Raw genomic sequence first — 115,343 nt, 5'->3', positions numbered from 1 at the left:
GTGCTCGACGAGTACCTGGCGATGAAGCGGACCGCGCCCGGCTTCTCGCTGATCGACTTCGGCAACCAGATCCCGGTCGGCGGCCGGCACACCCTGCCCAACCACCGGGTCGCCGACCGGCTCACCGAGCTGATCTGCGGCTACCTCGGCCGCCGGTCCGACGACGATCTGCGCCGCACCTTCCTCGTCGCCGTGGAGACCGCCGACGCCCTCGTGCAGCTCGCCTTCCGGGTCTCGCCGGACGGGGACGACCGGATCATCGAGGAGGCCCGGGAACTGCTGCGGGCGTATCTGGGGCGCGTACTGGACTGACGGGCCGCCGCCCGCACGGCCGTCCACAGGGGCCTCCCCAACATGCCTACCGGTCGGTATGCTCGCCGTGAGACTCCACGCCCGTGCGCCACCGCCGCCTTCCGGGAGGACACCCGTGTCCCGCACCGCCCTGCGTATCTGCCCCCTGTGCGAGGCCACCTGCGGCCTGACGCTCACCGTCGAGGGCACCACGGTCACCGCCGCCCGCGGCGACGGCGACGACGTCTTCAGCCGCGGCTTCGTCTGCCCCAAGGGTGCCTCCTTCGGCGCCGTCGACGCCGACCCCGACCGGCTGCGCACGCCCCTGGTGCGCAGGGGCGGCGAGCTGCGCGAGGCGACCTGGCAGGAGGCGTTCGACGCGGTCGCCGCGGGCGTCCGGCCGGTCGTGGAGCAGCACGGGCCGCACGCGGTCGGCGTCGTCCTGGGCAACCCCAACGTGCACACCATGGCCGGTGCGCTCTACCCGCCCGTCCTGCTCGGCGCCCTCGGCACCCGCAGCCTCTTCACCGCCTCCACGCTGGACCAGATGCCCAAGCACGTCTCCAGCGGGCTGCTCTTCGGCGACGCGCACGCCATCCCGGTGCCCGACCTCGACCGCACCGACCATCTGCTCCTCCTCGGCGCCAACCCGCTGGAGTCCAACGGCAGTCTGTGCACCGCGCCCGACTTCCCCGGCCGGCTCAAGGCCCTCAAGGCCCGCGGCGGCACCCTCACCGTCATCGACCCGCGCCGCACCCGCACCGCCAGGCTCGCCGACCGGCACGTGGCGATCCGCCCCGGCACCGACGCGCTGCTGCTCGCCGCGATGACCCACGTACTGTTCGAAGAGGACCTGGTGGACCTCGGCGCCCTCGCTCCGCACGTCGAGGGCGTCACGGAACTCGCCGACGTCCTACGGGCCTTCACCCCCGAGTCCGTCGCCGCCGCCTGCGACGTGGACGCCGGCGTGACGCGCGCCCTCGCCCGCGAACTCGCCGCCGCCCCCACCGCCGCCGTCTACGGCCGCATCGGCAGCTGCACCGTCCCGCACGGCACCCTCGCCAGCTGGCTCGTGGACGTCCTCAACATCCTCACCGGCAACCTCGACCGTCCCGGCGGCGCCCTCTTCCCGCAGGCGGCCACCGACCGGACGCCCCGCCCCGCCGGGCCCGGCCGCGGCTTCGAGCTCGGCCGCTGGCGCTCCCGGGTGAGCGGACACCCCGAGGCGAAGGGGGAGCTGCCCCTGTCCGCCCTCGCCGAGGAGATCGACACCGCCACCGACGAGGGCGAGCCGCTCCGCGCGCTGATCACCGTCGCCGCCAACCCCGTCCTGTCCGCGCCCGACGGCGACCGGCTCGACAAGGCACTGGCCTCGCTCGACTTCATGGTGAGCGTCGACCCGTACCTGAACGAGACCTCGCGCCACGCCCACGTCGTCCTGCCCCCGCCCCCGCCCGCGCAGAGCCCGCACCACGACTTCGCCCTCAACACCCTCGCCGTGCGCAACCAGGTCCGCTACACCCGTCCCGCGGTCCCGCTGGAGCCCGGCCGCATGGCCGAGACCGAGATCCTGGCCCGCCTGATCCTGGCCGCCACCGGCATGCACGGCGCGGACCCGGCCGCCGTCGACGCCATGGTGACCGAACAGACCCTCGGCAAGGCCGTGCGGGACCCGCACTCACCCGTGCACGGCCGCGACCCCGGCGAACTGACCGCGCGACTCACCGGCGACAACGGCCCCGAACGGCGCCTCGACATGATGCTGCGCCTCGGCCCCTACGGCGACGGCTTCGGCGTACGACCGGACGGGCTGACCCTCCAGCGGCTGCTCGCCCACCCGCACGGCATCGACCTCGGCCCGCTGCGCCCGCGCCTGCCGCAGCCGCTGAAGACCCGCAGCGGAAGGGTGGAGCTGCTGCCGGGGCCGATCGCCGACGACCTGCCGCGCCTGCGGCGGGCCCTGGCCGAGCGGCCCGACGGGTTCGTCCTCGTCGGCCGTCGCCACCTGAGGTCCAACAACAGCTGGATGCACAACATCCCGCCCCTCACGGGCGGCTCCAACCGCTGCACCCTGCACCTCCATCCCGACGACGCCGAACGGCTCGGCGTGCGCAACGGTGAGCCCGTGCGCGTGCGGGGAGCCGGGGGAGAGGTGACCGCCCCCGCCGAGGTCACCGACACCGTCCGCCCCGGCGTGGTGAGCCTCCCGCACGGCTGGGGTCACGACCGGCCCGGCACCCGCCTGACCCACGCCGCCGTCGACCCCGGCGTCAACGTCAACCAGCTCCTCGACGGCAGCCTGCTGGACCCGCTCTCGGGCAACGCGGTCCTCAACGGCGTACCGGTCCGGCTCACCCCCGTGACCCGACCGCTGACGTGAGCAAAGCCGTGACCTGGAGTTTTGCGCTTATTGCTCGCATGTCAACGTCTTGTTAACGCAAGCTCGCGGCACCTAACGTCATCGCACCGCCTGCCCCGGTGGGATGTTCAAGGGCGAACGTTAGGTACTCATTCATGCTGACCATCCTCGGCTTCGCCATGATCGCGACCTTCCTGGTCCTGATCATGATGAAGAAGATGTCGCCGATCGCGGCGCTCGTGCTGATTCCCGCGCTGTTCTGCGTGTTCGTCGGCAAGGGCGCCCACCTCGGCGACTACGTCATCGACGGCGTGTCCAGCCTCGCCCCCACCGCGGCGATGCTCATGTTCGCGATCGTCTACTTCGGGGTGATGATCGACGTCGGGCTCTTCGACCCGATCGTCCGGGCCATCCTGAAGTTCTGCAAGGCCGACCCGATGCGCATCGTCGTCGGTACGGCGCTGCTCGCCGCGATCGTCTCGCTGGACGGCGACGGCTCCACCACCTTCATGATCACGGTCTCGGCGATGTACCCGCTGTACAAGCGCCTGAAGATGAGCCTGGTCGTGATGACCGGTGTCGCCGCCATGGCCAACGGCGTGATGAACACCCTGCCCTGGGGCGGCCCCACCGCCCGCGCCGCGACCGCGCTGAAGGTCGACGCCACCGACATCTTCGTCCCGATGATCCCGGCACTGGCCGTGGGCCTGCTCGCCGTCGTGGTCCTGGCGTACGTCCTCGGGCTGCGCGAGCGCAGGCGGCTGGGCACGCTGACGCTGGACGAGGCACTGGTGCGGGAGACGGAGACGGAGACGGTGCTGGTCGGCGCCGGTACCGGTACCGGTGCGGGTACGGGTGCGGCTTCCGGGGCCGGTGCCGGTACGGGCAAGGCGTCCGGGTCCGCCGCGGGTTCCGGCGGCTTCGGAGACCCCGCCGCCCGGGGCGACGCGTCCGACGACGACTTCCAGGGCCTCGACCCGAACCGGGCCACCCTGCGCCCCAAGCTGTACTGGTTCAACGCACTGCTCACGGTCGCCCTGCTCACCGCCATGATCATGGAGTTGCTGCCGATCCCGGTGCTCTTCCTGCTCGGCGCCGCACTCGCGCTCACCGTCAACTTCCCGCACATCCCCGACCAGAAGGCCCGGATCGCGGCCCACGCCGACAACGTCCTCAACGTCTCGGGCATGGTCTTCGCCGCCGCCGTCTTCACCGGCGTCCTCACCGGCACCGGCATGGTCGACCACATGGCCAACTGGCTCGTGGACACCATCCCCGCCGGCATGGGCCCGCACATGGGCCTGGTCACCGGCCTGCTGAGCCTGCCGCTCACCTACTTCATGTCGAACGACGGCTTCTACTTCGGCGTCCTGCCGGTGCTCGCCGAGGCCGGTCAGGCGCACGGCGTGTCGACGCTGGAGATCGCCCGTGCCTCCATCGTCGGCCAGCCGCTGCACATGTCCAGCCCGCTGGTGCCGGCCGTGTACGTCCTGGTCGGCATGGCCAAGGTGGAGTTCGGCGACCACACGCGGTTCGTCGTGAAGTGGGCGGTCCTGACGAGCCTGGTGATTCTCGCGGCGGGCATCCTGTTCGGCATCATCTGATCATCGGGCCGACTCCGTTCGGGAGTCGTTCGGGGACTCGGTGGTCCGCCGAGTCCGGGAAGGACACGATCATGGCGCCCGGTGGGAACCGCGGCTGGCTGCTCCGCCTCGTCATCGCCTTCGGCTTCGCGCAGGGGGCGGTGTCGATGGCCCGGCCCGCCGTCTCCTACCGGGCCCTCGCGCTGGGCGCGGACGAGCGGGCGGTCGGCGTCATCGCCGGTGTGTACGCGTTGCTGCCGCTCTTCGCCGCCGTCCCCCTCGGGCGCCGTACCGACCACGGCCGCTGTGCGCCGCTGCTGCCCGCCGGCGTGGTGCTCATCGCCGGCGGCTGCGCGCTGAGCGGCATCGCCGGGTCCCTGTGGGCGATGGCCCTGTGGAGCGGCGTCATGGGCCTCGGCCACCTCTGCTTCGTCATCGGCGCCCAGTCACTGGTGGCCCGCCAGTCCGCGCCGCACGAACAGGACCGCAACTTCGGCCACTTCACCATCGGCGCCTCGCTCGGCCAACTGGTCGGCCCCGTCGCGGCGGGGGCTCTGATCGGCGGCCGGGACATGGCCGGCAGCAGTGCGCTCGCCCTGGTGGTGGCGGGCGCGGGTGCGGCGGTCGCGTTCACGTCGCTGTGGCGCATAGAGCATCCGACGGCCGCCGGGCCCCGTACGGAACAGGGCGCGCGTGTTCCGGTGGGGAGCATCCTGCGCGCCCGGGGCGTGCCCGCGGGCATCCTGATCAGTCTGTCCGTGCTGTCCGCGACCGACATCCTCACCGCCTACCTGCCGGTGGTCGGCGAGCACCGGGGCATCTCCCCGGCCCTGATCGGCGTCCTGCTCAGCCTGCGCGCGGCGGCCACGATCGCCTGCCGGCTGGTGCTCACGCCCCTCCTGCGGCTGCTCGGCCGCACCCTGCTGCTGACGGTCACCTGTCTGCTCGCCGCCCTGTTGTGCGCCGGCGTCGCGCTGCCGGTGCCGGTGTGGGCGCTCGGGCTGGTGCTGGTCGTCCTCGGCTTCTGCCTCGGCGTGGGCCAGCCGCTGTCCATGACGACCGTCGTCCAGGCGGCCCCCGACGGGGCCCGCTCCACGGCCCTCGCCCTGCGCCTGACCGGCAACCGCCTCGGCCAGGTCGCCGCACCCGCCGCGGCGGGCCTGATCGCGGGCGTGGCGGGCGTGGCCGCGCCGTTCGTGATGCTCGGCGCGCTGCTGCTGGTCTCCTCGGGCGTCGCCCTGCGCGCCCCGTCCACCGGACCGGCCGCGGACCGGAAGCCCACCGCGGGGCATGCCGGGGACGATCCCGAGGGCGATTCCGGAGACGACCCCGAGGGTCATGCCGGAGACGACCCCGAGGGTGACCGCGAGGACGACCCCGAGGGCACGCCTCGCCGCCGGGCCTTGCGGCGCCCGGCCCGTTAGCAGGGTCTGTCCGCCGTACCCCCGTCTCGTCGGCACCGGTCCGACCCATGGTCCGGGACACCGCCCCCTGTCCCCCTGTCCGCCACCTGAGACGCACCGCCTCTGAATCCGGCCGTCCGCTTTCTCACCAGTTGGACGGCACCGGCGAGTTGTGGTCCAGCGTCTTCCCCCGGCCGGGCACATTCCGTTAGCTTCCGTGACTCACACGCCCCGTACGACCCGCACGAGGGCGTCCGACAGCGGAGCACCAACGCTCAGTGAGCCCCCGGGGGCCCTCCCATGACACGCGCCATCTCCCTGTACGACGTGAGCAAGACCTACGCGCGAGGCGTCCGCGTGGTGGACCGGCTGTCGCTGGACATCGCGCCCGGCGAGTTCCTCGTCCTGCTCGGCCCCTCCGGATGCGGCAAGTCCACCGTGCTGCGCATGATCGCCGGCCTGGAGGAGATCACCGACGGTCGGCTGCTGCTGGACGGCGAGTACGCCAACGACCTGAACCCCGCCGAACGCCGCATGGCGATGGTCTTCCAGAACTTCGCCCTGTACCCCAACATGACGACCCGTGGGAACATCGGCTTCCCCCTGCGCGTCGAGGACCCGCAGGGCGACCACGGCCCCCGCGTGAACGCCACCGCCCGCATGCTGGGCATCGAGGACCTCCTCGACCGCTTCCCCGCCCAGCTCTCCGGCGGTGAACGCCAGCGCGTCGCCATGGGCCGGGCCATCGCCCGCCACCCCACCGTCTTCCTGATGGACGAACCGCTGTCCAACCTCGACGCCAAGCTCCGCGGCCACCTGCGCGCCGAGATCACCAAGCTGACCCGGGAGCTGGGCGTCACCACGGTCTACGTCACCCACGACCAGTCCGAGGCCATGTCCCTCGGCGACCGTGTCGCCGTCCTGCGCGGTGGCGTGCTCCAGCAGGTGGACACCCCACGCGCGGTGTACGCCCTGCCGCGCAACGTCTTCGTCGCCGCCTTCGTCGGCACCCCGCGCATCAACCTGCTGCGCGGGATGGTCCGCGCGCCGCTCGACGGTGCGATGACCATCAGCCTGGGCAAGCAGTACCTGCGGCTGCCCGAACCGCTCTCCCTGGACCACCAGTTGCTCCGCGTCCAGCAGGGCCGCGAGGTGATCGTGGGGCTGCGCTCCGAGGCCGTCCGGATCGCGGAACCCGCCACCGCCCGCCCGGGCGAGGTGCTGCTCACCGGTCTGGTGGAGCACGTCGAGTTCCAGGGCCACGAGGTCCTCGTCCACTTCAACACCGGTTCGCGGCCGGCCGTGGTGCCCGACCTGGAGGCGCCGCGGCCCGGTGCCCGCCCGGCGCGGCGCCGCCGCGACGGTACGGTCCTGGAACGGCTGAAGGAACGGGCGGGCGCCCTGCGCGCCGGACCGGTGGTGGTGCTGGACGACCCGGAGGAGGCGGGAACCGCGGTCACCGCCCCCGACGGCCGCCTGCCCGGCGACCTGATCGTCCGGACCACCCCCGACATCAGCCTCCGGCACGGCATGCAGGTCCCGCTGCTCGTCGACCTCGCCCACCTCTTCGTCTTCGACCAGCACGGCGACCGCATCTGCCCCGCCCCGGCCCGGCTGCCGGACCTGGAGGAGTGAGCCGGCCGGGAATCCGCCCTCCGGGAGGGTGAGCCGCGCCACCATGGTGGCGGCCCCTGGTGCCGTAAAACTATCGGCGCTAGTTTGGGGCCGGACGACGAGGCCCGCCCGGAAGGAACGCGATGAAGGCACACGACGGCATGTACATCGACGGAGCCTGGCGACCCGCCGACGGCCGGGACACGATCGACGTCGTGAACCCGGCCGACGAGCAGGTGATCGGCAAGGTTCCCGCCGGCACCGCCCTGGACGTCGACACCGCCGTACGGGCCGCCCGCGCCGCCCTGCCCGGCTGGGCCGCCACCCCGCCCGCCGAACGCGCCGCGCGCCTGGCCGCCCTGCGGGACGTGCTGGTGGCCCGCAAGGACGAGATCGCCGAGACCGTCACCGCCGAGCTGGGCTCGCCGCTGAAGTTCTCACAGGCCGTGCACGCCGGCGCCCCCATCGCGGTCGCGGGCTCCTACGCCGACCTGACGGCGACGTACGCCTTCGAGGAGAAGGTGGGCAACTCCCTCGTCCACCACGAGCCGGTCGGCGTGGTCGGCGCCATCACCCCCTGGAACTACCCGCTCCACCAGATCGTCGCCAAGGTCGCCCCGGCGCTCGCGGCCGGCTGCACGATCGTGCTGAAGCCCGCCGAGGACACCCCGCTCACCGCCCAGCTCTTCGCCGAGGCGGTGCACGAGGCCGGCGTCCCCGCGGGCGTCTTCAACCTGGTCACCGGCCTCGGCCCGGTCGCCGGCCAGGCCCTCGCCGAGCACCCCGGCGTCGACCTCGTCTCCTTCACCGGCTCCACGGCCGTCGGCCGGCGGATCGGCGCCGCCGCGGGCGCGGCCGTCAAGAAGGTCGCCCTCGAACTCGGCGGCAAGTCCGCCAACGTGATCCTCCCGAGCGCCGACCTGGCCAAGGCGGTGAACGTCGGCGTCGCCAACGTCATGTCCAACTCCGGCCAGACCTGCAGCGCCTGGACCCGGATGCTGGTCCACCGCGACCAGTACGACGAGGCCGTCGAGCTGGCCGCCGAGGCCGCCGCGAAGTACGGCGACCGCATCGGTCCGGTCGTCAACGCCAAGCAGCAGGAGCGGGTGCTCGGTTACATCGACAAGGGCGTCGCCGAGGGGGCGCGGCTCGTCGCGGGCGGTTCCGAAGCACCGCGCGAGCGGGGTTACTTCGTCAGCCCGACGGTCTTCGCCGACGTCACCGAGGAGATGACCATCGCCCAGGAGGAGATCTTCGGCCCGGTCCTGTCCGTCCTGCGCTACGAGGACGAGGAGGACGCCCTGCGGATCGCCAACGGCACGGTGTACGGCCTCGCCGGCGCCGTCTGGGCCGGTGACGAGGCGGAGGCGGTCGCCTTCGCCCGTCGTATGGACACCGGCCAGGTCGACATCAACGGCGGCCGCTTCAACCCGCTGGCGCCCTTCGGCGGCTACAAGCAGTCGGGCGTGGGCCGGGAACTCGGCCGGCACGGGCTCGCCGAGTACCTCCAGACCAAGTCCCTCCAGTTCTAGCCAGGGGAGTTGCCCACGTCATGGCCGTCCGTACCGCTGTCCGTGCCGCCGTCGTACCCGCCGTAGGCGCCCCGCTGGAGGTCACCCGGATCGAACTGCCCGAGCCCGGCCCGGGGCAGGTCCGGGTGAAGCTCGCCGCCGCCGGGGTCTGCCACTCCGACCTGTCCCTGTCCAACGGCACCATGCGCGTGCCGGTCCCCGCCGTCCTCGGGCACGAGGGCGCCGGCACCGTCCTGGCCGTCGGTGAGGACGTCACCCACCTCGCACCCGGCGACGGCGTCGTCCTCAACTGGGCGCCGTCCTGCGGTGCCTGCCACGCCTGCTCGCTCGGCGAGGTCTGGCTGTGCGCGAACGCCCTGGCCGGCGCCGCCGACGTGCACGCCCGCCGCGCCGACGACGGCACCGACCTGCACCCCGGCCTGAACGTCGCCGCGTTCGCCGAGGAGACCGTCGTGAGCGCCGCCTGCGTCCTGCCCGTGCCCGACGGCATCCCGCTCACCGACGCGGCGCTCCTCGGCTGCGCCGTCCTCACCGGCTACGGCGCCGTCCACCACTCCGCGAAGGTCCGCCGCGGCGAGACGGTCGCGGTGTTCGGCGTCGGGGGAGTGGGCCTCGCCACCCTCCAGGCGGCCCGGATCGCGGGCTCCTCGAAGATCGTCGCCGTGGACGTCTCGCCCGAGAAAGAGGGGCTGGCCCGCGCCGCCGGGGCCACCGACTACCTGGTCGCCTCCGACACCACCGCCCGCGAGATCCGCGCCCTCACCGGCAAGCAGGGCGTCGACGTCGCCGTCGAGTGCGTCGGCCGCGCGGTCACCATCCGCACCGCGTGGGAATCCACCCGGCGCGGCGGCCGCACCACGGTCGTCGGCATCGGCGGCAAGGACCAGCAGGTCACCTTCAACGCCCTGGAGATCTTCCACTGGGGCCGCACCCTCTCCGGCTGCGTCTACGGCAACGCCGACCCGGCCCGGGACCTCCCGGTGCTGGCCGAGCACGTCCGGGCCGGCCGCCTGGACCTCGGCGCCCTGGTGACCGAGCGCATAGCGCTGGACGGCATTCCGGCGGCCTTCGAGAACATGCTGGCGGGCAAGGGCGGCCGGGCGCTGGTGGTGTTCTAGACCGCATGGCCTGATCTCCAACCTGTGCGTCGGGGCCGCGGGGTCCGGCACGCCCGTCTGCCGGGTTGCCGTCGGGCGCCGGGGCTCCGCCCCGGCGCCCTCCTCCGCCTCGAGGCTGCGCGCACCAGACCCCGCTCGGCCCGCCTGCGAGGCGCCGTCACCCGGAGCCGGCCTGATCCGAACGACACCCCTGGCGTCGGTCCACGTCCGCACGGCGCGGTTCCGGGGCGACGACCCGCTCCGGACCCGCCACCGCGCGCCTCCTCGACCGCGACACCGCCACGCCCGCCAGGCACAGCGCGCCGCCCGCCAGGGTCAGCAGTCCCGGCACCTCACCCAGCACCAGCCAGGACATCAGGACGACGAGGGCGGGCACGGCGTACGTGGTCGCGCCCATGCGGCCGGCGGTCGTACGGGCCAGGGCGTACGCCCAGGTCGTGAACGCCAGCGCGGTCGGGAACACGCCCAGGTACACCATGTTGAGCGTCGCGGAGACCGGCGCGTCGGCCGCCTCGTGCACCAGCTGCCCCGTGAACGGCAGACAGACCACCGCCCCGACCAGGCAACCGAACGTCGTCACCTGCAGCGCGCTCGCCCGGCCCAGGGCCGGCTTCTGGGCGACGACCCCGCCCGCGTACGCCACGGCGGCCAGCAGACACAGCACCACCCCGAACAGGGAGGACCCTCCCTCGCCGGACATCGACAGCCCGACGGTCACCGCACCGGCGAACGACACCGCCATCCCCGCCAGCAGCCGCGGCGGCAGCGCGTCCCCGAGCAGCCGGGCACCGAGCAGGGCGATGAGGATCGGTCCGACGTTCACCACGAGGGCGGCCGTGCCGGCGTCCACCTGCTGCTCGCCCCAGTTCAGGACGACCATGTAGAAGCCGAACCACAGCAGCCCCGATATGGCGATCCCGCGCCAGGCCGACCGCGGTGGCAGCCCCTCCCGGCGCAGCAGACAGATCGCCCCGAGCGTCAGCACACCCGACAGCAGCCGGCCGAGCGCCAGCGCGCCCGGCGAGTACGCCTCGCCCGCACTGCGGATCGAGACGAAGGCGGAGGCCCACAGGACCACGGTCACCGTGGCGGCGCCGGCCGCGAGCAGTCGCGGACGCCGGGAGGAGGCGGGAGGACGGGCGGTGCTCATCATGCTCCAGAGGCCAGGCAGCGGGAGGAGGCTCCCGCTGACGGATGTCGGACGGGGAAGCGGTGCCGGGGCGCTCAGCGCAGCGCCACCGGGTCGATGCCCAGCAGCTCGGCGAGCGCGTCCTCGCCCGCCGGTGTCACCTTCACCGCACGCTCCGAGCCGATGCGCACGCACCAGCCCGCGTCCAGGGCGTGCCGGCACAGGGCCGCGCCCGCGACGCCCGCGAGATGGGGACGGCGTTCGGTCCAGTCGAGGCAGGCCCTGGCCAGCGGCCGGCGGCCGGTGGGCCTCAGCGGAATGCCGGTGGTGTCGAACCAGCCGAGCCCCGCGTCCGTGAGCGCGAACCCGGTGTCCTGGCGCAGCAGTCCGCGTCCGGTCAGCGCGTCGGTCACCGTGATGCCGAGCCGCCCGGCGAGGTGGTCGTAGCAGGTGCGCCCCCGGGCCATCGCCGCTCCGGCGCTCGACGCCCGCAGGGTGCGCGGACGCCGTGCCGCCGCCGTCGGCGCGACCTGCGCGGCCAGGTCCTCCACCAACTGCGCGACCCGCTCGTCCGCCAGGCGTACGTACCGGTGCCGCCCCTGGCGCTCCTCGGCGAGCAGGCCGCCCGCGACGAGCTTGCTCAGGTGCTCGCTCAGCGTCGACGCGGCGACCCCCGCGTGCCGGGCCAGCTCACCGGCGGTCCACGCCCGCCCGTCGAGCAGCGCCAGCAGACACGCGGCCCGGGTCTCGTCGGCGATCAGCCCGGCCAGCCGGGCGAGCCCGGGCGCTTCGGCGTCCTTGTCGGTCATGCGACCCAGGATGCGCTACGCACGGTTCGGCGGGCGCCGAAGTGTCCTCAGGCGCTCTCCGCGGCCCGCTGGTACTGCTGCGCCAGCCCGTCCAGCAGCGCCGCCAGCCCGGTCTCGAAGGCCCGCTCGTCGATCTTCTCCTGCTGCTCGGCGAGGAGATGGGCCTGCTGGAGGTGCGGGTAGTCGGCGGGGTCGTAGGCGCCGGCGTCGTCCACGAAGCCGGCGGCGAAGGAACCGAGCGCCGAGCCCATGATGAAGTACCGCATGAGCGCGCCGATGGACGTGGCCTGGGCCGGGGGCCAGCCCGCCGCGACCATCGCGCCGTAGACGGCGTCCGCGAGGTGCAGTGCGGCCGGGCGGCGGCCGGGACCGTGGGCCAGTACCGGGACGATGTTGGGGTGGTCGCGCAGGGCCGCGCGGTAGGAGACGGCCCAGTCGTGCAGCGCGGTCCGCCAGTCCCGGCCGTCCTCGAACATCGACAGGTCGACCTGCGCGCTCACCGAGTCGGCGACCGCCTCCAGGATCTCGTCCTTGGTACGGAAGTGGTTGTAGAGCGAGGGCCCGCTCACTCCCAGTTCCGCGGCGAGCCGGCGCGTGGAGACGGCCGCGAGGCCCTCCGCGTCCACCAGCGCGCGGGCCTTCTCGACGATCCGGTCGGTGCTGAGCAGGGGCTTGCGCGGTCGGGCCATGGCGCACATAGTAGGGCTGCGGCCCTAAACTAGCAGTGCTAATTTAAAGGTCCGGCTTTCAAGGCCCGGCTTTCGGGGCCCTTCCTTCCCGATCGTCTTCTGTGGGGTGACTCGGCATGAACCTGGAGCTCAGCGAGGAGCAGAGCGCCGTACGGCAGCTCGCCCGGGACTTCGTGGAGCGCGAGATCGCCCCCCACGTCGTGGACTGGGACCGCGCCGAGGAGGTGGACCGGTCCCTCGTGAAGAAGCTCGGCGAGGTCGGCTTCCTCGGCCTGACCGTCGACGAGGAGTACGGCGGCAGCGGCGGCGACCACCTCGCGTACTGCCTGGTGACGGAGGAGCTGGGCCGCGGCGACAGCTCCGTGCGTGGCATCGTGTCCGTCTCCCTCGGCCTGGTCGCCAAGACCATCGCCGCCTGGGGCGACGAGGAGCAGAAGCGCCGCTGGCTGCCGGGGCTGACCTCCGGCGCGTACGTCGGCTGCTTCGGCCTGACCGAGCCCGGCACCGGATCGGACGCCGGGAACCTCTCCACGCGCGCGGTCCGCGACGGCGACGACTACGTCGTCAACGGCACCAAGACGTTCATCACCAACGGCACCTGGGCCGACGTCGTCCTGCTCTTCGCCCGCTCCACGGACGCCCCCGGCCACAAGGGCGTCTCCGCCTTCCTCGTGCCCACCGACACCCCCGGCCTGACCCGCCGCGCCATCCACGGCAAGCTCGGGCTGCGCGGCCAGGCCACCGCCGAACTGGTCCTGGAGGACGTCCGCGTCCCCGCCTCCGCGATGCTGGCACCCGAGGGCAAGGGCTTCTCGGTCGCCATGTCGGCCCTGGCCAAGGGGCGGATGTCGGTCGCGGCCGGCTGTGTCGGCATCGCCCAGGCCGCCCTGGACGCGGCCGTGCGGTACGCGGGCGAGCGCGAGCAGTTCGGGAAGACCATCGCCCACCACCAGCTGGTGCAGGAGCTGATCAGCGACATCGCCCTCGACGTGGACGCGGCCCGGCTGCTGACCTGGCGGGTCGCCGACCTCATCGACCGCGGGCAGCCCTTCACCGTCGAGTCCTCCAAGGCCAAGCTGTTCGCCTCGGAGGCCGCCGTCCGCGCCGCCAACAACGCCCTGCAGGTCTTCGGCGGCTACGGCTACATCGACGAGTACCCGGCCGGCAAGCTGCTGCGCGACGCCCGTGTGATGACCCTCTACGAGGGCACCAGCCAGATCCAGAAGCTGGTCATCGGACGCGCGCTGACCGGGGTTTCGGCCTTCTGAGGGGCCTCAGAGGGGCTTCTGGGAGCCTTCTGGGACGTACTGAGTACGAGAACTGAGTACACCGGCGGATGTGGGGGGCGCCACATCCGCCGACCCTTGTTCCCATGAGTGACACACCGGTCAAGCAGCAGAGCACCGCCGCCTTCTACGGGCAGGCCGTGGCGTCCTTCGCGGTGGCCATGGTCGCCACCGCCATCGGCATCTACAACCTCGAGGCCGACGCCTGGGTGCGTGCCTTCCTCGCCATCGCCGTCCTGTACCTCGTCACCTCGGCCTTCACCCTGGCCAAGATCATCAGGGACCGTCAGGAGGCCGGCCAGATCGTGAGCCGCGTCGACCAGGCCCGGCTGGAGAAGCTCCTCGCCGAGCACGACCCCTTCGAGAAGCTGGGCTGACGCGTCCGTCGGAGACCGGCCCTAAGCGACCGCTCAGCTTCGGCGGGTATGGTGGTGCTCCTGTCACCGAGAGGGGCGAACAAGCGATGAGTACGGCGGCCGAGACGGCGGGCGGCGACATCGAGCCGTGGGAAGAGGTCACCCCTGACGCGGCCCGGCGGCTCCTGGTCGCCGCCGTGGAGGCCTTTGCCGAGCGCGGGTACCACGCGACCACGACCCGCGACATCGCCGGGCGTGCCGGCATGAGCCCGGCCGCGCTCTACATCCACTACAAGACCAAGGAAGAGCTGCTCCACCGCATCAGCCGCATCGGCCACGACCGGGCGCTCGGCATCCTGCGGACGGCGTCCCAGGGCGGGGGCGGCGCCACGGAGCGGCTCGCCGACGCCGTGAGTTCCTTCGTGCGCTGGCACGCGGGGCGGCGCACCACCGCGCGCGTGGTGCAGTACGAGCTGGACGCGCTCGGACCCGAGGCCCGCGACGAGATCCTCGCGCTGCGCCGGCGGGTCGACGCCGAGGTGCGCGGGATCATCGAGGACGGCGTGGCCTCGGGCGAGTTCGACGTGCCGGACGTGCACGGCACGACGCTCGCCGTGCTGTCGCTCTGCATCGACGTGGCCCGCTGGTTCAACGTGAACGGCCCCCGGACGCCCGACGAGGTCGGCGCGCTCTACGCCGACCTCGTGCTGCGGATGGTGGGAGCGGAACCGCCCTTGGCTCAGAGGTGATTCAGAGGTAGTAGCGCGAGACGGACTCGGCGACGCACACCGGCTTGTCGCCGCCCTCGCGCTCCACGGTGAAGGCGACCGCCACCTGGATCCCTCCCTTGACGTCCTCGACGCCGGTGATCGTCGCCGTGGCGCGCAGCCGCGAGCCGACCGGGACGGGGGAGGGGAAGCGGACCTTGTTGGTGCCGTAGTTGACGCCCATCTTCACGCCCTCGACCTGGATCAGCTGCGGCCCGAAGAGCGGAAGCAGCGACAGGGTCAGGTAGCCGTGCGCGATGGTGGTCCCGAACGGGCCCGCCGCGGCCTTCTCCGGGTCCACGTGGATCCACTGGTGGTCGCCGGTGGCCTCCGCGAACAGGTCGATCCGCTTCTGGTCGACCTCCAGCCAGTCGGTGTACCCCAGTTGCTCACCCACCGCCGCCTTCACGTCGTCGGCGGATGTGAAGATCCTCGGCTCTGCCATGTCCCGGCCTCCCGCGTCGAAGTTCTAAGCGACTGCTTAGCATGGTCGTCGCCGGGGCCCATGTCAACGGACCGGTCGGGTGACGGAGTAGGTAGGCTCCGAGGGGTGCCTCAGATTCCCGAGAAGATCCACGAGCTCACGGTCGGCCAGCTCGCCGCGCGCAGCGGCGCCGCCGTCTCCGCCCTGCATTTCTACGAGTCCAAGGGCCTGATCAGCAGTCGCCGCACCTCGGGCAACCAGCGCCGCTTCAGCCGCGACGCGCTGCGCCGGGTCGCCTTCGTCCGCGCCGCCCAACGGGTCGGCATCCCGCTGGCCACGATTCGTGAGGCGCTCGCCGAGCTGCCCGAGGAGCGCACGCCCACGCGGGACGACTGGGCCCGGCTCTCCGAGTCCTGGCGCTCCGAGCTCGAGGAACGCATCAAGCAGCTCAACCGGCTGCGCGATCACCTCACCGACTGCATCGGATGCGGATGCCTCTCCCTGGAGAGCTGTGTCCTGTCCAATCCCGACGACGCCTTCGGCGAGCGCCGTGCCGGCTCGCGCCTGCTGGTGGAGCGCCGCGAGGCCAACGCCCGTAGCAAGCGCGCGAGTCGTGCCCGCGAACGAGAGACGGAGTGCTGCGACTGACCGACGCGGTGCCCGACCGCGGCCCGGCGGGCCCTGCGCGGCCGCCTCGAACTCCACACGGGGAGGACAGGGGCCCGGCCGGGAAGGTGGTGCGCGACCACGATGTGATCGCCGTGGAGACCTGCGCCATCCCCCCATGGTGCCGGTCGCCACGCGCCACCTGCGTCGGCCGCGGCCCGCACGGACCGTCGGGGGTGCGGCATCCCCCTGGCACACCCCCGCGGATCGGCTACGCCGACATCAGCAGTCGTCGCCCCCGCCGGGCCTCCGCCAGCGCGTCGGGGGTGAGGACGGGGCGCGGGACGAGGATCCCGCAGTCCGTGCAGACGGGGCCCGTCGACGGTTCGTGGTCGAGGTCGTACTTCCAGACGAGGTGCTCCCCGTCGCACACCGGGCACACCGATCCCGGTTCGCGCTCCAGGGCGGAGATCAGCCGGCGCAGCACCTCCGCCAGGGGCCCGTCGGGATGGACCCGGGGGTCGTCGCACCAGGCGACACCGAAACCGCCCCAGGTCAGCCGGTGCCAGTCGTCCACGCTGCCCGGCCTGCGCAGCCCGTCGTGCTTCTCCTTCCTGCGTCGCTCGGCGAACCCGGCCTCGTAGGCCAGCCACACCGAACGCGCCTCCTCCAGCTCCTCCAGTGCGGCCACGAGCCGCGCCGGGTCCGGGGAGCGGTCCTCGAGGCCGAATCCGGCCCGGGAGCAGAGATGGTCCCAGGTCGCCCTGTGTCCGTAAGGGGCGAACCGCTCAAGGCACTTGCGCAGCGAATAGCGCCGTAGCGCCAGGTCGCACCGTGGATCGCGGACCTGTCTCGCCAGACTCCGGAAACCGGCCATCGCCCTGCACCTCCGTCACACCTGCACCTGTACTTCGGTCACTTCGGCGTCGTCGTAGGGACGTCGCCGAATAGACGTATCGACACGCGATTCGGCTCCATCCGATCTCCCACGCCCTCGTCAGCCGGTCCGCCCGCTCCAAAAAGTGACGCATGTTCATCTTCCAACTCGGGGATACCGGCGGTAACGTCCCGCCCACCCCCGTCGGGAGGAGCTGCCATGCCACGGCGCACCCCACGCAACGCCCTCGACAGACTGAGAACTCCCCGCGGCTTCCACGGGTTCCTGAAGGGCGCATCCGTATGCGCCCTCCTTGCCGGTCTTTTGTCTCCGCTTTCCCCGGCGATCGCCGCCGATGCCGGCGAGGACACCGGTGCCGCCACCGGTACGACCGCCCGAGCGGCGGCGAACGACCACTGCGGCGGCCAGTGTTCCGACATCCTGCCGCCCGGCCAGAACGGCAACGCCACCCTCGCCCAGATCCTCCTCAACCAGGCCTTCGGCACCCAGCCCGCCCACGCCGAGGACCAGCTCGGCCCCTACGCCGGCCTCGCCACCGGCTACTCGGGCCTCACCAACGACAAGGTCAACACCTTCTTCAACGACGCCTCCTTCGGCGTCCCCGCCGACCAGGTCGCCTCCACCGTCCGCCCCGCCGGACGCGGCGACGTCACCATCGTCCGCGACAAGAAGACCGGTGTGCCGCACATCACCGGCACCACCCGCTACGGCACCGAGTTCGGCGCCGGGTACGCGGCCGCGGAGGACCGGCTGTGGCTGATGGACCTCTTCCGGCACGTCGGACGCGGCCAGTTGACCCCCTTCGCCGGCGGCGCCCCCGCCAACCAGGGCCTGGAGCAGCAGTTCTGGCGCAGCGCCCCGTACACCGAGGCCGACCTGGAGGCGCAGATCGAGAGCGCCACGGCCAAGGCCGGCGAGCGCGGCCGGCAGGCACTCGCCGACGTGGACGCCTACGTCGCCGGCATCAACGCCTACATCGACGCCTCCGACAAGGGCCGCTACTTTCCCGGCGAGTACGTCCTGACCGGTCACAAGGACGCCATCACCAACGCCGGCACCATCGAACGCTTCAAGCGCACCGACCTGATCGCACTGGCCTCCGTCATCGGTTCCCTCTTCGGCGCCGGAGGCGGCGGTGAGGTCAACAACGCGCTGTCACTGCTCGCCGCCCAGGAGAAGTACGGCGTGGCCGAGGGCACCGAGGTCTGGGAGTCCTTCCGGCAGCGCAACGATCCCGAGGCCGTCCTCACCCAGCACGATGGCACCTTCCCCTACCTGCCCACGCCGGACGACCCGCAGGGCCGCGCCCTGCCCGACGCCGGCTCGGTCGAGGCGCAGCCGCTGGTGTACGACCGTACGGGCGGCGCTGCCGCGGCGGGCGCGACCGGTGCCTCCGCCACGGCGGCGAACGCGGCCGTGTCGTCGGCCAGGCGCGGCATGTCCAACGCGCTGGTCGTCAGCGGCGAGCACACCGCGAGCGGCCACCCGGTCGCCGTCTTCGGCCCGCAGACCGGCTACTTCGCGCCCCAGCTGCTCATGCTCCAGGAGATCCAGGGACCGGGCCTGAGCGCCCGCGGCGCCTCCTTCGCGGGTCTGAGCATGTACGTCGAACTGGGCCGCGGCCAGGACTACGCGTGGAGCGCGACCACCTCCGGCCAGGACATCATCGACACCTACGCGGTCGAGCTCTGCCAGGACGACCACCACTACCTCCACCGCGGCACCTGCACGCCGATGGAGAAGGTCGAGCGCCACAACGCCTGGAAGCCGACCGTCGCCGACTCGACCGCGGCCGGCTCCTACACGATGCGGGTCTGGCGCACCAAGTACGGCCCGGTCGAGTACCGCGCCACGGTCGGTGGGAAGAAGGTCGCCTACACCACCCTGCGCTCCTCCTACCTGCACGAGGCCGACTCCATCATCGGCTTCCAGATGCTGAACGACCCGGAGTACCTGAACGGCCCCGAGCGCTTCCAGAGCGCCGTCCAGCACATCAACTACACCTTCAACTGGTTCTACGCCGACTCCGAGCACACCGCGTACTACAACAGCGGCGACAACCCGGTACGGGCGGACGACGTCGACGCCGAGTTCCCGGTCTGGGCGCGGCCCGCGTACGAGTGGCAGGACTGGGATCCGGCGGCCAACACGGCCCGGTACACGCCGGCGTCGGCCCACCCCCGGTCCGTCGACCAGGAGTACTACATCTCCTGGAACAACAAACAGGCCAAGGACTACCCGGCCGCGCCCTGGGGCAACGGCTCGGTCCACCGCGGCAACCTCCTCGACGACCGCGTCAAGGAACTGGTGGCGGAGGGCGGCGTCACCCGGGCCGCGCTGGTGAGGGCGATGGCCGAGGCGGGCCTCGCCGACCTGCGCGCCGCGGACGTCCTGCCCGACCTGCTGAAGGTGATCGGCTCCGCGCCGGTGACCGACCCCGCGGCCAAGGCGGCCGTGGACCGGCTCACGGCATGGCTCGCGGCGGGCGGCCTGCGCACCGAGACCTCGGCCGGCTCGAAGAAGTACGCGCACGCCGACGCGATCCGCACCCTGGACGCCTGGTGGCCGCTGCTGGTGAAGGCCGAGTTCGAACCCGGCCTCGGCAGCGACCTGTACACCGCCTTCACCCGCAACCTGCCCGTCGACGAGTCCCCGTCCGCCGCCCACGGCCCGACCGGCGCCCACGCCGGCAGCGCCTTCCAGTACGGCTGGTGGAGTTATGTCGACAAGGATCTCCGGGCCGTGCTCGGCGAGCCCGTGAAGGGCCCGCTGGCGCGCGAGTACTGCGGTGGCGGCGACCTCGCCGCCTGCCGGGACACCCTGGTCGCCACCCTGAAGGAGGCGGCGGGCCGCACGGCCGCCCAGGTCTATCCCGGCGACGACAGCTGCAAGGCGGGAGACCAGTGGTGCGCCGACTCGGTGATCCACCGCACCCTCGGCGGCATCAAGCACGGCGGCATCAGCTGGCAGAACCGGCCGACCTACCAGCAGGTCGTGGAGTTCACCTCCCACCGGTGACCGGCCGACCCCGGGCTCACTTGTAGAGGAGGTACTGGCGGCGGACCCTGTGGAACGCCGCCAGTTCCCGCTGCCAGGCGCCCACCACCTCGTCGGTGTCCGCGCCCGCGTCGATCATCGTGCGCACCTGCGTGGAGCCGGTGAGCTTGTCGATCCAGTTGTCCGGCCGCCAGGCGAAGCCGTCCCAGCTCCGCCTGGCGGTCACCAGAAGGGCGATCCCGGTGCGCACCGGGTCGAAGGCGGCCCGGTCGTGCACGTGGAGCTGCACGCCGCCGACCGTCTTCCCCTGGAACTTGGAGAAGGTGGGCGCGAAGTAGGCCTCCCTGAAGCGCACGCCGGGCAGGTCGAGTCCGTTCGCGGCGGCGGCCCAACGCCCGTCGACGCCTTCCGCGCCGAGCAGTTCGAACGGGCGGGTGGTGCCGCGCCCCTCCGACAGGTTCGTGCCCTCGAACAGACACGTGCCCGAGTAGACCAGAGCCGTCTTTGGCGTCGGCATGTTCGGGCTCGGCGGTACCCAGGGCAGTCCTGAGGTGTCGTAGAACTCCGAGCGCTTCCAGCCCGTCATCGTCACCGTCTCCAGCGGGACGGGCGACGCCAGGAACTCGCCGTTGAAGAGCCGCGCCAGCTCGGCGACCGTCATGCCGTGCGCCTGCGCGATCGGCTGCCGTCCGACGAAGGTCGCGAACTCCTCGTGCAGGACGGGGCCCAGCGCCGCCCGCCCGGTCACCGGGTTCGGCCGGTCCAGGACCACGAACCGCCGGCCCGCGAGCCGCGCCGCCTCCATGCAGTCGAACAGCGTCCAGATGTACGTGTAGAAGCGCGCGCCGACGTCCTGGATGTCGAAGACGACGGTGTCCACGCCGGACGCGGTGAAGACGTCCGCGAGCGGCTGCCCGCTCTTCAGGTACGTGTCGTACACCGGCAGCCCGGTCGCCGGATCGTCGTAGCGGCCCTCGGAGCCGCCCGCCTGCGCGGTCCCGCGGAAGCCGTGCTCCGGGCCGAACACGGCGACCAGGTCCACGCGGTCGTCGGCGTGCATCACGTCGACGATGTGGCTCGCGTCCCTGGTGATGCCGGTCGGATTGGTGACGACGCCGACCCGCTGCCCGTCGAGCGGGGCGTAGCCGTCGTCGGCCAGGCGCTCGAAGCCGGTGCGCAGCCGACGGCCGCCGTGGCCCTCGGGCGCCGCCTGCGCGGTGCCGGCGGTGGCCGTGGTGCCGGCCGCCACCGCGGCCGTGGTGGCGAGCAGGGTCCGTCTGGACAGCGTCATGCGGTGACCTCCGTGATCGCGGCGGGTGTCATGCGCACGCACGCTAACCCGCGCCCTGGGCCGCACGGAACGAGTCGAACCGCGTTTCACCCCTTCCGTCGCACATACCGACCGGTTAGTCTGGCGCTGCGGCAGAGCCGCCGCATGGGTGTCGCAGCCGTGTCGAAGGAGACCGATGGTGGAAGCCGTGCAGGATGCCGGAGTCGTCGTCACCGGGGCGGGGGGCGGCATCGGCGCCGCTCTGGCCCGCCGCTTCGCCGCCCAGGGCGCACGGGTCGTCGTCAACGACCTGGACGCCGCCCGGGCGCGGGCCGTCGCCGACGAGATCGGTGGCACAGCGGTCCCGGGCGACGCCTCCGCGATCGTCACCGAGGCCCGCGAGGCACTGGGCGGCACGGTCGACGTGTACTGCGCCAACGCGGGCGTCGGTTCCGGAGGCTCGGAGGCGGCGGAGGAGTCCGTCTGGGCACTCGCCTGGGACGTCAACGTCATGGCCCACGTCCGCGCGGCCCACGAACTGCTCCCGGACTGGCTGGAGCGCGGCAGCGGCCGTTTCGTCTCCACCGTCTCGGCCGCCGGACTGCTCACCATGATCGGCGCGGCGCCCTACAGCGTCACCAAGCACGGCGCGTACGCCTTCGCCGAGTGGCTGTCCCTGACCTACCGCCACCGCGGGATCAAAGTGCACGCCATCTGCCCGCAGGGCGTGCGCACCGACATGCTGACCGCGAGCGGCAGCGCGGGCGACCTGGTGCTCGCGCCGACCGCCATCGAGCCCGAGGACGTGGCGGACGCCCTCTTCAAGGGCATCGAGGAGGACCGCTTCCTGATCCTGCCGCACCCCGAGGTCGCGGAGTACTACCGGACACGGGCCGCCGAACCCGACCGGTGGCTGCACGGCATGAACCGCCTCCAGCGGCAGTGGGAGGAGGCGACGGCCCGATGACCGGCTCCCGTTACGCGGCCAGGCCCTGGCTCGACCTGCTGACCGACGCGCAGAAAGCCCCGCTCGACCCCGACGCATCCCTGGTGCACGCCCTGCGCAGGGCCGCCGCCGAGGCCCCCGACCGGGCCTTCCTCGCCTACTTCGACGGCCGCCTCACCTACCGCGAGGTGGACGAGCTGAGCGACTCCGTCGCCGGGCACCTCGCCGCGCGCGGCCTGGAGCGCGGTGAGAGGGTCGCGGTCCTGCTGCAGAACTCCCCGCACTTCGTGCTCGCCGTCCTCGGCGCCTGGAAGGCGGGCGCGGTCGTCGTGCCCGTCAACCCGATGTACAAGTCGGGGGAGGTCGGCCACGTCCTGCGGGACGGCGAGGTGGCCGCGCTGATCTGCTCCGACCGGGCCTGGGAGTCGTATCTGCGGGAGACGGCCGCGGACTCGCCCGTGCGGATCGTGCTCACGGGGTGCGAGTTGGACTTCCAGACCCGCCGGGACGCGCGCGTGCTGACCTTCGACCGGCTCCCTGGCGCCACCGACGCCGACGACCTCGCCCGGGCGGCCCGCGCCGGCCACGAGGCGCCCGAGGGCCGCGATCCGGGCCCGGACGACACCGCGCTCATCAGCTACACCTCGGGCACCAGCGGCACACCCAAGGGCGCCACCAACACGCACCGCAACATCATGTACAACGCCGAGCGGCAGCGCACCGGGCTCGGCCTGCCCGAGGCGCCGGTCTACTTCGCTCTGGCGCCGCTGTTCCACATCACCGGCATGGTCTGCGAGTTCGGGGCCTGCCTGAACAGTGTGGGCACGCTCGTCCTGGCGTACCGCTTCGAGGCGGGCGTCGTACTGGACGCGTTCGCCGAGCACCGGCCGCACTACACCGTCGGCCCGTCCACGGCCTTCATGGCGCTGGCCGCCCACCCGTCGGTCACCCGCGAGCACTTCGCCTCCTTCGTGAACATCTCCTCCGGCGGCGCCCCCCTGCCGCCCGCCCTGGTGGAGAAGTTCCGCGCGGGCTTCGGCCCGTACATCCGCAACGGCTACGGGCTCACCGAGTGCACCGCGCCGTGCGCCTCGGTACCGCCGCACCTGGAGGCGCCCGTCGACCAGGCCTCCGGGACCCTCGCCGTCGGCGTGCCCGGCCCCGACACGGTCGTCCGGATCGTCGACGAGCAGGGTACCGAGGTGCCCCTCGGGGAGCAGGGCGAGATCGTCGTGAGCGGCCCGCAGGTCGTCCCCGGCTACTGGCGGCGCCCCGACGCCACCGCCGAGACCTTCCCCGACGGAGAGCTGCGCACCGGCGACATCGGCTTCATGGACGCCCAGGGGTGGCTCTACGTCGTCGACCGCAAGAAGGACATGATCAACGCCTCCGGCTTCAAGGTCTGGCCGCGCGAGGTCGAGGACGTGCTCTACACCCACCCGGCGGTGCGCGAGGCCGCCGTCGTCGGCGTGCCCGACGGGTACCGAGGGGAGACCGTCAAGGCCTACATCAGCCTCCGCCCGGGCGCCGAGACGGACCCGGACGCGCTCGCCGCGTACTGCGAGGAGAGACTGGCCGCCTACAAGTACCCGCGGCAGGTGGAGATCCTGCCCGACTTGCCGAAGACGGCGAGTGGGAAGATCCTCCGTCGGGAACTGCGTTCCCGCACGCACCAGAACGGACAGTGAAACGGAAAGGCAGGTGACGGCAGTGCCCAGGACCACGGACGGGGACGGCACTCCGGTGCCGCAGCGGCTCCTGGCCGCCGCCACCCGGCTCTTCGCGGAGCAGGGTTACGACCGCACCTCGGTACAGGAGATCGTCGAGGCGGCAGGCGTCACCAAGGGGGCGCTCTACCACTACTTCGGCTCCAAGGACGACCTCCTGCACGAGGTGTACGCGCGCGTGCTGCGCCTCCAGCAGGAACGCCTGGACGCCTTCGCGGACTCCGACGAGCCCGTCGAGAAGCGGGTCCGGGACGCGGCGGCCGACGTCGTCGTCACGACGATCGAGAACCTCGACGACGCGTCGATCTTCTTCCGCTCCATGCACCAGCTGAGCCCGGAGAAGAACAAGCAGGTGCGCGCCGAGCGCCGGCGCTACCACGAGCGCTTCCGTGCGCTGATCGAGGAGGGCCAGCAGGCCGGCGTCTTCACCAAGGAGGCACCGGCCGACCTCGTGGTGGACTACCACTTCGGCTCCGTCCACCACCTGTCCACCTGGTACCGCCCCGACGGTCCGCTGAGCCCGCAGGAAGTGGCCGACCACCTGGCCGACCTGCTGCTGCGGTCCCTGCGCCCGTGAGGTGATCGGCGGGGCCGCCGCCACCGCGGCGGCCGGGTGCCCGGTGGTTGAAGAGGCGACAAATCACGGGTGAAGTTCGTGAGGGCCCTGTGAGAGGCTTCTGATCAACGCGGCACAGCAGCCGTGCCGTTGAGCCCATCGCAGGGGGGAACCTCCATGATCAGTATCCGACGCCGGTCCGCGCTGCGGGGCACCGTCACCGCCGTGGCGGTCGCCATGGCCGCGACCGCCGGTACGGCCTTCGCCGCCGGCGACCCGACCGGACCCGAACAGGCGCGCGGCGCGGCCGTCGCCGAGCACCAGGCCCGCCAGAAGGCCGCGAGCGCCGCGCCGAGCGCCCGCGCCGCCGCCGTCCCGGTGACGACGCCCACCTTCTCGATGAATGCCGTGGACAAGCAGACCGACGAGCTGTACCTGTACTTCGCGGACGAGGCGGGCGGCTTCGAGCCGCGCTACCCCGTGGGCGTCACCTTCGAGGCCTTCGCCGACGTGATCGACGTCGACAACGACAGGGACGGGTGGAGCGACGGCACCTGGTACCTCCACAAGGACGGAACGCTCGACTACAACTGGATCGACGACAACCTCGATCACCACAGCAATGAGGTCGGCTGGAACTACGACGTCTACACCACGCTTCTCTCCCCCGGCGACCTCGGCGGTGCCCAGGAGGCCGACCTCATCGGCATCGACAAGGCCGGTGTCCTGTGGGTGTACCTCGCCCACCCGGACGGTACCGTCGACTCCCGCGTCAGCATCGGCAAGGGCTGGGACCAGTACACCCAGATAGCCGGCCAGGGCGACCTGACCGGCGACGGCAGGGCCGACATCGTCGCCCGGGACAAGTCCGGCGTGCTGTGGCTCTACAAGGGCACGGGCGACTACAAGGCCCCCTTCGCGCCCCGTACGGAGATCGGCCGCGGCTGGAACATCTACGACCGTCTGCTGTCGGTCGGCGACCTCGACGCGGACGGCACGTCGGACCTGGTCGCGCGCGAGCCCGACGGCGACCTGTACCGGTACTCGGGCACAGCCTCCGCGGCCGTGTACGAGAAGCCGGTGAAGATCGGCTGGGGTTACGACATCTACAACCTGCTGTAGCGGCAACCGGCAGGCCAAAGCGGGGTCACTGCCACCCCGCTCGGGCCTGTCCGGAGCGCAGGCGCGCGGGGGACGTCCACCGGTCGGGCAGGTCGTCGCGCACCCGGCCCCCGAGGCGCCACGGCCGGGTGCGCGTTCCTGACTCGGAGGACTGGAGGACTAGAGGTACTTCTTGATCTCCCGGCGCGCCAGCGAGCGCTGGTGGACCTCGTCCGGGCCGTCGGCGAGCATCAGCGTCCGGGCGCCCGCGTAGAGCTCGGCCAGCGGGAAGTCCTGGCTCACGCCGCCCGCGCCGTGCAGCTGGATCGCCCGGTCGATGATGTCGACCACCGCGCGGGGCGTGGCGATCTTGATGGCCTGGATCTCGGTGTGGGCGCCCCGGTTGCCGACGGTGTCCATCAGCCAGGCGGTCTTCAGCACCAGCAGCCGAAGCTGCTCCACGGTGACCCGCGCGTCCGCGATCCAGTTCTGCACGACACCCTGCTGGGCCAGCGTCTTGCCGAAGGCCGTGCGGGAGGTCGCCCGCCGGCACATCAGCTCGATCGCCCGCTCGGCCATGCCGATCAGCCGCATGCAGTGGTGGATACGGCCGGGACCGAGCCGGGCCTGGGCGATGGCGAAGCCGCCGCCCTCCTCGCCGATCAGGTGGGACACGGGCACGCGCGCGTGGTCGAAGGTCACCTCGGCGTGGCCGCCGTGGTAGTGGTCCTCGTAGCCGAAGACCTGCATCGCCCGGTTCACGGTCACGCCGGGCGTGTCGCGGGGGACCAGCACCATGGACTGCTGGCGGCGGACGTCCTCGCCGTCCGGGTCCGTCTTGCCCATCACGATGAAGATCCGGCAGTCCGGGTTCATCGCCCCGGAGATGTACCACTTGCGACCGGTGATGACGTACTCGTCCGTGCCGTCGGAGGCCCGCTCGATGTGCGTGGTGATGTTCGTGGCGTCCGAGGAGGCCACGTCCGGCTCGGTCATCGCGAACGCCGAGCGGATCTCCCCGGCGAGCAGGGGTTCGAGCCACTGCTTCTTCTGCCGCTCGTCGGCGAACTGGGCCAGCACCTCCATGTTCCCGGTGTCCGGCGCCGCGCAGTTCGTCGCGGTGGGCGCCAGTTGCGGGCTGCGGCCGGTGATCTCGGCGAGCGGCGCGTACTGGAGGTTGGTGAGGCCCGCACCGTACTCGGCGTCGGGCAGGAAGAGGTTCCACAGGCCCTGGCGGCGGGCCTCGGCCTTCAGGTCCTCGACGACCTGCGGGGTGTCCCAGGGAGAGGCGAGCCGGGCGCGCTGCTCGTGGGCGACCTGCTCGGCGGGGTAGACGTACTCGTCCATGAAGGCGAGCAGCTTGGCGCGGAGTTCCTCGGTGCGTGCGTCGTACGCGAAGTCCATGGCGGGTCAGCCCTCCTGAAGGGTGGTCAGGCCGTGCTCGATGAAGACGGGGACGAGATCGCCGATGCGGTCGAAGCCGCGGCCGACCGTCTGGCCCAGCGTGTAGCGGTAGTGGATGCCCTCCAGGATCACGGCGAGCTTGAACCAGGCGAACGCCGTGTACCAGGCGACGCCGGACACGTCGCGCCCCGAGCGCGCGGCGTACCGCTCGATCAGCTCGGCGGGGGTGGGGTGGCCGGGGGCCCCGGCCGTGGTGGAGACGGGGGAGTCGGGCAGGGCGAGCGGCCGGCTGTACATCACCAGCAGGCCGAGGTCGGTGAGGGGGTCACCGAGCGTGGACATCTCCCAGTCGAGGATGGCCCTGATCCCGTCGTCGGCGCCGCCGATCAGGACGTTGTCGAGGCGGTAGTCGCCGTGCACGACGGTCGGGGCGGGGGAGACGGGCAACTCCCGGCCGAGTGTGGCGTGCAGCTCGTCGATGCCGGCCAGGTCGCGGTTGCGGGAGGCGTCCAGCTGCTTGGCCCAGCGCCGCAGCTGGCGGTCCAGGAAGCCCTCGGGGCGGCCGAAGTCCGCGAGACCCACCTCGGCGGGGTCCACCGCGTGCAGCTCGACGAGCGTGTCGACCAGGTTCAGCACGGCGGCCCGGGTGCGCCCGGGGCCGAGCGGGGCGAGCTGCTCGGCGGTGCGGTAGGGGGTGCCCTCGACGAACTCCATGACGTAGAACGGCGCCCCGAGGACGTCCTCGTGCTCGCAGAGGAGGACCGGGCGCGGCACCGGCACGTCCGTCGGGTGCAGTGCGCTGATCACCCGGTGCTCGCGCTTCATGTCGTGCGCGGTGGCCAGGACGTGGCCGAGCGGGGGCCGACGGACCACCCACTTCGAGGTGCCGTCGTCGACCGCGTAGGTGAGGTTCGAGCGTCCGCCCTCGATCAGCCGACCGGACAGCGGGCCGTTCACCAGGCCGGGCCGCTCGCGGTCGAGCAGGCCGCGCAACCGGTCGAGATCGAGTCCGGGCGGGTGGTCGGGGCTCATCGTCGCTCCTCTGGGCAGGTGAACTCTACCCGACTCATGATGCCGACCGGTCGGTATGCCGTCCAGAGGGGGAGCGGAACGTGATCGGAGCCACGATAGGCCGACAGCTCCCGGCGCGGTGCGCGGGGAGCTGCCGGGGGCGTGTCGCCGTCGGTCAGTGGTCGTCCCAGTGGCCGTCGTGCGCGGCGTGGCGATGGCCGTCGTGGAGATAGTCGACGTGGCCGCCGTGGGGCACGCGCGCGTGCCCGCAGCCCTCGCCGTGACGGTGCTCGTGGCGCTCGTGGGCGGTGTGCCCGGCGGGCTCGCACTCGTCCCAGTGGTCGCCGTGCGCGCGGTGCAGATGCCCGTCGTGCGCGTAGTCGACGTGGTCGCCGTGGGGCACCTCGGTGTGGCCGCAGCCGGGGCCGTGGGCGTGCGTGTGGGTGGCGTGTTCCTGGTGAAGGGTGGTCATGGCGCTCACCTCAACGGTGTATATCCGGATGTTCGGCTTGCGTGAGGTCGGGGTACCCCGGAGGGTCGGAGCCATGAAGGCGATCAGCTACGCGCGGTACGGCGGCCCCGAGGTGCTGGAGTACGGGGAGGTGCCGGATCCGCGGGTCGGGCCCGACTCGGTGCTGGTGAGGGTGCGGGCCGCCGCCGTCAATCCCGTCGACTGGAAGTGCCGCGACGGCCATCTCGACGCGATCCTCCAGCCGGTCTTTCCCGTCGTCCCCGGGTGGGACGTCTCGGGGGTCGTGGTACAGCCCGGGGCCGCCGTCACGGAGCTCGCCGTCGGGGACGAGGTCGTCGGCTACGTCCGCGAGGACTTCCTCTCCAGGGGGACGTTCGCCGAGTACGTGGCGGCGCCCCTGCGCACCCTCGCCCGCAAGCCGCGCAACCTCTCCTTCGAGGAGGCGGCCGGGCTGCCGCTGACCGGGCTGACCGCCTACCAGGTCCTGGTGAAGGCGCTGCGGGTGAAGCGGGGCGAGACCGTCCTCGTGCACGCCGCCGCGGGCGGGGTCGGCTCGATCGCCGTGCAGTTGGGGCGGCACCTGGGGGCGCGGGTCGTCGGTACGGCGAGCGAGGGCAACCACGACTACGTCCGAGGGCTGGGCGGGGAACCGTTGACGTACGGGGAGGGGCTGGCCGAGCGGGTGCGGGGGCTGGCGCCGGAGGGCGTGGACGCGGTGTTCGACACGGTCGGCGGCGAGACGCTGAAGACCTCGGCGAACCTGCTGGTTCCCGGCGGCCGTCTGGTGTCGATCGCCGACGGGGACGTCGTCGACTACGGGGGGCGGTACTGCTTCGTGCGCCCGGACGCCGAGGATCTGCTGCGGCTGACCGAGCTGGCGGAACAGGGGGTCGTGACCGTGCACGTGTCGGAGACCTTCCCCCTGGAGCGGGCGGCGGACGCGCACCGGCGGAGCCAGGAGGGGCGGACGCGGGGCAAGATCGTGGTGACGGTGGACCGGGAGGAGCGAGGGGCCTGGAGGATCCCGGCGGAAGCTCGGTGATCCCGAACAGAACCCCCGAGGAACCCGGGGAGACCTGGAGGAACCCGGCGGAACCCAGAGGAATCCGGCGGAACCTAGAGGACCAGGGCCGCGCCGCACACCGCCAGCGCCACCGTGCACAGGGCCGCCGCCGCGGCGTACGGCGGCGGCAGGGCCCGTGGTCTGCTCGCCGAGGCGAGGGACCGGATGCGGCGGTGGGCGAGGTACTGGAATCCCAGCCACAGGACGCAGCACAGAGCGGCGGCGACGACCGGTACGGGGGCCGCGCCGCCCTGCAGGGCCGTCTTGGCGGCGAGCACGGCCACGACGGTGGCCGACAGGGTCGTACGGCGCCAGGCCAGTCGCGTCCGCTCGGGCTGGAGCCCGGGGTCGCGGTCCGGGCCGCCGGCGTCCGTGTCCGCGCTCACGCGCTCAGCCCTCCCAGCCGGCGAGGACCACGACGACCATGGCCACGGCGACCACGGCGACGACCAGGCCGAGCAGGGCCGGGAAGCGGGAGACGGGGAGGTCCTCGCCGCGACGCATGGCCCGTTCGCAGCGCACCCAGTGGTTCACCGCGCGCAGCGAGCACAGCACACCGGCGGCGAGCAGCGTGAGCGCGAGCCCCACCCGCCAGCCCCAGCGCAGGTCGGGCAGGAACTGGTCCACGGCGAAGCCGCCGCCGACCAGCGCCAGGGCGGTGCGCAGCCAGGCCAGGAAGGTGCGCTCGTTGGCGAGCGAGAACCGGTAGTCGGGGGTGGCGCCCTCCCGCCGGACCTCCTCCGGGGCGAACCAGAGCCGGGCGTTCCGAACGAATTCGATCACTTGCGGACCCTATCGGGCAGGGTGGTGACCGGCGATGTCCGCGGCGGCCCGCGGCTGCCGGGCGGCGACACGCGTCGCGCAGGTGCTCACCCCCGCCGAGCCCGCAGCCGCGCGTACGCCGCCAACCCGTCCGGCACCCACTCCCACTCGCCGAGCCGCCGCTCCACCTCGGCCTCGGTGAGGAACCCGTGCCACGCCACCTCCTCCACCTGCGGAGCGACAGGCCCCTCGCACCTCACCTCGTACACCGCCGACCACCAGCTCCGCCCGGCGCCGTCGTCGTACAGGAACGTGAAGAGGTGCTCCGGGCGCGGCAGCCCCCTCACGCCCAGCTCCTCCTCCGCCTCCCGCAGCGCCGCGTCGTCGTAGGACTCGCCCGCGCCCACCACACCGCCGACGAACATGTCGTACAGGGAGGGGAACACCAGCTTCGTCGCCGTACGGCGGTGGACGAAGACGCGTCCCCGAGCGTCCCGGGCCCACACGAACACGCAGCGGTGGCGCAGCCCCTGGGCGTACGCGTCGCCTCGCCGGGCCTGCCCGACCACGCGGTCGTTCTCGTCGACGATGTCGAGGATCTCGTCAGCAGCGCTCATACCGACCATCCAAGCAGCGGCCGTCCGGTCAGCGCCGCTGCAGGGCCCGTACGCGTCCGCTCTCGCCCGTGCCCTGGGGCATCGCCGGGTGCAGGCCCAGCAGGAGGACGCCCGTCACCACCGCCGCGAGCCCACCCGCCTCCCACGCCAGCGCCCCGGCGTCGGTCCGCAGCCGGTCGCCGAGGAAACCGACCCCGCACGCGATGCCCGCCAGTGGCTGGGTGGCCGTCAGAGCGGGCAGCGACCTGCGCAGCGGTGCCGTCTCGAAGGCGCTCTGGACCAGGATCAGCCCGGTGACGCCGAGCACCACCACCGCGTACGGCTGCCAGCCGGTCAGCAGTTCCGCCGGGCCGCCGGCGAAGAGGCGCCGGCCGCTGACCCGGGTCAGCGCGTCCTGCACCCCGTACACCAGCCCGGCGGCCAGCGCCAGCAGCGTCGGGCCCCAGGTCAGCCGCAGGCGCCCGGCGCACGCCGTGAGCAGCAGGGCCAGGCCGAGCATCGCACCGATGAGCAGCCAGTGACGTACCGGGTCGGTCACCGCGCTGCCACCGCGCGGCTCGCCCGCCACGATGAACGCGCAGACGCCCCCCGCGAGCAGCGCGAGGCCCGCCCAGCCCTGGCGGCCCAGCGGCTGCCGGGTCCGCACGCGGGACAGGGCGAGGGCGAACAGCAGGTTCGTGGCCAGCAGCGGTTCCACGAGGGTGATCTCACCGCCGCCGAGCGCGACCGCGCCCAGCACCATCCCGGCCACCATCAGGGCCGTCCCGCACAGCCAGCGCGGCACCCGTAAGAGGTCCAGCAGGAGGCGGGGCGAGAGGAAGTCGCCCAGCGGCGCGCGCTGAGCCGCGTCCTGCTGGAGGACGAAACCGAAGCCCAGGCAGCATGCGGCGCTCACGGCGAGGACCAGAACCAGGACCGACACGCTGCGTACCTCGATCGTCAGTCGGGTCACGGGTGCGTAGGAGCCGACTGTAGTCGCGGTGGGTGCGGGGTGCCGGGTGAGCGCCGCGTCCGGGTGGCCCAGGAGGTGCCCGGGACACGGGAAAAGAGGCCCTGTTACCGGGCCGGTCACGGCACTGCGCCCACCGCTGTCGGGGAGAGAGCGGTGGGCGCAGTGCCGTACCTCTATATGACCAGGGAGAGGAGCAGGACCAGAGCTCCCGCGACCACCGAGATGATCGTCTCCATCAGGGACCAGGTCTTGATGGTCTGCCCGACGTTCAGGCCGAAGTACTCCTTCACCAGCCAGAAGCCGGCGTCGTTGACGTGGCTGAAGAAGAGCGAGCCGGCGCCGATCGCGAGGACCAGCAGGGCGGCGTGGGTCGTCGACATGTCCGCCGCGAGCGGGGCGACCAGACCGGCCGCCGAGACGGTCGCCACCGTCGCCGAACCGGTCGCCAGCCGGATCGCCACCGCGATCAGCCAGGCCAGCAGCAGGGCCGGGATCGACCAGTCCTTGGAGATCTCCAGGATCATCTGGCCCACGCCGGAGTCGATGAGCGTCTGCTTGAACCCGCCGCCCGCGCCGACGATCAGCAGGATGCCCGCGATGGGCGCGAGGCCCTTCTCGACCAGGCCCGAGACGCGCTCCTTGCCGAACCCGGCGGGTCGCAGCAGCGTGAAGATGCCGACGATCACCGCGGCGAGCAGGGCGATCAGCGGGTTGCCGATGACGTCGAAGGTGCGCTGCACCAGCTGGTCGGGGTCGTCCACGATGATGTCGACGAGCGCCTTGGCGAGCATCAGCACGACCGGCAGCAGGATCGTCGCCAGGGTGGCACCGAAGCTGGGGCGCTTGTCGAGCTGCTCGGAGGCACGCTGCGGGATCATGCGGTCCGGAGCCGGAACGTCCACCCAACGGGCCGCGAACTTGGAGAACACCGGACCGGCGATGATCACCGTCGGGATGGCGATCAGGACGCCCAGCGCCAGCGTCACACCCAGGTTGGCGCCGACCGCGTCGATCGCGACCAGCGGGCCGGGGTGCGGCGGGACCAGACCGTGCATCACGGACAGACCGGCGAGGGCCGGGATACCGATCCGCATCAGGGAGTAGTTGCCGCGCTTGGCGACCATCAGGACGACCGGGATCAGCAGGACGATGCCGACCTCGAAGAACAGCGGCAGTCCGACGACCGAGGCGATCAGCACCATCGCCCACGGCATCGACCGGATGCTCGCCTTGGCGAGGATGGTGTCCACGATCTGGTCGGCGCCACCGGAGTCGGCGAGCATCTTGCCGAGGATCGCGCCGAGGGCGATCAGGACGCCGACGCCCGCCACGGTGGAGCCGAGCCCGGAGGTGAAGCTGGTGATGACCTTGTCCAGCGGCGCCCCGGCGAACGCGCCGAGCGCCAGTGACCCGATGGTCAGCGACAGGAAGGCATGCAGCTTGAACTTGGTGATGAGCAGGACGATGACGGCGATGCCCAGGAGCACGGCGATGCCCAGCTGGGCATGACCGGCCGAGGTGATCGGCTCGACGGTGTCCGCTGCCAGCATCTCGACGCTGAGTCTGGTCACGGTGGTTCCCTTGCGGTGATGGGGATGGGGGGAGACGGGACCGTGCGCACCCGTGGGGTGGCACGGTCCCGGGGGAGGTCGTGGGGGGCGGGTACGGCTACCGGGTCAGAGGGCCGGCTCGGGAAGATCCTTCAGGGCCTGCGTCGCCCGTTCGGCGATCTCCTCGGGACTGCCGGCGACGTCCACCGCGACCCCCGCCTCGTCCGGCTCCAGTGGCTGGAGCGTGGCGAACTGGGAGTCGAGAAGTGCCGTCGGCATGAAGTGCCCCTGGCGGTGCGACATCCGGTCCTCGATCAGCTCGCGGCTGCCCGTGAGGTGCACGAAGACGACACCGGGAGCGGCGGCCCGCAGCCGGTCGCGGTACGACCGCTTCAGCGCCGAGCTGCTCACCACCCCGCCGAGCCCCGCCCGCCCGTGCGCCCAGCCGCCGATGGCGTCCAGCCAGGGCCAGCGGTCCTCGTCGGTGAGCGGGGTGCCGGCCGTCATCTTGGTGATGTTGGCCGGCGGGTGGAAGTCGTCGCCCTCGGCGTAGGGAACGCCGAGCCGGGCCGCGAGCAGGGGACCGATGGTGGTCTTCCCGGTACCCGCTACGCCCATGACCACGACGACATGGGGGGTGTGCAGTTGCTGCATCGCACTCTCGCTGTCTGCTGTCTTCGTCGACACGTGATGTCGACGCAACTGAAACCCATTAGGTACGACGAATTCAAGAGACTGTGACGTATAAGTCTGACTTTTTCTTCCCGTGACTCGCCCCGTACGCTGAGTGCATGAGCACACCGGGCCGGGGGCTGCACGGCCGCGTACTGGACACCCTCGGCCCCGCCATCACCGCCGGCGAGTACCCTCCGGGCAGCGTCCTGCTGACGGACGAACTGGCACAGCGCTTCGAGGTGTCACGCTCCGTGATGCGGGAGGCGGTCCGGGTGCTGGAGTCCATGCACCTGGTCGAGTCGCGCCGCCGCGTCGGCGTGACCGTCCTGCCGGAGTGCGAGTGGAACGTCTACGACCCCCAGGTCATCCGCTGGCGTCTGGCCGGGTCCGAACGCCCGCGGCAGCTGCGCTCCCTGACCGTGCTGCGGTCGGCGATCGAACCGGTGGCCGCGGGGCTCGCGGCGAGGCTCGCCACGCCGGAGCAGTGCGCGGAGCTGACCGAGTGCGCGCTCGGCATGGTGGCCAACTCACGCGGTCACCAGCTGGAGGGGTACCTCTTCCACGACATGGCGTTCCACCGCGTCATCCTGACCGCCTCCGGCAACGAGATGTTCGCGCGCCTCGGCGGCGTCGTCGCCGAGGTCCTGGCGGGCCGTACGCACCACGACGTGATGTTCGAGGACCCCGACCCGGCCGCCGTCACCCTGCACGTCCAGGTGGCCGAGGCGGTCCGTGCCCGCGACGCCGAGCGCGCCGAGCGGCTGACCCGAGAGATCACGGTCGGCGCGCTGCAGGAACTGGACATCCTGGCGCCGTAGGGCTTGTCCGGCGGTGCTACGCGGGCAAGGCGGTACTACGCCGGGAACTCCCCGTCGACGTACACCCACGCACCGTCCACCCGCTCGAACCTGCTCCGCTCGTGCAGCGAGCCACCCCGGTAGGCCGCCCGGAACGTCACGGTGCCGGTGGCGTGGAAGGCGGAGCCGTCGGCGGTGTCCAGGATCTCCAGACCCGTCCACCGCATGCCCGGGTCCAGGTCGAGGCGCCCGGGCCGCGTCCTCGGGTGCCAGGTGCGCAGCAGGTAGCCCGCGTCCCCCTTCACGAAGGCGCTGTAGCGCGAGCGCATCAGAGCCTCGGCGGTCGGCGCGGCGGCGGCCCCCGCGTGGAAACGGCCGCAGCACTTCTCGTACGCCTCGGGCAGCCCGCACGGGCAGGAACGCGTGGTCATGGCGGCCATTGTGCCCGCTGCTGAGTGCACGCCGTGTGGTGGGAGGAGCCCTTTGTTGCGGGCTAATCGGTTGCAGCGATCTGCCAGTACCTTGGGCAACTGCGAACTCCCCGTGCTCTCGCCGGGCTCCTGGACCGGCATCGGCTCCATCCCCGCCGGCGAGTCGGCCTTCTCCTTCCCGATGCCCGAAGTGCCCGGCGCGGCCGTACGCGCGACCTGCCGCCGACCGGACGGCAGCAGCGCCGAATCACCGGTGGTCTTCGTTTACAGCCCCGTGCACAGCGCACGCCGTCATACCCACGACAGTGGGCCCCCGCTGAGCCACGACTCCACCACACAGGCGTTGTTCACCGACGAACGTGCGGCGCGACGCTTCGGGACGGACCTGCTGCGCCTGCGCGTGCTCACCACCGGCATGTCCGCTCCCCGGGTGAGCCCCGCGACGGAAAGCGCGACGAGTACGGTGGTTACGAGCGGCGTCGACCGCTGGGACGCCTACCTTGCCGACTGCCGTCGGATGATCGGGCTTCCACTGGCCGGTCTGGCGTTCGGTACCGCGCAGATCGATCTGCCCCAGCCGTCGGCCTCCCGATGGATCGTGTCGACGGTCACCATTGCCGCGTCCGCGGAGGAGGACGAGGCGTACGACGAGGGAACGGAGGACGAGGACCCCACCGTCGACGGTGCGGTTGCCGTGCCCTACGTCCCTCCTGAGCAGCGAACCCGCTGCCGCGTCTGGGCGCAGCGCTGGGCCGACACGCTCGTCGACCCTAACGGATCGCCGGCGCAGCCGCTCCCCGTGCGGCTCCTGGTGGCCGGTTTGTACGTCCAGCTTCTGGCCGCAGGGGTCTGGGACGACGACGATCACAGCTGGCGCGAGGGGCTGAGCGGTCTTCTCGGGGCTCTCGATCCCCAGGGCGGACCGGACGACGGGACGGCGGAACAGCAGGCCCCACCCGAGACCGGACGACGCGTGGACGCGATGGCGGCCGTATTGATGACCCTGCTCAGCCAGGGCGCCACCTTCACCGGTGGCGGTGAGCACGATGTGCAGGCCGCCTGCGCGTGGCAGGAACACAAGGGCATGATCGCGCGTGCCGACCCCGCCGGGGCCGAGGACCTGATGCTGCCGCCGGAGCAGGCGCTCGCCCGCGTCGCGCCCTGGAGTGAAGTGGAACGACTCGTGGATCGGGCCAAGGAGGACGATCCGAACGCCGAGGTGATCGGGGAACTCTCCAAGGCGGGCTGGTCGGTCAGGTACGAGGACGGGATCTGGGACATCACGGGCTCCTTCGAGAACCTGATCCCCGTCGTTGCCAGAGCCGCCGACAGGCTTGGTCGGCATCACGCCGACGGAGTGCTCGTCCGAGCCCGCGGTAGGAGGCGCTGGGCCTTCGCCGCCTGGGCGAAGCCGCTGCTGGTTCTGCTGAATCCCCCTGTACGCGTGTGGCGCACGTACGAGGTGCGCTCCCCCGGCCACACCGGAGTCACGGTTCAGCGGCGGTGACCTCTCCACCGTTCCCGGACTCATGGGTGCTCCGACCCCGCTCAGGACGGGGCCACCCGAAGCATTGAAGGCAACTTTGGCCGGAGTGGATCTGTCGTACCCGGAGTTGACGCGACGACTGTTCGAGGACGTCACCTGAGACTTTATGCTGCACAGGCATATGCGGAAGATCGGCCGGAGGAGGCGTCGACCGATGCCTGCTTCCGTGCCGTGGGCAGACCGAAGGGGAACGGTGGTGTCGCACACCGTATGGGGAGGTGCCGAGGACGACGGTGTGACGGTCGGTGACCCGTCCGCCCTGTTCGAGGAGGCTGTCATCGCCTACGCCCAAGGTCGTTTCGCGATAACCATCAGCCATCTGCGGCGGTTGGAACGCGCAGCGGCGGTCGGCCACGCGGTGGTCGATGCCCGTCACGCCGCCCTGCGGGGAGCGCTCGCGGCCCGCGCGCAGAATTGGACCGAGTGCTGTGACTGGTACGAGCGGTCGTTGGCTTTCTCGTTTCCTGAGGCCCGCGCATGCCAACAGACCTTCTTTTGCTTCGACGAGGACTGCACGGACTCTGTCGGCGGCCTGTGCGGTCAGTGCGACCGCTGGTTCTGCCCTGAGCACGGCGCGGACCGCGAAGACGGTGTGGCCCGCTGCGGTCCGTGTCTCGACGTGGCGTTGCACAACCTGGTGCAGGCGGCGATCTTGGCCGACTGTGTCGGGATCGCTGTGGAAACGCTCGCGTCCTGGGCCCGCACGGCGAACTGGGACACGGCGACGGCACTGCTGGCCTGCCTTGCTCCGGAGGAAGCCGCGAACCTCGGCGAGCAGGCCGACGTTCTCGATTCCTTCGCACCCGACCGGCGTGCGGCCCTTCTGCTGTACCGCGCGTCCAGGACCCTCCACCCCACGGATCTGGAACGGGTCTGTGTCCCGGAGTCCGGAGCCTCGGACTCGCCGTTGCCCGAGGCACACGAGTGGCTGCGTCCATGGGTGGCACGCCGGCTGAGCCGTACGGGCTGTCACCTCGAGGCGTGGCGGGTTCGGTACGAGGAGTGGCTGGCGAGACCGCTCGACACCGCCGCGGTGCACGCCCTGGCGCTCACGGCTCTGCGGGTCTTCGCCGGCGACGCCGAGACGGACGACCGGGTGCGCGAGGAGGCCGCGCGGCAGGCCATCGCCTGCTGGGCGATGGTTCTGCACTCCGTCTCGTACTGGTGGGAGCTTGAGCAACACTCCGGGCGCTCGTTGACGGCCGACGAGCGGAAGGCCGCTTCGGACGCTCTCACCGAGCACATCCGCCAAGCATTGCGGGACGACGACAGAACCGCGGAACGGCCGACGGCGGACAGCCTGGAGCTGGCCTGGGAGGTCGAACTGGCCGTTGCCCGGAGACTGCCCCAGGTCATGGAAGGCGCCCTGACGCCCCCGGACCGCGGATACGACTTCTCCTTCGGTCCGGGCTTCCTCGACCTTCTGTCGTCGGTCGGCGGGCGGTGGAAAGAGCTGGTCGCGGAGGTCCACAGTGCGGTGTCGGAGGCAAGCGGCGAGGGTGACGAGGTCGGCGCTCGCCTCGAGGGCCTGTTGTCCCCCGAGGGGCACTACCTGACGCTGCTGGAGTTCGACAGGTTCGACGACGTCATCACAGGCCTCGAAGCCGCAGGTACCGCACGATACGGCGCTCAGGAGAACGACGAGTCCCTTCAAGGTCCTCGGCGTGTCCTCGGCGCCGCACTGTTCGCCCGGGCGCGTGCCCATGTGGAGGCCAGACGTTGGTCGGCTGCGATACGGGACTTCGAGGACGCGGCGGCCAACGGTGCCTCCCTCACCGGCCATGAGGAAGAGATCGGCCGGGCGGGCGTGCACGCGGGATTCGCCCTGTACAAGAACCGTGCCAAGGCCGACTGGCAGGCGTACGTCGGTCTCCTGGAGCGTGCCCTTGCCATGGCCCCGCTTCATGAGCAGCTGAAACGGGACTTGGCGGTCGGGTGCGTGAACCTGGGAGAGCAGGCCTCACAGCGGAACGAGCACGACGAGGCCCGCGTCCGCTTTGCCCGCGCCTACGAGCTGGACCCCTCCAACGAGTTGGCTGCCGCAGCGCTGAACGCGGCTGAGACCAGGAAAGCCGAACACCTCCTCAAGGATCGGTCCGCATCCGGACGGACGACTGCTGTCACCGCACTGCGCGCAGTCGTCGACCGTGACGCGGACTTCCGACCTGCTCGCCGCGCTTTGGCACCAGTTCTGTATGAGCGCTCCTTGGCCACTGCCCTACGAGGCGACCGTGCGGAAGCTCTGCGCCTGATGCAGGAAGCCCGACTTCTCTCGGACGTTTCGGACGATGGGTTCCGGCACTCCGACGAAGAGGGGCCGGAGTACGACATCGCCCAAGGACTCTTCGAGAGGGTTCCGTCGCCCCAGGAGCCGGACGAGGAGGAGCTGCGAGAAGCGCTCGCCATGCTCACCGTCGTCCGCAGCTACGCAGTGCTTCCAGACCTCTCCGACGTCCAGGTATGGCTGCTGGCCGACCTTGCGGAAATTCTGTGCGAGGAGGGGCGCTATGACGAGGTCATCGCCCTCGCCCGTCGATGCCCGTCCGATGTCGGAGACCGAAGTCGACTCGACGCAGCGGTCGTCGAAGCCCGTACCTGCCGACGGCCGACCAGGGGTGCTCGTACAGATGCGCGTTCCGACCGCCGAGTCGGACGCGGGCGGAGCACGGCCCGCCAACTACCCCTTTTCGGGCTCTATGAGGACGACCAGTTGTGGTGACAGGAAGGCGGGTGCCGGGAAGCATGTTCACTGATTCCCCCTACGACGTGCTGGGGCTGGAGGTCGGCGCCTCCGATGCCGACATCCGTGCCGCCTACCACCGGGCGATGAGGTCGGCCCAGGGCGATCGTGATCTGCGCGACCGTATCTCCCGGGCGAACAAAGCCCTCAGGCGTCCCGCCGGACGCCACGAGGCGGACCTTCTGACGCCGCTGCCCGTCCGACTGCCGCCCGATGGGGGCGGTGCCGCCCTGCTGGCCGAGGCACGTCAGCGTATGGCGGAGGTCTCTCCCTTGTTTCCCGACCCCGCGAGCCTGGGCGTACGGCCCGACTGAAGGCCCGAGGCCACCTGGCAGCACTCTCACCTCCTCTGGAGCTTGCGTTGACCGTACCGTCCTCCGCCCGGCCCGATTCCGACACCGAACGCCTGATCGCGCAGTTGCGCACCCGCTGCGAAGCCCTGGAACGGCGACGTGCCCGGGACGAGGACGAACTGGCACGGCAGAGAGCCGAGTCGGAGGCTTCCCTGCACCGCCTGCTCACCGGCCTGCTCGACGTAGACGACGCGCTCGCGGAGTCCGTGCGGTGGTCGGCCCGCCAGGACCCGAACCACACGGCCGTGACCATGGAGAGGCTGATCGAACAGGTCTCCGCGGCACACAGACTGTTGCGTCTCCGGTTGCTGAAAGCCGACGTCCGGCCGATGGACCTCACCCACCGGCAGGCCGTACCCGACGTCGCCCGGGTCGTGGACACACGCCCCACGTCCAGGTGTCCCGCCGACACGGTGCTGGAGGAGCGGGTGGCGGGCTTCTATCTGGGGCAGCGGGTGCTGCGGACCGCCGAGGTCGTGGTCGCCGTCCCCGGACCCGACCCGGAAGAGCCCGAGGAGCTCGCGGAGGAGCCGAAGCGGTCCGGTCCGGCCACTTCCCGAAGGCAGCCTCGTCGGCTGCCGCGGCACAGGCGCCGCAGCCGTCGCCGCTCCTGACCCCTCTCCCACGTGCTCTCGCCCCGCACTCTCCACTCGCAGACAGGAAACCCCGAAGTGCGCAGAACCCTCGGAATCGACCTCGGCACCACCAACTCGGTCGTGGCCTGGCTCAAGGACGGCGAACCGGAAGTCGTGTCCGCCGACCCGGAGGGCGCCGGGACGCCCTCGGCTGTGGGTCTCACCGCGGACGACGGGCTTCTCGTCGGGAAGGAAGCGCTGAACTGGGTGGAGAGGGACGCCGCACGCGTGATCACCACCGTCAAGCGCCTCATGGGGCGTCAGTTCAAGGACGAGAAGGTGCAGCAGGCCCTCCGCCGCATGGGAGACGGCGGCCCCGAGATCACCGAGGGGCCGGACGGCGGCGTTCTGATCCAGCTGGGAAAACACCGGTACACCCCTGTCCAGATCTCCGCGATCATCCTCCGGCGGCTCAAGCAGAACGCCGAAGCCCGCCTCGGTACGGAGTTCGGCCGCGCGGTGATCACGACCCCGGCCTACTTCGGCGAACGGCAGAACGCCGCCACCCGCGAGGCGGGCAGACTGGCCGGCTTCCACGTCGTCCGGGTGCTGTCGGAGCCGATGTCGGCGATGCTCGCCCACGGCCTCGGACGTGCGAAGGACGAGGACGCCGCAACCGTCCTCGTCTACGACCTGGGAGGCGGCACCTTCGACGTCTCCGTCTTCACTCTGATGCCGGGCATGACGGACGAGCTCGGTGTGGGCGGGAACAACCTGCTCGGCGGTACGGACTTCGACGGCAGCCTGGCCGAGCACCTTCAGGGACTCCTCGACGCACGCAACCCCGGATACGAACCGCTGCCGGGCGCCGCCGCGAGGATCCGCGAGGCCGCGGAGCGCGCCAAGATCGACCTGTCGGCGGCGGCCTCCACCGAGGTGATCGTCCCGACGCTCGGCGCTTCCGGCGAGGTCCTCTCGGAGACCGTGGACCGCAAGGAGTTCGAGGGCCTCATCTCCGACAGGATCGAGGAGACCGTCCGTCTGACGCTGAAGACCGTGACCGATGCCTTGCTGCGTCCGGAAGACATGAACCAGGTTCTCCTGGTGGGCGGCTCGAGCGCCATCCCGCTGGTTCGGGAACGGCTGGCGGACGTCTTCGGCCGCGAGAAGCTGCGCACGGACGTGAACCCCATGACCTGCGTCGCGCTGGGTGCGGCCGTTCAGTCGGCGCTCGTCGAGGAACTGGAGTGTCCCGAATGCCGTGCGGCCTGCCCGCTGGACGCCGACGCGTGCCCCGAATGCACCACCTCGCTGGTGGGCGCCCCGACGGTGGAGTGCCCGACGTGCCACGTACCCGCTCCTGAGGACACGGAGGCGTGTCCCGTCTGCGCGTCCGACCTCACCGGGCTCACGGCCGAGCGGCCGGCGCCGTCCCCGGCCGTCTGCGACGAGTGCGGAGAGGTGAACGCCCCGGAGGCCATGGAATGCGACCTGTGCGGAGCCGGACTGCACGACAGCGGCGGCCTGAAGTGCCCGAACTGTGCGCTGGTGAACCTGCCGGGCCTCGTCGCGTGCTCGTACTGCAAAGAAGAGCTGCCCGTCGCGGACCCGTCCGGGGTGATTCCTCTGCCCATCGGTGTCCACACCGCTGACGGGCTGCTGACTCCTTTGATCACGGCCGGCGACGCCTACCCCACACAGCAGGCGGCCCGGTACGATTTCCACGTCACGGGCAATGCAGGTGACCTGCTCGAGATCGCGCTGTACGAAGGTGACCTCCAGCCCGCGGAGCGCAACGATCTGTGTGGCGTCGTGATGTACCCGCTGCCCGAGGGCATCACGGGCACGAAACCCCTCACCCTCGCCGTACACCTCGACAAGGACCGCACGATCCGCCTGGAGACCCGGCTCGACGGAGCGGAGTTCGTCCCTGCCGTCTTCCGGCGCAATCTGCTGACTCCCGAGTTCCGCAGGCGGGCGAAGGACGTCAACCAGCGGTTTCAGACGTTCCTCGCCGAGTGGGGCCACGAGCTCACCCCGGCTGAATCCGCCGTGCTGAAGGAGACGGCGGGTCCGCTGGAGCTGATCGTCCGGGGTGAGGCACCCGGACGGTCCCTGGACACGCTCCTGGAAGAGGCGGACAACCTGCTGGAGCGGCAGAAGACCGTGCGTTGGGCATCCGCCCTCGCGTTCCTCTACCCGCATCACGTGGCGGAGCTGATGCCGCCGGAGGACCTGGAGGCGATGCGGCACCACCGCAACGAGCTGCAGACGACGCGTAAGGCCGGAGACTTCGACCGGGGAAACAAGATCGCCCTGGAGGTACTGGCCATGCGAAGCCGCCTCGGGGAGGACCTTTACCAGGTGATGAGTGCCTTGGGCTTCGCTTCACAGAACGGCGTGAACCCGGCGTTGCAACAACGCATTCGCCAGGCCGGCGAAGGGTTGACCGAGGCCGTCCGGCAGGGCGACTTCTCCCGCACGGACGCTGCAAAGTCCCGAATCTCGGACCTCTACCGGGAAATGCGCCGGAACCAGGCGGAGTTCCGTGCGCCTACCCGCCAGACCGTACGTCCGGAGAAGCCGGCGCGCTGATCCGGGCGGTCGGGCAGGCGGCTGCCGGAGAAAGCTCCGCCCAGACGGTCTTGCCGGGTGCGGAGGGCCGTGGGTTAGTACCCCAGCGGGTGGCCAGTCGGGCCACCAGGAGTAGTCCCCGGCCCGACTCCGCGTCACCGGGCGCCTCATGGACGGACGCGGGCGGCACCTGCTCGGTGCGGGTGTCCGTCACCTCGATGCGGAGTGCCTCCGGCGCTGCGGTCAGCCGGAGGTGGAAGTCCCGGCCGGGGACGTGACCGTGCCGCACCGCGTTGGAGGTGAGTTCGGCCGCGATCAGGGTCAGGGTCTCGTTGACGGGGGAGTCGTACGGGTGCCCCCACTGGTCGAGCCGGTGCGAGACGAGACGCCGGGCGAGACGGGCACCACGCGGGGTGGAGGTGAACTGCATGGCGAACTCGTGCGGGGCGGCCGGGACTTCCGGTGCCTGTGCGGTGGTGGTGTCCGAGGGTTTCATGGCGATGAGCCTGCCGAAGGCAATGCCGCGCTGACCAGCGGAAACGCCTGTACTGGCTGGGGCTGTACAGGTGGCTGCCAAGTGCGTACACGTAGCGGTGGGTTCCCGTACGAGGGAACTTGTGGGCGTTCGGGGGACCAGCCCTTCATCACCGCATGTAGCGTGACGCCTCGCGCTGCGTGCACGGCCTCAGCCTGTACGGCCGCGCACCAGAACCGTGGGTGATGAGGTGCCGGAGGCGGCGGGCATGGTGGAACAGGACGACGGGGCGAGCTTCCTGCGGTGCTTCGGGCGGCAGATGAAGCTCCTGCGGGAGCGGGCCGGGCTGACGCGGAGGGAACTGGGGTCCCGGCTCGGTTACGGGGAGGACCAGATCACGTCGGTCGAACTCGGTCGACGCATCCCCAAACCGGAGCTGATCGACAAGGCGGACGAGGTACTGGATGCCGGGGGCGTGTTGCGGGCGATGAAGGAAGAGGTCGCGCGGGCGCGGTATCCGGCGTTCTTCCGGGACGCGGCGCGGCTGGAGGCCGAGGCGGTCGAGTTGCACGTGTACGCGAACCAGGCGGTCCCCGGTCTGTTGCAGACGGAGGACTACGCGCGTGCGGTATTCACGATGATGCGGCCTCCCATGGACGAGGAAGTCATCGATCAGCGCGTAGCAGCTCGCCTGGCTCGTCAGAGCCTCTTCACCAAACGCCCGGCACCGCTGATGAGTTTCGTCATCGATGAGTCGGTACTGCGGAGGCCGATCGGTGGACGAGGCATCCTGCGAGGCCAGTTGGAGCAGGTTCTCCTCATCGGGCAGAAGCCCACAGTCGAGGTGCAGGTCATGCCTCTGGAACGAGAGGAGAACGCAGGACTGGCTGGTCCCTTCACCTTGACCGAGACCAAGGGAGAGCGCAGGATCGCGTACGTTGAGGTGCAGAACGTGAGCCACGTGCACACGGAGCGACACCTTGTCCGGGGGCTCGAGGTGAAGTACGGGATCCTACGAGCGCAGGCGCTCACGCCCCGGGAGTCCCTTGCCTATATCGAGAAGTTGCTGGGAGAGCCGTGAAGGTCGACAAGTTCGGGTCCGCTGTGCCTCGACTGAAGTGGATCAAGAGCAGCCACAGCAGTGAAGAGGGCGGTGAGTGCGTAGAGGTGGCCACTTCGCAGCAGGCTGTCCACGTCCGTGACTCGAAAATCGTCACCGGTCCTGCGCTCACCGTGACCCCCACCGCATGGACGGCCTTCACCGGCTTCGCCGCGCGTCTCCAGGGCGAAATCTGACCCGGTCCGCCTGAAGGCATCCTGCAGTCCCCCGTGACCGCTGTGTCCGCGGAGAAGGATCAGTCTCCGGATGTGCAGGAACGGTGAACCGAGCCGCTGATAATCTCGTCCTTGTCCGCTCAGGACGGGACACGGTGGGGGGAATGGTGCTGCAGCCGCTCAGGGCGGGCGATCCCAAGCGGATCGGCGGCTTCCGGCTGGATGGCCGACTGGGCCAGGGCGCGATGGGCGTGGTGTACCTCGGGTACCGCTCGACCCGCCCCGTGGCCGTCAAGGTCGTCCGGCCGCAGCTCGCGGAGGACGAGTACTTCCGCAGGCGCTTCGCCCTGGAGCTGGAGGCGATCCGGCGCGTGGGCGGCTTCCACACCGCCGCCCTGGTCGCCGCAGACCCGCACGCGGTCACACCGTGGATCGCCACTCAGTACATACACGCCCCGTCGCTGCTGGAGCTGCTGGACCAGCACGGAGCGGTCAGCGAGGTCGGCGCGTGGTGGCTGGCCGCCGGCCTGGCGGACGCCCTGATGCACATCCACTCGGTGCGGTTGCTGCACCGAGACCTCAAGCCCGCCAACGTCCTGGTCGCGGCGGACGGGGTCCGGGTCATCGACTTCGGCATCAGTCACGTCAACGGCGGCACCGGCCTGACCACGGCGAGTGCGGCGCTCGGCACCCTCGCCTACATGGCGCCCGAGCAGGCCAAGGACTCCCGCAGGGCCAGCGAGGCGGCCGACGTCTACAGCCTCGGCGCGACGCTGGTGCACGCCGCGACCGGCCACGTCCCCTTCTACGCGGAGATGCCCGTGCAGCGGACGCTGGACCTGGAGCCGGACCTGACCGGCCTCCCGACCGCTTTAGTCGACCTGGTCACCCGTACCCTGTCCTACGACGTGGAGGACCGGCCGACGGCACAGAGCGTGCTGGAGGAGGCCATGGGCCGCCTGCTCGACTCCGGTGTGCCGATGGACGCGCAGGCCTACCCGCCGTTGCCGGAGGTGTTCCTCGCGGACGTCCTCCAGCACCAGGCGGAGCCGGTACGGGCACCGGCTCCGGAGCCGCTGCCGGACATCGAACCGGACGACGTCCCGCAGGCGGAGACCGATGCCGTGCCGCACCCACGGCCGATGGTGATCACACCGGTCGCCGAACCGGAACCGGAGGGCACGCCGGACCGCTGGGCGGCCCGGTGGCGCAGCCGTATCGAGGACCGTCGCGGCGACTACGGCGGCTGAGCCCTCGCCCGGAAGCCCTCCCCGCGCCGGTGGGACCCACCACACCCGAAACAACGCAGCAGCAAGCAGGACAGCAGTCGAAGGAGACCCGCCGATGGCCACCGTTGCCGACAACGCCCCGGGCGACACATCCGGCGGTACCCGGTTCGCCCCCGGCATGCAGGTCCGGGCCCGCAACGAGGACTGGCTGGTCGTGGAGGTCGCCGAGACCGAGCACGACGGCACCCGTCTGGACGTGCGCGGCATCTCCGCCTTGGTCCGCGACCAGCGGGCGGTCTTCTTCGCCCACGAGGGCCTCGACCAGGTGACCCCGCTGCGCCCCGAGGACACCGAGCTTGAACCGGACCCCTCGCCCGAGTGCCGTCGCTCGCGCCTGTTCATCGACGCGCTGATCCGCAAGACCCCGCTGCCCCTGTCCGAGCAGCGCCTCGCCACCGTCGGCACCCACCTGGTCGACGACCTCGCCTACCAGCGCGACCCCGCCAAGGCGGCCCTGCGCGCCCTGCGCCCCCGGCTGCTGATCGCGGACGCGGTGGGCCTCGGCAAGACCCTCGAGGTCGGACTGCTGCTGTCCGAGCTGATCAGGCGCGGGCGGGGCGAGCGCATCCTCGTGGTCACGCCGAAGCACATCCTGGAGCAGTTCCAGCACGAGCTGTGGACCCGCTTTGCGATCCCGGTCGTACGGCTCGACTCGGCCGGCATCGAGCGGATCAAGAACGACATCCCGGCCGGCCGCAACCCCTTCTCCTACTACAAGCGGGCGATCATCTCGATCGACACCCTGCGGTCCGACCGGTGGCGCAGCCACCTTATGCAGGTCACCTGGGACGCCGTCGTCATCGACGAGTCGCACAAGCTGATCAACACCGGCACGAAGAACAACCGCCTCGCCCAGCTCCTCGCACCGAAGACCGACGCCCTGATCTTGGCCAGCGCCACCCCGCACAACGGCCAGCGGGAGTCCTTCGGCGAGCTGCTGAGCCTGCTCGACCCGACGGCCATCCCCAACACCAGCGACTACGACGAGACGCAGCTCGATCACCTCTACATCCGGCGGCACAAGATGTCCCCCGACGTCTCCGCCGAGATCGGCCACAAGTGGGCCACCCGCAAGAAACCGATCACCATCGACTGCACGGCGACCCCGGCCGAGCAGCAGGTCTTCGACGAGCTGTACGATGTCTGGATCAACCCGAAGGACGGCCGTACGGCACCCGTCACCGGCAAGGGCGCGCGGCTCTTCCCCTACACCCTGCTGAAGTCCTTCCTCTCCTCCCACTCGGCGCTCGTCGAGACGGTCACCAACCGGATCAACCGCATCGACGAGAGCAAGCAGGCACAGGAGCGCCAGGCCGAACGCGATGCCCTGGTCAGCCTCGGCACGCTCGCCGAGGCCATCGACATCGAGGAGTCCGCCAAGTTCCGGGAGCTGGTACGGGTCCTCAAGGACGAGATCAAGGTCGGCCCCAAGTCCGACAAGCGGGTCGTGGTCTTCTCCGAGCGCCGCGCCACTCTCCAGATACTGCAGGACACCCTGCCCTCGGCCCTCGGATTCGCTCCGGGCAAGGGCAAGACCGGCGGCGCCGTCCGCCAGCTCCACGGCGGCCTCTCCGACGACGAGCAGCAGCGCACCGTCAAGGACTTCGGCCTCGCCGACAGTGACGTACGGGTGCTGCTCACCGGCGACATCGCCGCCGAGGGTGTCAACCTGCACCGCCAGTGCCACCAGATGATCCATTACGACCTCCCGTGGTCGCTGATCACCATCGAGCAGCGCAACGGCCGCATCGACCGCTACGGACAGCAGCACTGCCCGGAGATCCGCGCCCTGCTGCTGCTCACCGACGACGAGGACCCCGATCGCCCCTCGGCCGACCGAGCCGTCTCGCAGCGCCTGCTGGAGCGCGAGGACGAGGTCCACCGCGCGTTCGGTGAGGCGGCCTCCATCCTTGGGCTGCGCGACGAGGATGCCGAGCGGGTCGAGATCGTCGAACGCCTCCTGGCCGGAGACGAACCCTTCGACACGGTCGTCCCGCCGGCCCCGCTGGACCCCTTCGAGGCATTCCTGGCCGACCACACCCCCGAGAGCGACTCCACGGGATACCAGGTGCCGCAGCTCTTCGCGTCGACCCGCGCCTTCGTCGAGGAGGCCCTGGACGAGGTCTACGACAACCCGGAGCAGCGCATCGGCAAGCACTGGAGCGACGACCACCCCAAGATGATGGTCTTCACCCCGGACCGGGAGCTCCAGCGCCGCCTGCTGGTCCTGCCCAAGTCGTACCTCGACGAGCGGGGCGTCCTGGAGCAGCTCCGGGTCACCTTCGACAAGGAGTTCGGCCAGGACCGCCTGGACCGGGCCCGCGAACGCAGCGGCAACCGCCGCAAGGGAGCGCTCACCAAGCAGGAACGTGCCGAGACGTCGGGCTGGCCCGACGTCAGCTACCTCACGGACCAGCACCCGGTGGTGGAGTGGCTGACGGACAAGGTCCTCGTCAAGCTCACCCGCAACACGGCACCCCTCATCACCGCGGACGTCATCGAGCCGGTGTTCCTCACCCAGGGCATGTACTCCAACGCCAAGGGTCACCCGACGGTACTGGCCTGGACCTGTGTGACGGGCCTGGAGAGCGGAACGCCGAAGTTCGACGACGACCTGGTGGGCGTGCTCCGGCGGGCCGGGGTCGAGCCGGGGATGCTCAACCGTCCCTTCACCGGGGACAAGGACGCCTTGCAGGCGTTGGTTCCGGCGGCGGTACGGGCGACCCGTGAGCACCTGGCGGAGTTGCGCGCGGAGCAGGAGACCCCGCTGATCGAACAGCTCGTGGAATACGAGAAGCGACTGGAGGCCTGGAAGAGGGAGAGCTTCTCGGCCTTCGAACAGCTCAGCTTCACCGGCATCCGGCGGCAGCACGAGGAGAACCGCGTGCAGAAGACCGCGGTGGAGGTCGAGCAGCTCATCGAGCAGCTGGCCACCCAGGGCGAATCCATGGTGCGGGTCATCGGGGTCCTCGCACCGGCCGCCGCCTCCGGCGGCGCAGCAGTTCAGCAGCAGAAGGGCGCGTGACACCGTGGCATTCGAAGCGATCACCAACCGCGGTGAGTACATCTCCGCCCACTACCTCGCCGAGCTGTTCGCCCGCGACCTCACCGACCTGCGCAAACGCTGGACCTCGGCGGATCGGGCCGGCGCGCCGTCGTCCCGGTCGGGCGTGAAGAATCTGCGCCGCGAGTACTTCAAGGCCAAGGTCCGTATCACCGAGAACAACGCCGTCGACGGCTCCGAGGTGCGGGACCTCAACGACCGCCTGCTGGCGGCGCTGGCGTACATCGCGCCGAAGAGCGAGGACTCCGAGGAGGCTTCGGACCCCGAAAATTCCACCCACACCCGGCTGCACCGCGGCGACTTCGACGTCATGCAGGGCGACAAGGAGCGGTCGGTACCGGTGGCGCTGGCCGTCACGGGCCCCGGCGGTTTGGAACTCGTCGCCCTGGACGTCACGTGGGAGGTGGACGGCGAGCTCGTCGTCGCGGATGTCGAGGACGGCGGCGCCCGCCTGCTCGACCCGATCCAGCTCGACGGCAAGGACCGCGTCACGGGTGCGCACGAGGCCGTCACCTTCCTCTTCGGCTGCGACGACGGCTACGCTCCGCGCTATGTCCTGCTGCTCGCGGGCGGCGTCGTCCTGCTCGCCGACCGCACGGCCTGGCACGAGGGCCGATTCCTCGCGGTGAGCGTGGATGAGGCCCTGGACCGCAACCTCAGCGCGGACGGTGAGGAACTGGAAGCGGTGGCCGCGCTCTTCGGAGCCGAGTCGCTGCTCACCGAGGGCGGTGTCGCCGGGTACCTGGACAACCTGGTCGACAAGGGCCGCAAGCACGCGGTCGGCGTGTCGAAGGAACTCCGGGAAGGCCTGCGCCAGTCCGTCGAGCTCATCGCCCAGGAGATTCTGGACCGCATCAAGGACGGCGGTGCGGACCCGGCAGAACTGGGTGACCCCTCCGACCTCGCGAGCCGACTCACCCGCGAGTCGCTGCGCTACCTCTACCGGATCCTGTTCCTGCTCTACGCGGAGGCCCGCCCCGAACTCGGCATCCTGCCCAGCAAGGACGACGCCTACCAGGACGGCTACGGCCTGGCACGGCTCGGCGAACTGGTCTCCTACGACCTCCCAGAGGAGGCCCAGGACGGCACGCACTTCGCCGAATCCCTGGACCTGCTGTTCCGCCTGGTCGACCAGGGCCACCGCCCGCTGGGCACGGAGAAGAAGCCCTCCGACGACAACGTCACCGTCCTCGACGCGGACGGCCTGCGCTTCGAGGCGCTGCGCAGCGACCTGTTCAAGGCCGACGCGACCCCGCTGATCGGCACGGTGTCGATCGACGGACAGCGGATCGACACGCGGCTGCGGAACAAGGTGCTGTGGCGCGTCCTTAACCTGCTGATGCTCACCCAGGGCCGCCGCAGCGGACGCGGCAAGGCCGGCGGCGGCACCGGCAAGGGCTTCATCTCGTACGCTCAGCTCGGCATCAACCAGCTGGGCGCGGTGTACGAGGGCCTGATGTCCTACACCGGCTTCTTCGCCTGGGACGACCTGTACGAGGTCGCCAAGCCGGACTCGGACGGGCTGAGCGGCACGTGGGTCGTACCGCTGAAGGACGCGGACAACTACGACGAGGAAGTCTTCGTTAAGCGGACGGACGAGCTGACGGGCGCCAAGAAGCGGGTCCTGCACAAGAAGGGCACGTTCGTCTACCGCCTGTCCGGGCGGGAGCGGCAGCGCTCGGCGTCGTACTACACGCCGGAAGTCCTGACCCGGAGCACGGTCAAGCACGCACTGGCGGAACTGCTGGACCAGGACGGGAAGACGACACCCGCGCGGGACATCCTCGACCTCACGGTGTGCGAGCCCGCCCTGGGCTCCGGCGCGTTCCTCAACGAGGCCATCAACCAGCTCGCGGCGGAGTACCTGCGTCGGCGGATGGCCGAACTCGGCGGCGAGCAGCTGCCGCCGGACCGCTATGAGGCGGAACTCCAGAAGGTCAAGGCCTACCTGGCGCTGCACAACTGCTACGGCGTCGACCTCAACCAGACGGCCGTGGAGCTGGCAGAGGTCTCGCTCTGGCTCAACTCGATGCACGAGGGTCTGAAGGCCCCCTGGTTCGGCTTGCACCTGCGGCGCGGCAACTCGCTGATTGGTGCCCGGCGGGCGGTATACGCGGCGGAGGCCCTGAAGAAGAAGGCTTGGCTGACGACGGTCCCGACGGACCGCCCGCTGGCCGAAGAGGGGAGTTTCCGAGCTGGCGAGGAGATCCACCACTTCCTGCTGCCGGCCAAGGGCTGGGGCGCGGTCGCCGACGCCAAGCAAGCGAAGGAGTTGGCGAAGGACGAGCGCGACGCACTTGCGGAGTGGCGCAAGGCCGTCACCGCGACCCCGTCCGCGGCCCAGGGGAAGCGGCTGCTGGCACTGGCGACGCGAGTCGAACGCCTATGGGAGCTGACGAAGCGCCGCCTGATCGTGAGCGAGCGGGAGGTGCGGCGCCAGATCGACGTGTGGCAGGTGGACCCCGACAAGCCGCTGCCGAAGGCATCGGGGGACGTGACCCGTGAGCAGATCGAAAGCGCCCTCAACGAGCCAGGCTCACCACGCGGCCGACTGAAGTTGGTTATGGACGCTTGGTGCGCCCTGTGGTTCTGGCCGGTGGGTCAGCCTGACACGCCAACTCCGCCCTCCATGGAGGAGTGGCTGTCCTTTTCCGAGGCGGTACTGGGCGTTCCGGCCGCCAAGGCGAAGGCAAGGCCGTCCGGCCGTATCGGCGGTGGTGCGGCGGGGCTGGAGGACGAGTTTGGCTTGTTCGCCGACACCGGTGAGTTCGAGAAGCTGGCGATGGACGACGAGTTCGACCGCTTGATGAGTCAGTGTGTGGACCTGCCGTCGGTGATGTTGCGCTTCCCGTGGCTGAGCGAGATTGACAGGATTTCCCGACGGGAGGGATTCTTTCATTGGGAATTGGAGTTCGCGCATATCTTTGAGCGGGCAGGCTTCGATCTGCAAGTGGGAAATCCTCCGTGGGTGCGACTTGACTGGGAGGATCACATCTCGCTCGCAGAGTTCGATCCTTGGTTCGGGCTCAACGAGAAAGCGTCAGAAAAAAGTAAGAACCGGAAGCGTGAGGCTGCGCTATCGGACCCCAATATCATGCAGGGGTACCTCGCCGATCTGGGTTTCTGGGCGGGTTTGACCGAATCGCTCAGATCTCCAATCTATCACGCCGTTCTTGATGGGTTGAGAACGAATCTTTACATGAACTTTATGGAGCGTACTTGGCGAAACCTTGGAAAGCGTGGAGTGATTGGCCTGCTCCATCCGGAGTCGCACTTCAGTGACCCAAGGGCTGGAGTCTTGCGTGCAGCTACCTACGGGCGACTTAGACGGCACTGGCAGTTCCGGAACGAAGTGCGCCTGTTTGAGGAAGTGCACAACACTTTCGAATATGGAATGCATATTTATGGACCGCCAAGGGTTCCGAGCTTCCTCAATATGAGTTCAGTTTTTCATCCCGATACCGCTGAGCGATCTCTCGTTGACTCTGGCGGAGGTGAAGTTCCCGGGATTCAGTTCGAGGCGGGAGGATGGGATACTCGTCCGCACTGTGACCGTGTAATTAAGGTAGATGTTTCTACCCTAACATCTTGGGCTGCGCTTATGGAGAGTCCGGGAGTTCCAGCTGTGCATGCTCGAATGATTCGCCCGCTGGCTGTTGATGATAGTGAAGCGCTGGATGTAATCGCTCAAATTCCACAACGCCTCAACGGGTATGTTTTCTGGTGGACGTCTGCACTGAACGAGAAGACTTCAAAAGATGATGGGTTGATTGAATGGCGTACTCATTTCCCGTCATCTTGGTCAGAGGTTGTACTCCAAGGTCCTCACTTCACTGCCGGCAATCCCTTCAATAAGCAGCCGAATCCTGGATGTAGAAGCAATAAGGATTACTCCGTCCATTCGCTCGAAGAGTTGGCTGAGGATGCTCTTCCTCGAACTAACTATGCGCGTTCGAGTTCACTCGAATCGTTCAAATTGGCCCAGCCGACTTGGGGGGATAGGATCGCTACAGATTACTTTCGTGTCATCTGGCGTAATATGACATCATCGGAGCTTGAGCGAGGGCTTCACGCGGCATTGATTCCGCCAGGTCCCACGCATGTTCACACTGTTCACACGATGGCGCTGGCCGATAACCGGAGTACTGCCATTTTCGGGGGTCTCTGGGCGGCACTTCCCTTTGACTATCTGGTCAAGGTTTCTGGGGCGTCCAAAGTGAACATCGAGTTGGCTCAGAACTTTCCCGCTCCACTAACTCACCCTCTTACCAGTCCCCTTCTACTTCGCATTCTCCGCTTGAGTTGCCTCACCAGTGACTACGCCCCCCTCTGGAAAGAGCTTTTCGAGCCCGCCTGGCTAGCCGACCGCTGGACCGATCCTGACTCCCCCCGTCCCCCAATCCAGGCCGTCGACCGCACCTGGTCCATGGCAACCCCCCTCCGCACCGAGTACGACCGCCGCATGGCCCTCGTCGAAATCGACGCCCTCGTAGCCGTCATGCTCGGCCTCACCGCCGAGCAGCTCTGCGCCATGTACCGCTCCCAGTTCGCCGTACTCCGTAAGTACGAGTGGGAGATGTTCTTCGCCTCCGACGGCCACAAGATCGGCGCGGCGACGCACAACGTAGGCATCCGCCAGACCCCGGAGGAGACCGCCTTCGTCAAGGCCTGGGTAAAAGCCGCCCGCGCAGGCGACCCCACCCCCGCCATCCCCGAGGGCTGGGTGAAGCCGAACCGCGAGGCAGAGATGACCCGCGCCCACGCGGACTTCACCGCCCGTCTCCACGCCGGCGAATACGGCGACTACGCCGCCTACCTCGCAGAGCACCCCCTCACCACGCCCACGCCCACCCCCGCCCCGGAAGGCAAGTAGTCACCGCCATGCTTCCCTCTCTGGCCGCCGAGGATCTGCGTCGTGCCCTCGCCGCGTACCTGACGACGAGCTTCGCGCTCGCCGACGACGACGTCCGCGAGGAGCTCGAGGCGTTCCTGGAGCGGCCGGAGAGCAGGCTCTTCCGGGGCCCGTACCTCCGTGTCCGTACCCCCTTCCGGGAGGCGCCCCCCGGCTGGGAGAAGGCCCTCGACTGGCACCCCGACCTGCGCCCCTACACCCACCAGGCCGCCGCCTGGCAACGCCTGTCCAGCAAGTCGGGCCACGCCCCCGAGCCGACGATCGTCACCACCGGCACCGGCTCCGGCAAGACGGAGTCGTTCCTCATCCCGATCCTGGACCACTGCGCCCGCGCCCGAGCCGCCGGAGTGAAGGGCGTCAAGGCCCTCCTGCTTTACCCGATGAACGCGCTGGCCGACGACCAGGCCCGCCGTATCGACGACCTGCTCGCCAAGAACCCCGCCCTCTCCTCCGTCACCGCCGGCGTCTACATCGGCGGAACCGCCGGCAACCGTCCCCCGGAGGACGAGGACGAGGACGCCCCCGGCTCCTACGCCCGCGAGGCCGGCGCGAGCACGATCACCCCCGCCCAGCTGTCGCCCGACAGCCGCCTGATCACCGACCGTGAGGCGATCCGGGCCAATCCACCGGACCTCCTCCTCACCAACTACAAGATGCTGGACCTCCTCCTCCAGCGCGTCCCGGACGTCCCGCTCTGGAAGGACGGCGGGCTGACCTACGTCGTCCTGGACGAGTTTCACACCTACGACGGCGCCCAGGGCACCGACGTCGCCATGCTGCTGCGCCGCCTCGGCGCCGCCACCGGCAAGGCGGAACCGGGCCGCCCGCTCGGCACGATCACCCCCGTCGCCACCTCCGCCACCCTCGGCGGCGGCGCCCCCGCCGACGAGGTCGCCCCGGACGCCGACGGCCCGCAGAAGTCGGACCGCGAACTGCTCCTCGAATTCGCCGAGAAGGTCTTCGGAACGCCCTTCCCCGACACCGCCCTCATCGGCGAGGACCGCCAGTCACCCGCCGACTTCGTCGCCGAACCGGACTTCCTCCTCCCCGTCCCCTCACCGGCCGACCTCGCCGCGGTCCCCGACCCCCTCGACGACCCCACCGCCATCCACCGACTGGCGGAACTCGTCGTCGGCATGGACTTCGCCGACCCCGTCGAGCTCGGCCGGAAGCTCCGCCAGCACAACCTCATCCGGGCCCTCCTCGACGTCGCCGGAGACCTCCCCGTCACCGTCCCGGACATCGCCCGGGAGTTCGCCAAGCGCGGCGGTGGCGCGGCCTGGGACGAGGCGGCCCGTACGGACGTCGACCTGGTCGCGACCGGCCTCGCCCGGCTCCTCGCCCTCGTGTCGACCGCCCGAGCCGAGGACCCTGACACCGGCCGCGTCGGCCCGTTCCTGCGCGTCGAGGCCCAGCTCTGGGTGCGCGAGGTGCGCCGTGTCATCCGCGCCGCGACGGCGACCCCGCACTTCCGCTGGTTCGACGACGACGGCCCCACTGGAGACACCCAGCCCAACCCGGCCAACCTCGCCATCTACCCCGCCGCCGAAGTGGACAGCACCGCCGACGCCGAAGCGGACAAAAGCGCTGGCACCGATGCGCCCGCCCGGTTCGTCCGGCCCGTCGGACCGGCCTACCGGGCCCATCTCCCCGCCGTGTACTGCCGCCACTGCGGACGCTCGGGCTGGGCGGCGCTCTCCACGGACCTGGAGTGGCAGCAGCTCAAGACCAAGCCGCTGGAGATCTACCGCGCCTCTGCCCAGAACAACCGGGCCGTGCGCTGGATGATCCGCGCTAGGCCCGGCGAGCACACCCCCGTCTTCCTGCACCCCGAGGAAGGCGAGCTGCGGACCGTCTCCAGCAGCGAGACCGTGCCCGTGCTCACCGTCCCTGGGCCGATCCCCGCCGGCGCGGGCGACCGGTGCCCGTCCTGCGACCTCTCCGACGGCATGCGCTTCCTCGGTGCGGGAACCGCCACCCTCGCCTCCGTCACCACCACCCAGCTCTTCTCCGACCGGGGCCTGACCGACGACGAACGCAAGCTGCTCGTCTTCACCGACTCCGTGCAGGACGCCACGCACCGGGCCGCGTTCATCGCCAACCGCAGCTTCGGCTTCACCTTCCGCGGCCTGCTCGCCGAGCAGCTCAAGCCGGGCGTCCCCGTCGCCGTGCACGATCTCGCCACCGACGCCGCCGAGGCAGTCGTGACGGCCGCCGAGAAGGGCGAGCGGAGCAAGCTCGCCTCGATCGTCCCGCCCGACCTGCGGGACAACCCGGAGATCCGCACCCTCCTCACTGGCGAGGGCTTCAGTGATGCGGGCGCGTACATGCTGCAGGACCGCATGGTCTTCCAGACCCTGATGGAGTTCGGCCTGCGTTCCCGCCTCGGCCGCACCCTCGAACTGACCCGCACCACCGCCGTCGAGGTGGAGCTGCCCGACGCCGCCACCGTCGCCGCGCTGCTGCGGGAGGCCCACCAGCGCCTCCCCGGACAGATCACGCTCCCCGCCGACGACACCGCGTACCAGGTCTACCTGCGCGGGCTCCTCGAGCGGATGCGGCTGCGCGGCGCGCTGTTCCACCCCTGGCTGAAGGAGTACATCGCGCAGGCCGGCGCCCGCCGCTGGCCGATCTGGGGCGGACGGCCCACCGGGATGCCCGCCTTCCCACGCGGCCTCGCCGCACCGACCTTCCCGATCCTCGGCAAACTCGGGACGTCCGACTTCGACTCGCTCAACCGCGACAACACCTGGTTCGCCGACTGGGGCCACCGGGCCCTCGGCTGCACGCGACACGAGGCCCGCGCCGTCGCCGAACAGGCGATGAAGCTGCTGGCCCAGCGCGAGGTGCTGGCCACCTACCCCGGCGACGGCGGCTCGACCGTCTTCGCGCTGCGGCCGCGCACCATCATGGTGCACAGCCTCGCCACCGACCCGTCGTCACCCGACGACGCCTACGGCGCCGCCGTCAACGACTACGGCGTCCGCTGCGACAGCTGCACCTGGCGCCACACCGTGCCGCCCGGCCGGCGCGACGACTGGCTCGGCACCCCGTGCCTGCGCTTCCAGTGCACCGGCACCTTCACCACCGACGACCGCGATTACCGGGACGACTACTACCGCCGCCTCTACACCGTCGACCGGCCCGGGGACGTCCTCACCGCCGAGCACACAGGTGCGCTGAGCCGGGCCCGCCGTGAGGAGGTCGAGCAGGCCTTCAAACTGCGCCGCGCGCCCTTCGACCCGAACGTCCTGACCTGCACGCCGACCCTCGAACTCGGCATCGACATCGGCGACCTGTCCGCCGTACTGCTGGCCTCCCTGCCTCCCGCGCCCGCAAACTACGCGCAGCGCATCGGCCGCGCCGGACGCAGCACCGGCAACTCGCTCACCGTCACCTTCGTCCCGCGCGGCGCCCGCAACCAGTACTACCTGCACGCACCCGAGCAGATGCTCGCCGGGCGGATCATCCCGCCGGACTGCTACCTCGACGCCTCCGAGATCCTGCACCGCCAGTACCTGGCGTACCTGCTGGACCGGGCCGCCGACCGCAGCCTGTGGCAGGGGACGGCGATGCCCGAGGAGCCCATGCCACACCGCATCGGCGCGCTCTTCACCCGAGGGCTGGCGGCAGACGGCTGGTTCCGCCGCTTCCTGGACGTCGCCCAGGCCCGCCACACCGAACTGGCCTCCGCCTTCATTGCGCTTTTCCCCGCCATGTCGCCGGAGGCCGAGCAGGGGCTGCGGCAGTTCGCCGGACTGAAGCTGGAGGAGTCGGTGGGCAAGGCCGCCACCGCCTGGCGCAAGCGCCTGGAGGCGCTGCGCTCCCGCTCCCGGCAGATCGGCCGCGCCTTCGACGCCCTGTCCACCGCCTCCGGCGACCGCGAACGCGACGAACAGCGCCGCCAGCTCTACGCAGAGCGCAGGTCCGTCAACAAGCGCCGGGACGCCCTGGTCGGCGAGAACTCGGTCAACGCCATGGTCCGGCTCGGCCTGCTGCCCAACTACACGCTCCACGACGACGCCACGCTCCTGGACGCGACACTGTGGTGGAAGGACGCCGACGGCGAGTTCCAGGAGAAACTGACCGAGTACGGACGCGGCTCGCGCACCGGCCTGCTGGAACTCGCACCCGGCAACACCTTCCACAGCGACGGCTACAAGTACATCGTCAACGGCGTCGACCTGGGCGCCAGCGAGGGCGACACCGCCTACGCCCAGTGGCGGCTGTGCCCCGAGTGCGGCTACGTCGCCACCGCGGAGAGCGGCCCCGACCTGACTGCCTGCCCGCGCTGTCAGGCCGCGCAGATCGGCGACCCGGGTTCTCTCCACACCGTCCTCGTGCCCGAACGCGTCACCGCCCGCGAACGCCGCGAGGACGCACGGCTCACCGACGAGCGCGACGAGCGCGAACGGCGCCGGTTCTCCGACCTCACACTGGTCGACATCGACCCGGACCAGCCCCAGGGACTGCGGGCCTGGAAGCGGAAGGGGGACCTGCCGTTCGGTGTCGAGTTCGCGCGGGAGGCGACCATCCGCACCCTGAACCTCGGCCCGGCCGCCGTCGCGGGACCCGAGCACCAGATCGCGGGGGAGCAGGTCCAGGTCCCCGGCTTCGAGACCTGCCTGGAGTGCGGGGCCGTACGCGGCGTGCACCCCCAGGCGTGGGACCGCAACGCCCAGCGGATCGGCACCCGGCACGCGTACTGGTGCGGTCACAAGGACGACGGGATCGACGCCGAACCGGTACAGCGGCTCGTCCTCGCACACGAGCTGACGACCCAGGCGCTGCGGATCCTGCTGCCCTTCTCCACCTTGCACCTGGAGACCCGGCTGGTGTCGTTCAAGGCGGCGCTGCTGCTGGGCATCACCAAGCACTTCGGCGGCGCCCCCGACCACCTGCGGGTCGTCACCGCCACCATGCCGGGCGGCATGCAGGAACTGCGCCGCCGGTTCCTCGTCCTGCACGACTCCATGCCCGGCGGCACGGGCTACCTGGAACACCTCGCCGACCGCACCGTGCTGCACCGAGTGCTGACCCTCGCCCAGACCGCGCTGCGGGACTGCCCCTGCGGCAAGGAGAACGTCCGCACCCCCTGCCACCGCTGCCTGCTGCCGCACGTCAGAAGCGACGAGCACCCCCACGCCTCGCTGCGCGTCGCCAGGGAACTCCTCGACGAGATCCTCACCGACTGGGACACCGAGGACGTCGACACCCTGTCCGGCGTGCGCATCGACCAGCTCGCCGACAGCGAACTGGAGGCCCAGTTCGTCCGCACCCTCGTCGAGTGGGGCAGCCGCCCGCAGGAGACCGGCACGGTGACGCCCCGCGCCGGTGAGCGCGGCATGGAGTACGAGCTGCGCTTCACCCGGCCCGACGGCGGCACCACCCGCTGGCTCTTCCAGGACCACGTACGCCAGCTGACCTCCGCGCCCAGCGAACCGGACTACCTGCTGACCCGGATCGACGGGCCCTCCACCCGCATCGCGGTCTTCCTCGACGGCTACGCCTACCACGCCAGCGCCGGCATCAACCGGATCGCCGACGACGCGGCCAAGCGCGAAGCGCTGCGGGCCGACGGCACGCAGGTGTGGCAGTTCACCCACGCCGACGTCATGGCCTGGAGGGCGGCCGTGGAGGGGACCTCGGCCGACCGCGAGGTACGCACGCCCGCGGAACCGCTCCTCGGCGACAACGCGCTGCGGACGGCCCGGCAGATCCACCAGTCCCTGATCGGCGGTCCGCGCTCGGAGGACACCCTGGACCCGGTGCTGCGCAACCCGATCGAGACCCTGCTGGCGGTACTCGCCGACCCCGACGCGGAGAGGTGGTCCCGCAAGGCCGCCGCCCTCATCGGCGGCTTCGCCGGGGGCGGGGCGTCGCGGCAGCCGGTCGACCGGCAGGCCGCGGGCGAACGACTGTCGCGGATACTGGCCGGCGAGCTCCTGCCCACCCCCGCAGGTCAGGTAGCCCCCGACGCCATGGCACTGGACGCCCGCACACCGGGCGGACTGCGCGTCATCGGCCTGCTCGACCGGCGGGCCGAGCCCTCGACCGGACAGCCCGGAATGTCCGCCTGGTCGGCCTTCACCGTCCTGGACGACCGCGACGAGGCCGTCGCCGAGCCCGCCCACCGCCGGCGCTGGGCCGACTGGCTGCGCTGGTCCAACCTGTTGCAACTGTTGACCGGCACCCACGGCCCCGCACTCCCGCGCTCGTTCCACCAGGTGGCCGTGTCCACGGCCGCACAGGTGGACGCGCACGCGGTCGCCCTGCTCGCGGGCGCGCTGCCCACCACGAGCGGCGTACCCGAGCAGCTGCCGCAGCCCTGGGCGGAAGCGGTCGAGTGGGCCGCGCCCCAGGTCGAGGAACTGCTGTTCGCCCTGGTCAAGGAAGCCCACACGCGCCGCTACGGCGCGCCGGAGGTCGGCTTCGAGCTCGACGAGCGGATGCCGGACCAGGCGGAACTCGCCTGGCCCGACGCCAGGGTGGCGGTCTTCCTCGACACGAACGAGGACCGGGACGCGGCGTTCGCGGCGGCCGGCTGGCACGTCGCCCACGCGGAAACTGTTGATGTGGCCGAGCTGGCCGAGCGTTTGGAGAACCGCTGATGTCCAAGGCCCAGGTCGTCATGGCTGACGTCTTCGGCAAGTACTACGACGCCCTGGACGGAGCCGTCCAGGCGCAGGTGCTGCAGTTCATCATGAAGATGCAGCGCGACCCGGACGCCAACGGACTCAACCTCAAGCCGCCGAAGGGCGGCCGGGACAAGCGGGTCCGCACGGCCAGGATCAACGACAACTTCCGGGCCGTGCTGATGCACTACGCCGACCGGATCTACTACCTGGTGGCGGTGCTACCGCACGACGACGCCTACACCCTCGCCTCCCACATTATCTTCGACATCAACAAGGTCACCGGCGGCGTCGAACTGATCAACCTGGCGAGTGTCGAGGGCACCCTCGGCGGACAGCCCGCCAAGGCTCCCGCCGAGCAGACCGAGCCGTCGGTCTTCGCCGAGGTCTCCGGCGCGGACTTCGACCGGCTCGGCGTCCACCCCTCGGTCGTCCCCGCCCTACGGGAGATCCGCAGCGTCGACGCCATCCTCGGCTTCGTCGAACACCTGCCGAAACTCGCCCGGGACGTGATCCTCTGCCTCGCCGACGGCATGACCGTCGAGCAGGTCTGGGAGCAGGTCAGCTCGGTGGCCGCCACCAGCGACACCATCGATCCGGAGGACTACGAGGCCGCCAACGAACGTCCGGCGACCAAGGAGTCGTTCGTCATCACTGGTGACGTCGCCGAGTTCAAGCAAATCATGTCCGAACCGCTGTCGGCCTGGCGGATCTTCCTGCACCCGGCACAGCGCGCCCTGGCCGAGCGCAAGACCCCCAACAAGGGCTCGGTGCGCGTCACCGGCGGCCCCGGCACGGGCAAGACCGTCGTGGCCCTCCACCGGGTCAAGGCCCTGGCCGAACGGATGCCGCCGGGTCAGGCGATCCTGCTCACCACCTACACCACCACCCTCGCCGAGCTGCTGCGCTCCCTGCTGGAGGACCTCGGCGGCGCACAGCTCGCGGCGAAGGTCGACGTCCGCAACATCGACAAGGTCTCCTACGGCATAGCCAAGGACATCTTCGGTACCAAGACCCCGAAGCCGCTCGGTGACGACGAGATCCGCAAGCGCTGGGAGGAAGTCGCCGACGAGCAGCAGTCACACCGCTGGGACGCACGCTTCCTCGAAGCGGAATGGAAGCAGGTCGTCCTGGCCCAGGACGTACGCAGCCGCGACGAGTACTTCGCCGCCAGCCGGGCCGGCCGTGGCCGACGCCTCAACCGCCCCGAGCGCGCCCAGGTGTGGGGGCTGATCGAAGCCTTCGAACACCGCCTGGACGCGGCCGGCGAGGTAGGCGTCACCCAGCTCGCCGCCCAGGCCGCCCGGATCGCCTCCGGCTGGAACGACGAGACGCGCCCGTACCGGCACATCGTCGTGGACGAGGCCCAGGACCTGCACGCCGCACACTGGAAGCTGCTGCGGGCACTGGTTCCGGACGGCGAGGACGACCTGTTCATCGTCGGCGACGCCCACCAGAGGATCTACGGCAACCAGACCCCGCTGAGCGCCCACGGCATCAACGTGCGAGGCGGACGCTCCAAGCGGCTCACCTTGAACTACCGCACGACCCGGCAGATCCTCGCCACCTCCCTGAGCCTGCTGGGCGACGCGAAGTTCGATGACCTAGACGACTCGACCGAGGACCTGGCGGGCTACCGGTCCGTCCTCGGGGGAGCCAGGCCGGAGCTCGTCGAGCACCCCTCCACGGCCGCCGAGCTCGCCGGACTGATCACCCGGATCGAGGGCTGGCTGGGCGAAGGGCTGAAGGAGGACGAGATCGTCGTCACGGCCCGGACCAACAAGCTCGTCAAGGCGGCGGTGGAAGCGCTGAACGGCGCGGGCATCAAGGCCGTCCAGGTGATGTCACGGCAGACCCCGGAGATCGGTTCCGGAGTGCATGTGATGACGATGCACCGGATCAAGGGGCTGGAGTACCGAGCGGTCGCGATCATCGGCGTGGGCGCGGACCACGTGCCCCAGCCCGGTGCGATGACTCCCGTGTCCGAGGACCGTCTGCAGCACGAGCGTGACCTGCAGCGCGAACGCTCCCTGCTGTTCGTGGCAGCCACCAGGGCGCGCGAACAACTCGCCATCACGTGGGCTGGCAAACGCAGCCCATTCCTGGAGGGTGGTCACTGACCTGGGGTGATTTGTCGGAGCAGCACGTTACAGTCGCCGCGGAGCCGACTGCTGTGCGGCTCTCACCTCAGAACGGGATGCGGGCGGACGGGATATGTACCTCAAGAATCTGCGCCTACGGAACATCAGGTCGTTCCACGGTGCGCGCACAGTCGACCTGGACCTGACCCGACCTGACGGCTCCTATGCGGGCTGGACGGTACTGGCCGGCCGAAACGGCTCGGGTAAGACGACGCTGCTGCGCGCGCTCGCCCTGGCGGTCAGCGGACCGGCCGTCGCCCGGAGTCTCGTCCCCGGGTTCGACACCTGGGTCGCCAGGAACGAAAGGGTGGCGAAGGCGGAGGTCTGCCTGGTCCACGACGCCGAGGACGACGAGTTCACGACGGGAAGGCGTCCGGCCCTGCCCATCTGGGCCGGGCTGCGGTGGACCGCATCGAATGAAGGGTCGCTGTCCGGCAAGCCGGGGGCCAGCAGGACCGGCCAGCCGTCGCTGATGCCCATCGGTTACCAGAAGGAGCGCCCCGTCGCCCTGCGCGGTCCGTGGGCCGACAACCCCGTGGGATGGTTCTGCGCGGGGTACGGGCCCTTCCGTAGACTGGCCGGCGGCTCCAGCGACATCCAACGGCTGATGTCCAGCTCGGGCCCTGTTGCTCGGCTGACCAGCCTCTTCCACGAGGACGCCTCTCTGGCGGAGGGCGTGAGCTGGCTCATCGAGCAGCATCTGCGTGCCTTCGAGGACCGCGAGGGCGCCCAAGACCTCAAGGCTGCCGCCCTGGCCATCCTCGGTGACGATCTGCTCCCCGACGACTACCGCGTCGACAGCGTCGACTCCGAGGGCCTGTGGGTCATAAACCGGAATCACAAATTCCCGCTGCGCGAGATGAGCGACGGTTACCGCACGGTGGCTGCCCTGGTCGTGGACATCCTCAAGCAGATCCACGACGCCTACGGCGAACTCGTTCTCGACACGACGGGCGGTGCTCCGAACGTGTCGAGTTCGGGAGTCGTCATCATCGACGAGATCGACGCCCATCTGCACGTCTCCTGGCAGAAGCGGATCGGTGGCTGGCTGAAGGCGCACTTCCCGAACATCCAGTTCATCGTCACCACGCACAGCCCGTACATCTGCCAGGCGGCCGACCCGGGCGGCCTGATCCGGCTCCCGGGCCCGGACGAGGACAGCCCGGTGGAAGTCGTGCCCGAGCACCTCTACGACCGCATCATCTTCGGCAGCGGGGACGACGCGGTCCTCTCCGACCTGTTCGGGCTCGACACCCCCTACTCGGAGAAGGCCGAGCAGAAGCGGGAGGAGCTCATCGCCCTGGAACTGGACGTGGTGCGCGGCCGTGCCAACGAGGAGGAGAAGGCCCACTATCGGGCTCTGAAGCGCAAGCTGACCAGTTCCCCGGCGACCCGCGTCGACGAGATCACGGTCCGGCGCCACTCGAGCCGCACGCGGGGTGATTCGTGATCCGCATCACGCGAGGGATCCTCCCGCAGCAGACTCTGACGGCAATGTCCGGTCACACGGACGACATCAGACAGGCCCCCGTCCCACGGCAGCGGGCGAAGCAGTTATGGGAGCACACGACTGTACGGAGGCACGTACACCCGGCCCTGCGCACAGCCCTGGCGGAGATGGCGCCCGGCCTGGAACGCTGCATGTACTGCGGGGACAACCAGGGCACGGACATCGACCACTTCGAGCCCCTCCGTGAGAATCCGTTACGGACCTTCGACTGGAGCAACCACCTCCTGGCGTGCTCCCTGTGCAACAGCCACCTGAAGCGCGACGTCTTCCCGCTCGCCGCCGACGGCACACCCCTGCTCATCGACCCGAGCAGTGAGGACCCCGCAGCACACCTGCACCTTTCGCTCGGCACCGGCGTGTACGTGCACCTCACGGACAAGGGTAAGGAGACGGTCAAGGTCTTCGGTCTCAACCGAGGCATTCTCGTCCGAGGACGTCTCAACGCCTACCGGATCACCCCGCTCCTGCTGCGGGAATGGCGCGTCGCCGTCGACAAGGGTGACCTTGAGGACGCCGCGGACTGCGCGGCCACCATCTGGGAACAGCCGACTGCCGACGTCGTCCATGCCATGTTCCACCAGGCGCTCGCCCCTGGTGCCGAAGACATCTTCGTGGATGAGTCCGAAGCCCTTGCTCTGCTGCGTGACCCAGAGGTTCGTACAGCTCTTCTGTCTGGTATCTGACCTGGTTCATGTCGGCTCGCGGGAAGTCACCGGCGCGACGGGAACAATGAAGGGCCCTTGGTCACCAAGGGCCCTTCATCAATCTTGCTGGTGTCCGAGGGGGGACTTGAACCCCCACGCCCGATAAAGGGCACTAGCACCTCAAGCTAGCGCGTCTGCCATTCCGCCACCCGGACAAGGTGTCTGTCGTGCGGGGTGTTCCCCGCGGCGACGACGTAAACATTACCAGGCTTTCCGGGGTGGCCGATCACCCCTCCTTGGGCGCGGACGGCCGGAGGGGGAGGATGAGGGGGACCCACCAGCAGTGACATCAGCAGTGACAAGCAGCAGTGACATCAGCAGTGACAAGCAGCAGTGACAGCGGGAGGAAGCACGTGAGCGAGTCGGGCACGGCCAGGAGCGTCACCGGCGAGGACGAGGTCGTCGACCTCTGCCGCGAGCTGATCCGGATCGACACCAGTAACTACGGCGACCACTCGGGCCCGGGCGAGCGCAAGGCGGCCGAGTACGTCGCCGAGAAGCTCGCCGAGGTGGGACTCGAACCGCGGATCTTCGAGTCCCACCCCGGGCGCGCCTCCACAGTGGCCCGGATCGAGGGTGAGGACCCGTCCCGGCCCGCGCTGCTCATCCACGGGCACACCGACGTCGTCCCCGCCAACGCGGACGACTGGACCCACCACCCGTTCTCCGGGGAGATCGCGGACGGGTGCGTGTGGGGGCGCGGCGCGGTCGACATGAAGGACATGGACGCGATGACCCTCGCGGTCGTCCGCGACCGGCTGCGCAGCGGGCGCAAGCCGCCCCGGGACATCGTGCTGGCGTTCCTCGCGGACGAGGAGGCGGGCGGCACGTACGGCGCGCGCCACCTGGTCGACCACCACCCCGACCTCTTCGAGGGCGTCACCGAGGCGATCAGCGAGGTGGGGGGCTTCTCCTTCACCGTGAGCGAGCAGCGCCGCCTCTACCTGATCCAGACGGCCGAGAAGGGCATGCACTGGATGAAGCTGACCGTGGCCGGCACCGCCGGGCACGGATCGATGATCCACCGCGACAACGCCATCACCGAGCTGTCGGAGGCGGTCGCGCGTCTCGGCCGGCACACGTTCCCCGTCCGCGTCACGAAGACGACCCGGGCCTTCCTCGACGAACTGGGTGATGCCCTCGGGACCGAGCTCGACCCGGAGGACATGGAGGGGACCCTCGCCCGGCTCGGCGGCATCGCCAAGCTCATCGGCGCGACCCTGAGCAACACCGCCAACCCCACGCAGCTCGGCGCGGGCTACAAGGTCAACGTCATCCCGGGCGAGGCGACCGCGCACGTCGACGGGCGGTTCCTGCCCGGACACGAGGAGGAGTTCCTCGCCGACCTCGACCGGATCCTCGGGCCGAAGGTGCGGCGCGAGGACGTCCACTCCGACAAGGCCGTCGAGACCACGTTCGACGGAGCTCTCGTGGACGCGATGCAGTCCGCGCTGGTGGCGGAGGACCCGGCCGCGAAGGCCATCCCGTACATGCTCTCGGGCGGTACGGACGCCAAGTCCTTCGACGACCTCGGCATCCGGGGCTTCGGCTTCGCGCCGCTCAAGCTGCCGCCGGAGCTGGACTTCGCGGGCATGTTCCACGGGGTGGACGAGCGAGTGCCGGTGGAGGGGCTGCAGTTCGGCGTGCGGGTGCTCGACCGCTTCATCGACGCGTCCTGAACCGGTCCGCCGAGATCGGCCCGGCGGAACGCGACTTCATCGGTCACCGCGTTCGCCGGTATTCGGTCGCACGTACGGGAGGCGCCCTGGACGGATGAATACGCTCATAAGCTCGTAGCCTCATTACTCCCTCCTCGTTACAAGTAATGCGATCAGCAACCTGGATCGCTTTTGCCAACTAGGAGGAATAATGCTCAAGAAGGTCGTCGCCGTCGCGGCAGCCACCGGTGGTCTGGTTCTCGCGGGTGCGGGCATGGCCACCGCCGACTCCGGCGCCCAGGGTGCCGCCGTGCACTCGCCCGGCGTCCTTTCCGGCAACGTCGTCCAGGTGCCCGTTCACGTCCCGGTGAACGCCTGTGGCAACACGATCTCCGTGATCGGCCTGCTGAACCCCGCCTTCGGCAACGTCTGCGTCAACAAGTGACGTTGTGCCTCGCCCCATGAGGGTCTGAGTCTGCCGGCCCCGGAGCGCGCGCCACGCGCTCCGGGGCCGACGGCCTTTGAGGGACCTCCGGGGCGGGGGAACGACGGCACATCGGAATTCTCGGCAATCTCGGTACTCGGCATTCTCGGTACTACGGGACTAGGGCAAGGCAGGGATGCAGGAAATGCGACAGGTCACCCGCAAGGGCCTGATGACGATGGCGGCGGCCACCGGCGTGATCGCCGCCGCGGGCGGCGCCGCCCACGCGGACTCGGGGGCGTACGGCTCGAGTTCGGATTCACCCGGCGTACTGTCCGGCAACACGGTGCAGGCGCCGGTGCACGTGCCCGTGAACATCTGCGGCAACACCGTCGACGTGGTCGGCATCCTCAACCCGGCGATGGGCACGGCGTGCGTCAACCAGGGCGGCGGTTCGTCCGGCGGGCACGGCGACTCCCAAGGCTCCGGGGGGTCCGGAAGCCACGGGGGCTCACACGGGGGCTCGCACGCCGACGGGCACGCCACCGACTCACCCGGCGTCGGCTCCGGCAACCATGTCGAGGTGCCGGTCCATGTGCCGGTGAACGTGTGCGGCAACAGCGTCGACGTCGTCGGCGCCCTCAACCCGACCACCGGGAACGACTGTGCCAACGGGGGCGGTGGTGATCACTCCACGCCGCCCGGCGGCGACCAGGAGACGCCACCCGAGGAACCCGGGAACCCCGGGAACCCCGAGAACCCCGGGAACCCGGATCACCCCGGTGCCCCGGACAACCCGCCCGGCCCGGACGACGAGACGGCGGGCGGCTCCCCGCACGTCAACCAGCCGGTCGCCCACACCGTCACCCAGCCCCGGGGCACCGCCCAGCTCGCCCGGACCGGCAGCGACCTGCCCCTGGGCCTCGCCCTGCCGGTGGGCGCGGGCGCGCTGCTCGCGGGCACGGTGCTGTACCGCAAGGCACGCGCCTCGGCGTGACGCGGCCGGAGCGGCACGTGCAGCGGGCCCCGGCACCGGCGGGGCCCGCTCCGTCTCCGTCGCCCTCACCCGGTCGAGCCCCGTCACCGGCTCACCAGGTGGCGCGTACCTGGCGGATGATCCGCCGGCGCAGCCGCACCTTGCGGCTGCCGTCGCGCAGCAGGGTCAGGCGGTACAACTCCCAGTGTCCGTACTCGGCGTGGTCCGTCAGGAGACGTGTGGTCTCCTTGCGGGTGACCCCGCGCGGCAGGTACACGTCGACAAATTCGTATTCCGGCATCGAATCTATTGTGCGGGCTGGGGCCCGGTACGGATAGCGTCTGCACTATGTCTGATGCTGCGCAGCCCACCGCTGCCGAGGTACGCGCCGCCGCCGAGGCGGTCAAGACAGCGCTCGACCGTCACCTGGTCGCGGTCGAACACAGGTCGGGGGAGGACGACCCGGCCGTCTACGAGGCGTTCAACCAGCTGGCCGCGGCCGCGGAGGCGTACGACGAACTGCTCTACGACCGTTACGACGAGGTCACCCCGTTCGAGATTCCCGGCGCGGACGACACACTGCCGCCGTACACGGGCCCCGAGGAGCCGAACGCGCTGAGCGTCCTGATCCGCCGCGACTACGCCGTGGCCGAGCCGCAGCGGCTGATGGCCCAGGCCCGGCGGATCGAGGCCGCGGACGACGGGGGGCCGGGGGCGGACGCCTCAGGCACGGTCCACGGGGCGGTCGGCATCCTGTTCGGGGAGTTCGAGGCGGACGAGATCGCCTCCCGGCACAAGGAGTTCGGCCTGGAGGAGGGTGACTCCACACTCTGGGTGACGGCCGCGGACGAGCCCGCCGATCCCGGCGAGTGGCTGGAGGCCCCGTTCGAGCAGGCCGATCCGCAGCGAGTGGTCTGTCGCTTCGACGTCAGCGCGGTGTTCGACGACGAGTTCGACGACGACATCGATGACGACGACGGTGACGACGCGGATGTGGACACGGACGCGGACGTGGACGGCGACATCGGTGACCTGGAGGAAGACCTCGTCACGGATCCGGACGAGGACGACGACGCGGACGATGACGCGGACCTGGACCTGGAGGGGGACCTGGACACGGACGAGGACGGTGAGCCGGCTCGGCTGGGGGCCGATCGCTGAGTGGCGAGAGCCGCGACGGCCGGGTCGGCCGGCATGACGGCGGCGGTCACGGGGACGCCCCTGTGACCGCCGCCGTCGCTTTCGCCGGGGCGGTCGGGACGGCCGGGCAGCGCCGGAGTCAGGTGCCCGGGGTCACCCGGCCGCCGGGACCTGCGGGGCGAGCAGCACCGGCAGCCGGGTCGTGCGCGGCTTGGCCGGGACCTCGGCCACGGCGTGCGGCAGCGCCTGTTCCACGCCGTGCACCACGGAGAGATGACGGGCGGCCCGGCCGAACGCCGTGTAGACCCAGGGACGGCTGAGGGCCTGCGCGGCATCGCCGGGCAGGACCACGACCACCGCGGGCCACCGGCCGCCCACCGCCTGGTGCGCGGTCAGTGCCCATCCGTGCCGTACGGACTGCTCCACCCGCTCCTTCGGCACGACGACGGCCTCGCCCCCGCAGGACAGGTGCAGCCCGTCGGCGTCCGCGTTCACCACCCGGCCCGGCAGGGTACGGCCCGGCGCGGGGGAGTAGGCGACACGGTCACCGGGGTCGAAGCCGCCGAAGCGGCCGGGGCCGGGGTTCAGCCGCTCCTTCAGCGCCGCGTTGAGCGCCCGGGTGCCGGCCGCGCCGCCGTGGCCCGGCGTGATCACCTGGGTCTGCTCGGCGGGGACGCCGATCGCACGCGGCACCGAGTCCGCGACGAGCTGGACGGTGCGGTGCACGGCCTCGCCCGCGTCCCGCACCGGCACGATCACGACCTCCTTGCCGGGGGCCTCCACCTGGCCCAGCTCGCCGATGCCGACGCCGGAGACCAGTTCGCCGAGCGGGCCCGGGTCCGGTCGCCGGGAGGCGATCTGGGGGCAGATCCGCGCCGCCAGCAGATCCGCGAAGACCCGCCCGGGGCCCGCGGACCACAGCACCGCCGGATCCCCGGCCAGCACCAGCCGTGCCCCGTCCGGCAGCGACTCGGCCAGCAGGGCACCCGTCTCGACGTCCAGCTGCGGTGCGTCGAGCACGACGAGCAGATCGAGGTCCAGCGCTCCGTCGGTGTCCCGCCCGGGCCCCTCGGCCCCGGCCAGCAGCCCGGCCACGGTGGTGACGGAGGGGCCGGCCGGGACGGAGCCGCCCGGGACGGCATCGTCCCGGGTGACGGAGTCCGGTGCGGCCGTACGGTCGCCCAGCAGGGCGGCGAAGCGGGCCCGGCCCAGCGGGCCGTGCGCGGCGGCCCAGGCACGCAGGCCGAGGGTGTGCGCGGCGTGCAGCAGGGCGGCCGGCTCGGCCAGGGAGGCCTCCCCGCCGGTGTGCAGGACCAGTCCGTGCCCGGCGACCGCGCGGATCAGGTCGCCGGCGGAACCCTGCGCGGAGGCGGCGGCCCGCTCCCAGTCCGCCGCGGAACCGTCGTGCTTCGGCGTCGAGACGACCAGCCGGGCCAGACCGTCGGCGAGGCTCTCCTCGGCGAGCGCGTACCGCTCCAGGCCGACCAGCACCCGGACCGGGCGCTCCGCGCCCTCACCCTCCTCCTCGTCCGTCCCGACCGCCGGGCTCTGCGCGGAGGCACCGGGCTCGTCCAGGGCGTCCTGGAAGGCCAGCGCCTCGCCCTCGGTGAGCGCGCTCTGCACGGCGGCGTCGGGGTCGGGCACGCCCCGCTGGGTCAGCGCGGCCGTGAGCCGCGGCAGCTCGATGGCCGTGTGCCCGGCCAGGGCGGCCTGTTCCAGCAGCCACACGGTGACCGCACGGCCGCGCCGTTCGTCGTCCGGACCGCATTCCGCGCCGAGCAGTGCCCGGGCGAACCCGTCGGCCTGCTCCGGCCGGACCCCGCCCACCCGCAGCAGCTGCCAGGGGTCCGCGCGCAGAGCCTCCTGCGCGCCCTCGCCGAGTGCCGCGGCGGTCTGCGGTGCGAGCGCCTCGGGCGCGCCGCCCTCGGCCAGCACCCGTCGCACGGCCTGGACGGTCTCCGGCCCGGGTCCCACGAGCACGGCGGCGGGCTCGGCCGGGGCCGGCCGCGGCGGCCGTACCGGCTCGGGGGCGGGACGGCGCGGCGCGGGCGTGGGGTCGCCGAAGACCGTGGCCGGGGGCTTCTCGCCGCTTTCCACGGCCCGTACCGCGGCGAGCAGGTCGGCAGCCGTGCCGCTGAGCTTGGCCCCGGCGTCGATCGGTGCCTGCTTCTCGGCCTTCCGCCGCTCGATCCGTTCCCGCTCGAGCCGCTGAGCGGCCAGCTCGGCCTCGGCCTCGGACACCTGAGCCGCCGCACCGCCGTCGCCCGCGGCACCGGCGCCCGCTGCCGGATTGTCGTCTGCCGGGCTGTCGTCCGCGGGACCGGCGTTCGCTGCGCTGTCGTCCGCCGCCGGGCTGTCGCCCGCGGCACCGGCGCCCGTCGCGCTGTCGTCCACCGCCGGATTGTCGTCTGCCGGGCTGTCGTCCGCGGGACCGGCGTTCGCTGCGCTGTCGTCCGCCGCCGGGCTGTCGTCTGCCGCGCTGTCGCCCGCGGCACCGGCGCCCGTCGCGCTGTCGTCCACCGCCGGATTGTCGTCTGCCGGGCTGTCGTCCGCTGCCGGGCTGTCGTTCGCCGGGCTGTCGCCCGTGGTACCGGCGTTCGCCGCGCCGTCGTCCGCTGCCGCGCTGTCGCCCCCCGCCGGACCGTCGTCCGCCGCGCCGCCACCCGTCGGGCCGCTGCCCGTCGTGACGGCGGCGTCCGTGTCTTCGCCGGCAGGGCGCTCGGCCTTCCCCTCGCCCCCCGGAGCGGCGGCGTCCGCGCCCTCGTCGGTCGGCCGGCCCGCCTCGGCAGCCGGAACGCCGGTGACCGGTCCGGCCGACCCGGCCGGACCGGTGGCCTCCCCACTCCCACGTCCCGGCTGCTCCGCCGCGGCATCGCCGCCCCGGGCGCCGGGCGGCGCCTCGCTCCCGGCGTCCCCCGGCTCGGCCGCCCCGGCGGCGCCCGGCGTCCCGGGCCCGGCCTCCACGGCGTCCGCGGTGTCCTCAGCGGTGGGCTCGGGCTCCGTGCTCACAGCGTGCTCCAGTCGTGATCGGGATAGCGGTGCACGGGCGCCGACACGTCGTCGAGCGCCCGGCAGATCTCGTCAGGAAGACTAAGGGTCTCCACTGACAACGCCGCCGTGAGCTGCCGCGCGTTGCGCGCGCCGACGATCGGTGCGACCACGCCGGGCCGGTCGCGTACCCACGCCAGCGCCACCTGGAGCGGCGTCACCGCGAGCCCGTCCGCCGCCGTCGCCACCGCGTCCACGATGTGGCCGGCCGTGTCGTCGAGGTAGGGGGCGACGAACGGGGCCAGGTGCTCCGAGGCACCCCGCGAGTCCGACGGCGTCGCGTCCCCCCGGTACTTGCCGGTCAGTACCCCGCGACCCAGCGGCGAGGAGGGCAGCAGGCCGACCCCCAGGTCCAGCGCGGCCGGCAGCACCTCACGCTCGATGCCCCGCTGGAGCAGCGAGTACTCCATCTGCGCACTCGCCACCCGGTTCCGTACGCCCGGCGCCGCCAGCTGCCAGGTCGCCGCCTTGGCCAGCTGCCAGCCGCAGAAGTTGGACACTCCCGCGTAGCGGGCCCGGCCGCTGCTCACCGCCACGTCGAGGGCGTGCAGCGTCTCCTCCAGTGGCGTGTGCGGGTCGAAGGCGTGGAGGTGCCACACGTCGACGTGGTCCGTGCCGAGGCGGGCCAGTGAGGCGTCCAGCGCGGAGAGCAGATGGGCGCGCGAACCGTCGAAGCGGCGGTCGGGGTCCGGCACACTGCCCGCCTTGGTCGAGATCACCAGGTCCCGGCGGGGCACCAGGCCCTCCATGAGCCGGCCGAGGAGGTACTCGGCCTCCCCGTCGCCGTAGACGTCCGCGGTGTCGACGAGGGTCCCGCCCGCTTCCCAGAAGGTCTTCAAGAGGTCCGCGGCGTCGTGCTCGTCGGTGTCCCGGCCCCAGGTCAGGGTGCCGAGTCCGATGCGGGACACGCGCAGGCCGGTGCGGCCGAGATACCTCTGCTCCATGAACGCCGACATTACTGGCCACGGCTTGCACTGTGGGGGCCTGTGGACAACCCGTTTCGGCGCGCTAAGGTCGGGCCAACGGACGTTACTGATCGGTAAGGGGAATCGGCCATGCAGCTCGGTATCAACCTCGGCTACTGGGGTGCCGGAATGGACGCGGACAACCTGGCCGTCGCCCAGGAGGCGGACCGGCTCGGATACGCCGTCTGCTGGGCAGCCGAGGCCTACGGCTCCGACGCGGCCACCGTGCTCAGCTGGGTCGCCGCCCAGACCGAGCGCATCGACGTCGGTTCGGCCATCTTCCAGATCCCGGCCCGCCAGCCCGCGATGACCGCGATGACGGCGGCCACCCTGGACTCCCTCTCCAAGGGCCGCTTCCGCCTGGGCCTCGGCGTCTCCGGTCCGCAGGTCTCCGAGGGCTGGTACGGCGTCAAGTTCGACAAGCCGCTGGCCCGCACCCGCGAGTACGTCGAGATCGTGCGCAAGGCGATGACCCGCGAGCGGCTCTCCTACGAGGGGCAGCACTGGACGCTGCCGCTCCCCGGCGGTCCGGGCAAGCCGATCAAGCTGACCGTGCACCCGGAGCGCGAGCACATCCCGCTCTACATCGCCGCGATCGGCCCGAAGAACCTGGAGCAGACCGGCGAGATCGCCGACGGCGCCCTGCTGATCTTCCCCTCCGCCGACCACCTCGAGGACACCGCGGTCAGGCACCTGCGGGCCGGACGCGAGAAGGCCGGGAAGACCCTCGACGGCTTCGACGTCTGCCCGACCCTGCCGCTCGCCCTCGGCGACGACAAGGACGTCACCACACTCGCCGACACCTTCCGGCCCTACACCGCGCTCTACGTCGGCGGCATGGGAAGCCGCAAGCAGAACTTCTACAACCAGCTCGCCCGGCGTATGGGGTACGAGCGGGAGGCCGCCGAGATCCAGGACGCGTACCTGTCGGGCGACAAGCAGGGCGCCGCGGCCGCCGTACCGCACGACCTGATCGACAAGACCACGCTGCTCGGTTCCGTCGACCGCATCGCGGACCGGATGAAGGCCTACGCCGCGGCGGGTGTCACCACACTGACCCTCGCCCCCGCGGGCTTCACCCTCGACGAGCGGATCGCCGCGCTCCGGGCCGGCACGCAGGCCCTGGAACGCGCCGGACTGGCCTAGGTTTCTGCGGCCGTGGTGGGGGCTCGGGGGGTCTTCCCCGCCACGGCCGTCACGGGGAACAACGCGCCCACGCACATGTGGTTACGCCTCCCCGGGCTTCCGGCCCTCCTTCTTTCGGCGGAGCCGGCCGCCGCACCTGTTGCCGTGCCTCATGACCCGCACTTGACTCGTTCTCCGTGGAGTCAGCGGAGTCTGCGGGACCTGCGGGACCTGCGGGACCTGCGGGACCTGCGGGACCTGCGGGACCTGCGGGACCTGCGGAACACCTGCAGAGGCAGAGAGGTGCCACCGATGCTTTCGGCCAGGAGTCTGTTCCAGGAGATCCTCGACCACGACGAGTCGTTTCGTCTCTTCTGCTCCATCGCGGCCAGCGGCGAGTCGCAGGGCGGCTGGGAGAACGCGCGCATCGCGGCGCTGGTGCCGAAGAGCGAGCGCGCCCTCGCCCCCAAGATCACCCGGCACGGCGCGGACGAGGACAAACACGGGCGGATCTTCAACGCCCTGCTGAAGAAGCGCGGCCTGGAACCCGTCGAGGTGCCCCCGGAGACCGACTACACCATGCTCCTGGAGCGGCACGGCATCGGACTCGCGCACGAGAAGCTCAGGGGCGAGCAGCCCCTCACGGTGCGGGACATCATCACCTACCTCGCACACAGCAGGGTCACCGAGCAGCGCGCCGCCGACCAGATGGCGATGCTCCGCACGCACTTCGCGGACCACCCGGACCTGGGCCGGGCCGTCCGGATGATCTCCACCGACGAGGACAACCACCTCGCCTACTCCCACGAGGAACTGCTGCGCTTCGCCGCCGCCGGACACGGCCCGTACATCCGGCGGACGCTGCGCGAGTGCGCCCTCGCCGAGATCCGCGTCCACCGGGACGTCAGCCTCGCGGTGACGGCCCGCATGGGACGCGTCCTCGGCTGGTCGCGCACCAGGTCGGCGCTGCTTGCGGCGGGCATCCGCGCGGTGTACGCCTACGAGCGGCTCGGAGGCTGGCGCCGCATGGTGACACTGCGGACGCCCGAACGACGCGACGCGCTCGGCGGACCGGCCGCCGTGTCCCCGGAGGTCGCCTGACGTACCCGCCATCCGGCTCCTAGAGCCAGCCCCGGCGCTTGAACAGCCGGTACAGCAGCACCTCCAGCGCGGCCATCACCACGATCACCGCCGGATAGCCGCCGACCCAGTGCAGCTCCGGCATGTGGTCGAAGTTCATGCCGTAGATCCCCGCGATCATCGTGGGGACCGCGGCCATGGCCGCCCACGCGGAGATCTTCCGCATGTCGTCGTTCTGCCGGACGCTCGTCTGCGCCAGATGCGCCGACAGGACGTCCGAGACCAGCCGGTCCAGGCCCTCCACCGACTCGTTCACGCGCGTGAGGTGGTCGCTCACGTCCCGGAAGAACGGCAGCGCCCGGTCGTTCACGAACGGCACTTTGCCGCCGTACGCCCCCACCCCGGCCAGCCGGGCGAGCGGCGGCGCCAACGGGCCGGTGGCCCGGCGGAACTCCAGGACCTGCCGCTTGAAGGTGTAGATCCGGGACGCGGTGTGCCGCGAGCCGCCGCCGTCCGGTGAGAAGACCTCGGCCTCCAGCCCCTCCAGGTCGTTCTGCAGCTCGACCGCCACGTCCAGATAGTGGTCGACGGTGGCGTCCGCTATCGCGTACAGCACCGCGGTGGGGCCCTTGCCGAGCAGCTCCGGTTCGTGCTCCAGGCGTTGCCGTACGGCCTTCAGCGGGGATCCCCCGCCGTGCCGGACGACGACCACGAAGGCGTCACCCAGGAAGATCATGAGCTCGTCGGTGGAGACGGCGTCGCTCTCCGGCTCGTACACCACCGGCTTGAGGACGACGAAGAGCGAGTCCTCGTACACCTCCAGCTTGGGCCGCTGGTGCGCCTTCAGGGCGTCCTCCACGGCCAGCGGGTGCAGTCCGAACTCCTGGCTGACCAGGTCGAACTCCTCCGCCGTCGGCTCGTACAGACCGATCCACACGAAGCCGCCCGCGGTCCGCGCCTCGCCGAGCGCGTCGGAGAAGTCCTCGGGCCCGTCCGCGCGGTGCCCGTCCCGGTAGATGGCACAGTCGACGATCACCGAACGCGTTCTCCCCTCGCCCCGGCGCCCTCGCGCCGCACGGTACGCCTACCCTGGCCGCATGCCCACGCTGATCCTGGTTAGGCACGGACGTTCCACCGCCAACACCGAGGGGGTGCTCGCCGGCTGGACGCCCGGTGTCGCCCTCGACGAACGCGGGGCCGCCCAGGCCGCCGCGCTGCCCGGGCGGCTCGCCGGCCTTCCGCTCTCCGAGATCGTCACCAGCCCGCTGCAGCGCTGCCGGGAGACGATCCGGCCGCTGCTCGACGCCAGGCCCGGACTGCGGCCGCACACCGACGAACGGATCGGGGAGTGCCACTACGGCGACTGGTCCGGCCGCAAGCTCGCCGAGCTCCAGGACGAGCCCCTGATGGAAGTGGTGCAGGCGCACCCCTCCGCGGCGGCGTTCCCCGGCGGCGAGTCCATGCGCGCGATGCAGACCCGCGCCGCCGAGGCGGTACGCGAGTGGAACGCGCGCGTGGAGCGTGACCATGGCGCCGACGCCGTGTACCTGATGTGCTCCCACGGCGACGTGATCAAGTCCCTCGTCGCGGAGGCGATCGGCCTCCACCTCGACCTCTTCCAGCGCATCTCCGTCGAACCGTGCTCCGTCACGGCGATCCGCTACACGCGCCTGCGGCCGTACCTGGTCCGCCTCGGCGACACCGGTGACTTCGCCGCCCTGGCCCCGCGCGAGGAGCCCACGGGCGACGACGCCCCGGTCGGTGGTGGTGCGGGCGCACCGTGATCGTCGGCCGCAGTAGGGTGAAGCGATCGCAGCACTGCCCGACCCCCGCCTTTCCGCTTCTTACGACTTCTCATGGAGACAGGACGTGTCCCGTCAGGTGTTCCTCTACGACCAACCGGAACGTTTCGTGGCCGGTACGGTCGGACTGCCCGGGCGCCGTACGTTCTTCCTCCAGGCTTCCGCCGGCTCCCGGGTGACCAGCGTGGCCCTGGAGAAGACCCAGGTCGCCGCTCTCGCCGAGCGCATGGACGAGCTCCTCGACGAGGTCGTCCGGCGCAGTGGCGGCAGCACCGTCGTCCCCGCCCTGGCCCCCACCGAGCCCGCCGACACGGCCCCGCTCGACACCCCCGTCGAGGAGGAGTTCCGGGTCGGCACCATGGCGCTGGCCTGGGACGGCGAGGACCAGCGCATGATCGTCGAGGCTCAGGCCCTCGTGGAGCTGGACGCCGAGTCCGAGGAGGACCTGGCGGAGGCCGAGGAGCGGCTGCTCCAGGACGAGGAGAACGGCCCCCCGATGCTCCGGGTCCGGCTCACCGGCGCGCAGGCCAGGGCCTTCGCCAAGCGCGCCCTGGACGTCGTCAACGCCGGGCGGCCGCCGTGCCCGCTGTGCAGCCTCCCGCTCGACCCGGAAGGACATGTATGTCCGCGCCAGAACGGATACCGCCGCGGAGCGTGACCACCGACACGGCGACCGCCGAGTTGCTCGCGCTGGGTGAGCTGACCGTGCGCGGACGCATCCGTGACGCGTCCAACGCGGCGCTGTACTGCACGGTGGCGTACGAGGGACGCGAGGCGGCCTGCATCTACAAGCCGGTCGCCGGGGAGCGGCCCCTGTGGGACTTCCCGGACGGCACCCTCGCCCAGCGCGAGGTCGCGGCGTACGAGGTCTCCGAGGCGACCGGCTGGGGCCTCGTACCGCCCACCGTGCTGCGCGACGGGCCGTACGGCGAGGGCATGTGCCAGCTGTGGATCGAGGCGGCGCCCCAGTCGGAGCTGCTCGCCCTGGTGGACGACGAGGAACCCGGCCCCGGATGGAAGGCGATCGCCTTCGCCGAGGTCCAGGAGGGCCGCACCGCGCTGTTCGTGCACGCCGACGACGAGCGGCTGCGTCGGCTGGCCGTCCTGGACGCCGTACTCAACAACGCCGACCGCAAGGGCAGCCACCTGCTGCCCGCCGGCGACGAGCGGCTGTACGGCATCGACCACGGCGTCACCTTCCACGCCGAGAACAAGCTGCGCACCCTGCTGTGGGGCTGGGCGGGCGACCCGCTCACCGGGGAGGCCCTGGCGGTGCTCGACGCCCTCAAGGAGGCACTGAAGGACGGCGGGACCCTGGCGACCCGGCTCGGCACGCTCATCACCCCCGCCGAACTCGACGCCACGCGCGCGCGGGTCGACGCCCTGCTGACCTCCGGCAAGCACCCGGAACCGAGCGGGGAGTGGCCGGCCATCCCCTGGCCGCCCGTGTAGGCGTCCGACCCGCACAACGGCCGGTATCGCGCAAGAACGCCTTACCGGCCATCCGGCCCGGTCCGGTTCGTGTACGGAACATCCGTCCGGTTAGGCTCATGGCATGCATGCCTGGCCCGCTTCCGAGGTCCCCGCCCTGCCTGGTCAGGGCCGCGACCTGAGGATCCACGACACCGCGACCGGCGGCCTCGTCACCCTCGCCCCCGGTCCCGTCGCCCGTATCTACGTCTGCGGCATCACGCCGTACGACGCCACCCACATGGGGCACGCGGCAACCTACAACGCGTTCGACCTCGTACAGCGTGTGTGGCTCGACACCAAGCGGCAGGTTCACTACGTCCAGAACGTCACCGACGTCGACGACCCGCTGCTGGAGCGGGCCGAGCGGGACAACCTCGACTGGACCGCCCTCGCCGAGAAGGAGACCGCCCTCTTCCGCGAGGACATGACGGCGCTGCGCATGCTGCCGCCGCGGCACTACATAGGGGCCGTCGAGGCCATACCCGGGATCGTCCCGCTCGTCGAGCGGCTGCGCGACGCCGGCGCCGCCTACGAACTCGAGGGCGACATCTACTTCTCCGTCGAGTCCGACCCGCACTTCGGCCAGGTCTCCCGCCTCGACGCCGCCGCCATGCGGCTGCTCTCCGCCGAGCGGGGCGGCGACCCGGAGCGGCCGGGCAAGAAGAACCCCCTCGACCCGATGCTGTGGATGGCGGCCCGCGAGGGCGAGCCCAGCTGGGACGGTGCCTCCCTCGGCCGCGGACGCCCCGGCTGGCACATCGAGTGCGTGGCGATCGCCCTCGACCACCTCGGCATGGGCTTCGACGTCCAGGGCGGCGGCTCCGATCTCGCCTTCCCGCACCACGAGATGGGCGCCTCGCACGCCCAGGTGCTCACCGGCGAGTTCCCCATGGCCAAGGCGTACGTCCACGCCGGCATGGTCGGTCTCGACGGCGAGAAGATGTCCAAGTCCAAGGGCAACCTGGTCTTCGTCTCGCAGCTGCGGCGCGACGGCGTCGACCCGGCGGCCATCCGGCTCACGCTGCTCGCCCACCACTACCGCTCCGACTGGGAGTGGACGGACCAGGTGCTGCGGGACGCCGTCGCCCGGCTGGAGCGCTGGCGCGCCGCCGTGTCCCGGCCCGACGGCCCGTCCGCCGAGGCCCTCGTCGAGGAGATCCGCGAGGCCCTCGCGAACGACCTCGACTCCCCGGCCGCGCTCGACGCCGTCGACCGCTGGGCCGCGCTCCAGCAGGAGAGCGGCGGCACGGACATCGGCGCACCCGGTGTCGTCTCCCGCGCCGTCGACGCGCTGCTGGGCGTCGCCCTGTAGGCACCGGAGAACTGGCAGAGGGGCTTCCGCGGACAATGCCTGCGGAAGCCCCCGCCGTGTGGTGGGCTGTGGGCCACTGTTGGCCGCCGGCCGTCGGCCGGCCCCGCGGAAGGACGCACCATGGCACCCACCCATCGTTCCTTCGCACGTCGAGCTTTCCTGACCGGCAGCACCGCTCTCACCGGAGCCGCGCTGCTCGGCGGCACCGCCCACGCGGCCGGGCACGACCCCGCCCCGTCCGCCTGGCCCCGGCGTTTCCCCCTGCCCGACGGCTTCCAGCCCGAGGGCATCGCCATCGGCACGGCTCCGTACGCCTACTTCGGCTCCCTCGCGAACGGGGACATCCACCGCGCGGCCCTGGCCACCGGCCGCGGGTCGGTCGTCGCCAGGGGCCTCGGTGCCGGACATCCGTCCGTGGGCATGCGCCTGGACCGGCGCGGCAGACTCTTCGTCAGCGGCGGTGACAGCGGCGAGATCCGCACCGTCGACATCCGCACGGGCGAGACCGAGGTGGTGTACGACGTCGGCGGCACGTTCGTGAACGACGTGATCCTCACCCCGGGCGCCGCGTGGTTCACCGAATCCTTCCAGCCGGTGCTCTACCGGCTGGCCCTCGACCGGCACGGCCGGCCCCGCGCCGTGGAGACCCTCCCCCTCAGCGGCGACTGGGAGCAGGGCCCGGACTTCACCGCCAACGGCATCGAGCGCACCCCCGACGGCAAGGCGCTGCTCCTGGTCAACGCCTTCGCGAACGGGGGCGGCCTCATGCGGGTCGACCCGCGCACGGGGACCGCCCGCGCCGTCGACCTCGGCCCGGCCCGGCTCCCCAACGGCGACGGACTCCTGCTGTGCGGCAGGACCCTGTACGCCGTCCAGCAGTCGCAGAACGCGATCGACGTGTTCCGGCTGAACGCGGCCGGCACCAGGGGCACCGTCGTCACCCGCATCACCGACCCGCGCTTCCGCATCCCGACCACGGTCGCGGCCTGGGGCGACCGTCTCTACCTGCCCAACGCCCGCTTCGACGTGGAGCAGCCGATGCCGGACACCGAGTACGACGCCGTGGCGGTGGACCGGGTCTGAGGACGTCGACGGGGGCGGGCCACCGCCCCGCCCCCGTCGACGTCACCGGGTCACTCCTCCGACGACTCCTCGTCCTCGCCGCTCTTCGGCCCCTTGGGCGGGCGGGGCCGGCCACCGGGGTTGTCCCGCAGATAGGGCGTCCCGGCCGGGCCGTCGCCGCCGTCCGCCGTGGCGTGTCCGCCCGGTGCGGTGCCGTCCCGGCGCCGCAGATACCGCTCGAACTCGCGGGCGATCGCCTCGCCCGTCGCCTCCGGCAGTTCCGCGGTGTCCCGGGCCTCCTCCAACGACTGGACGTACTCGGCGACCTCGCTGTCCTCGGCGGCCAGCTGGTCCACGCCCACCTGCCAGGCGCGCGCGTCCTCGGGCAGCTCGCCCAGCGGGATGCGCACGTCGATCAGGTCCTCCAGCCGGTTCAGGAGGGCCAGCGTGGCCTTCGGGTTCGGCGGCTGCGACACGTAGTGCGGCACCGCGGCCCACAGCGACACGGCCGGTACGCCCGCGTGCGTGCACGCCTCCTGCAGGATGCCGACGATGCCCGTGGGCCCCTCGTACTTGGTCTCCTCCAGGTCCATGCGCCGGGCCAGGTCGGCGTCCGACGTGGTCCCGCTGATCGGGACCGGGCGGGTGTGGGGGGTGTCGCCCAGCAGGGCGCCCAGGACGACCACCAGCTCGACGCCCAGCTCGTGGGCGAAGCCGAGCAGTTCGTTGCAGAAGGAGCGCCAGCGCATGGACGGTTCGATGCCGCGGACGAGGACGAGGTCGCGCGGCTTGTCGCCGCCCACCCGGACCACCGACAGCCTGGTCGTCGGCCATGTGATCTTGCGGACGCCGTCCTCCACGAACACCGTGGGACGGTTGACCTGGAAATCGTAGTAGTCCTCGGCGTCCAGCGCCGCGAACACCTCGCCCTTCCACTCCCTGTCGAGATGCGCGACCGCGGTGGAGGCGGCGTCGCCGGCGTCGTTCCAGCCCTCGAACGCGGCCACCATGACCGGGTCGACCAGCTCGGGAACCCCCTCGAGCTCGATCACCCAGCGCCTCCTTCCGACGTGCCCTCGCGTACCCCCCAACCTTACGGCGTGCCGAGGGGCCGCCCGCAGCCCCCTTGCACGGGGGAATGAACGGATCACTGCCCCGTTCCCGGCGGCCGGACACCCGCCGCCCCGACCGGATCAGAGCCGCATCGGAGCTGCTCGGAGCCGCATCGGAGCCGATCGGAGCCGGATCAGAGGGCCGAGCGCAGCCACTGCTCCACGGACGCGATGTGCACCGTCGCCCAGGAACGCGCCGCGTCCGCGTCCCGGTCGCGCAGCGCGCCGAGGATCGCGCGGTGCTCGTGCAGGGTGCGGCTGACCGCGTCCTCCTGGGTCAGCCCGCGCCAGACGCGGGCCCGGGTGGTGGGGCCGGAGAGACTGTCGAGGAGGGAACAGAGCACGGAGTTGCCGGATGCCCCCACGATGCCCCGGTGGAACTCCAGGTCCCCGGCGACCAGCTCCTCCACCGACGGCTCGCCGCCCAGGGCGTCCAACTGGGCGTCGAGCGAGTCCAGTTCCCGTTCGCTGATCCGGGACGCCGCCATCGCGGTCGCGGCCGGCTCCAGGATGCGGCGCACCGCGAGGAACTCCAGCACGGTGTCGTCGCGGTGGAAGTCGACGACGAAGCTGACGGCCTCCAGCAGGAGCTGCGGATCCAGGCTGGTGACGTAGGTGCCGTCGCCCTGGCGCACGTCCAGGATCCGGATCAGGGACAGGGCGCGTACGGCCTCGCGCAGGGAGTTGCGGGACAGTCCGAGCCCGGCGGCGAGCTCGCTCTCCTTGGGCAGTCGGTCGCCGGGCCGCAGCGCGCCGGAGACGATCATGCCTTTGATCTTCTCGATCGCCTCGTCGGTGACCGCCACGGCCGACCTCCTCGTGTCGCTGGATGCCGCTCAGACATCCGATGTCTCACGACATTATCGGGGTCGTGGCGGCCAGGGAGGCGCACACAAGAGGCGGTGGCTCCGTCGGCGCGGAGCCACCGCCTCCCGTCAGCCGGCGGCCGGGCAGGGCCGAGGCGGCCTACTTCTTGTCGAGCAGGTCCTGGACCTTCGCACGGACGCCGTCCGTGGCCAGGCCGCGGATCGTCAGCGTCGTCCGCCGGCGCAGCACGTCGTCCGCCGTCTCGGCCCACTCGTGGTCCCGGGCCCACACGACCTGCGCCCAGATCTCCGGGGCGTCCGGGTGGACGCGCTCGGCCAGCTCCGGGCTCTCGTTCGCGAGCCGGGCGATGTCGAAGGCCAGCGAGCCGTAGTGCGTGGCCAGATGCCTGGCGGTGTCCGCGGCCATGCGCGGGCCGGGCGCCGGGCCGTCCACCAGCAGCCGGTGGGCGACCGCACGCGGGTTGGCGACACCGGGCAGCGGCAGCTTCTTCGGCAGCGAGGCGATCGGTTCGAAGTCGTCGCCCAGGGGGTGACCCGGCAACGCCTCCAGCTTCTTCATGACCGTACGGCCGATGTGACGGAACGTGGTCCACTTGCCGCCGGCGACGGACAGCATGCCGCCCCGGCCCTCCGTGACGACCGTCTCGCGCTTGGCCTTCGCCGTGTCACCGGGGCCGCCCGGCAGCACACGCAGGCCCGCGAACGAGTACGTGATGAGGTCCCGGTCGAGCTGCTGGTCGCGGATGGAGAACGCGGCCTCGTCGAGGATCTGGGCTATGTCCTTGTCGTTGACCGCGACGTCCGCCGGGTCGCCCTCGAACTCCTCGTCGGTCGTGCCGAGCAGCAGCATGTCCTCCCAGGGGAGGGCGAAGGTGATCCGGTACTTGTCGATCGGCGTGGCCAGCGCGGCCTTCCAGGGCGCGGTGCGCTTGAGCACCAGGTGCGCGCCCTTCGACAGGCGGATGGAGGGGGCCGCGTTCGGGTCCTCCATGCGGCGCAGGTGGTCGACCCACGGGCCGGTGGCGTTGAGCACCAGGCGGGCGCTGACCCCGAACTCGTCGCCGCTCAGCCGGTCCTTCAGCTCGGCGCCGGTCACCCGGCCCTTGGTGAAGCGCAGGCCGGTGACCTCGGCGTGGTTGAGGACGACCGCGCCGGACTCGACCGCCGCGCGGACGGTCATCAGCGCCATGCGGGCGTCGTTCATCTGGTCGTCGCCGTACACGGCCACGGCCTTGAGGTTGTCGGTGCGCAACTCCGGCACGTCCTGCGCGGCCTTGGCCGGGGAGAGCAGGTGGCCGACGCCGTCGCCGAAGGCGGACAGCGCCGAGTACGCGAACACACCGGCACCGAGCTTCGCCGCGCCGTGCGGCCCGCCCTTGTACACGGGGAGGTAGAAGGTGAGCGGGTTCGCCAGGTGGGGGGCCACCTGCCGGGAGACCGCACGGCGCTCGAAGTGGTTCTCCGCCACCAGCTTCACCGCGCCGGTCTGCAGGTAGCGCAGGCCGCCGTGGAGCAGCTTGGAGGAGGCGGAGGAGGTGGCGCCGGCGAAGTCGCCGGCGTCGACCACGGCCACCCTGAGGCCGGACTGCGCGGCGTGCCAGGCGGTGGAGATGCCCAGGATGCCGCCGCCGATCACGAGAAGGTCGTACGACGCCTTGGAGAGCTGCTCCCGGGTCTCGGCCCGGCTCGGGTTGGAGCCGGAGGCCGGGTGCGTCCCCAGGGCAGGCACGGACTGCAGGGTGGACTGAGTGGTCATGGGGGTTCTTACTCCTCGTCAGTCTTCGTCGGCGATCCAGCCCATGGTCCGCTCGACGGCCTTGAGCCAGCTCTTGTACTCACGGTCGCGGGTCTCCGCGTCCATGCGGGGGGTCCACTCGGCGGCCCGCCGCCAGTTGGCGCGCAGGTCGTCGGTGCTGTTCCAGAAGCCGACGGCGAGGCCGGCGGCGTAGGCGGCGCCGAGGCAGGTGGTCTCGGCGACCATCGGGCGCACCACGGGGGCGTCCACGAAGTCGGCGAGGGTCTGCATCAGCAGGTTGTTGGAGGTCATGCCGCCGTCGACCTTGAGGGCGGTCAGCTCCACACCGGAGTCCTTCGTCATGGCGTCCGCGATCTCCCGCGTCTGCCAGGCGGTGGCCTCCAGGACGGCGCGCGCGAGGTGCGCCTTGGTGACGTACCGGGTCAGGCCGGCGATCACACCGCGGGCGTCGGAGCGCCAGTACGGGGCGAACAGGCCGGAGAAGGCCGGGACGAAGTAGGCGCCGCCGTTGTCCTCGACCTGCATCGCCAGGGTCTCGATCTCGGCGGCGGTGGAGATCAGGCCCATCTGGTCGCGCATCCACTGCACCAGCGAGCCGGTGACGGCGATCGAGCCCTCCAGGGCGTAGACCGTGTCCTGGTCGCCGATCTTGTAGCCGACCGTGGTCAGCAGGCCCGAGTAGGAGTTGATGATCTTGTCACCGGTGTTCATCACCATGAAGGTGCCGGTGCCGTACGTCGACTTGGTCTCGCCCTCGGAGAAGCAGGTCTGGCCGAACAGGGCCGCCTGCTGGTCGCCGAGAGCGGAGGCCACGGGGATGCCGCCGAGCAGCTCGCCGAGCCTGCCGCCCTTGATCTCGCCGTAGACCTCGGCGGAGGAGCGGATCTCGGGAAGCATCTGCGTCGGCACGCCGATCGACTCGGCGATCTTCTCGTCCCACTGCATGGTGTGCAGGTTCATCAGCAGGGTGCGGGAGGCGTTGGTGACGTCGGTGACGTGCTTGCCGCCGTCGACGCCGCCCGTCAGGTTCCAGATGACCCAGGTGTCCATCGTGCCGAAGAGCAGGTCGCCCGCCTCGGCGCGCTCGCGCAGACCCTCGACGTTGTCGAGCAGCCAGCGGGCCTTGGGGCCGGCGAAGTAGGAGGCGAGGGGGAGGCCGGTCTCGCGCCGGAAGCGGTCCTGGCCGACGTTGCGGCCGAGCTCGCGGCACAGGGCGTCGGTGCGGGTGTCCTGCCAGACGATGGCGTTGTGGACCGGCTCACCGGTGTTCTTGTCCCAGACGAGGGTGGTCTCGCGCTGGTTGGTGATGCCGATGGCCTTGATGTCGTCGCGGGTGATGCCGGCCTTCTCGACCGCGCCGGCGACGACCTCCTGGACGTTGGTCCAGATCTCGGTGGCGTTGTGCTCGACCCAGCCCGGCTTGGGGAAGATCTGCTCGTGCTCCTTCTGGTCGACGGAGACGATGCGTCCGTCGCGGTCGAAGACGATGCAGCGGGAGGAGGTCGTGCCCTGGTCGATCGCGGCGATGAAGGGTCCGGCGGTGTGGGCGTCGGTCACAGTGTGCTCCTGGGGTTCCGTGGGGTGGTGGCGGTGCGTACGGCGCGTGCTCTGCGGCTCGGATGATGGCCGAGCGGATCGCCGCTCAGGCGAACGCGACGTTGTAGACACCTCCGGCGATCGCACCGCCGATCAGCGGACCGACGACCGGGATCCAGGCGTAGGCCCAGTCCGAGCCGCCCTTGTTGGGCAGGGGCAGCAGGGCGTGCACGATGCGCGGACCGAGGTCGCGGACCGGGTTGATCGCGTAGCCCGTCGGACCACCGAGGGACAGACCGATCGAGACCACCACGAACGCGGTGATCAGGGCGCCCAGGACGCCGAGGCCGTTGCCCTCGTCATTGAGTCCCTGGGTGAGGATGGCGAGCAGCAGGACGAAGGTGCCGATGATCTCGGTGGCGAGGTTCTGCACCACGTGCCGGATCTCCGGGCCGGTGGAGAAGACGCCCAGGACGGGGCCGGCGCCCCCCTCCTGCGCCTCGACGGACTTGGCCGTCGTGTCCTGCGCGCCCGGACCGCCGACGATCTCCCGGTCGGTGAGGTGGGCCTGGAACTGGCCGTAGTAGGCGATCCAGACCAGAACCGCGCCGATCATGGCGCCGAGGAGCTGGCCCGCGAAATAGGTCGGGACGTTGCTCCAGTCACTGTCCTTGATCGCGATGCCGACCGTCACGGCCGGGTTGAGGTGGGCGCCGGAGAGCGGCGTCGAGATGTACGCCGCCGTCATGACGGCGAAGCCCCACCCCAGGGCGATGGCGACCCAGCCGGCGTTGCGCGCCTTGGAGGCCTTGAGCGTCACGGCGGCGCAGACACCGCCGCCGAGCAGGATGAGTATGGCGGTCCCGATGGTCTCGCCGATGAAGATGTCGGAGCTGGACACCCGCGACTCCTTTGTCCTTCGTCCAGGGGAAGCCGAACCCCCGGGTCCCTCCGGGTGTTCTGGCGCCCTCGGTGTGAGAGCGATGGCGGCCCTTGGCGTTGTCACACTCTAACGCGTATTGCCGGTAGGTGTTCGACAATGCCGACCGATGGACGCGAGTCTTGCTCCGCGCCACGCATGCGTCAAGGGCTCTGTAATCGAAAACACGATCGTTATTGATCGTCGCGGGTTATCGATCTTCGGACGCGGCGCGGCCGTCCGGGAACGCCGAAGGCCGGAACGCCGTTCGGCGTTCCGGCCCTGTCCACGACTCCTCGCTAGAACCGCCCGGCGCCCAGGTCCCGCGACACCGCGCGGGCGCAGTCCCGCACCGCCGCGACCAGCTCGGGCCGCAGCTCACCCTCCGGACACAGCCGCTCCACGGCGCCGGTGATGCCGACCGCGCCGACCGGCATGCGGCGCCGGTCGTGGATCGGGGCGGCGATGGACGCGACGCCCTCCCAGGTCTCCTCCACGTCGCAGGCGTAGCCACGCGCGCGCGTGATGTCCAGGATGTGTTCGAACCCGTCCGGCTCGCAGACGGTCCGGTCCGTGTACGCCTTGCGCTCGGCCTCCAGCGCCTCGCTGTGCGCCACCGGGTCGTACGCCGAGAGCACCTTGCCCAGCGCCGTGGAGTGCAGCGGCTGCATGGCCCCGATCTCCAGGACCTGCCGGCTGTCGTCGGGCCGGAAGACGTGGTGCACGATCAGGACGCCCTGCTGGTGCAGCACGCCGAGGTGGACGCTCTCGCCGCTGGACCGCGCGAGGTCGTCCGTCCACACCAGGGCGCGCGCCCGCAGCTCGTGCACGTCCAGGTAGGTCGTGCCCAGGCGCAGCAGTTCGGCGCCCAGCTGGTAGCGGCCGGAGGCGGCGTCCTGCTCGACGAAGCCCTCCTGCTGGAGAGTGCGCAGGATGCCGTGGGCGGTCCCTTTGGCCAGACCCAGCGACGAGGCGATGTCCGACAGGCCGAGCCGCCGCTCGCCGCCCGCGAGCAGGCGCAGCATCGCGGCCGCCCGTTCGAGCGACTGGATGTTCCGTGCCATCGACGTACTGCCTCCGTCCCTTCGACTGCCGACCTCGGCGTCGCTGACGTCGTTCGGCAATGCCGAACACTACCGGTCGATGCCGACCTCCCGCCAATGGTCGGCGGGCAACTGTTGCACTTGCCCGTGCCCCGTGGGGGCCGGACCACCCCGCCCGCCGCGCGGAGCCGCCGTTCAGGGGGGACCGGGCCGTCGCACCCGTCCGTGTCGTGGACGCCCCCGACCATCCGCCCGCGGTCCCGGCTACCCTGGCGGCGTGCGTTCTCCCCCGGGGGCGTTCCGAGCGGACGGTCCCGGGCAGCGCAAAGCCGACAGCCGTCGCATCCTAGGGAGCCCCTTCATGGCCTCGTCGCCGTCCACCCCGTCCGCCGACACCCGGACCCGTGTGTCCGCCCTCCGCGAGGCACTCGCCACCCGTGTGGTGGTCGCCGACGGCGCGATGGGCACCATGCTCCAGGCGCAGAACCCCTCGCTGGACGACTTCCAGCAACTGGAGGGGTGCAACGAGGTACTGAACCAGACCCGCCCCGACATCGTCCGCTCGGTGCACGAGGAGTACTTCGCCGCCGGCGTCGACTGCGTGGGGACCAACACCTTCGGCGCCAACCACTCCGCCCTCGGCGAGTACGACATCCCCGAGCGCGTCCACGAGCTGTCCGAGGCAGGCGCCCGGGTGGCCCGCGAGGTCGCCGACGAGTTCACCGCCCGGGACGGCCGGCAGCGCTGGGTACTCGGCTCCATCGGTCCCGGCACCAAGCTCCCCACCCTCGGCCACGCCCCGTACCCGGTGCTGCGCGACGCCTACCAGCGCAACGCCGAGGGCCTGGTCGCCGGCGGCGCCGACGCGCTGCTCGTGGAGACCACGCAGGACCTGCTGCAGACCAAGGCCTCCGTGCTCGGCGCCCGGCGCGCCCTGGACGCCCTGGGCCTCGACCTCCCGGTGATCGTGTCCGTGACGGTGGAGACGACCGGCACCATGCTCCTCGGCTCGGAGATCGGCGCCGCGCTGACCGCGCTGGAGCCCCTCGGCATCGACATGATCGGCATGAACTGCGCGACCGGCCCCGCCGAGATGAGCGAGCACCTTCGCTACCTGGCCCGCCACTCCCGCGTCCCGCTGTCCTGCATGCCCAACGCCGGCCTGCCCGTCCTCACCAAGGACGGCGCCCACTACCCGCTCACCCCGCCCGAGCTCGCCGACGCCCAGGAGACCTTCGTCCGCGAGTACGGACTGTCCCTGGTGGGCGGCTGCTGCGGCACCACCCCCGAGCACCTGCGTCAGGTCGTGGAGCGGGTCCGGGGCACGGTCCCGACCGAGCGTCACCCGCGCCCCGAGCCGGGCGCGGCCTCCCTCTACCAGAGCGTGCCGTTCCGGCAGGACACGTCGTACCTGGCGATCGGCGAGCGGACGAACGCCAACGGCTCCAAGAAGTTCCGCGAGGCCATGCTGGACGGCCGCTGGGACGACTGCGTGGAGATGGCCCGCGACCAGATCCGCGAGGGCGCGCACATGCTCGACCTGTGCGTGGACTACGTCGGCCGCGACGGCGTCGCCGACATGGAGGAGCTGGCCGGGCGGTTCGCGACCGCCTCGACGCTGCCGATCGTGCTGGACTCCACCGAGGTCGACGTCATCCGGGCCGGGCTGGAGAAGCTGGGCGGCCGGGCGGTGATCAACTCGGTGAACTACGAGGACGGCGCGGGCCCCGAGTCCCGGTTCGCCCGCGTCACGCAGCTGGCGCGGGAGCACGGCGCCGCGCTGATCGCGCTGACCATCGACGAGGAGGGCCAGGCCCGCACCGCCGAGAAGAAGGTCGAGATCGCCGAGCGGCTGATCGGGGACCTGACCGGCAACTGGGGCATCCACGAGTCGGACATCCTCGTCGACTGCCTGACCTTCACCATCTGCACCGGCCAGGAGGAGTCCCGCAAGGACGGCCTGGCCACCATCGAGGGCATCCGCGAGCTCAAGAAGCGGCACCCGGACGTGCAGACCACCCTCGGCCTGTCGAACATCTCCTTCGGCCTCAACCCGGCCGCCCGCATCCTGCTCAACTCCGTCTTCCTCGACGAGTGCGTCAAGGCCGGACTGGACTCGGCGATCGTGCACGCGAGCAAGATCCTGCCGATCGCCCGCTTCGACGAGGAGCAGGTCACCACCGCCCTCGACCTGATCTACGACCGCCGCCGCGAGGGCTACGACCCGCTGCAGAAGCTGATGGCGCTCTTCGAGGGCGCCACGGCCAAGTCGCTGCGGGCGTCCAAGGCCGAGGAACTGGCCGCGCTGCCGCTGGAGGAGCGCCTCAAGCGCCGCATCATCGACGGTGAGAAGAACGGCCTCGAGCAGGACCTGGACGAGGCCCTCCAGGAGCGACCGGCCCTCGACATCGTCAACGAGACCCTGCTCGACGGCATGAAGGTCGTCGGTGAGCTGTTCGGCTCCGGCCAGATGCAGCTGCCGTTCGTGCTCCAGTCCGCCGAGGTCATGAAGACCGCGGTGGCCCACCTGGAGCCGCACATGGAGAAGACCGACGACGAGGGCAAGGGCACCATCGTGCTGGCCACCGTCCGCGGCGACGTCCACGACATCGGCAAGAACCTCGTCGACATCATCCTGTCCAACAACGGCTACACCGTCGTCAACCTCGGCATCAAGCAGCCGGTCTCCGCCATCCTGGAGGCGGCCGACGAGCACCGGGCCGACGTCATCGGCATGTCCGGCCTCCTGGTCAAGTCCACGGTGATCATGAAGGAGAACCTGGAGGAGCTCAACCAGCGGGGCCTGGCCGCCGACTACCCCGTCATCCTCGGCGGCGCGGCCCTCACCAGGGCGTACGTAGAGCAGGACCTCCACGAGATCTACGACGGCGAGGTCCGCTACGCCCGCGACGCCTTCGAGGGCCTGCGCCTGATGGACGCCCTGATCGGCATCAAGCGGGGCGTGCCCGGCGCGAAGCTGCCCGAACTGCGGCAGCGCCGGGTCCGGGCCGCCACCGTCGAGATCGAGGAACGGCCCGAGGAGGGCCACGTCCGCTCCGACGTCGCCACCGACAACCCCGTGCCCACCCCGCCCTTCCAGGGCACCCGCGTCGTCAAGGGCATCCAGCTCAAGGAGTACGCCTCCTGGCTCGACGAGGGCGCCCTGTTCAAGGGCCAGTGGGGCCTGAAGCAGGCCCGCACGGGCGAGGGACCCTCGTACGAGGAACTGGTCGAGTCCGAGGGCCGGCCGCGCCTGCGCGGGCTGCTGGACCGGCTCCAGACGGAGAACCTGCTGGAGGCGGCCGTGGTCTACGGCTACTTCCCCTGCGTCTCCAAGGACGACGACCTGATCATCCTCGACGACGACGGCAACGAGCGCACCCGCTTCACCTTCCCGCGCCAGCGCCGCGGCCGGCGGCTGTGCCTGGCCGACTTCTTCCGCCCGGAGGAGTCCGGCGAGAAGGACGTCGTCGGCCTCCAGGTCGTCACCGTCGGCTCCCGCATCGGCGAGGAGACCGCCCGGATGTTCGAGGCCAACGCCTACCGCGACTACCTCGAGCTGCACGGCCTGTCCGTCCAGCTCGCCGAGGCCCTCGCCGAGTACTGGCACGCGCGCGTGCGCTCGGAACTCGGCTTCGCGGGGGAGGACCCCGCCGCGATGGAGGACATGTTCGCCCTGAAGTACCGGGGCGCCCGCTTCTCCCTCGGCTACGGCGCCTGCCCCGACCTGGAGGACCGTGCCAAGATCGCCGACCTGCTCCAGCCGGAACGCATCGGCGTCCACCTGTCGGAGGAGTTCCAGCTCCACCCGGAGCAGTCCACCGACGCCATCGTGATCCACCACCCGGAGGCGAAGTACTTCAACGCCCGCTGAGGCCGACACGGGCACCTGCGCACCGCTCCCGAGTCACACCAGGCGTTCCGGACCGGCACGACGTAGACTGGTCCGTCCACCGCAGGCCGGTTCCCTTCGTGGGAACCGGCCTGATCGTCCCTCAAGGAGGTACGTGGATGACCAGTACGGTCCCCGCGCTCGGAACCCGTACGGCCGAAGGCTCCGCCCTACAGGCCGTGCTTCTCGACATGGACGGCACCCTGGTGGACACCGAGGGCTTCTGGTGGGACGTCGAGGTCGAGGTATTCGCCTCCCTCGGCCACACCCTCGACGACTCCTGGCGACACGTGGTCGTCGGCGGGCCCATGAGCCGCAGCGCCGGATTCCTGATCGAGGTCACGGGGGCCGACATCACGCTCGCCGAACTCAGCGTGCTGCTCAACGACGGCTTCGAGGAGCGCATCGGCCGCAGCCTGCCGCTCATGCCGGGAGCCGCCCGGCTGCTCGCGGAGCTGTCGACGCACGAGATCCCCACGGCCCTGGTCTCCGCCTCGCACCGGCGCATCATCGACCGCGTGCTGACCTCGCTGGGACCCCACCACTTCGGCCTCACGGTCGCAGGTGACGAGGTGCCCCGCACCAAGCCCCACCCGGACCCGTACCTGGCCGCCGCGGTCGGACTCGGCGTGGACCCGGCCCGCTGCGCCGTCGTCGAGGACACCGCGACCGGAGTCGCCGCCGCGGAGGCCGCCGGCTGCCACGTCGTGGCGGTGCCGTCGGTCGCCCCCATCACCCCGGCCGCGCGGCGCACGGTGGTCGGCTCGCTGGAAGAGGTCGACCTGACATTTCTGCGCGGCCTGATGACACAGATGCCCTAGGCGTTCACCCAGCGTGCGGCGCCGTTAGCGCGGAAATTCCGAAAACGGCCGTGCGGGACAACGCGGGGACGCGGGCGGGGGAATTGCAGGCGCCTCGGTCGGCCGAATTCCAGGAGTCACCGAGAGATGGTCGCATGTGACGTTCCCCACGTTCCCGGGGGTCGACAGGGCGGCGTCCATGTGCTGCCGCATGCCAGGCGAACGTTGTCGAGGTTCCCTTGTGTCCCGATTGATGAAACGCTGCACTAATCCTTCCGCTGTCGGGTTTTCGGTGTGTCCACACCCGGTTTCGCTCCGTGATGAGCCCTCAACTCCGGTGGCTGCGAACCCCCCTGCGGGCGCGGACTAATCTCATCGCGAGAACATCGGCCACTACCCCCGTGATCCGCCGCGACACCCCTGCATGCCGGATACACGGACCGACAGCTCTGGAGAAACTCGAGCATGAACCGCAAGACTTTGGTGCTGCCGGCCGTCGTCGGCCTGCTCGCGCCGGTGCTCGCCGCCTGCGGCGGGTCCGACGGTGGCAGCGGCGGGGACGCGATCGTCGTCGGCACCACGGACCGGTTCAGCGTCTCGAAGGACGCACCCGCCCCCCTCGACCCGGCATACGCCTACGACGTCGGCCTCTGGAACATCCTGCGTCAGACCACGCAGACCCTCATGGTGCAGCCCCGCGGCGACGGGGAACCGGTGCCGGAGGCCGCCGAGAAGTGCGGGTTCACCGACACCGGCAACGAGCGGTACGCGTGCACCCTGCGTGACGGTCTGAAGTTCGCCAACGGCGACCCGATCACCGCGGAGGACGTGAAGTACTCCATCGAGCGCGCGCTGGCCATCAAGGACGACACCGGTGTGTTCGCACTGATGTCGACCGTCGACACCATCGAGACGAAGGGCGACCGCGAGGTCATCTTCCACCTCAAGACGGCGGACGCCACCTTCCCGTACAAGCTGTCGACCCCGGTCGCGGGCATCGTCAACTCGGACCAGTACCCCAAGGACAAGCTGCGCGCCGGCTTCGAACTGGACGGCTCCGGCCCGTACACCATGAAGGCCGAGGTCAAGGACGACACGCTCACCAAGGCCGTGTTCACCAAGAACCCCAATTACAAGGGGAGTCTGAAGGTGAACAACGACAAGGTCGAGATGGTCTTCTTCGACGACGCGGAGGCCATGGGCGCCGCGATCGACAAGGGCGACATCGACCTGATGACCCGAGCGATGACGCCGGACCAGATCAAGAAGCTTTCCAACTCCACGGACGGCGACGTCGACCTGGTCGAGGTGGCCGGCCTCGAAATCCGCTACCTGGGCTTCAACACGGCCGCGCCGACGGTGAAGGACAAGGCCGTCCGCCAGGCGATGGCCCAGCTCATCAACCGCAGCGAACTCGTCTCCGAGGTCTACGGCTCCCAGGCCGAGCCGCTGTACTCGATGGTCCCGGCCAGCATCACCGGCCACTCCAACTCGTTCTTCAACAAGTACGGCGACGCCAGTCCGAGCAAGGCCAAGAACCTGCTCGAGGACGCGAACGTCACCACGCCGGTGAAGCTGACGCTGCACTACACGACCGACCACTACGGTGCCGCCACCAAGCAGGAGTTCGAGCAGCTGCAGAAGCAGCTGAACGGCAGCGGACTCTTCCAGGTCGACATCGAGGGCGTGCCCTGGGACAAGTTCCAGACGGCGCAGCGCAAGGGCGCGTACGACGTCTACGGCATGGGCTGGTTCCCCGACTTCCCGGACGCCGACAGCTTCATCGCACCGTTCCTCGACAAGGACAACACCCTCAACTCGCCGTACCTGAACCCGAAGATCATCGACGAGCTGATCCCCGAGTCCCGCGGTGAGGCCGACCGGCTCTCCGCCGTGGACAGCCTCACCGAGATCCAGAACATCACCGCCCTCGACGTCCCGGTGATCCCGCTGTGGCAGGGCAAGCAGTACGTCGCCACCCGGAGCGACGTCACGGGCACCGCCTACGTCCTCAACTCCTCCTCGTCGCTCCAGCTGTGGGAGCTGAGCCGCGGGGTCAGCGACTGACGCCACCCGGCACCACGCGAAGGGCGCCCTCCTCCCCGTCGGAAGAGGGCGCCCTTCGGGCGTCCCGACGCCGAAGCCGGCGCGAGCGGGACGGTGTCTACTGCGCGCCGGGGCGGACCAGGCCGCTCTCGTAGGCGTACACCGCGGCCTGCACCCGGTCACGCAGGCCCAGCTTGGTCAGCACATGACCCACATGCGTCTTGACGGTGGTCTCGCTGACGAACAGGTCCGCGGCGATCTCCGCGTTGGACAGCCCCCGCGCCACCAGCTTCAGCACTTCCACCTCGCGCTCGGTCAACGTGTGCAGGGTGTCCGGCACCGGCTCCTCCCCGGACGGCAGATGCGTGGCGTACTTGTCGAGCAGCCGCCGGGTGATGCTGGGCGCGAGCATCGCCTCACCGCCCGCGACCACGCGGATCGCCTGCACCAGTTCGTTGGCCGGGGCGTCCTTCAGCAGGAACCCGCTGGCACCCGCCTTCAACGCCTCCACCACGTACTCGTCGAGGTCGAAGGTGGTCAGCACCAGCACCTTCGCCGGGCCGTCCCGCTCGGGCCCGGTGATCTGCCGGGTCGCCTCCACACCGTCCATCCGCGGCATGCGGATGTCCATCAGCACCACGTCGGGCTGCAGCGCCCGCACCTGGTCGAGCGCCTGGAGGCCGTCTCCGGCCTCGCCGACGACCGCGAGGTCCTGCTCCGCCTCCAGAATCATCCGGAAGCCCGTGCGCAGCAGCGGCTGGTCGTCGACCAGTAGGACGCGGATGGCCACGTAAGTCTCCTTCGCTAGTCCGCCCCCATTCTGCCCTGCGGGCCATCCCGCACTCGCCCGCGGGGCGCCCGGCCCCTCCGGCTCACGCGCCGCCGGAGTCGGCCGCCCTCACCGGCAGCGGATAGGGCGGGGGAGTGCCGCCGTACTCAGGGCAGTGCGCCTGGTGGTCGCACCAGCCGCACAACTTGGTGGCACGCGGCCGCCAGTCACCCGTCTCGGTCGCCAGCCGGATGGCCTCCCACAGCGCCAGCAGCTTGCGCTCGACCCGCTCCAGGTCGGCGGGGACCGGGTCGTAGGTGAGCACGTCACCGCTGCCGAGATAGACGAGCTGCAGCCGCCGCGGAACGACCTTCTTCAGCCGCCACACCACCAGGGCGTAGAACTTCATCTGGAACAGCGCGCCCTCGGCGTACTGCGGCCGGGGCGCCTTGCCCGTCTTGTAGTCGACGATCCGCACCTCGCCGGTGGGAGCCACGTCGACCCGGTCGATGATGCCGCGCAGCCGCAGCCCGGAGTCCAGATCCGCCTCGACGAACAGCTCCCGCTCGGCGGGCTCCAGCCGGCTCGGGTCCTCCAGGGTGAACCAGCGCTCGACCAGCCGCTCCGCCTCGGCGAGCCACCGCGCCAGCCGCTCGCCCTCCGGGTCGTCCGCGAACAGCTCACCGACCTCCGGCCTGCTCTCCAGCAGCCGGTCCCACTCTCCCGGGACCAGCGCCTTCGCTCGCGGCGGCGTGCGCTCGGCCGCCGGGGCGTCGAAGAGCCGCTCGAGCACCGCGTGCACCAGGGTGCCCCTGGTCGCCGCCTCGCTCGGCTTCTCCGGCAGCCGGTCGATGACCCGGAACCGGTACAGCAGCGGGCACTGCATGAAGTCCGCGGCCCGGGAGGGCGAGAGCGAGGCCGGCGCCACGGCGACGGACACGGGTGCGGGCGCCGTGGCCACGGCAGCCGCCTGGGCCGGTACGACCCCGTGGTCCGCCGTCGTCGCCGCCGGTCGCGCGGACCCGCCGGGGTCCTCCGCGACATCCTCGATGCTCGTCTCCATGCCCACAGACCTTACGGCCCGCCACTGACAGCGACCCAGCCCGCGGCCCTCACCCGTGCGACGAAAGGGAAGCACAGGGGTGCCGGGGCGGAAGGGACCACGACGGACGCATACCATCGACAGGAGACCCTCCCGCCCGGCAGGCGCGGGAGACGCTTCGAACGAGGGGACACCGTGGACGTGAGCGGCGGGAGCGGGCACCCGCGGTCCGGCAACGACGAGTCGGCCGAGCCCCGGGCGGAGCCCACGACCCCGGCCACCGGCTCAGCACACCCGGGACCCACGGACTCCGGCACGCCCGAGGACCGGCCCGCGGACCGGCCCCGGACGCCGGAGGAGGAGACCGGGAAGCACACCACGGGCGACGCCGCCCCGGCCCCGGAGCCGCCGGCCTCCCGCCCGGCCGGCCCCGCCCCCTCCGACACCGGCACCACCGCCGGCCCCACCCGGCCCCCGCGACCCGGCCGCGACGACGCGGGCGACGACCCGGCCTCCGACGGAGACCGCCCCGCCCCCCCGCCGGCGGGCCCCGCCCACCACCCCCCCGACCGGACCCGCCCCGAGGCACACCCCCACACCGGCTCCGGTGCCGGCCCGGGGCGCCCACCGCAGCGCCGCCCCGAACCAGGCGGCGGACTGCTGATGGGCAGGCCCTTCGGCGTCCCCGTGTACGTCGCGCCCAGCTGGTTCCTCGTCGCCGCCCTGATCACCTGGGTGTTCGGCGGCCAGCTCGACCGCGTGCTGCCCGAACTCGGCGCCGCCCGCTACCTGGTCTCCCTCTTCTTCGCCGTCGCCTTCTACGCCTCCGTCCTCGTCCACGAGCTGGCCCACACCGTCGCCGCCCTCCGCTTCAAACTCCCGGTCCGCCGCATTCAGCTCCAGTTCTTCGGCGGCGTCTCCGAGATCGAGAAGGAAGCCGAGACCCCCGGCCGCGAGTTCGTGCTCGCCTTCGTCGGCCCGCTGCTCTCCCTCGTCCTCGCCGGCCTCTTCTACGTGGCACTGCTACCGGTCGATCCCGGCACCGTCCCCGGCGTCCTCCTGGCCGGCCTGATGATCTCCAACCTCATCGTGGCCGTCTTCAACCTGCTGCCCGGCCTCCCCCTCGACGGCGGCCGGATGCTCCGCGCCGTCGTCTGGAAGATCACCGGCAAGCCGATGAGCGGCACGATCGCCGCCGCCTGGGTCGGCAGGGCCCTCGCCGTCTCCGTCCTGATCGGCCTGCCCCTGCTCACCCAGTCCGGGGCACTCGGTACCGACGCCGTGGACAACGTCGGCATGGACACCGTCATGGACGCCCTGCTCGCCGCCATCCTCGCGGCGATCATCTGGACCGGAGCCGGAAACAGCCTGCGCATGGCCCGCCTGCGCGAACACCTCCCGGAACTGCGCGCCCGCGCCCTCACCCGACGCGCCGTCCCCGTCCCCGCCGACACCCCGCTCTCCGAGGCCCTGCGCCGCGCCAACGCCTCCGGGGCCCGCGCCCTGGTCGTCGTCGACGGCGAGGGCAGCCCCGTGTCCCTGGTCCGCGAAGCCGCCATCGCCGGCGTGCCCGAGCACCGCCGCCCCTGGGTCCCGGTCAGCGGCCTCGCCCAGGACCTCACCGAAGGCATGCGCGTCTCCGCCGAACTGTCGGGCGAGGAACTCCTCGACGCCCTGCGCGCCAACCCGGCGACCGAGTACCTGGTGGTCGAGGAGACCGGCGAGATCTACGGCGTCCTGTCCGCGGCCGACGTCGAGCGCGCCTTCGTCAAGGCCATGGCCCGCCCCTCCTGAGCACCGCGACCGACGCCGACGTGGTCGGCGGCCCCGCCGGGTACCGGTAGGCTGGTCACATGTCCGAACCGACCGGTGCCGCCCGCAGGCGCGGGCCCTTCAAGGTCGGGGACCAGGTTCAGCTGACCGACCCCAAGGGCCGCCACTACACGTTCACACTCGAGGCCGGGAAGAACTTCCACACCCACAAGGGTTCCTTCCCCCACGACGAACTGATCGGTGCTCCCGAGGGCAGCGTTGTCCGCACCACCGGGAACGTCGCCTACCTCGCGCTGCGCCCCCTGCTCCCCGACTACGTCCTGTCCATGCCCCGCGGCGCCGCCGTGGTCTACCCCAAGGACGCGGGGCAGATCCTCGCCTTCGCCGACATCTTCCCCGGCGCACGCGTCGTCGAAGCCGGCGTCGGCTCGGGCTCCCTCAGCAGCTTCCTGCTGCGCGCCATCGGCGACCAGGGCATGCTGCACTCCTACGAGCGCCGCGAGGACTTCGCCGAGATCGCCCAGCAGAACGTGGAGCGCTACTTCGGCGGCCCGCACCCCGCCTGGCAGCTCACCGTCGGCGACCTCCAGGACAACCTGTCCGACACCGACGTCGACCGCGTGATCCTGGACATGCTCGCCCCCTGGGAGTGCCTGGACGTCGTCAAGAAGGCGCTCGTGCCCGGCGGCATCCTGTGCTGTTACGTGGCGACCACCACCCAGCTCGCCCGGACCGTCGAGTCCATCCGCGAGATCGGCTGCTTCAACGAGCCGACCTCCTGGGAGACGATGATCCGCAACTGGCACGTCGAGGGCCTGGCCGTCCGCCCGGACCACCGGATGATCGGCCACACCGGCTTCCTGCTCACCGCCCGCCGTCTCGCCGACGGCGTCGAGCCGCCCATGCGCCGCCGCCGCCCCGCCAAGGGCGCCTACGGCGAGGACTACGACGGCCCCAACGCCGGCGGAGGCCCCGGCCGCTGAGGCGGCCCCGTGCGGCGAACAACGTACAGGCGCCGTGGCCCAGTTCCCGAACAACCCCGGGAAGTGGGCCACGGCGCCCTCGCGTTGAAGCACGACCACGGTGTGCAAACGCGACCGGACACCCCGCCCGGTCCGGACCGGCACGGAAACCGGAGCGAGTACCCACCCCGCCGTTCCCCCGCACTGTGACGTGTGGCACGATGCAGGCCACCCCCGCCGGCACAGCCCTCACAGGAGACACTCCTCGTGCAGCACCCCGCCGTTCCGGACCTGTCGCACACGCACACCCGCCCGATCCACTGGGCCGCCACCGCCACGGCCCTCGCCGCAGTGGTGGCCCTGTCCGCGGCCCTGCAGCCCGACGCCGCGACGGCGGCCCAGACCGCCGCCCCCTCGCACCAGAGCGCCCCGGCCCGGACCGCGCCGCCCGACCCCGCGGCCGTCACGTTCCCGCTGGAGTGCGGCCCGGTCAAGGCGGTGGTGCAGAAGAAGGCCTCCGGCGACCTCGACGGGGACGGCCGGCCCGAGACGGTGGCCGTCGTGCACTGCGACGCACCCATGGGCACCCCACCCGACGGGGTGTACGTCATCACGCGGACCGCCGGCAGCGGCAAGCCCCGTGTCGTGGCCACCCTCGTGAACCCCCGGGACCGCCGGACGGTCACCGACTTCTCGGTGCGCGACGACGTCGTCCTCGCCACGCTCCTCGGCTACTCGTCGGCCGACGTGCCCAGTTGCTGCCCCGATGTCACGGACGAGGCGAAGTGGCAGTGGAAGAACGGCGCGTTCGTGCGCGACACACCCTCCCAGGCACGGACCGTGTGACCGACAACCCTGTGACGCGTGGTGTGACACAGCAGACATCGGTCACGCAACGTACTGATTGAGTCACAGTTGGGTCACTCTGCGTCCGGACCGTAGACCTCGGTCCTGTCCGAAACACGTCGCACATGAATGCACTCGCCCGGACACTCCTTCGCCGAGTCGACCACATCCGTGAGAAGCGGCAACGGCACGGGCGTTGTCGCCCCCGCGGCCTGCAGAAGCTCGTCGTCCGGGCCCTTGACGTAGGCCAGACCGTCGATGTCCAGCTCGAACACCTCGGGCGCGTACTGCGCACAGATGCCGTCACCGGTACACAGGTCCTGGTCGATCCAGACCTCCAGTGCCTCGCCGACGACTCCGGCCTCCTGCTGCACGCTCATCTCTCCTGCCGTTTCCTGCGTCGAGCGGTTCGGGAATCCGGCCAGCTCCGACGGGTGTTGAACACTTCGACCCTACCTTCGCCTGGGTTCCATCCACGTTCCGTGGGTATTCCCCTGGCGTGAGGGAGAGCGCAAGGGTGAAGATCGGACACACCCCGACCGTCTTTTGATCTAGGGGTTTCAATCGACACCCACCCAGGTAGGGTCTGGAAGCGTCCAGCTCCCCTTGGAGGAGGTGAGGACCGTGGCAGCCCACGACGACGACATGAACCGCGGCATCCGCCCGGGACGCGGGTCCGAGGACCCGGCCGGGCAGGTGGCCTATCTTGAGCAGGAGATCGCCGTCCTGCGACGCAAGCTCGCCGACTCTCCGCGGCACACGAGAATTCTCGAAGAGCGGATCGTCGAGCTGCAGACCAACCTGGCCGGCGTGTCCGCCCAGAACGAGCGACTCGCCAACACACTCCGCGAGGCCCGCGACCAGATCGTGGCCCTCAAGGAAGAGGTCGACCGGCTGGCCCAGCCGCCGGCCGGCTTCGGCGTCTTCCTGCAGGCCAACGAGGACGGCACCGCCGACATCTTCACCGGCGGCCGCAAACTCCGGGTGAACGTCAGCCCGAGCGTCGAGCTCGACGAGCTCCGGCGCGGCCAGGAAGTGATGCTCAACGAAGCGCTCAACGTGGTCGAGGCCATGGAGTTCGAGAGCATCGGAGACATCGTCACCCTCAAGGAGATCCTCGAGGACGGCGAGCGCGCCCTCGTGCTCGGGCACACCGACGAGGAGAGGGTGGTACGGCTCGCCGAACCACTGCGCGGCATCACCATCCGCGCCGGCGACGCCCTCCTGCTCGAACCCCGCTCCGGCTACGTCTACGAGGTCGTCCCCAAGAGCGAGGTCGAGGAACTCGTCCTCGAAGAGGTCCCCGACATCGGCTACGAGCAGATCGGCGGCCTCGGCGGACAGATCGAAGCCATCCGCGACGCGGTCGAGCTCCCGTATCTCTACCCCGACCTGTTCCGCGAGCACGAGCTGCGTCCACCCAAGGGCGTCCTGCTCTACGGACCTCCCGGATGCGGCAAGACACTCATCGCCAAGGCCGTCGCCAACTCGCTGGCCAAGAAGGTCGCCGAGGTGACCGGCCAAGCCGCCGGCAAGAGCTTCTTCCTCAACATCAAGGGCCCCGAGCTGCTCAACAAGTACGTCGGTGAGACCGAGCGGCAGATCCGCCTGGTCTTCCAGCGGGCCCGCGAGAAGGCCAGCGAGGGCACACCCGTCATCGTCTTCTTCGACGAGATGGAGTCCCTCTTCCGCACCCGCGGCTCCGGCGTCAGCTCGGACGTGGAGAACACCATCGTCCCGCAGCTGCTCGCCGAGATCGACGGCGTGGAAGGCCTGCAGAACGTGGTCGTGATCGGCGCCTCCAACCGCGAGGACATGATCGACCCCGCCATCCTGCGGCCCGGCCGACTCGACGTGAAGATCAAGATCGAGCGTCCGGACGCCGAGGCGGCCAAGGACATCTTCGGCAAGTACCTCACCGAACGCCTGCCGCTCCACGTCGAGGACCTCTCGGAGCACGACAAGGACAAGGCGGCCACCGTCCAGAGCATGATCCAGACCGCGGTGGAACAGATGTACGCCGAATCCGAGGAGAACCGCTTCCTGGAGGTCACCTACGCCAACGGCGACAAGGAAGTCCTCTATTTCAAGGACTTCAATTCCGGCGCCATGATCGAGAACATCGTGGGCCGCGCCAAGAAGATGGCGATCAAGGACTTCCTCGAGAAGAACCAGAAAGGCCTTCGCGTCTCCCACCTCCTCCAGGCCTGCGTGGACGAGTTCAAGGAGAACGAGGACCTGCCCAACACCACCAACCCGGACGACTGGGCCCGGATCTCCGGAAAGAAGGGCGAGCGGATCGTGTACATCCGTACGCTCGTCACCGGAAAGCAGGGCGCGGACACCGGACGCTCCATCGACACGGTGGCGAACACCGGTCAGTACCTGTAAAAGGCGGGGCGGCTGCGGGTGCCCTCGACGGGTACCCGCAGCCGACTGTTTTCCGGAGCCCCGGCTGGAGCAAGGCAATGACGCAAATGATCTCCCCACCAGCGCAAAGGCGTTCTAGGCTCTTCCATACCGCCGAGTCGCGCAGTGCGGGGACGGGCACCGCACCTGCATCGGAGCGCCAGCGGTACTTGAGCGGCGCCCACGACGGGCGTCGCCGGGCAAGGAGGGCCGCATGACCGTACGGCGAGTAATGGGCATCGAGACGGAGTACGGGATCTCCGTCCCCGGCCACCCGAACGCCAATGCCATGCTCACCTCGTCCCAGATCGTCAACGCCTACGCGGCGGCGATGCACCGGGCCCGCCGGGCCCGCTGGGACTTCGAGGAGGAGAACCCCCTGCGGGATGCGCGAGGCTTCGACCTCGCCCGCGAGGCCGCCGACTCCAGCCAGCTCACCGACGAGGACATCGGCCTGGCCAACGTCATCCTCACCAACGGAGCACGGCTCTACGTCGACCACGCCCACCCCGAGTACAGCGCTCCGGAGGTCACCAACCCGCGGGACGCCGTGCTGTGGGACAAGGCCGGCGAGCGGATCATGGCCGAGGCCGCCGAGCGGGCCGCCCAGCTGCCCGGTGCCCAGCCGATCCACCTCTACAAGAACAACACCGACAACAAGGGCGCCTCCTACGGCACCCACGAGAACTACCTGATGAAGCGGGAGACCGCCTTCTCGGACATCGTGCGCCACCTGACGCCCTTCTTCGTCTCCCGCCAGGTCTTCACCGGCGCCGGCCGCGTCGGCATCGGCCAGGACGGACACGAACACGGCTTCCAGCTCAGCCAGCGCGCGGACTACTTCGAGGTCGAGGTGGGCCTGGAGACGACGCTGAAGCGGCCCATCATCAACACGCGCGACGAACCGCACGCGGACGCCGAGAAGTACCGCCGACTGCACGTGATCATCGGCGACGCGAACCTGTCGGAGATCTCGACGTACCTGAAACTCGGTACGACCGCGCTGGTGCTGTCGATGATCGAGGACGGGTTCATCGCCGTCGACCTGGCCGTGGACCAACCGGTGCGCACCCTCCACCAGGTCTCGCACGACCCGTCGCTGAAGCACCTGGTCACCCTGCGCAGCGGCCGGACACTCACCGCCGTGCAGCTCCAGATGGAGTACTACGAGCTGGCGCGCAAGTACGTCGAGGAGCGGTACGGCGCGGACGCCGACGACCAGACCAAGGACGTCCTGGGCCGCTGGGAGGACACGCTCAACCGGCTCGAGAACGACCCGATGAGCCTGGCCGGCGAGCTGGACTGGGTCGCCAAGCGGGAGCTCATGGAGGGCTACCGGCGCCGGGACGACCTGGACTGGGACGCCGCCCGGCTGCACCTGGTGGACCTCCAGTACGCCGACGTGCGGCCCGACAAGGGCCTGTACAACCGGCTGGTGGACCGCGGCCGCATCAAGCGGCTGCTGGACGAGCCGGAGGTCGAGCGGGCCCGCACGAAGCCGCCGGAGGACACCCGGGCGTACTTCCGCGGACGTTGTCTGGAGCAGTACGCGGACGACGTCGCGGCGGCCTCCTGGGACTCGGTCATCTTCGATCTGCCGGGTCGGGACTCGCTCCAGCGGGTACCAACCCTGGAACCGCTTCGCGGAACGCGTAATCACGTCAAGGAGCTCCTGGATCGCTGCCGGACGGCGGACGACCTGGTCAGGGTCCTGTCCGGCGGCTGACGGCGCCCAGCGGGTACAGGGAAGGAGATCGCCGGACAGGGTGGAAAGTCACCGGGTCCGGGAACCATCGAGGTGGCCCCCGTACGTTGAGCAAACTGCGGGGCCGATGTCGGACCCGGCTTGTAGGGTCTGATCTTGACCGAGCAACTGTGTCGGGCGAACCGAGCGGGGTGAGGGTTATGGCGACCAAGGACACCGGTGGCGGGCAGCAGAAGGCCACGCGTTCCACCGAGGAGGTCGAGGAGCAGGCGCAGGACGCGCAGGCCTCCGAGGACCTCAAGGAGCGCCAGGAGAAACTGAACGACGACGTGGACTCCGTCCTGGACGAAATCGACGACGTACTCGAGGAGAATGCCGAGGATTTCGTGCGCAGCTTCGTGCAAAAGGGTGGAGAGTAAAGGCCTCGAGTCTATCTAGCCTTTGAATGAAGGTGCGGGGGATGGGTGAAGAGTCACCCGGGAAGCGGTGCACAGGCTGCCGGAGGGACTTGCCGCGAGCGGCCTTCGCGCGAGACGGAAACCGGGTCGACGGCCTTCAGGTGCGGTGTCGGGAGTGCGTGGCGGAGTACAGCGCCGCGTACTACCGGCGCCGCCGGGAGGCCATGGGAAAGACGGTCCGTGAGCAAGTTGATGTTCCGCCGGGCCACAAAATCTGTCGCACGTGCGGCGAGGTCAAGCCGCACAGCGAGTGGCATCGCAACGCGACGGCGTCCGACGGCCTGTCGACACGCTGCAAGGCATGTCGGGTGGTGCAGGGGCGGCAAGACCATCTGAAACGCCAGTACGGCATCACCGAAGCCGAACGTGACGAGTTGATCGCCTCCCAAGGGGGCGTGTGTTGCATCTGTCCATCGGCGCCTGCCGCACATGTGGATCACTGCCACGAGACGGGTAGGGTCCGTGGCGTACTGTGCTTCAGCTGCAACGCAGCCCTGGGGCAGTTCAAGGATCGGCCCGATGCCATAAGGCGGGCTGCCGCTTACGTGGAGGGAATCGCGTGGAAGCCAACACTCGTAGCACCGGGCGTCTACCAGCTGCCTTCCTGACGCCTGGATCCTCCTCCTTCATGGACTTCCTCGGTGAGCACCAGCCGGAGCTGCTCCCGGGCAACCGGCAGCTGCCGCCGGTGCAGGGTGTGATCGAGGCGCCGCACGGCACGACGATCGTGGCGGTCACGTTCCCGGGCGGTGTCGTTCTCGCCGGTGACCGGCGGGCCACCATGGGCAACATGATCGCGCAGCGGGACATCGAGAAGGTCTTCCCCGCCGACGAGTACTCGGCGGTGGGTATCGCGGGTACGGCGGGTCTGGCCGTGGAGATGGTGAAGCTGTTCCAGTTGGAGCTGGAGCACTTCGAGAAGGTCGAGGGCGCGCAGCTGTCCCTGGAGGGCAAGGCGAACCGTCTGTCGACGATGATCCGCTCCAACCTGGGCATGGCGATGCAGGGTCTGGCCGTGGTGCCGCTGTTCGCCGGGTACGACGTGGACCGGGGCAGGGGCCGCATCTTCTCGTACGACGTGACGGGCGGGCGGTCGGAGGAGCACAGCTTCGCGACGACGGGGTCGGGGTCGATCTTCGCGCGCGGGGCGATGAAGAAGCTCTTCCGTGAGGATCTGACCGAGGAAGAGGCCACGACGCTCGTGGTCCAGGCGCTGTACGACGCGGCGGACGACGACTCGGCGACCGGTGGTCCCGATGTCGCGCGCCGGATCTATCCGATCATCACTGTGATCACCGAGGACGGCTTCCGTCGGCTGACCGAGGGAGAGTCCTCGGAGCTTGCCCGTTCGGTCCTGGAGCGGCGGCTGGAGCAGCCCGACGGGCCGCGGGCCGCGCTGCTGTAGCGGTGGCGTTGTTGTGTTGAGGGCAGGTGGTCCAGTGACTTCGACAGAAAGGGACGGGTAACCGGTGTCGACGCCGTTCTATGTCTCACCCCAGCAGGCGATGGCGGACCGGGCGGAGTACGCCCGCAAGGGCATCGCCCGGGGCCGCAGCCTGGTCGTGCTGCAGTATGCCGACGGCATTGTGTTCGTCGGGGAGAACCCGTCCCGTGCGCTGCACAAGTTCAGCGAGATCTACGACCGGATCGGCTTCGCGGCCGCCGGCAAGTACAACGAGTACGAGAACCTGCGGATCGGCGGGGTTCGGTATGCCGATCTGCGGGGGTACACGTACGACCGGGACGACGTGACGGCTCGTGGTCTGGCCAACGTCTACGCCCAGACGCTGGGCACGATCTTCTCCAGCTCGGCCGAGAAGCCGTACGAGGTGGAGTTGGTGGTCGCCGAGGTGGGCGAGAGCCCGGACGGTGATCAGATCTACCGGCTGCCGCACGACGGTTCGATCGTGGACGAGCACGGCTCGGTCGCGGTCGGGGGCAATGCCGAGCAGATCAGCGGGTATCTGGATCAGCGGCACCGGGACGGCATGACGCTGGCCGAGGCGCTGAAGCTGGCGGTGCAGGCGCTGTCCCGTGACACGAACGGCAGTGAGCGGGAGATCCCGGCGGAGCGGCTGGAGGTCGCTGTGCTGGACCGTACGCGTCCGCAGAAGCGGAAGTTCAAGCGGATCGTGGGCGGCCAGTTGTCGCGGCTGTTGGAATCGGGGACGGGAGAGGTGTCCCTGGAGGACGAGGCCGAGGGCGACGACGAGTAGGAGGGGGTGCGCGTAGCGCGCTCGTTCGCCCGTGCCGCTGGGGCGGCGCGGGCGGGTGCGCCGGCACCCCGTCGGTGCCGGGCCGTGTCGCCCACCCCGGCCCGTACCCGTTTCGCACCCGTGCCGGGGCGGCGGCTCACCGGGGTGGTGCCGTGGAGCCCCGGATCATCAGGGTCACCGGGATGTCGCCCTGCTCGGGGGGTCGGTCCTCCAGGACTGCGAGCAGGGCCCGCATCCCGCGTTCGCCGAAGAGTTCCGCGTCCAGGCGGACCGTCGTCAGTTCGGGGTCGATGGCCGTGGCGAGGCCGAGGTCGTCGAGGCCGGTGATCGAGAGGTCGTCGGGGATGCGCAGGCCGGCGCGACGGGCCGCTTTGTAGGCGCCGGCCGCGAGTTTGTCGTCGTCGCAGACCAGGGCCGTGGGCCGGGGTCCGGGTGCGGCGAGTGCGGCCTCGGTGGCGGTCAGGGCGCCGTCGATCGAGATGGGGGCGTGCGTGGTGCGCAGATCGGTGCCGGGGACGGCCTCCAGCCGGGCCGCGAGTTCCCGGGCGCGTACCTCGAAGGTCCAGGAGGGGACGTCGGCCGCGAGGTGCAGGAAGCGGCGGTGGCCCAGGGACAGGAGGTGCTCGGCGACCTGTCGAATGCCGTCGGCGATGTCCAGGTTGACCGTCGCGGCGCCGAGGCTGCCCTCGGGGTCGCTGTCGAGCATGACGAGGGGGAGTTGGTCGCCCCGGATGGCGGTGAGTGCGTCGGCGGCCATGGAGGACGCGATGACGCCGTCGAGGGCGGCCTGGGCGGAGGCGAAGGGGTCTTTGGCGGGGCCGACGCCTTCGGGGGAGGGGTAGAGGACGACTCCGAAGCCGTGTTCGGCGGCGACCCGTGCCGCGCCCGTGTAGACCTCCGCGAAGAACTCCGTGGTCAGCGCGGGGACGACGAGGAGGACCGTGCGGGTGCGGCCGAGGCGGAGGTTGCGGGCGGCGAGGTTCGGGCGGTAGCCGAGCTCGTGTGCGGCTTCTCGGACGCGTTGGGCCGTGGGCTCGGAGACCCGGCCGCGCCACTTGTCGCCGAGCACCAGGGACACGGCGGCCTGGGAGACGCCGGCGGCCTGGGCGACGTCCCGGCTCGTGGGGCGGGTGCTGCCTCGTGCCACCGTTGGCCTGCTCTCTCGTCTGGACTCGTGAACAGGCGACATGGTACGTATGGCGGAGGTAGTTATACGTAAAACGTAAACTTCGTCGGATCATTCCACAGGAGGGCGTGCGTCGTGGTCGCCGGGTACCTGGACATTCTTCGGGCGCGGCATGCCGTCCGACTGCTCGTCGGCACGCTCGTGGGGCGGCTGCCCAATGCCACCGCCGCGATCGCGATCGTGCTGTTCGTGCGGGCCGAGGGCGGCTCGTACAGCCTGGCGGGGGCGCTGGCCGCCGTGTACGGGGTCGCCAACGCCGTGGGGCAGCCGGTGCTGGGGCGGCTGGTGGATCTGCACGGGCAGCCTCGGGTGCAGCTGCCCGCCGCCGTGCTGTCGGGGCTGGCCATGGCGGTGTTCGCCTTCGTCGGTACGGGGTCGGTCGCCCTCGCGTACGTGACGGTGGGGGCCGCTGGGTTGTTCACGCCGCCGTTGGAGGGCGGGCTGCGGGCGCTGTGGTCCAGCGTGCTCCCCAAGGAGGACCAGGTGCACACGGCGTACGCCATGGACGCCGTGGCGCAGGAGGTGATGTTCACCGTCGGGCCGCTGCTGGTGACGGTGTGCGTGTCGCTGTGGTCGCCGCAGGCCGCTCTGCTCGTGCTGAACGTGGTGGGCGTGCTGGGTGCGCTGTCCGTGGTCGTGTCGCCGCCCTCGCGTGCGTGGCGGTCGGCGCCGCGGGAGGCGCACTGGCTGGGCGCGCTGCGTTCGTCCGGGCTGCTGGCGCTGCTGGGTGCCTTTCTGTTCATCGGGATGGCGCTCGGTTCCATCACCGTCGCCTCCGTGCCGTATGCCGACGAGCACGGCGGCGACGCCGTCTACGGCTGGCTGATGGCCGCTCTCGGGCTGGGTGCGCTGGTCGGCGGGGCCGTCTACGGGGCCCGGCAGTGGACCGGTGACCCGGCGCGGCGACTGCGCGGGCTGGTGGCCCTGCTGGCGGTGTGTTACCTGCCCCTCATGCTGATTCCGGGTGCGTTCGCCATGGTGCTGCTCACCGTGCTCGCCGGTGTCTTCCTCGCACCGTGCATCGCCTGTGCGTTCGTCCTCGTCGACCTGCACGCGCCGCGGGGCACGGTGACGGAGGCGTTCTCGTGGCTGGTGACGACGTTCACGGTGGGTGCCTCGGTGGGAACGGGCCTGGCCGGGCCGGTCGTCGAGCACGGCGGGGCGCTGTGGGGTTTCGCCCTGCCCGGGGCGGCGGGGGTCGTGTCCCTGCTCGTGCTGGCGTGCACCGGACGGGTCCTCGCAGTTCCCGCCCGGCAGGCGGTGGTTGCGGCTTCATCGGAAAATGATCCAAACCGTGCCGTCGAACCCCGTTTCAGTTCGGGTCATCAGGCGTAATGTTCAGTCATGGACCGCCGCATTTTCGGGCTGGAGAACGAGTACGGCGTCACGTGCACGTTCAGGGGACAGCGCCGCCTGTCGCCTGACGAGGTGGCGCGGTACCTCTTCCGCCGTGTCGTGTCATGGGGCCGCAGCAGCAATGTCTTTCTGCGCAACGGGGCCCGCCTCTATCTCGACGTGGGATCGCATCCGGAATACGCCACACCCGAATGTGACAACGTGATCGAACTCGTCACCCACGACAAGGCGGGCGAGCGCATTCTCGAAGGACTCCTGGTGGACGCCGAACGACGCCTGCACGAGGAGGGAATCGCGGGCGACGTCTACCTCTTCAAGAACAACACCGACTCCGCCGGCAACTCCTACGGCTGCCACGAGAATTATCTGGTGGCCCGGCACGGGGAGTTCTCGCGGCTCGCGGACATCCTCATTCCGTTCCTGGTGACGAGGCAGTTGCTGTGCGGCGCCGGCAAGGTGCTGCAGACGCCGCGTGGTGCCGTGTACTGCGTCAGTCAGCGGGCCGAGCACATCTGGGAGGGGGTCTCCTCGGCGACCACCCGCTCCCGGCCGATCATCAACACGCGCGACGAGCCGCACGCCGACGCGGAGCGCTACCGGCGTCTGCACGTCATCGTGGGCGACTCGAACATGTCCGAGACGACCATGCTGCTCAAGGTCGGCGCCACCGACCTGGTGCTGCGCATGATCGAGGCGGGCACGGTGATGCGTGACCTCACCCTGGAGAACCCGATCCGGGCGATCCGCGAGGTCAGCCACGACATCACCGGGCGGCGGAAGGTGCGCCTGGCCAGCGGCCGGGAGGCGTCCGCGCTGGAGGTGCAGCGGGAGTACTACGAGAAGGCCGTGGACTTCTGCGAGCGCCGTGGCATCCGCACCGGCACCGTCGAGCGGGTGCTGGAGCTGTGGGGGCGCACCCTGGACGCGATCGAGGCCGAGGACCTCGACCGCATCGACACCGAGATCGACTGGGTCATGAAGTACAAGCTCCTGGAGCGGTACCGGGCCAAGCACAACATGACCATGTCGCATCCGCGGGTCGCGCAGATAGACCTCGCCTACCACGACATCCACCGCCGTCGTGGTCTGTACTACCTGCTCGAGAAGAAGGGCCAGGCCGCCCGGGTCGCCAACGACTTGAAGATCTTCGAGGGCAAGTCCGTTCCGCCGCAGACCACTCGGGCCCGGCTGCGCGGCGACTTCATCCGGCGGGCCCAGGAGCAGCGCCGGGACTTCACCGTCGACTGGGTCCACCTCAAGCTCAACGACCAGGCTCAGCGCACCGTGTTGTGCAAGGACCCGTTCCGTTCCGTGGACGACCGGGTGGAGAAGCTGATCGCCGGGATGTGACCCGGTCGAGGCCGGACCAAGCGAGACACGCGTTTGCTCCTGTGGGGGCGGAACGCCACACGGGCACCGTACGTTATCCGTACGGTGCCCTTCTCACGTCGTAGAGTTGCGCGCACGCCGTCCAGCAAGACCGACCCACACCGATACGAGGCCCTCACCGTGCGCCGACGCTCACTCCTCATCGCCGTCCCCGCCGGACTGGTCACGCTCGCCGCATGCGGTGACGAGGACGACTCCGGCTCGAGCAGCGCCGACGACAGTGCGACGCCCGAGGCGTCGGGCACGTCGGCGGCGTCGCCACCGAAGATCGTCGACGGTCCGCTGCCGGCGATCACGGCGGGGACGAAGTTCGACGAGAAGCCGACCGTCGCCAAGGGCGGCGGCGATCCGTCCAAGGACCTCGCGGTGAAGACGGTCATCGCCGGCGGTGGCAAGGCGGTCGCCGAGAACGACTTCGTCGTGGCGAACTACCTGGGCCAGATCTGGGACAGCGCGAAGGTCTTCGACAACTCCTACGACCGCAAGACCCGGCTGGTCATCCAGCTCGCCCAGGGCAGCATCATCGACGGCTGGCGGTACGCGCTCACCGGAAAGAAGACCGGCAGCCGCGTCCAGTTCTCCGTGCCGCCGACCTGGGGTTACGGCAAGCAGGGCAACGAGGACGCGGGCATCAAGGCCACCGACACGCTGGTGTTCGTGGTCGACGTCCAGAACACCTTCAACGCCAAGGCCTCGGCGAAGGGCAAGGAGGTCCCCCAGGACGACGCCAAGCTGCCCGAGGTCGGCACCAACACCGACGGCAACGCGCCCGCCATCAAGGTCCCCGAGGCCGAGGCGCCGAAGAAGCTCGTGGCGAACTACGTCATCGAGGGCGACGGCCCGGAGGTCGGCGCCCAGGACAGCGTGCTCGTGCAGTACAAGGGCGTGGTGTGGAACGGCGGCAAGGAGTTCGACTCCACGTACGGCAGGAAGCAACTGACGTCGTTCTCGCTCCAGCAGGTCGTCAAGGGCTGGGCGCAGGGCCTGACCGGCAAGAAGGTCGGCAGCCGTGTCCTCATCGTCATTCCGCCCGACCTGGGCTACGGCGACAGCCCGCCGCAGGGCAGCGGCATCGAGAAGGACTCCACGCTGGTCTTCTCCGTCGACATCCTGGCGAAGATGTGACGCCTCGGAGATGTAAGACTTGGCCCGTTGCCTTTCCGTAGACAAGCAGGAGCTGAACACGTGAGCATCGACAAGCCCGAGGTCGACTTCCCGGGCGGCGAGCCCCCGGCGGACCTCGAGATCAAGGACATCTGGGAGGGCGACGGCGCCGTTGCGCAGGCGGGTCAGACCGTCACCGTGCACTACGTGGGTGTCGCCTTCAGCACGGGCGAGGAGTTCGACGCCAGCTGGAACCGCGGTACGCCGTTCCGCTTCCCGCTCGGTGGCGGCCGCGTCATCGCGGGCTGGGACCAGGGCGTGCAGGGCATGAAGGTCGGCGGCCGCCGCCAGCTGACCATCCCCGCGCACCTCGCCTACGGCAACCAGAGCCCGACCCCGGCGATCAAGCCCGGCGAGACGCTGATCTTCGTGGTCGATCTGCTCGGAGTCTGATCGACGACCGACCGACCGACGATCAGCGATCAACGGCCGACGACCGATCGAAGACGGAACGAAGTCTGATCGGAGCCGGTCATCCGGGGTCCATGCCTGTCCGGGCATGGACCCTCGGCTTTTGCCACGCCACCGCGGGGCGGTACGGTCATCCGTCGTAAGCACCATAGGGAGAAGGGCGTCGATGGCCATTGCCAAGGCCGAGCGGCTGATGAACCTGGCACTGTGTCTGCTCGGGACACGGCGGCCGCTCAGCAAGCGCGAGCTGCGTGATTCCATCGAGGCGTACGTCGAGGCCGTCCGGCCGGAGAAGGGCGCGGCCGGGTCCGACGACTCCTTCAACCGCATGTTCGAGCGGGACAAGGACGACCTGCGGGAACTCGGACTGGTCATCGAGACCGTCGAGGGTCTCGACGGCGAGGTCGGCTATCTGGCGCGCCGCGACAGCAACCGCCTGCCGCCCATCACCCTGGACGCCGAGGAGGCCGCCGCGCTCGGGCTCGCCGCCAAGGTGTGGCAGCAGGCCCGGCTGGCCGGTGCCGCGAGCGGCGCGCTGCAGAAGCTGCGCGCGGCCGGACTGCCCGAGGACGTCGACCCCTATGAGGCGCACAGCGCGCTGGAGCCGCGCATCCCCGTTCACGAGGCGGCCTTCGAACCGCTGATGCTGGCCTGCCGCGACCGCCGGCCCGTCGTCTTCGACTACCGCAAGGCCAATGCCGCGCAGCCCGAGCCCCGGCACGTGGAGCCGTGGGCGCTGGAGTGCTGGCGCGGCCACTGGTACCTGGCCGGATTCGACCGCGACCGCGGGGCCGAGCGGGTCTTCAGGCTGTCGAGGATCACCGGCAGGGTGCGTTCGCGCGGTGCGCGGTTCACCGCTCCGGTGCCCGACGTCGTCACCGTCCGCGAGACGGTCGCGAGCTGGGCCGGGGAGACCGCCGACCGCTCCGCGCTGATCCGGCTGCGTACGGGCGCGGGATACCCCCTTCGGGCGAAGGCCACCGCTGTGCGGGAACTCGGTGACGGCTGGGACGAGTTGGAGATTCCGTACGGGCACGGCCTGGACGCCTGGCTCGTGGAGTTCGGGCCGGACGTGGTGGTGGTCGAGCCCGCGGAGCTGCGTGCGGACGTGGTGGACCGGCTGCGTGCCGTGGCCAAGGGCTGAGGGGGAGCGGACAACACAGTGGCAGGCAAACCGGTCAGGCCCGTGAACGCCATCGACCAGACGCGGCGGATGCTGTCCTTGGTGACGTATCTGCGCGAGCGCCCCGGCGCCCGGGTGGAGGACGTCGCGCGTGCCTTCGGCATCACCGAGGACGAGCTGGTCTCCGACCTCGACGTGCTGCCCATGTGCGGCACCAGCTTCCGCGGCGGCGATCTCCTCGACATCGACACCGACGGCGAGCGCATCTGGTGGCACAACCCCGCCGCCCTCGGCGCGGAGGCCGCCGAGCCGCTGCGGCTGGCCGCCGACGAGGCCACCGCGCTGCTCGTCGCCGCGCGGGCCGTGGCGACCCTGCCCGGGCTGCGCGAGAGCGACCGGCAGGCGCTGCTGCGGGCGACCGCCAAGGTGGAGACCGCGGCGGGCGAGGCCGCGGGCGCCAGCTCGCGCCTGTCCGTCACCTTCGAGTCCGAGGGCGGCGTCTTCGCCGACGTCGACCGGGCGATCTCGGAGCGCCGCCGGCTGTGGATCCGCTACTACTCGCCGGCCCGCGACGAGGTCACCGAGCGCGAGATCGACCCCATCCGCCTCGTCAGTGTCGGGCACACGTACGTGGAGGCCTGGTGCCGTCGCTCCGAGGCCCGGCGCACCTTCCGGCTCGACCGGGTCGCCGAGATCCGGATCCTGGACGAGCCGTCCGCGCCGCCCGAGGTGGAGCTGCGGGACCTGTCGGAGGGGCTGGTGCAGCCCTCCGCCGAGGACCCGGAGGTCGTTGTCGAGGTCGGCCCGGGCGGGCGCTGGGTCGCCGAGTACTACCCGCACGACAGCGCGGACGAGCTTCCCGACGGCGGGTTGCGCATCACTCTGCGCACTCCCGACCCGGCGTCCCTGCGGCGTCTGGCGCTCCGCCTCGGGCGCGACGGCAGGATCGTGTCGCCGTCCGAGCTCGCCGGCAGTGCCCGGCAGGCGGCCCGCGAGGCGCTGGCTGCGTACGACGGCATGGAGGCGTCCGGGGGCGCCGCGGCGCCGGGAGGGCCGGCGGACGGGCGGCGGGACGGGCAGGAGCGGGGGCTGTGAGCGAGTCGGCGGCTCCGGGTGGGCCGGGCATGACGGCGTCGTCCGCGTTCGCCGGTATGAGACGTGTCTCCCCGGTCGTCTTCAAGGCGGGCTGCCCGGACTGCCGGAGCCGCTTCGAACTCGCAGCGAGCGCCCTGCGCCTGGCCATCGGTGCCACGAGCCGCACCACGTTCTACTCGTTCACGTGCCCCGAGTGCGGGTCCGCGGTGCGCAAGCCGGCGGGGGAGCGGGTCGTGGAGCTGCTCACGGGCGGCGGGGTCAGGACCCTGCGGCTGCACTCCACCGTCTAGGCTCGGCGTCATGTTCTGGCCGATGTTCGCGGTTGCCGTGGGTTTTCTGGGTCTCGTCGTTCTCGCGGTGCTCGCCGTGAGGGTGTTCGTGGAGGCCCAGCGCCTTGGCCGGCAGGTGACGGATTCGGCCCGCAGGATCAACCGGGCCGCGGAGGACCTGGAGCG

94 protein-coding genes and 1 tRNA gene (2 of these 95 only partly in view) are annotated in these 115,343 nt (G+C 70.8%); 63 read left to right on the top strand and 32 right to left on the bottom strand.

Annotated elements, in window-relative coordinates:
• From RM812_RS14175 to RM812_RS14145, 7 genes are all read left to right on the top strand, one after another.
• Positions 1–312, top strand: partial view of a TetR/AcrR family transcriptional regulator gene (locus RM812_RS14175; protein WP_311572867.1) — the 3' portion only. It extends 306 nt beyond the left edge of the window; only the last 312 of its 618 coding nucleotides appear in the window; the start codon falls outside the window, past its left edge; the stop codon is at positions 310–312.
• 115 nt (positions 313–427) lie between these two features.
• On the top strand, positions 428–2,671 hold the full coding sequence (locus tag RM812_RS14170; RefSeq protein ID WP_311572866.1) for a molybdopterin oxidoreductase family protein: 2,244 nt from the start codon (positions 428–430) through the stop codon (positions 2,669–2,671).
• A 134-nt stretch (positions 2,672–2,805) separates the two neighbouring features.
• On the top strand, positions 2,806–4,254 hold the full coding sequence (locus RM812_RS14165; RefSeq protein ID WP_311572865.1) for a CitMHS family transporter: 1,449 nt from the start codon (positions 2,806–2,808) through the stop codon (positions 4,252–4,254).
• Between the two features lie 71 nt (positions 4,255–4,325).
• Positions 4,326–5,657 (top strand): MFS transporter, encoded by a 1,332-nt coding sequence (locus tag RM812_RS14160; protein ID WP_311572864.1) that lies wholly within the window; start codon positions 4,326–4,328, stop codon positions 5,655–5,657.
• Between the two features lie 279 nt (positions 5,658–5,936).
• Positions 5,937–7,271, top strand: coding sequence for an ABC transporter ATP-binding protein (locus RM812_RS14155; RefSeq protein ID WP_311572863.1), 1,335 nt, complete (start codon positions 5,937–5,939; stop codon positions 7,269–7,271).
• 122 nt (positions 7,272–7,393) lie between these two features.
• A complete protein-coding gene (locus RM812_RS14150; protein WP_311572862.1) occupies positions 7,394–8,782 on the top strand; it encodes an aldehyde dehydrogenase family protein in 1,389 nt (462 codons plus the stop codon).
• Positions 8,783–8,802: 20 nt separating this feature from the next.
• Positions 8,803–9,900 carry a zinc-binding dehydrogenase gene (locus tag RM812_RS14145; RefSeq protein ID WP_311572861.1) on the top strand — a complete coding sequence of 366 codons (1,098 nt, stop codon included), beginning with the start codon at positions 8,803–8,805 and terminating at the stop codon, positions 9,898–9,900.
• A gap of 157 nt (positions 9,901–10,057) precedes the next feature.
• Here RM812_RS14145 and RM812_RS14140 read toward each other — a convergent pair whose 3' ends face one another.
• The 3 genes from RM812_RS14140 to RM812_RS14130 all read right to left on the bottom strand — a co-directional run bounded on the left by RM812_RS14140 (position 10,058) and on the right by RM812_RS14130 (position 12,527).
• Entirely contained in the window at positions 10,058–11,053 is a 996-nt protein-coding gene (locus RM812_RS14140; RefSeq protein WP_311572860.1) for a DMT family transporter, read from the bottom strand.
• Positions 11,054–11,124: 71 nt separating this feature from the next.
• Entirely contained in the window at positions 11,125–11,838 is a 714-nt protein-coding gene (locus RM812_RS14135; protein WP_311572859.1) for an ArsR/SmtB family transcription factor, read from the bottom strand.
• 47 nt (positions 11,839–11,885) lie between these two features.
• Entirely contained in the window at positions 11,886–12,527 is a 642-nt protein-coding gene (locus RM812_RS14130) for a TetR/AcrR family transcriptional regulator (RefSeq protein ID WP_311572858.1), read from the bottom strand.
• A 116-nt stretch (positions 12,528–12,643) separates the two neighbouring features.
• Here RM812_RS14130 and RM812_RS14125 point away from each other — a divergent pair, with 116 nt between their 5' ends.
• From RM812_RS14125 to RM812_RS14115, 3 genes are all read left to right on the top strand, one after another.
• Positions 12,644–13,795 carry an acyl-CoA dehydrogenase family protein gene (locus RM812_RS14125; protein WP_311572857.1) on the top strand — a complete coding sequence of 384 codons (1,152 nt, stop codon included), beginning with the start codon at positions 12,644–12,646 and terminating at the stop codon, positions 13,793–13,795.
• A gap of 104 nt (positions 13,796–13,899) precedes the next feature.
• A complete protein-coding gene (locus RM812_RS14120; protein ID WP_311572856.1) occupies positions 13,900–14,190 on the top strand; it encodes a YiaA/YiaB family inner membrane protein in 291 nt (96 codons plus the stop codon).
• An 86-nt stretch (positions 14,191–14,276) separates the two neighbouring features.
• Positions 14,277–14,918, top strand: coding sequence for a TetR/AcrR family transcriptional regulator (locus tag RM812_RS14115; protein ID WP_311572855.1), 642 nt, complete (start codon positions 14,277–14,279; stop codon positions 14,916–14,918).
• A gap of 1 nt (position 14,919) precedes the next feature.
• On the opposite strand, the gene RM812_RS14110 is transcribed toward RM812_RS14115, so the two are convergent.
• The gene (locus RM812_RS14110) at positions 14,920–15,381 is read right to left on the bottom strand and encodes a MaoC family dehydratase (protein WP_311572854.1); all 462 of its coding nucleotides are present in this window, start codon (positions 15,379–15,381) and stop codon (positions 14,920–14,922) included.
• Positions 15,382–15,486: 105 nt separating this feature from the next.
• Here RM812_RS14110 and soxR point away from each other — a divergent pair, with 105 nt between their 5' ends.
• Positions 15,487–16,008, top strand: coding sequence for a redox-sensitive transcriptional activator SoxR (gene soxR / locus RM812_RS14105; RefSeq protein ID WP_311572853.1), 522 nt, complete (start codon positions 15,487–15,489; stop codon positions 16,006–16,008).
• 229 nt (positions 16,009–16,237) lie between these two features.
• Here soxR and RM812_RS14100 read toward each other — a convergent pair whose 3' ends face one another.
• Entirely contained in the window at positions 16,238–16,843 is a 606-nt protein-coding gene (locus tag RM812_RS14100; RefSeq protein ID WP_311572852.1) for a hypothetical protein, read from the bottom strand.
• 219 nt (positions 16,844–17,062) lie between these two features.
• Between RM812_RS14100 and RM812_RS14095 the strand changes: the two genes are divergently transcribed.
• Positions 17,063–19,882: a penicillin acylase family protein gene (locus RM812_RS14095; protein WP_311572851.1), complete on the top strand. Its 2,820-nt coding sequence runs from the start codon at positions 17,063–17,065 to the stop codon at positions 19,880–19,882.
• A 16-nt stretch (positions 19,883–19,898) separates the two neighbouring features.
• Here the strand turns inward: RM812_RS14095 and RM812_RS14090 are convergent, their stop codons facing one another.
• The gene (locus RM812_RS14090) at positions 19,899–21,152 is read right to left on the bottom strand and encodes an exo-beta-N-acetylmuramidase NamZ family protein (protein ID WP_311572850.1); all 1,254 of its coding nucleotides are present in this window, start codon (positions 21,150–21,152) and stop codon (positions 19,899–19,901) included.
• A gap of 175 nt (positions 21,153–21,327) precedes the next feature.
• Here RM812_RS14090 and RM812_RS14085 point away from each other — a divergent pair, with 175 nt between their 5' ends.
• From RM812_RS14085 to RM812_RS14070, 4 genes are all read left to right on the top strand, one after another.
• Complete coding sequence (locus tag RM812_RS14085) at positions 21,328–22,098, top strand: SDR family oxidoreductase (RefSeq protein WP_311572849.1); 771 nt, start codon at positions 21,328–21,330, stop codon at positions 22,096–22,098.
• Positions 22,095–23,765, top strand: coding sequence for a class I adenylate-forming enzyme family protein (locus tag RM812_RS14080; protein ID WP_311572848.1), 1,671 nt, complete (start codon positions 22,095–22,097; stop codon positions 23,763–23,765). The genes RM812_RS14085 and RM812_RS14080 overlap by 4 nt, the downstream gene beginning before the upstream one ends.
• Positions 23,766–23,787: 22 nt before the next feature.
• On the top strand, positions 23,788–24,381 hold the full coding sequence (locus RM812_RS14075) for a TetR/AcrR family transcriptional regulator (protein WP_311572847.1): 594 nt from the start codon (positions 23,788–23,790) through the stop codon (positions 24,379–24,381).
• 156 nt (positions 24,382–24,537) lie between these two features.
• Complete coding sequence (locus RM812_RS14070; protein WP_311572846.1) at positions 24,538–25,482, top strand: FG-GAP repeat domain-containing protein; 945 nt, start codon at positions 24,538–24,540, stop codon at positions 25,480–25,482.
• A gap of 159 nt (positions 25,483–25,641) precedes the next feature.
• Here the strand turns inward: RM812_RS14070 and RM812_RS14065 are convergent, their stop codons facing one another.
• From RM812_RS14065 to RM812_RS14055, 3 genes are all read right to left on the bottom strand, one after another.
• A complete protein-coding gene (locus RM812_RS14065; RefSeq protein WP_311572845.1) occupies positions 25,642–26,865 on the bottom strand; it encodes an acyl-CoA dehydrogenase family protein in 1,224 nt (407 codons plus the stop codon).
• Positions 26,866–26,871: 6 nt separating this feature from the next.
• On the bottom strand, positions 26,872–27,897 hold the full coding sequence (locus RM812_RS14060) for a phosphotransferase family protein (protein WP_311572844.1): 1,026 nt from the start codon (positions 27,895–27,897) through the stop codon (positions 26,872–26,874).
• A 154-nt stretch (positions 27,898–28,051) separates the two neighbouring features.
• A complete protein-coding gene (locus RM812_RS14055) occupies positions 28,052–28,348 on the bottom strand; it encodes a hypothetical protein (protein WP_311572843.1) in 297 nt (98 codons plus the stop codon).
• A 73-nt stretch (positions 28,349–28,421) separates the two neighbouring features.
• Between RM812_RS14055 and RM812_RS14050 the strand changes: the two genes are divergently transcribed.
• On the top strand, positions 28,422–29,390 hold the full coding sequence (locus RM812_RS14050) for an NADP-dependent oxidoreductase (protein WP_311572842.1): 969 nt from the start codon (positions 28,422–28,424) through the stop codon (positions 29,388–29,390).
• 74 nt (positions 29,391–29,464) lie between these two features.
• Here RM812_RS14050 and RM812_RS14045 read toward each other — a convergent pair whose 3' ends face one another.
• The 6 genes from RM812_RS14045 to RM812_RS14020 all read right to left on the bottom strand — a co-directional run bounded on the left by RM812_RS14045 (position 29,465) and on the right by RM812_RS14020 (position 33,946).
• A complete protein-coding gene (locus RM812_RS14045) occupies positions 29,465–29,797 on the bottom strand; it encodes a DUF202 domain-containing protein (protein ID WP_311572841.1) in 333 nt (110 codons plus the stop codon).
• A 4-nt stretch (positions 29,798–29,801) separates the two neighbouring features.
• Positions 29,802–30,194 (bottom strand): YidH family protein, encoded by a 393-nt coding sequence (locus tag RM812_RS14040; protein WP_311572840.1) that lies wholly within the window; start codon positions 30,192–30,194, stop codon positions 29,802–29,804.
• An 86-nt stretch (positions 30,195–30,280) separates the two neighbouring features.
• Positions 30,281–30,790, bottom strand: a complete 510-nt coding sequence (locus RM812_RS14035) for an NUDIX hydrolase (protein WP_311572839.1) — start codon at positions 30,788–30,790, stop codon at positions 30,281–30,283.
• Between the two features lie 28 nt (positions 30,791–30,818).
• Entirely contained in the window at positions 30,819–31,712 is an 894-nt protein-coding gene (locus RM812_RS14030) for a DMT family transporter (RefSeq protein WP_311572933.1), read from the bottom strand.
• 203 nt (positions 31,713–31,915) lie between these two features.
• Positions 31,916–33,313 carry a GntP family permease gene (locus RM812_RS14025; RefSeq protein WP_311572838.1) on the bottom strand — a complete coding sequence of 466 codons (1,398 nt, stop codon included), beginning with the start codon at positions 33,311–33,313 and terminating at the stop codon, positions 31,916–31,918.
• A 105-nt stretch (positions 33,314–33,418) separates the two neighbouring features.
• Complete coding sequence (locus tag RM812_RS14020) at positions 33,419–33,946, bottom strand: gluconokinase (RefSeq protein ID WP_311572837.1); 528 nt, start codon at positions 33,944–33,946, stop codon at positions 33,419–33,421.
• A 137-nt stretch (positions 33,947–34,083) separates the two neighbouring features.
• Here RM812_RS14020 and RM812_RS14015 point away from each other — a divergent pair, with 137 nt between their 5' ends.
• Entirely contained in the window at positions 34,084–34,785 is a 702-nt protein-coding gene (locus tag RM812_RS14015; RefSeq protein WP_311572836.1) for a FadR/GntR family transcriptional regulator, read from the top strand.
• 35 nt (positions 34,786–34,820) lie between these two features.
• Here RM812_RS14015 and RM812_RS14010 read toward each other — a convergent pair whose 3' ends face one another.
• Positions 34,821–35,195, bottom strand: a complete 375-nt coding sequence (locus tag RM812_RS14010; RefSeq protein ID WP_311572835.1) for a YchJ family protein — start codon at positions 35,193–35,195, stop codon at positions 34,821–34,823.
• On the opposite strand from RM812_RS14010, the gene RM812_RS14005 reads away from it, so the two are divergent.
• From RM812_RS14005 to RM812_RS13985, 5 genes are all read left to right on the top strand, one after another.
• Entirely contained in the window at positions 35,188–36,702 is a 1,515-nt protein-coding gene (locus tag RM812_RS14005; protein ID WP_311572834.1) for a hypothetical protein, read from the top strand. The two genes, RM812_RS14010 and RM812_RS14005, sit on opposite strands and share 8 nt — an antisense overlap.
• Positions 36,703–36,937: 235 nt before the next feature.
• Positions 36,938–39,460, top strand: coding sequence for a tetratricopeptide repeat protein (locus RM812_RS14000; RefSeq protein ID WP_311572833.1), 2,523 nt, complete (start codon positions 36,938–36,940; stop codon positions 39,458–39,460).
• Between the two features lie 23 nt (positions 39,461–39,483).
• The gene (locus tag RM812_RS13995; RefSeq protein ID WP_311572832.1) at positions 39,484–39,795 is read left to right on the top strand and encodes a hypothetical protein; all 312 of its coding nucleotides are present in this window, start codon (positions 39,484–39,486) and stop codon (positions 39,793–39,795) included.
• 47 nt (positions 39,796–39,842) lie between these two features.
• Positions 39,843–40,448, top strand: a complete 606-nt coding sequence (gene grpE / locus RM812_RS13990; protein WP_311572831.1) for a nucleotide exchange factor GrpE — start codon at positions 39,843–39,845, stop codon at positions 40,446–40,448.
• Positions 40,449–40,505: 57 nt separating this feature from the next.
• The gene (locus RM812_RS13985; protein ID WP_311572830.1) at positions 40,506–43,004 is read left to right on the top strand and encodes an Hsp70 family protein; all 2,499 of its coding nucleotides are present in this window, start codon (positions 40,506–40,508) and stop codon (positions 43,002–43,004) included.
• On the opposite strand, the gene RM812_RS13980 is transcribed toward RM812_RS13985, so the two are convergent.
• The gene (locus RM812_RS13980) at positions 42,964–43,479 is read right to left on the bottom strand and encodes an ATP-binding protein (RefSeq protein ID WP_394816452.1); all 516 of its coding nucleotides are present in this window, start codon (positions 43,477–43,479) and stop codon (positions 42,964–42,966) included. The genes RM812_RS13985 and RM812_RS13980 overlap by 41 nt on opposite strands.
• A gap of 247 nt (positions 43,480–43,726) precedes the next feature.
• Between RM812_RS13980 and RM812_RS13975 the strand changes: the two genes are divergently transcribed.
• The 9 genes from RM812_RS13975 to RM812_RS13935 all read left to right on the top strand — a co-directional run bounded on the left by RM812_RS13975 (position 43,727) and on the right by RM812_RS13935 (position 64,967).
• Positions 43,727–44,539, top strand: a complete 813-nt coding sequence (locus RM812_RS13975) for a helix-turn-helix domain-containing protein (RefSeq protein ID WP_311572931.1) — start codon at positions 43,727–43,729, stop codon at positions 44,537–44,539.
• Complete coding sequence (locus tag RM812_RS13970; protein ID WP_311572829.1) at positions 44,536–44,754, top strand: DUF397 domain-containing protein; 219 nt, start codon at positions 44,536–44,538, stop codon at positions 44,752–44,754. The genes RM812_RS13975 and RM812_RS13970 overlap by 4 nt, the downstream gene beginning before the upstream one ends.
• A 143-nt stretch (positions 44,755–44,897) precedes the next feature.
• Positions 44,898–45,983 carry a serine/threonine-protein kinase gene (locus RM812_RS13965; RefSeq protein WP_311572828.1) on the top strand — a complete coding sequence of 362 codons (1,086 nt, stop codon included), beginning with the start codon at positions 44,898–44,900 and terminating at the stop codon, positions 45,981–45,983.
• A 94-nt stretch (positions 45,984–46,077) separates the two neighbouring features.
• Entirely contained in the window at positions 46,078–49,047 is a 2,970-nt protein-coding gene (locus RM812_RS13960; protein ID WP_311572827.1) for a DEAD/DEAH box helicase, read from the top strand.
• A gap of 4 nt (positions 49,048–49,051) precedes the next feature.
• Positions 49,052–53,959: an Eco57I restriction-modification methylase domain-containing protein gene (locus RM812_RS13955; protein WP_311572826.1), complete on the top strand. Its 4,908-nt coding sequence runs from the start codon at positions 49,052–49,054 to the stop codon at positions 53,957–53,959.
• 8 nt (positions 53,960–53,967) lie between these two features.
• The gene (locus RM812_RS13950) at positions 53,968–60,609 is read left to right on the top strand and encodes a DEAD/DEAH box helicase (RefSeq protein WP_311572825.1); all 6,642 of its coding nucleotides are present in this window, start codon (positions 53,968–53,970) and stop codon (positions 60,607–60,609) included.
• Positions 60,609–62,753 carry a UvrD-helicase domain-containing protein gene (locus tag RM812_RS13945; protein WP_311572824.1) on the top strand — a complete coding sequence of 715 codons (2,145 nt, stop codon included), beginning with the start codon at positions 60,609–60,611 and terminating at the stop codon, positions 62,751–62,753. The genes RM812_RS13950 and RM812_RS13945 overlap by 1 nt, the downstream gene beginning before the upstream one ends.
• 94 nt (positions 62,754–62,847) lie before the next feature.
• Positions 62,848–64,224 (top strand): AAA family ATPase, encoded by a 1,377-nt coding sequence (locus tag RM812_RS13940; protein WP_311572823.1) that lies wholly within the window; start codon positions 62,848–62,850, stop codon positions 64,222–64,224.
• Between the two features lie 44 nt (positions 64,225–64,268).
• The gene (locus tag RM812_RS13935) at positions 64,269–64,967 is read left to right on the top strand and encodes an HNH endonuclease (RefSeq protein ID WP_311572822.1); all 699 of its coding nucleotides are present in this window, start codon (positions 64,269–64,271) and stop codon (positions 64,965–64,967) included.
• Positions 64,968–65,055: 88 nt separating this feature from the next.
• Here the strand turns inward: RM812_RS13935 and RM812_RS13930 are convergent.
• Positions 65,056–65,143, bottom strand: a tRNA-Leu gene (locus RM812_RS13930).
• Between the two features lie 198 nt (positions 65,144–65,341).
• Here RM812_RS13930 and RM812_RS13925 point away from each other — a divergent pair.
• The 3 genes from RM812_RS13925 to RM812_RS13915 all read left to right on the top strand — a co-directional run bounded on the left by RM812_RS13925 (position 65,342) and on the right by RM812_RS13915 (position 68,067).
• Positions 65,342–66,667, top strand: a complete 1,326-nt coding sequence (locus tag RM812_RS13925; protein ID WP_311572821.1) for a M20/M25/M40 family metallo-hydrolase — start codon at positions 65,342–65,344, stop codon at positions 66,665–66,667.
• A 190-nt stretch (positions 66,668–66,857) separates the two neighbouring features.
• Complete coding sequence (gene chpH / locus RM812_RS13920; protein WP_311572820.1) at positions 66,858–67,091, top strand: chaplin ChpH; 234 nt, start codon at positions 66,858–66,860, stop codon at positions 67,089–67,091.
• A 184-nt stretch (positions 67,092–67,275) separates the two neighbouring features.
• The gene (locus tag RM812_RS13915) at positions 67,276–68,067 is read left to right on the top strand and encodes a chaplin (RefSeq protein WP_311572819.1); all 792 of its coding nucleotides are present in this window, start codon (positions 67,276–67,278) and stop codon (positions 68,065–68,067) included.
• Positions 68,068–68,158: 91 nt separating this feature from the next.
• Here the strand turns inward: RM812_RS13915 and RM812_RS13910 are convergent, their stop codons facing one another.
• Entirely contained in the window at positions 68,159–68,347 is a 189-nt protein-coding gene (locus RM812_RS13910; RefSeq protein ID WP_311572818.1) for a DUF5703 family protein, read from the bottom strand.
• 47 nt (positions 68,348–68,394) lie between these two features.
• Here RM812_RS13910 and RM812_RS13905 point away from each other — a divergent pair, with 47 nt between their 5' ends.
• A complete protein-coding gene (locus tag RM812_RS13905; RefSeq protein ID WP_311572817.1) occupies positions 68,395–69,207 on the top strand; it encodes a hypothetical protein in 813 nt (270 codons plus the stop codon).
• Between the two features lie 132 nt (positions 69,208–69,339).
• Here the strand turns inward: RM812_RS13905 and RM812_RS13900 are convergent, their stop codons facing one another.
• Complete coding sequence (locus tag RM812_RS13900; RefSeq protein WP_449657841.1) at positions 69,340–71,706, bottom strand: helix-hairpin-helix domain-containing protein; 2,367 nt, start codon at positions 71,704–71,706, stop codon at positions 69,340–69,342.
• A gap of 485 nt (positions 71,707–72,191) precedes the next feature.
• Positions 72,192–73,178, bottom strand: a complete 987-nt coding sequence (locus RM812_RS13895; protein WP_311572816.1) for an aldo/keto reductase — start codon at positions 73,176–73,178, stop codon at positions 72,192–72,194.
• A 111-nt stretch (positions 73,179–73,289) separates the two neighbouring features.
• Here RM812_RS13895 and RM812_RS13890 point away from each other — a divergent pair, with 111 nt between their 5' ends.
• Both RM812_RS13890 and RM812_RS13885 read left to right on the top strand, forming a co-directional pair.
• A complete protein-coding gene (locus tag RM812_RS13890; protein WP_311572815.1) occupies positions 73,290–74,345 on the top strand; it encodes an LLM class F420-dependent oxidoreductase in 1,056 nt (351 codons plus the stop codon).
• Positions 74,346–74,636: 291 nt separating this feature from the next.
• Positions 74,637–75,425: a ferritin-like domain-containing protein gene (locus RM812_RS13885; RefSeq protein WP_311572814.1), complete on the top strand. Its 789-nt coding sequence runs from the start codon at positions 74,637–74,639 to the stop codon at positions 75,423–75,425.
• Between the two features lie 19 nt (positions 75,426–75,444).
• Here RM812_RS13885 and corA read toward each other — a convergent pair whose 3' ends face one another.
• On the bottom strand, positions 75,445–76,440 hold the full coding sequence (corA, locus tag RM812_RS13880) for a magnesium/cobalt transporter CorA (RefSeq protein WP_311572813.1): 996 nt from the start codon (positions 76,438–76,440) through the stop codon (positions 75,445–75,447).
• Positions 76,441–76,501: 61 nt separating this feature from the next.
• Here corA and RM812_RS13875 point away from each other — a divergent pair, with 61 nt between their 5' ends.
• The 5 genes from RM812_RS13875 to RM812_RS13855 all read left to right on the top strand — a co-directional run bounded on the left by RM812_RS13875 (position 76,502) and on the right by RM812_RS13855 (position 81,074).
• Positions 76,502–77,188: a histidine phosphatase family protein gene (locus RM812_RS13875; RefSeq protein WP_311572812.1), complete on the top strand. Its 687-nt coding sequence runs from the start codon at positions 76,502–76,504 to the stop codon at positions 77,186–77,188.
• Positions 77,189–77,273: 85 nt separating this feature from the next.
• On the top strand, positions 77,274–77,864 hold the full coding sequence (locus RM812_RS13870; protein WP_311572811.1) for a DUF3090 domain-containing protein: 591 nt from the start codon (positions 77,274–77,276) through the stop codon (positions 77,862–77,864).
• Positions 77,828–78,658 (top strand): SCO1664 family protein, encoded by an 831-nt coding sequence (locus RM812_RS13865; protein WP_311572810.1) that lies wholly within the window; start codon positions 77,828–77,830, stop codon positions 78,656–78,658. The genes RM812_RS13870 and RM812_RS13865 overlap by 37 nt, the downstream gene beginning before the upstream one ends.
• Before the next feature lie 103 nt (positions 78,659–78,761).
• Positions 78,762–79,991 (top strand): cysteine--1-D-myo-inosityl 2-amino-2-deoxy-alpha-D-glucopyranoside ligase, encoded by a 1,230-nt coding sequence (gene mshC, locus RM812_RS13860; protein WP_311572809.1) that lies wholly within the window; start codon positions 78,762–78,764, stop codon positions 79,989–79,991.
• Between the two features lie 120 nt (positions 79,992–80,111).
• Positions 80,112–81,074 carry an SMP-30/gluconolactonase/LRE family protein gene (locus RM812_RS13855; protein WP_311572808.1) on the top strand — a complete coding sequence of 321 codons (963 nt, stop codon included), beginning with the start codon at positions 80,112–80,114 and terminating at the stop codon, positions 81,072–81,074.
• A 50-nt stretch (positions 81,075–81,124) separates the two neighbouring features.
• On the opposite strand, the gene RM812_RS13850 is transcribed toward RM812_RS13855, so the two are convergent.
• The 6 genes from RM812_RS13850 to RM812_RS13825 all read right to left on the bottom strand — a co-directional run bounded on the left by RM812_RS13850 (position 81,125) and on the right by RM812_RS13825 (position 88,267).
• Positions 81,125–82,105 (bottom strand): PAC2 family protein, encoded by a 981-nt coding sequence (locus RM812_RS13850; RefSeq protein WP_311572807.1) that lies wholly within the window; start codon positions 82,103–82,105, stop codon positions 81,125–81,127.
• A gap of 194 nt (positions 82,106–82,299) precedes the next feature.
• Entirely contained in the window at positions 82,300–82,971 is a 672-nt protein-coding gene (locus RM812_RS13845; protein WP_311572806.1) for a FadR/GntR family transcriptional regulator, read from the bottom strand.
• A gap of 160 nt (positions 82,972–83,131) precedes the next feature.
• Entirely contained in the window at positions 83,132–84,748 is a 1,617-nt protein-coding gene (locus RM812_RS13840) for a glycerol-3-phosphate dehydrogenase/oxidase (RefSeq protein ID WP_311572805.1), read from the bottom strand.
• A gap of 18 nt (positions 84,749–84,766) precedes the next feature.
• Complete coding sequence (gene glpK / locus RM812_RS13835; protein WP_311572804.1) at positions 84,767–86,305, bottom strand: glycerol kinase GlpK; 1,539 nt, start codon at positions 86,303–86,305, stop codon at positions 84,767–84,769.
• 85 nt (positions 86,306–86,390) lie between these two features.
• Entirely contained in the window at positions 86,391–87,185 is a 795-nt protein-coding gene (locus RM812_RS13830; protein ID WP_311572803.1) for an MIP/aquaporin family protein, read from the bottom strand.
• 317 nt (positions 87,186–87,502) lie between these two features.
• Positions 87,503–88,267, bottom strand: a complete 765-nt coding sequence (locus RM812_RS13825) for an IclR family transcriptional regulator (protein ID WP_311572802.1) — start codon at positions 88,265–88,267, stop codon at positions 87,503–87,505.
• Positions 88,268–88,607: 340 nt separating this feature from the next.
• Between RM812_RS13825 and metH the strand changes: the two genes are divergently transcribed.
• The 3 genes from metH (at position 88,608) to RM812_RS13810 (ending at position 95,005) form a co-directional block, all read left to right on the top strand.
• The gene (gene metH / locus RM812_RS13820; RefSeq protein ID WP_311572801.1) at positions 88,608–92,120 is read left to right on the top strand and encodes a methionine synthase; all 3,513 of its coding nucleotides are present in this window, start codon (positions 88,608–88,610) and stop codon (positions 92,118–92,120) included.
• Between the two features lie 137 nt (positions 92,121–92,257).
• Positions 92,258–92,959 (top strand): HAD family hydrolase, encoded by a 702-nt coding sequence (locus RM812_RS13815; RefSeq protein WP_311572800.1) that lies wholly within the window; start codon positions 92,258–92,260, stop codon positions 92,957–92,959.
• A 444-nt stretch (positions 92,960–93,403) separates the two neighbouring features.
• A complete protein-coding gene (locus RM812_RS13810) occupies positions 93,404–95,005 on the top strand; it encodes an ABC transporter substrate-binding protein (RefSeq protein WP_311572799.1) in 1,602 nt (533 codons plus the stop codon).
• Positions 95,006–95,102: 97 nt separating this feature from the next.
• On the opposite strand, the gene RM812_RS13805 is transcribed toward RM812_RS13810, so the two are convergent.
• Both RM812_RS13805 and RM812_RS13800 read right to left on the bottom strand, forming a co-directional pair.
• Positions 95,103–95,774, bottom strand: a complete 672-nt coding sequence (locus RM812_RS13805) for a response regulator transcription factor (RefSeq protein WP_311572798.1) — start codon at positions 95,772–95,774, stop codon at positions 95,103–95,105.
• A gap of 82 nt (positions 95,775–95,856) precedes the next feature.
• Positions 95,857–96,816 (bottom strand): RecB family exonuclease, encoded by a 960-nt coding sequence (locus RM812_RS13800; RefSeq protein ID WP_311572797.1) that lies wholly within the window; start codon positions 96,814–96,816, stop codon positions 95,857–95,859.
• Between the two features lie 174 nt (positions 96,817–96,990).
• Between RM812_RS13800 and RM812_RS13795 the strand changes: the two genes are divergently transcribed.
• From RM812_RS13795 to RM812_RS13785, 3 genes are all read left to right on the top strand, one after another.
• Positions 96,991–98,589: a site-2 protease family protein gene (locus RM812_RS13795; RefSeq protein ID WP_311572796.1), complete on the top strand. Its 1,599-nt coding sequence runs from the start codon at positions 96,991–96,993 to the stop codon at positions 98,587–98,589.
• Positions 98,590–98,648: 59 nt separating this feature from the next.
• Positions 98,649–99,551: a tRNA (adenine-N1)-methyltransferase gene (locus RM812_RS13790; RefSeq protein ID WP_311572795.1), complete on the top strand. Its 903-nt coding sequence runs from the start codon at positions 98,649–98,651 to the stop codon at positions 99,549–99,551.
• 246 nt (positions 99,552–99,797) lie between these two features.
• Positions 99,798–100,376: a hypothetical protein gene (locus tag RM812_RS13785; protein WP_311572794.1), complete on the top strand. Its 579-nt coding sequence runs from the start codon at positions 99,798–99,800 to the stop codon at positions 100,374–100,376.
• 74 nt (positions 100,377–100,450) lie between these two features.
• Here RM812_RS13785 and RM812_RS13780 read toward each other — a convergent pair whose 3' ends face one another.
• On the bottom strand, positions 100,451–100,756 hold the full coding sequence (locus RM812_RS13780; RefSeq protein ID WP_311572793.1) for a ferredoxin: 306 nt from the start codon (positions 100,754–100,756) through the stop codon (positions 100,451–100,453).
• A gap of 244 nt (positions 100,757–101,000) precedes the next feature.
• Between RM812_RS13780 and arc the strand changes: the two genes are divergently transcribed.
• The 6 genes from arc to prcA all read left to right on the top strand — a co-directional run bounded on the left by arc (position 101,001) and on the right by prcA (position 107,164).
• Complete coding sequence (gene arc / locus RM812_RS13775; protein ID WP_311572792.1) at positions 101,001–102,767, top strand: proteasome ATPase; 1,767 nt, start codon at positions 101,001–101,003, stop codon at positions 102,765–102,767.
• 232 nt (positions 102,768–102,999) lie between these two features.
• Positions 103,000–104,511: a depupylase/deamidase Dop gene (gene dop, locus RM812_RS13770; protein WP_394816450.1), complete on the top strand. Its 1,512-nt coding sequence runs from the start codon at positions 103,000–103,002 to the stop codon at positions 104,509–104,511.
• 179 nt (positions 104,512–104,690) lie between these two features.
• Positions 104,691–104,909, top strand: coding sequence for a ubiquitin-like protein Pup (locus RM812_RS13765; protein WP_043374843.1), 219 nt, complete (start codon positions 104,691–104,693; stop codon positions 104,907–104,909).
• Positions 104,910–104,950: 41 nt separating this feature from the next.
• A complete protein-coding gene (locus RM812_RS13760; RefSeq protein ID WP_311572791.1) occupies positions 104,951–105,556 on the top strand; it encodes an endonuclease VII domain-containing protein in 606 nt (201 codons plus the stop codon).
• A complete protein-coding gene (gene prcB / locus RM812_RS13755; RefSeq protein WP_311572790.1) occupies positions 105,508–106,353 on the top strand; it encodes a proteasome subunit beta in 846 nt (281 codons plus the stop codon). Before RM812_RS13760 ends, prcB begins: the two co-directional genes overlap by 49 nt.
• A gap of 64 nt (positions 106,354–106,417) precedes the next feature.
• Positions 106,418–107,164, top strand: coding sequence for a proteasome subunit alpha (prcA, locus tag RM812_RS13750; RefSeq protein WP_311572789.1), 747 nt, complete (start codon positions 106,418–106,420; stop codon positions 107,162–107,164).
• Positions 107,165–107,300: 136 nt separating this feature from the next.
• On the opposite strand, the gene RM812_RS13745 is transcribed toward prcA, so the two are convergent.
• Entirely contained in the window at positions 107,301–108,311 is a 1,011-nt protein-coding gene (locus tag RM812_RS13745; RefSeq protein WP_311572788.1) for a LacI family DNA-binding transcriptional regulator, read from the bottom strand.
• Between the two features lie 114 nt (positions 108,312–108,425).
• Between RM812_RS13745 and RM812_RS13740 the strand changes: the two genes are divergently transcribed.
• From RM812_RS13740 to RM812_RS13705, 8 genes are all read left to right on the top strand, one after another.
• Entirely contained in the window at positions 108,426–109,685 is a 1,260-nt protein-coding gene (locus RM812_RS13740; RefSeq protein WP_311572787.1) for an MFS transporter, read from the top strand.
• 9 nt (positions 109,686–109,694) lie between these two features.
• Positions 109,695–111,056: a Pup--protein ligase gene (gene pafA / locus RM812_RS13735; protein WP_055416065.1), complete on the top strand. Its 1,362-nt coding sequence runs from the start codon at positions 109,695–109,697 to the stop codon at positions 111,054–111,056.
• Between the two features lie 159 nt (positions 111,057–111,215).
• A complete protein-coding gene (locus RM812_RS13730; protein ID WP_311572786.1) occupies positions 111,216–112,220 on the top strand; it encodes an FKBP-type peptidyl-prolyl cis-trans isomerase in 1,005 nt (334 codons plus the stop codon).
• A 60-nt stretch (positions 112,221–112,280) separates the two neighbouring features.
• Positions 112,281–112,652, top strand: a complete 372-nt coding sequence (locus RM812_RS13725) for an FKBP-type peptidyl-prolyl cis-trans isomerase (protein ID WP_311572784.1) — start codon at positions 112,281–112,283, stop codon at positions 112,650–112,652.
• A 184-nt stretch (positions 112,653–112,836) separates the two neighbouring features.
• Positions 112,837–113,814 (top strand): helix-turn-helix transcriptional regulator, encoded by a 978-nt coding sequence (locus RM812_RS13720; protein ID WP_311572783.1) that lies wholly within the window; start codon positions 112,837–112,839, stop codon positions 113,812–113,814.
• Between the two features lie 18 nt (positions 113,815–113,832).
• Entirely contained in the window at positions 113,833–114,888 is a 1,056-nt protein-coding gene (locus RM812_RS13715; protein WP_311572782.1) for a helix-turn-helix transcriptional regulator, read from the top strand.
• A 29-nt stretch (positions 114,889–114,917) separates the two neighbouring features.
• A complete protein-coding gene (locus tag RM812_RS13710) occupies positions 114,918–115,178 on the top strand; it encodes a hypothetical protein (protein ID WP_394816454.1) in 261 nt (86 codons plus the stop codon).
• A gap of 10 nt (positions 115,179–115,188) precedes the next feature.
• A protein-coding gene (locus RM812_RS13705) for a hypothetical protein (protein WP_217141430.1) crosses the window boundary here: on the top strand, positions 115,189–115,343 show its 5' portion. It continues 40 nt past the right edge of the window; only the first 155 of its 195 coding nucleotides appear in the window; the start codon lies at positions 115,189–115,191; the stop codon falls past the right edge of the window.

The sequence above is a fragment of the Streptomyces lancefieldiae genome (assembly GCF_031845825.1).
GTDB lineage: Bacteria > Actinomycetota > Actinomycetes > Streptomycetales > Streptomycetaceae > Streptomyces > Streptomyces lancefieldiae.
This window is presented reverse-complemented; position numbering and strand designations above follow the sequence as displayed.

Coding starts and splice junctions, on each gene's coding strand:
- RM812_RS14165 (WP_311572865.1), top strand. CDS start 2,806: ATGCTGACCATCCTCGGCTTCGCCATGATCGCGACCTTCCTGGTCCTG.
- RM812_RS14160 (WP_311572864.1), top strand. CDS start 4,326: ATGGCGCCCGGTGGGAACCGCGGCTGGCTGCTCCGCCTCGTCATCGCC.
- RM812_RS14155 (WP_311572863.1), top strand. CDS start 5,937: ATGACACGCGCCATCTCCCTGTACGACGTGAGCAAGACCTACGCGCGA.
- RM812_RS14150 (WP_311572862.1), top strand. CDS start 7,394: ATGAAGGCACACGACGGCATGTACATCGACGGAGCCTGGCGACCCGCC.
- RM812_RS14145 (WP_311572861.1), top strand. CDS start 8,803: ATGGCCGTCCGTACCGCTGTCCGTGCCGCCGTCGTACCCGCCGTAGGC.
- RM812_RS14140 (WP_311572860.1), bottom strand. CDS start 11,053: ATGATGAGCACCGCCCGTCCTCCCGCCTCCTCCCGGCGTCCGCGACTG.
- RM812_RS14135 (WP_311572859.1), bottom strand. CDS start 11,838: ATGACCGACAAGGACGCCGAAGCGCCCGGGCTCGCCCGGCTGGCCGGG.
- RM812_RS14130 (WP_311572858.1), bottom strand. CDS start 12,527: ATGGCCCGACCGCGCAAGCCCCTGCTCAGCACCGACCGGATCGTCGAG.
- RM812_RS14125 (WP_311572857.1), top strand. CDS start 12,644: ATGAACCTGGAGCTCAGCGAGGAGCAGAGCGCCGTACGGCAGCTCGCC.
- RM812_RS14120 (WP_311572856.1), top strand. CDS start 13,900: ATGAGTGACACACCGGTCAAGCAGCAGAGCACCGCCGCCTTCTACGGG.
- RM812_RS14115 (WP_311572855.1), top strand. CDS start 14,277: ATGAGTACGGCGGCCGAGACGGCGGGCGGCGACATCGAGCCGTGGGAA.
- RM812_RS14110 (WP_311572854.1), bottom strand. CDS start 15,381: ATGGCAGAGCCGAGGATCTTCACATCCGCCGACGACGTGAAGGCGGCG.
- RM812_RS14100 (WP_311572852.1), bottom strand. CDS start 16,843: ATGGCCGGTTTCCGGAGTCTGGCGAGACAGGTCCGCGATCCACGGTGC.
- RM812_RS14095 (WP_311572851.1), top strand. CDS start 17,063: ATGCCACGGCGCACCCCACGCAACGCCCTCGACAGACTGAGAACTCCC.
- RM812_RS14090 (WP_311572850.1), bottom strand. CDS start 21,152: ATGACGCTGTCCAGACGGACCCTGCTCGCCACCACGGCCGCGGTGGCG.
- RM812_RS14085 (WP_311572849.1), top strand. CDS start 21,328: ATGGTGGAAGCCGTGCAGGATGCCGGAGTCGTCGTCACCGGGGCGGGG.
- RM812_RS14080 (WP_311572848.1), top strand. CDS start 22,095: ATGACCGGCTCCCGTTACGCGGCCAGGCCCTGGCTCGACCTGCTGACC.
- RM812_RS14070 (WP_311572846.1), top strand. CDS start 24,538: ATGATCAGTATCCGACGCCGGTCCGCGCTGCGGGGCACCGTCACCGCC.
- RM812_RS14065 (WP_311572845.1), bottom strand. CDS start 26,865: ATGGACTTCGCGTACGACGCACGCACCGAGGAACTCCGCGCCAAGCTG.
- RM812_RS14060 (WP_311572844.1), bottom strand. CDS start 27,897: ATGAGCCCCGACCACCCGCCCGGACTCGATCTCGACCGGTTGCGCGGC.
- RM812_RS14055 (WP_311572843.1), bottom strand. CDS start 28,348: ATGACCACCCTTCACCAGGAACACGCCACCCACACGCACGCCCACGGC.
- RM812_RS14050 (WP_311572842.1), top strand. CDS start 28,422: ATGAAGGCGATCAGCTACGCGCGGTACGGCGGCCCCGAGGTGCTGGAG.
- RM812_RS14035 (WP_311572839.1), bottom strand. CDS start 30,790: ATGAGCGCTGCTGACGAGATCCTCGACATCGTCGACGAGAACGACCGC.
- RM812_RS14020 (WP_311572837.1), bottom strand. CDS start 33,946: ATGCAGCAACTGCACACCCCCCATGTCGTCGTGGTCATGGGCGTAGCG.
- RM812_RS14015 (WP_311572836.1), top strand. CDS start 34,084: ATGAGCACACCGGGCCGGGGGCTGCACGGCCGCGTACTGGACACCCTC.
- RM812_RS14010 (WP_311572835.1), bottom strand. CDS start 35,195: ATGACCACGCGTTCCTGCCCGTGCGGGCTGCCCGAGGCGTACGAGAAG.
- RM812_RS13995 (WP_311572832.1), top strand. CDS start 39,484: ATGTTCACTGATTCCCCCTACGACGTGCTGGGGCTGGAGGTCGGCGCC.
- RM812_RS13980 (WP_394816452.1), bottom strand. CDS start 43,479: ATGAAACCCTCGGACACCACCACCGCACAGGCACCGGAAGTCCCGGCC.
- RM812_RS13975 (WP_311572931.1), top strand. CDS start 43,727: ATGGTGGAACAGGACGACGGGGCGAGCTTCCTGCGGTGCTTCGGGCGG.
- RM812_RS13965 (WP_311572828.1), top strand. CDS start 44,898: ATGGTGCTGCAGCCGCTCAGGGCGGGCGATCCCAAGCGGATCGGCGGC.
- RM812_RS13960 (WP_311572827.1), top strand. CDS start 46,078: ATGGCCACCGTTGCCGACAACGCCCCGGGCGACACATCCGGCGGTACC.
- RM812_RS13950 (WP_311572825.1), top strand. CDS start 53,968: ATGCTTCCCTCTCTGGCCGCCGAGGATCTGCGTCGTGCCCTCGCCGCG.
- RM812_RS13945 (WP_311572824.1), top strand. CDS start 60,609: ATGTCCAAGGCCCAGGTCGTCATGGCTGACGTCTTCGGCAAGTACTAC.
- RM812_RS13940 (WP_311572823.1), top strand. CDS start 62,848: ATGTACCTCAAGAATCTGCGCCTACGGAACATCAGGTCGTTCCACGGT.
- RM812_RS13935 (WP_311572822.1), top strand. CDS start 64,269: ATGTCCGGTCACACGGACGACATCAGACAGGCCCCCGTCCCACGGCAG.
- chpH (WP_311572820.1), top strand. CDS start 66,858: ATGCTCAAGAAGGTCGTCGCCGTCGCGGCAGCCACCGGTGGTCTGGTT.
- RM812_RS13915 (WP_311572819.1), top strand. CDS start 67,276: ATGCGACAGGTCACCCGCAAGGGCCTGATGACGATGGCGGCGGCCACC.
- RM812_RS13910 (WP_311572818.1), bottom strand. CDS start 68,347: ATGCCGGAATACGAATTTGTCGACGTGTACCTGCCGCGCGGGGTCACC.
- RM812_RS13905 (WP_311572817.1), top strand. CDS start 68,395: ATGTCTGATGCTGCGCAGCCCACCGCTGCCGAGGTACGCGCCGCCGCC.
- RM812_RS13895 (WP_311572816.1), bottom strand. CDS start 73,178: ATGGAGCAGAGGTATCTCGGCCGCACCGGCCTGCGCGTGTCCCGCATC.
- RM812_RS13890 (WP_311572815.1), top strand. CDS start 73,290: ATGCAGCTCGGTATCAACCTCGGCTACTGGGGTGCCGGAATGGACGCG.
- RM812_RS13885 (WP_311572814.1), top strand. CDS start 74,637: ATGCTTTCGGCCAGGAGTCTGTTCCAGGAGATCCTCGACCACGACGAG.
- RM812_RS13875 (WP_311572812.1), top strand. CDS start 76,502: ATGCCCACGCTGATCCTGGTTAGGCACGGACGTTCCACCGCCAACACC.
- RM812_RS13865 (WP_311572810.1), top strand. CDS start 77,828: ATGTCCGCGCCAGAACGGATACCGCCGCGGAGCGTGACCACCGACACG.
- mshC (WP_311572809.1), top strand. CDS start 78,762: ATGCATGCCTGGCCCGCTTCCGAGGTCCCCGCCCTGCCTGGTCAGGGC.
- RM812_RS13855 (WP_311572808.1), top strand. CDS start 80,112: ATGGCACCCACCCATCGTTCCTTCGCACGTCGAGCTTTCCTGACCGGC.
- RM812_RS13840 (WP_311572805.1), bottom strand. CDS start 84,748: ATGACCACTCAGTCCACCCTGCAGTCCGTGCCTGCCCTGGGGACGCAC.
- RM812_RS13825 (WP_311572802.1), bottom strand. CDS start 88,267: ATGGCACGGAACATCCAGTCGCTCGAACGGGCGGCCGCGATGCTGCGC.
- metH (WP_311572801.1), top strand. CDS start 88,608: ATGGCCTCGTCGCCGTCCACCCCGTCCGCCGACACCCGGACCCGTGTG.
- RM812_RS13815 (WP_311572800.1), top strand. CDS start 92,258: ATGACCAGTACGGTCCCCGCGCTCGGAACCCGTACGGCCGAAGGCTCC.
- RM812_RS13810 (WP_311572799.1), top strand. CDS start 93,404: ATGAACCGCAAGACTTTGGTGCTGCCGGCCGTCGTCGGCCTGCTCGCG.
- RM812_RS13800 (WP_311572797.1), bottom strand. CDS start 96,816: ATGGAGACGAGCATCGAGGATGTCGCGGAGGACCCCGGCGGGTCCGCG.
- RM812_RS13790 (WP_311572795.1), top strand. CDS start 98,649: ATGTCCGAACCGACCGGTGCCGCCCGCAGGCGCGGGCCCTTCAAGGTC.
- RM812_RS13780 (WP_311572793.1), bottom strand. CDS start 100,756: ATGAGCGTGCAGCAGGAGGCCGGAGTCGTCGGCGAGGCACTGGAGGTC.
- dop (WP_394816450.1), top strand. CDS start 103,000: ATGACCGTACGGCGAGTAATGGGCATCGAGACGGAGTACGGGATCTCC.
- RM812_RS13765 (WP_043374843.1), top strand. CDS start 104,691: ATGGCGACCAAGGACACCGGTGGCGGGCAGCAGAAGGCCACGCGTTCC.
- RM812_RS13760 (WP_311572791.1), top strand. CDS start 104,951: ATGGGTGAAGAGTCACCCGGGAAGCGGTGCACAGGCTGCCGGAGGGAC.
- pafA (WP_055416065.1), top strand. CDS start 109,695: ATGGACCGCCGCATTTTCGGGCTGGAGAACGAGTACGGCGTCACGTGC.
- RM812_RS13720 (WP_311572783.1), top strand. CDS start 112,837: ATGGCCATTGCCAAGGCCGAGCGGCTGATGAACCTGGCACTGTGTCTG.
- RM812_RS13710 (WP_394816454.1), top strand. CDS start 114,918: ATGACGGCGTCGTCCGCGTTCGCCGGTATGAGACGTGTCTCCCCGGTC.